This window comes from Providencia sp. PROV267 (assembly GCF_028477825.1).
Lineage (GTDB): Bacteria > Pseudomonadota > Gammaproteobacteria > Enterobacterales > Enterobacteriaceae > Providencia > Providencia stuartii.
The window spans coordinates 115,343-212,871 of record NZ_JAMPLX010000021.1 but is presented as its reverse complement, the minus strand read 5'-3'; the positions used below and the strand labels follow the sequence as shown (position 1 = coordinate 212,871).

The 97,529-nt window shown below is 43.2% G+C and carries 80 protein-coding genes, 8 tRNA genes and 1 pseudogene; 65 read left to right on the top strand and 24 right to left on the bottom strand.

The genetic code is table 11. From position 1 onward, the window contains the following. Positions 1 to 5 precede the first annotated feature (5 nt). Positions 6 to 81: transfer RNA gene (locus PR709_RS14960), tRNA-Trp, on the top strand. Between the two features lie 142 nt (positions 82 to 223). Here the strand turns inward: PR709_RS14960 and PR709_RS14955 are convergent. Continuing rightward, positions 224 to 1,018: pseudogene (locus tag PR709_RS14955) on the bottom strand (transposase). A gap of 240 nt (positions 1,019 to 1,258) precedes the next feature. Continuing rightward, a complete protein-coding gene (gene hdfR, locus PR709_RS14950) occupies positions 1,259 to 2,104 on the bottom strand; it encodes an HTH-type transcriptional regulator HdfR (protein WP_004915423.1) in 846 nt (281 codons plus the stop codon). 111 nt (positions 2,105 to 2,215) lie between these two features. Here hdfR and PR709_RS14945 point away from each other — a divergent pair, with 111 nt between their 5' ends. Next, complete coding sequence (locus PR709_RS14945; RefSeq protein ID WP_004915426.1) at positions 2,216 to 2,554, top strand: DUF413 domain-containing protein; 339 nt, start codon at positions 2,216 to 2,218, stop codon at positions 2,552 to 2,554. A 184-nt stretch (positions 2,555 to 2,738) separates the two neighbouring features. Here PR709_RS14945 and PR709_RS14940 read toward each other — a convergent pair whose 3' ends face one another. After that, positions 2,739 to 4,265: a YifB family Mg chelatase-like AAA ATPase gene (locus PR709_RS14940; RefSeq protein ID WP_004915428.1), complete on the bottom strand. Its 1,527-nt coding sequence runs from the start codon at positions 4,263 to 4,265 to the stop codon at positions 2,739 to 2,741. Between the two features lie 479 nt (positions 4,266 to 4,744). On the opposite strand from PR709_RS14940, the gene ilvL reads away from it, so the two are divergent. The 6 genes from ilvL to ilvA all read left to right on the top strand — a co-directional run bounded on the left by ilvL (position 4,745) and on the right by ilvA (position 11,327). Beyond that, the gene (gene ilvL / locus PR709_RS14935) at positions 4,745 to 4,846 is read left to right on the top strand and encodes an ilv operon leader peptide (RefSeq protein ID WP_071599630.1); all 102 of its coding nucleotides are present in this window, start codon (positions 4,745 to 4,747) and stop codon (positions 4,844 to 4,846) included. Between the two features lie 133 nt (positions 4,847 to 4,979). Next, positions 4,980 to 6,626: an acetolactate synthase 2 catalytic subunit gene (gene ilvG / locus PR709_RS14930; RefSeq protein ID WP_004915430.1), complete on the top strand. Its 1,647-nt coding sequence runs from the start codon at positions 4,980 to 4,982 to the stop codon at positions 6,624 to 6,626. Next, entirely contained in the window at positions 6,623 to 6,892 is a 270-nt protein-coding gene (ilvM, locus tag PR709_RS14925; protein ID WP_004915433.1) for an acetolactate synthase 2 small subunit, read from the top strand. Before ilvG ends, ilvM begins: the two co-directional genes overlap by 4 nt. A gap of 12 nt (positions 6,893 to 6,904) precedes the next feature. Next, positions 6,905 to 7,831: a branched-chain amino acid transaminase gene (locus PR709_RS14920; protein ID WP_004915437.1), complete on the top strand. Its 927-nt coding sequence runs from the start codon at positions 6,905 to 6,907 to the stop codon at positions 7,829 to 7,831. Positions 7,832 to 7,896: 65 nt separating this feature from the next. Further along, positions 7,897 to 9,747: a dihydroxy-acid dehydratase gene (gene ilvD / locus PR709_RS14915; protein ID WP_014657278.1), complete on the top strand. Its 1,851-nt coding sequence runs from the start codon at positions 7,897 to 7,899 to the stop codon at positions 9,745 to 9,747. 5 nt (positions 9,748 to 9,752) lie between these two features. Next, positions 9,753 to 11,327: a threonine ammonia-lyase, biosynthetic gene (gene ilvA, locus PR709_RS14910; RefSeq protein ID WP_272570968.1), complete on the top strand. Its 1,575-nt coding sequence runs from the start codon at positions 9,753 to 9,755 to the stop codon at positions 11,325 to 11,327. Here ilvA and ilvY read toward each other — a convergent pair. Next, the gene (gene ilvY, locus PR709_RS14905; RefSeq protein ID WP_004915447.1) at positions 11,319 to 12,215 is read right to left on the bottom strand and encodes an HTH-type transcriptional activator IlvY; all 897 of its coding nucleotides are present in this window, start codon (positions 12,213 to 12,215) and stop codon (positions 11,319 to 11,321) included. The genes ilvA and ilvY overlap by 9 nt on opposite strands. A gap of 178 nt (positions 12,216 to 12,393) precedes the next feature. Here ilvY and ilvC point away from each other — a divergent pair, with 178 nt between their 5' ends. Together ilvC and rep are read left to right on the top strand one after the other, a co-directional pair. Beyond that, positions 12,394 to 13,869, top strand: a complete 1,476-nt coding sequence (gene ilvC / locus PR709_RS14900; protein WP_014657279.1) for a ketol-acid reductoisomerase — start codon at positions 12,394 to 12,396, stop codon at positions 13,867 to 13,869. Positions 13,870 to 14,131: 262 nt separating this feature from the next. Further along, positions 14,132 to 16,153: a DNA helicase Rep gene (rep, locus tag PR709_RS14895; protein ID WP_004915452.1), complete on the top strand. Its 2,022-nt coding sequence runs from the start codon at positions 14,132 to 14,134 to the stop codon at positions 16,151 to 16,153. Positions 16,154 to 16,199: 46 nt separating this feature from the next. On the opposite strand, the gene gppA is transcribed toward rep, so the two are convergent. Further along, positions 16,200 to 17,705: a guanosine-5'-triphosphate,3'-diphosphate diphosphatase gene (gene gppA / locus PR709_RS14890; protein WP_004915455.1), complete on the bottom strand. Its 1,506-nt coding sequence runs from the start codon at positions 17,703 to 17,705 to the stop codon at positions 16,200 to 16,202. Positions 17,706 to 17,716: 11 nt separating this feature from the next. After that, positions 17,717 to 19,003: an ATP-dependent RNA helicase RhlB gene (gene rhlB, locus PR709_RS14885; RefSeq protein WP_004915459.1), complete on the bottom strand. Its 1,287-nt coding sequence runs from the start codon at positions 19,001 to 19,003 to the stop codon at positions 17,717 to 17,719. A 117-nt stretch (positions 19,004 to 19,120) separates the two neighbouring features. Between rhlB and trxA the strand changes: the two genes are divergently transcribed. The 19 genes from trxA to PR709_RS14790 all read left to right on the top strand — a co-directional run bounded on the left by trxA (position 19,121) and on the right by PR709_RS14790 (position 37,268). Then, a complete protein-coding gene (trxA, locus tag PR709_RS14880; RefSeq protein ID WP_004915462.1) occupies positions 19,121 to 19,447 on the top strand; it encodes a thioredoxin TrxA in 327 nt (108 codons plus the stop codon). 681 nt (positions 19,448 to 20,128) lie between these two features. Continuing rightward, the gene (gene rho, locus PR709_RS14875) at positions 20,129 to 21,388 is read left to right on the top strand and encodes a transcription termination factor Rho (RefSeq protein ID WP_004915469.1); all 1,260 of its coding nucleotides are present in this window, start codon (positions 20,129 to 20,131) and stop codon (positions 21,386 to 21,388) included. A gap of 723 nt (positions 21,389 to 22,111) precedes the next feature. Next, positions 22,112 to 23,200 carry a UDP-N-acetylglucosamine--undecaprenyl-phosphate N-acetylglucosaminephosphotransferase gene (wecA, locus tag PR709_RS14870; protein WP_004915476.1) on the top strand — a complete coding sequence of 363 codons (1,089 nt, stop codon included), beginning with the start codon at positions 22,112 to 22,114 and terminating at the stop codon, positions 23,198 to 23,200. Positions 23,201 to 23,231: 31 nt separating this feature from the next. Beyond that, positions 23,232 to 24,290 carry an ECA polysaccharide chain length modulation protein gene (wzzE, locus tag PR709_RS14865; protein WP_014657281.1) on the top strand — a complete coding sequence of 353 codons (1,059 nt, stop codon included), beginning with the start codon at positions 23,232 to 23,234 and terminating at the stop codon, positions 24,288 to 24,290. A 95-nt stretch (positions 24,291 to 24,385) separates the two neighbouring features. After that, the gene (wecB, locus tag PR709_RS14860; protein ID WP_004915481.1) at positions 24,386 to 25,516 is read left to right on the top strand and encodes a non-hydrolyzing UDP-N-acetylglucosamine 2-epimerase; all 1,131 of its coding nucleotides are present in this window, start codon (positions 24,386 to 24,388) and stop codon (positions 25,514 to 25,516) included. Continuing rightward, positions 25,513 to 26,775 carry a UDP-N-acetyl-D-mannosamine dehydrogenase gene (wecC, locus tag PR709_RS14855; RefSeq protein WP_004915484.1) on the top strand — a complete coding sequence of 421 codons (1,263 nt, stop codon included), beginning with the start codon at positions 25,513 to 25,515 and terminating at the stop codon, positions 26,773 to 26,775. The genes wecB and wecC overlap by 4 nt, the downstream gene beginning before the upstream one ends. Then, positions 26,772 to 27,839 (top strand): dTDP-glucose 4,6-dehydratase, encoded by a 1,068-nt coding sequence (gene rffG / locus PR709_RS14850; protein ID WP_004915487.1) that lies wholly within the window; start codon positions 26,772 to 26,774, stop codon positions 27,837 to 27,839. Before wecC ends, rffG begins: the two co-directional genes overlap by 4 nt. Before the next feature lie 9 nt (positions 27,840 to 27,848). After that, the gene (gene rfbA / locus PR709_RS14845) at positions 27,849 to 28,730 is read left to right on the top strand and encodes a glucose-1-phosphate thymidylyltransferase RfbA (RefSeq protein WP_004915489.1); all 882 of its coding nucleotides are present in this window, start codon (positions 27,849 to 27,851) and stop codon (positions 28,728 to 28,730) included. Continuing rightward, positions 28,708 to 29,448: a dTDP-4-amino-4,6-dideoxy-D-galactose acyltransferase gene (gene rffC / locus PR709_RS14840; RefSeq protein ID WP_040132555.1), complete on the top strand. Its 741-nt coding sequence runs from the start codon at positions 28,708 to 28,710 to the stop codon at positions 29,446 to 29,448. Before rfbA ends, rffC begins: the two co-directional genes overlap by 23 nt. Beyond that, positions 29,435 to 30,565 carry a dTDP-4-amino-4,6-dideoxygalactose transaminase gene (gene rffA / locus PR709_RS14835; protein WP_272570966.1) on the top strand — a complete coding sequence of 377 codons (1,131 nt, stop codon included), beginning with the start codon at positions 29,435 to 29,437 and terminating at the stop codon, positions 30,563 to 30,565. The genes rffC and rffA overlap by 14 nt, the downstream gene beginning before the upstream one ends. Continuing rightward, entirely contained in the window at positions 30,565 to 31,815 is a 1,251-nt protein-coding gene (gene wzxE, locus PR709_RS14830) for a lipid III flippase WzxE (RefSeq protein ID WP_061064478.1), read from the top strand. The genes rffA and wzxE overlap by 1 nt, the downstream gene beginning before the upstream one ends. After that, positions 31,812 to 32,894, top strand: coding sequence for a TDP-N-acetylfucosamine:lipid II N-acetylfucosaminyltransferase (locus PR709_RS14825; protein WP_004915504.1), 1,083 nt, complete (start codon positions 31,812 to 31,814; stop codon positions 32,892 to 32,894). Before wzxE ends, PR709_RS14825 begins: the two co-directional genes overlap by 4 nt. After that, positions 32,891 to 34,246 (top strand): ECA oligosaccharide polymerase, encoded by a 1,356-nt coding sequence (gene wzyE, locus PR709_RS14820; RefSeq protein ID WP_004915508.1) that lies wholly within the window; start codon positions 32,891 to 32,893, stop codon positions 34,244 to 34,246. Before PR709_RS14825 ends, wzyE begins: the two co-directional genes overlap by 4 nt. A 9-nt stretch (positions 34,247 to 34,255) precedes the next feature. Next, positions 34,256 to 34,993 carry a lipopolysaccharide N-acetylmannosaminouronosyltransferase gene (gene wecG / locus PR709_RS14815; protein WP_004915511.1) on the top strand — a complete coding sequence of 246 codons (738 nt, stop codon included), beginning with the start codon at positions 34,256 to 34,258 and terminating at the stop codon, positions 34,991 to 34,993. 289 nt (positions 34,994 to 35,282) lie between these two features. After that, positions 35,283 to 36,671 carry a bifunctional threonine/serine APC transporter ThrP gene (thrP, locus tag PR709_RS14810; protein ID WP_004915515.1) on the top strand — a complete coding sequence of 463 codons (1,389 nt, stop codon included), beginning with the start codon at positions 35,283 to 35,285 and terminating at the stop codon, positions 36,669 to 36,671. A 155-nt stretch (positions 36,672 to 36,826) separates the two neighbouring features. After that, positions 36,827 to 36,903: transfer RNA gene (locus PR709_RS14805), tRNA-Arg, on the top strand. An 81-nt stretch (positions 36,904 to 36,984) separates the two neighbouring features. Further along, positions 36,985 to 37,060: transfer RNA gene (locus tag PR709_RS14800), tRNA-His, on the top strand. A gap of 15 nt (positions 37,061 to 37,075) precedes the next feature. Beyond that, a tRNA-Leu gene (locus PR709_RS14795) sits at positions 37,076 to 37,161 on the top strand. Between the two features lie 30 nt (positions 37,162 to 37,191). Further along, positions 37,192 to 37,268: transfer RNA gene (locus PR709_RS14790), tRNA-Pro, on the top strand. Between the two features lie 1,388 nt (positions 37,269 to 38,656). On the opposite strand, the gene hemY is transcribed toward PR709_RS14790, so the two are convergent. Genes hemY through hemC form a run of 4 tightly spaced genes read right to left on the bottom strand, consistent with a single transcriptional unit; the run spans position 38,657 to position 42,779 of the window. Next, a complete protein-coding gene (gene hemY, locus PR709_RS14785; RefSeq protein ID WP_053110824.1) occupies positions 38,657 to 39,850 on the bottom strand; it encodes a protoheme IX biogenesis protein HemY in 1,194 nt (397 codons plus the stop codon). Between the two features lie 2 nt (positions 39,851 to 39,852). Beyond that, positions 39,853 to 41,079 (bottom strand): uroporphyrinogen-III C-methyltransferase, encoded by a 1,227-nt coding sequence (hemX, locus tag PR709_RS14780; protein WP_004915527.1) that lies wholly within the window; start codon positions 41,077 to 41,079, stop codon positions 39,853 to 39,855. A 3-nt stretch (positions 41,080 to 41,082) separates the two neighbouring features. Further along, complete coding sequence (locus PR709_RS14775; protein ID WP_036942617.1) at positions 41,083 to 41,838, bottom strand: uroporphyrinogen-III synthase; 756 nt, start codon at positions 41,836 to 41,838, stop codon at positions 41,083 to 41,085. After that, positions 41,835 to 42,779 carry a hydroxymethylbilane synthase gene (gene hemC, locus PR709_RS14770; protein ID WP_272570965.1) on the bottom strand — a complete coding sequence of 315 codons (945 nt, stop codon included), beginning with the start codon at positions 42,777 to 42,779 and terminating at the stop codon, positions 41,835 to 41,837. Before hemC ends, PR709_RS14775 begins: the two co-directional genes overlap by 4 nt. 598 nt (positions 42,780 to 43,377) lie before the next feature. On the opposite strand from hemC, the gene PR709_RS14765 reads away from it, so the two are divergent. Next, positions 43,378 to 45,948 carry a class I adenylate cyclase gene (locus PR709_RS14765; protein WP_272570964.1) on the top strand — a complete coding sequence of 857 codons (2,571 nt, stop codon included), beginning with the start codon at positions 43,378 to 43,380 and terminating at the stop codon, positions 45,946 to 45,948. A gap of 7 nt (positions 45,949 to 45,955) precedes the next feature. Here PR709_RS14765 and cyaY read toward each other — a convergent pair whose 3' ends face one another. Next, positions 45,956 to 46,273, bottom strand: a complete 318-nt coding sequence (gene cyaY / locus PR709_RS14760) for an iron donor protein CyaY (RefSeq protein ID WP_004915539.1) — start codon at positions 46,271 to 46,273, stop codon at positions 45,956 to 45,958. A gap of 276 nt (positions 46,274 to 46,549) precedes the next feature. Here cyaY and lptM point away from each other — a divergent pair, with 276 nt between their 5' ends. From lptM to PR709_RS14720, 8 genes are all read left to right on the top strand, one after another. Next, a complete protein-coding gene (gene lptM, locus PR709_RS14755) occupies positions 46,550 to 46,729 on the top strand; it encodes an LPS translocon maturation chaperone LptM (RefSeq protein WP_004915541.1) in 180 nt (59 codons plus the stop codon). A 21-nt stretch (positions 46,730 to 46,750) separates the two neighbouring features. Continuing rightward, a complete protein-coding gene (gene dapF, locus PR709_RS14750; RefSeq protein ID WP_014657285.1) occupies positions 46,751 to 47,575 on the top strand; it encodes a diaminopimelate epimerase in 825 nt (274 codons plus the stop codon). Positions 47,576 to 47,602: 27 nt separating this feature from the next. Next, positions 47,603 to 48,307, top strand: a complete 705-nt coding sequence (locus PR709_RS14745; RefSeq protein WP_004915546.1) for a DUF484 domain-containing protein — start codon at positions 47,603 to 47,605, stop codon at positions 48,305 to 48,307. Further along, positions 48,289 to 49,218, top strand: a complete 930-nt coding sequence (gene xerC, locus PR709_RS14740; protein WP_004915548.1) for a tyrosine recombinase XerC — start codon at positions 48,289 to 48,291, stop codon at positions 49,216 to 49,218. The genes PR709_RS14745 and xerC overlap by 19 nt, the downstream gene beginning before the upstream one ends. Next, positions 49,218 to 49,934 carry a 5-amino-6-(5-phospho-D-ribitylamino)uracil phosphatase YigB gene (gene yigB / locus PR709_RS14735; RefSeq protein ID WP_004915551.1) on the top strand — a complete coding sequence of 239 codons (717 nt, stop codon included), beginning with the start codon at positions 49,218 to 49,220 and terminating at the stop codon, positions 49,932 to 49,934. Before xerC ends, yigB begins: the two co-directional genes overlap by 1 nt. A gap of 49 nt (positions 49,935 to 49,983) precedes the next feature. Beyond that, on the top strand, positions 49,984 to 52,155 hold the full coding sequence (gene uvrD, locus PR709_RS14730; protein WP_004915554.1) for a DNA helicase II: 2,172 nt from the start codon (positions 49,984 to 49,986) through the stop codon (positions 52,153 to 52,155). Between the two features lie 212 nt (positions 52,156 to 52,367). Beyond that, the gene (locus PR709_RS14725; protein ID WP_272570963.1) at positions 52,368 to 53,666 is read left to right on the top strand and encodes a hypothetical protein; all 1,299 of its coding nucleotides are present in this window, start codon (positions 52,368 to 52,370) and stop codon (positions 53,664 to 53,666) included. 265 nt (positions 53,667 to 53,931) lie between these two features. Further along, positions 53,932 to 54,516, top strand: a complete 585-nt coding sequence (locus tag PR709_RS14720) for a 2OG-Fe(II) oxygenase (RefSeq protein WP_272570962.1) — start codon at positions 53,932 to 53,934, stop codon at positions 54,514 to 54,516. A 53-nt stretch (positions 54,517 to 54,569) separates the two neighbouring features. On the opposite strand, the gene prfH is transcribed toward PR709_RS14720, so the two are convergent. The 6 genes from prfH to PR709_RS14690 form a co-directional block, all read right to left on the bottom strand. Continuing rightward, complete coding sequence (gene prfH / locus PR709_RS14715; RefSeq protein WP_225829670.1) at positions 54,570 to 55,181, bottom strand: peptide chain release factor H; 612 nt, start codon at positions 55,179 to 55,181, stop codon at positions 54,570 to 54,572. After that, positions 55,178 to 56,314 (bottom strand): RNA ligase RtcB family protein, encoded by a 1,137-nt coding sequence (locus PR709_RS14710; RefSeq protein WP_072502700.1) that lies wholly within the window; start codon positions 56,312 to 56,314, stop codon positions 55,178 to 55,180. Before PR709_RS14710 ends, prfH begins: the two co-directional genes overlap by 4 nt. 288 nt (positions 56,315 to 56,602) lie before the next feature. After that, positions 56,603 to 58,324 (bottom strand): amidohydrolase, encoded by a 1,722-nt coding sequence (locus PR709_RS14705; protein WP_004915572.1) that lies wholly within the window; start codon positions 58,322 to 58,324, stop codon positions 56,603 to 56,605. Between the two features lie 104 nt (positions 58,325 to 58,428). Next, positions 58,429 to 59,781, bottom strand: coding sequence for an APC family permease (locus PR709_RS14700; RefSeq protein ID WP_004915576.1), 1,353 nt, complete (start codon positions 59,779 to 59,781; stop codon positions 58,429 to 58,431). A gap of 711 nt (positions 59,782 to 60,492) precedes the next feature. Next, on the bottom strand, positions 60,493 to 61,383 hold the full coding sequence (rarD, locus tag PR709_RS14695) for an EamA family transporter RarD (RefSeq protein WP_004915578.1): 891 nt from the start codon (positions 61,381 to 61,383) through the stop codon (positions 60,493 to 60,495). Between the two features lie 159 nt (positions 61,384 to 61,542). Continuing rightward, positions 61,543 to 62,013, bottom strand: coding sequence for a thioesterase family protein (locus tag PR709_RS14690; RefSeq protein WP_014657293.1), 471 nt, complete (start codon positions 62,011 to 62,013; stop codon positions 61,543 to 61,545). A 186-nt stretch (positions 62,014 to 62,199) separates the two neighbouring features. On the opposite strand from PR709_RS14690, the gene pldA reads away from it, so the two are divergent. The 6 genes from pldA (at position 62,200) to PR709_RS14660 (ending at position 68,841) form a co-directional block, all read left to right on the top strand. Further along, on the top strand, positions 62,200 to 63,063 hold the full coding sequence (gene pldA, locus PR709_RS14685) for a phospholipase A (protein WP_376738356.1): 864 nt from the start codon (positions 62,200 to 62,202) through the stop codon (positions 63,061 to 63,063). A gap of 129 nt (positions 63,064 to 63,192) precedes the next feature. Then, positions 63,193 to 65,019 carry an ATP-dependent DNA helicase RecQ gene (recQ, locus tag PR709_RS14680; protein WP_014657295.1) on the top strand — a complete coding sequence of 609 codons (1,827 nt, stop codon included), beginning with the start codon at positions 63,193 to 63,195 and terminating at the stop codon, positions 65,017 to 65,019. A gap of 15 nt (positions 65,020 to 65,034) precedes the next feature. Then, positions 65,035 to 66,030 (top strand): lysophospholipase L2, encoded by a 996-nt coding sequence (gene pldB / locus PR709_RS14675; protein WP_004915594.1) that lies wholly within the window; start codon positions 65,035 to 65,037, stop codon positions 66,028 to 66,030. Positions 66,031 to 66,043: 13 nt separating this feature from the next. Further along, a complete protein-coding gene (yigL, locus tag PR709_RS14670; protein WP_004915597.1) occupies positions 66,044 to 66,850 on the top strand; it encodes a sugar/pyridoxal phosphate phosphatase YigL in 807 nt (268 codons plus the stop codon). Positions 66,851 to 67,073: 223 nt separating this feature from the next. Further along, positions 67,074 to 67,787, top strand: a complete 714-nt coding sequence (locus tag PR709_RS14665) for a hypothetical protein (RefSeq protein ID WP_004915599.1) — start codon at positions 67,074 to 67,076, stop codon at positions 67,785 to 67,787. 262 nt (positions 67,788 to 68,049) lie between these two features. After that, a complete protein-coding gene (locus PR709_RS14660) occupies positions 68,050 to 68,841 on the top strand; it encodes a tetratricopeptide repeat protein (RefSeq protein ID WP_004915601.1) in 792 nt (263 codons plus the stop codon). Positions 68,842 to 68,850: 9 nt separating this feature from the next. On the opposite strand, the gene PR709_RS14655 is transcribed toward PR709_RS14660, so the two are convergent. The 4 genes from PR709_RS14655 to rsgA form a co-directional block, all read right to left on the bottom strand. Next, positions 68,851 to 69,183: a hypothetical protein gene (locus tag PR709_RS14655; protein ID WP_004915603.1), complete on the bottom strand. Its 333-nt coding sequence runs from the start codon at positions 69,181 to 69,183 to the stop codon at positions 68,851 to 68,853. 70 nt (positions 69,184 to 69,253) lie between these two features. Beyond that, on the bottom strand, positions 69,254 to 72,595 hold the full coding sequence (gene mscM, locus PR709_RS14650) for a miniconductance mechanosensitive channel MscM (protein WP_036942645.1): 3,342 nt from the start codon (positions 72,593 to 72,595) through the stop codon (positions 69,254 to 69,256). Between the two features lie 38 nt (positions 72,596 to 72,633). Further along, on the bottom strand, positions 72,634 to 73,590 hold the full coding sequence (gene asd, locus PR709_RS14645; RefSeq protein ID WP_004915608.1) for an archaetidylserine decarboxylase: 957 nt from the start codon (positions 73,588 to 73,590) through the stop codon (positions 72,634 to 72,636). A gap of 127 nt (positions 73,591 to 73,717) precedes the next feature. Next, positions 73,718 to 74,770 (bottom strand): small ribosomal subunit biogenesis GTPase RsgA, encoded by a 1,053-nt coding sequence (gene rsgA / locus PR709_RS14640; protein ID WP_040133385.1) that lies wholly within the window; start codon positions 74,768 to 74,770, stop codon positions 73,718 to 73,720. 117 nt (positions 74,771 to 74,887) lie between these two features. On the opposite strand from rsgA, the gene orn reads away from it, so the two are divergent. The 4 genes from orn to PR709_RS14620 all read left to right on the top strand — a co-directional run bounded on the left by orn (position 74,888) and on the right by PR709_RS14620 (position 76,083). Beyond that, the gene (gene orn, locus PR709_RS14635) at positions 74,888 to 75,430 is read left to right on the top strand and encodes an oligoribonuclease (protein ID WP_272570961.1); all 543 of its coding nucleotides are present in this window, start codon (positions 74,888 to 74,890) and stop codon (positions 75,428 to 75,430) included. Positions 75,431 to 75,776: 346 nt separating this feature from the next. Beyond that, positions 75,777 to 75,852, top strand: a tRNA-Gly gene (locus PR709_RS14630). Positions 75,853 to 75,892: 40 nt separating this feature from the next. Further along, a tRNA-Gly gene (locus tag PR709_RS14625) sits at positions 75,893 to 75,968 on the top strand. Positions 75,969 to 76,007: 39 nt separating this feature from the next. Next, positions 76,008 to 76,083: transfer RNA gene (locus PR709_RS14620), tRNA-Gly, on the top strand. 698 nt (positions 76,084 to 76,781) lie between these two features. On the opposite strand, the gene queG is transcribed toward PR709_RS14620, so the two are convergent. Beyond that, a complete protein-coding gene (gene queG / locus PR709_RS14615; RefSeq protein WP_104873166.1) occupies positions 76,782 to 77,939 on the bottom strand; it encodes a tRNA epoxyqueuosine(34) reductase QueG in 1,158 nt (385 codons plus the stop codon). 241 nt (positions 77,940 to 78,180) lie between these two features. On the opposite strand from queG, the gene tsaE reads away from it, so the two are divergent. The 9 genes from tsaE to PR709_RS14570 all read left to right on the top strand — a co-directional run bounded on the left by tsaE (position 78,181) and on the right by PR709_RS14570 (position 88,499). After that, the gene (gene tsaE / locus PR709_RS14610; protein WP_004915627.1) at positions 78,181 to 78,645 is read left to right on the top strand and encodes a tRNA (adenosine(37)-N6)-threonylcarbamoyltransferase complex ATPase subunit type 1 TsaE; all 465 of its coding nucleotides are present in this window, start codon (positions 78,181 to 78,183) and stop codon (positions 78,643 to 78,645) included. 14 nt (positions 78,646 to 78,659) lie between these two features. Beyond that, complete coding sequence (amiB, locus tag PR709_RS14605; RefSeq protein WP_272570960.1) at positions 78,660 to 79,955, top strand: N-acetylmuramoyl-L-alanine amidase AmiB; 1,296 nt, start codon at positions 78,660 to 78,662, stop codon at positions 79,953 to 79,955. Positions 79,956 to 79,966: 11 nt separating this feature from the next. Then, positions 79,967 to 81,922, top strand: a complete 1,956-nt coding sequence (mutL, locus tag PR709_RS14600) for a DNA mismatch repair endonuclease MutL (RefSeq protein ID WP_272570959.1) — start codon at positions 79,967 to 79,969, stop codon at positions 81,920 to 81,922. Then, positions 81,915 to 82,856, top strand: a complete 942-nt coding sequence (gene miaA / locus PR709_RS14595) for a tRNA (adenosine(37)-N6)-dimethylallyltransferase MiaA (protein ID WP_004915633.1) — start codon at positions 81,915 to 81,917, stop codon at positions 82,854 to 82,856. The genes mutL and miaA overlap by 8 nt, the downstream gene beginning before the upstream one ends. Positions 82,857 to 82,962: 106 nt before the next feature. Next, positions 82,963 to 83,259 carry an RNA chaperone Hfq gene (gene hfq / locus PR709_RS14590; protein ID WP_004915637.1) on the top strand — a complete coding sequence of 99 codons (297 nt, stop codon included), beginning with the start codon at positions 82,963 to 82,965 and terminating at the stop codon, positions 83,257 to 83,259. Between the two features lie 101 nt (positions 83,260 to 83,360). Further along, a complete protein-coding gene (hflX, locus tag PR709_RS14585; protein WP_004915641.1) occupies positions 83,361 to 84,641 on the top strand; it encodes a ribosome rescue GTPase HflX in 1,281 nt (426 codons plus the stop codon). A gap of 86 nt (positions 84,642 to 84,727) precedes the next feature. Next, a complete protein-coding gene (gene hflK / locus PR709_RS14580; RefSeq protein WP_004915644.1) occupies positions 84,728 to 85,942 on the top strand; it encodes an FtsH protease activity modulator HflK in 1,215 nt (404 codons plus the stop codon). A 2-nt stretch (positions 85,943 to 85,944) separates the two neighbouring features. Then, positions 85,945 to 86,946, top strand: a complete 1,002-nt coding sequence (hflC, locus tag PR709_RS14575; RefSeq protein WP_004915648.1) for a protease modulator HflC — start codon at positions 85,945 to 85,947, stop codon at positions 86,944 to 86,946. Positions 86,947 to 87,197: 251 nt separating this feature from the next. Further along, positions 87,198 to 88,499 (top strand): adenylosuccinate synthase, encoded by a 1,302-nt coding sequence (locus tag PR709_RS14570; protein ID WP_004915654.1) that lies wholly within the window; start codon positions 87,198 to 87,200, stop codon positions 88,497 to 88,499. Between the two features lie 63 nt (positions 88,500 to 88,562). Here PR709_RS14570 and PR709_RS14565 read toward each other — a convergent pair whose 3' ends face one another. Next, positions 88,563 to 89,765 carry a mechanosensitive ion channel family protein gene (locus PR709_RS14565; protein ID WP_004915659.1) on the bottom strand — a complete coding sequence of 401 codons (1,203 nt, stop codon included), beginning with the start codon at positions 89,763 to 89,765 and terminating at the stop codon, positions 88,563 to 88,565. Between the two features lie 455 nt (positions 89,766 to 90,220). Here PR709_RS14565 and nsrR point away from each other — a divergent pair, with 455 nt between their 5' ends. The 7 genes from nsrR to rplI all read left to right on the top strand — a co-directional run bounded on the left by nsrR (position 90,221) and on the right by rplI (position 95,575). Beyond that, entirely contained in the window at positions 90,221 to 90,643 is a 423-nt protein-coding gene (nsrR, locus tag PR709_RS14560; RefSeq protein WP_014657306.1) for a nitric oxide-sensing transcriptional repressor NsrR, read from the top strand. A 42-nt stretch (positions 90,644 to 90,685) separates the two neighbouring features. Continuing rightward, complete coding sequence (gene rnr / locus PR709_RS14555) at positions 90,686 to 93,160, top strand: ribonuclease R (RefSeq protein WP_040132542.1); 2,475 nt, start codon at positions 90,686 to 90,688, stop codon at positions 93,158 to 93,160. 67 nt (positions 93,161 to 93,227) lie between these two features. Continuing rightward, the gene (gene rlmB / locus PR709_RS14550; protein WP_004915668.1) at positions 93,228 to 93,977 is read left to right on the top strand and encodes a 23S rRNA (guanosine(2251)-2'-O)-methyltransferase RlmB; all 750 of its coding nucleotides are present in this window, start codon (positions 93,228 to 93,230) and stop codon (positions 93,975 to 93,977) included. A gap of 156 nt (positions 93,978 to 94,133) precedes the next feature. Beyond that, positions 94,134 to 94,529, top strand: coding sequence for a 30S ribosomal protein S6 (rpsF, locus tag PR709_RS14545; protein ID WP_272570958.1), 396 nt, complete (start codon positions 94,134 to 94,136; stop codon positions 94,527 to 94,529). 8 nt (positions 94,530 to 94,537) lie between these two features. After that, on the top strand, positions 94,538 to 94,855 hold the full coding sequence (gene priB, locus PR709_RS14540; RefSeq protein WP_071599631.1) for a primosomal replication protein N: 318 nt from the start codon (positions 94,538 to 94,540) through the stop codon (positions 94,853 to 94,855). A gap of 4 nt (positions 94,856 to 94,859) precedes the next feature. Then, on the top strand, positions 94,860 to 95,087 hold the full coding sequence (gene rpsR, locus PR709_RS14535; protein ID WP_000135199.1) for a 30S ribosomal protein S18: 228 nt from the start codon (positions 94,860 to 94,862) through the stop codon (positions 95,085 to 95,087). Between the two features lie 38 nt (positions 95,088 to 95,125). Beyond that, complete coding sequence (gene rplI, locus PR709_RS14530) at positions 95,126 to 95,575, top strand: 50S ribosomal protein L9 (RefSeq protein WP_004915671.1); 450 nt, start codon at positions 95,126 to 95,128, stop codon at positions 95,573 to 95,575. A 403-nt stretch (positions 95,576 to 95,978) separates the two neighbouring features. Here rplI and PR709_RS14525 read toward each other — a convergent pair whose 3' ends face one another. Further along, positions 95,979 to 96,620, bottom strand: a complete 642-nt coding sequence (locus PR709_RS14525) for a LysM-like peptidoglycan-binding domain-containing protein (RefSeq protein WP_004915675.1) — start codon at positions 96,618 to 96,620, stop codon at positions 95,979 to 95,981. 230 nt (positions 96,621 to 96,850) lie between these two features. Here PR709_RS14525 and fklB point away from each other — a divergent pair, with 230 nt between their 5' ends. After that, complete coding sequence (gene fklB, locus PR709_RS14520) at positions 96,851 to 97,471, top strand: FKBP-type peptidyl-prolyl cis-trans isomerase (protein ID WP_272570957.1); 621 nt, start codon at positions 96,851 to 96,853, stop codon at positions 97,469 to 97,471. Positions 97,472 to 97,529: the final 58 nt, after the last annotated feature.

Here is a 97,529-nt window from a genome sequence, read left to right as displayed (position 1 = left end):
AATTTAGGGGCGTAGTTCAATTGGTAGAGCACCGGTCTCCAAAACCGGGAGTTGGGAGTTCGAGCCTCTCCGCCCCTGCCAGTTACCAATTAAGTAAAAACAAAAGAAGTATCTTATTGATAACCCGATTACTTTAATCGGGTTTTTCTTTATGCAAAAATCGATAATTCCTACCTAAATTTGCGACCTATTCCTGTTATTTCTAAGTTAACTAGAGATCGGTTTAAGCCATTATTTGAAGCCCTGTTTTCTCGACATTTGAAATATTCAGGATGACTTTTTCGGTTTCAAACAATAGGTAAAACCGCCCAGTGAATTCAACATGAATCCATGCAAACTACGATGGTGAGAATGTTCAATCTGCGTAATATTTTTTAGCTGATCATTAATTGTTTCAATAATGAATCGATTAGCGATCATCGCTCTATCTCAGGCCACTAATAATTTTGGCTTCATATTTTTGCGTTGTCCTGTAACCAATGTTATTCCTTTCATCTTTAAATCTTCAGTTAATGCTTTGCTGATGTAAGTTCCGCGGCAACAATCTCATCAAGATGGTTAACGATGATGTGCTGCTTGAAACCGTAGAACCATTCTATCGTCTCTTTTCCTCTGGCCGCCGAGTTTTTAAAAAACCGATGTTTTGGGATCCGTAGGTTGTGGCACACTTTAATACTGGTAATAAACTCGATACCTGTTGGTTGACCTTTTAGATGGGTAAAGAAGGAACGTAATGGCACTCAACCCTTCGATATGACGTCAAAAAAACGCGTGTAGCTCAATAAGGTTGGAAAGTCTTTTTTGTGGTATACCACAATGAACCCAATATAAAAATGCTTCAAATCACGATGATGAGACATAGGGAATGCAATGATGATGGTCATAATTCCACTGCTTGTCATTCTTGTTTGGTGTAGCCGCTGACCTTTACCACTTTCAATCAAGTATTTTTGCCATTGTGGGATGAAAAATTTGCAAAATCATCGATATGACAAAATAAGTTAACTAAATTATGCATAGTGGATTCCTTGGTGAACAGTGATTTTTTGGTCGAAAGATCTGATCACCGAACCTACTTTTCGTTCCCTTCTTTTTTATTTTTCTTATCTCGAGTTCAGGTTAAGTTATTGGCTTGAATTGAAATAGCCCTGTCGTATGAGAGATTATTATGCGTAAGAGGCTAAATTAAAGAGGCTGATAAGAAAAAACGCCCGACAGTATTATCGAGCGTAGTTAAAACTGATAAGTAGTTAGTCAGTTATGACGTAGGGGCTAATTGTGCGTTTTTAATGGGGGTTTTTATTAATTGATTAATCAATGCTTGTTGATCGTTCTTTTGTAACCAGACGGCGTAGAGTGGTTTTGTAATTACGGTCTCTGAGAGCGTTTTGAGTCCAGGGTACTGAATACTCCAGTGAGACGGTAAAAACGCGGCAGAAAGTGATACAGGCAGTAATTGACGAGCAATGTGTGCAGATGTCGTGATCATAACTGGCGAATCATCGGGCGTAAGGCTTGCGTCATTTTGAGGTTGAAAATCGGCACTCCACTCTAATTTGATATAATTATAATTTGTTAAAGCGATATTTTTTTGTGAGGCCATTAATTGAAGCTCAATAGTGCCTATGATGGTGCTTTCGAACTCATCCATTTTTGGCGGTTCAGTAGCAATTAATAAATCTAGCTCTCTCGAATGCAGTTGTTTCACCAGTGACTGCCGAGTCGAAACTCTCGCCTCTAAACGTAATTCATCATGCTGTTCATACAGTGATTGCATCCAATCGGTAAGGTAGCCTTCCCATAATGATGCGGTAGCACCTATCGACAATTCAGTATGCTGTGAAGCATGGGAGATCTCTTTTTTGGCTTGTAGCCATGTATTCATTAAGGATTCAGCGTAAGGAACTAAGCGCTCCCCAGCAGCCGTTAGCCTAATATTATTGCGATGTCGCGTGAATAGGTTTGTACCGAGCTGTGTTTCGAGTTGCCGGATGCGAAAACTGACAGCTGATTGCGTTAAATAGAGTGATTCCGCGGCTCGGCCGAAGTGTCTGGTTCTACTGACTTCCAAAAATGTTTTTAATAACTCAGTATCCACATACATCTCCAATAATTTTTGTCGTGATGATTTAAATGTTTTGTTTTACAGATTGTCAATGCTGTCTAATACTCCGCGCCATAAAGAGTTGACAGTAATAAGTTAGGAGTGTGTCAGATGGCAGAAAGCTTCATCACGACTAATCGTTTTTTTGACAATAAACATTACCCACGTGGCTTTTCTCGTCATGGTGATTTTACCATCAAGGAAGCTCAGTTACTCGAGCGCCATGGCCAAGCTTTTTCTGAGCTTGATTCCGGCAAACGTGCAGCACAAACCGACGAAGAAAAACTTTTCGTTGCGGTTTGCCGCGGCGAAAGGGAACCTGTAACTCCTGAAGAAAAAGTGTGGGCGAAATATTCTAGCCGCATAAATCGTCCGAAACGCTTCCATACTCTCTCTGGCGGTAAGCCTCAGATAGACCCTTCGGATGACTATACAGATACAGACGATTAATATCATCAATATATTTAGAGGGGCTTACAGGCCCCTTAACTTATATGCGTTATAGTCACGTAAAGTAACGAAGCTGACTTTCTAAATCTCTCTATGAGGCCAGTGTAATAAGCGCTGCTACATCATCGTAGATTCATTTAGAGTGTACGCTTATGCCACTATCATTCACCACCTCTCCAACTACTCAGCTTACTTGTTTTTGCAAATGAAGCAATAACTTATCCATCGCTCTATAACCGAGAGCTTCGAGAAGATGAGGTTTTTCGATATTATTGGTATTTTGTAAGTCGGCAATAGTTCGAGCGACTCTTAAAATGCGATGCCAAGCGCGTATCGATAACCCAAGTTTGTTTAAGGCATGCTCCAAAAAAAGTGAATCTTTGGATGTAAGTTGGCATAGGTTTGTCGTTTCTCTGGCGGTTAATTGGCTATTGAGTTTCCCCATTCTTTTCATTTGTATCTCTCTTGCAAGTATGACTCTAGCGCGGATTTGCTCACTATTTTCGCTTTGATACTGTTGATGACTGAGTGTACCCAACGGAAGCAGCGGTATTTCAATAGACAGATCAAATCGATCAAGAAAAGGACCTGAAACGCGTGATAAGTAGCGTAAGATTTTCGTGGAGGAGCTTCGGCAGTAATCACCTTGATATTGGCCTGTAGGGCTTGGGTTCAGTGCGGCGATGAGTTGAAAGTTGGCTGGGAAACACACTTTTGCTTTAGCGCGGGAAATAATAACTTGCCTTGATTCAAGTGGCTCACGTAATGCGTCAAGTACAGAGCGGCTAAACTCAGGCAATTCATCCAGAAATAAAATGCCATTATGGGCTAATGATATTTCACCGGGTTTAGGAAGGCTCCCTCCACCAATGAGTGCTGCCATTGACGCGCTATGGTGAGGAGCTCTAAAGGGTCTAGGAGGCCAAGGAGAAGTTAAATCGCTTGAATGGCATAGGCTATGTATAGAGGCGACTTCTAGGGCTTCCTGTGGCGTTAGGGACGGTAGTAATGTTTTTAGGCGACTTGCTAGCATCGTTTTTCCTGTGCCAGGAGGGCCTAATAACAATAAGTTGTGCCCACCACTTGCACAGATCTCTAACGCTCTTTTTCCCTGCTCTTGTCCAATAATATCGCTAATATTCCCGTCGCAAATGGGGGGCTCAGGGATTTCGGTCGGATGGAAATTACCTGATAATGTCATTTTCTCGTATAAAAAATGACAAAGTTCTAATAATGTTCCTGCAAACTTAACACTATTATCAGGTAATAAATTCAGCTCATATTGATTTTCAGATGAAAGAACGAGTTGCCTTTTTTGTGTTAATGCCGCGAGTGCGGCAGGGATAGCACCATTTACATGGCGAATATGACCAGACAAAGCGAGTTCACCGAGAAATTCATACTGATGAAGTATTTTTGTAGGCACTTGGCCTGATGACGCTAAGATAGCGATTGCTATCGCAAGATCGTAACGTCCCCCTTCTTTCGGGAGATCGGCAGGGGCTAAGTTAATCGTCATTTTTTTTGCAGGGAATTCAAAACCGCTGTTTAATAATGCGCTCCGTACTCTATCTCTCGATTCTTTTACAGCCGTTTCAGGTAAACCTACAAGTGTTAATCCAGGTAGCCCATTACTAATATGTGCTTCAACAGTAACCAGTGGCGCATTCATTCCTATCGATGCTCTTGTATACACAATTGCTAATGCCATATCTCCTCCCTTGAATAAACAGAGTAATATTCTGTTGAATAAAGAGCCGCTTCAATGGCTCTTTTTAAGGATGAGAGTGGGAAGGGAAACTTAAATGTAAAATATTTTCCACGGATTAAATTTTTGCGAAGGTGGTCGTAAAATTGTTATTAATTAATGTGTTATATGATATTAATTTATAGATAATAGAAATTAATTGAGAAGGAATTTTTTTAAAGATGAGGTGTAAATTAAAATTAATATCATCAATACTACGCTTGCTTGTTGGAATATCAGGCTGCGTATAATAGCTTCGCTATATGTATTTGCTGTAAATTCTATAAAACACTAGTTATTTATTCTGTTTGTTTTTTATCTATCTGATTTATATTGAAATATATTTTTTGATAATAAAAATTTAAAATAAAAGTTGTCAAAGTAATTTTAAAATGATACCTCTTTAATATAGATAACGAATAATACAGCGAAAGACAGAACCGATGAACGCATTTTTCCGAGTGATTAGCCTAATTATTATCAGCGTGGTGGTGATTATTATCCCACCGTGCGGGGCTGCACTTGGACGACGAAGGCTAAATTAGTAGCCAGATCTCACGAGAACCCCGCACCGAAAGGCGCGGGGTTTTTTTTGACGTAAAGTTTAGCAACATCATCAAACCTAAAAAAACAAAATAAATACAAATAGATAAATTAATTGGAAGACAGGAGAAAAGCATGAATGGGGCACAGTGGTTAGTTCAAGCATTGCGGACGCAGGGAGTGGAGACTGTTTTTGGCTATCCGGGAGGCGCTATCATGCCAGTGTATGACGCGCTGTATGATGGCGGGGTTGAGCATCTGTTGTGTCGCCATGAGCAAGGGGCGGTTATTGCCGCGATTGGTTATGCTCGCTCGACGTCAAAAACAGGGGTTTGTATTGCGACATCAGGGCCGGGAGCGACGAATTTAATCACTGGGTTAGCGGATGCTTTGTTAGATTCTGTGCCTGTTGTGGCTATCACGGGGCAAGTGAGTTCGGAATTTATTGGCACTGACGCTTTCCAAGAAATCGATGTTTTGGGTTTATCTCTGGCCTGTACTAAGCACAGTTTTTTAGTGGAATCCCTTGAAGACCTGCCTCGCATTGTTGCTGAAGCTTTCGCAATCGCAAATAGTGGTCGCCCAGGACCTGTACTGATTGATATTCCGAAAGATATTCAACTGCAGCAGGCAGATCTCGCGCCGTTTTTAATGCCTGTTGAACAGGATTTACCTATCCAGTCACATGAGGTTGCTGAGGCAAGAGAGTTACTCAAACAGTCGCAAAAACCAATGTTATATATCGGTGGTGGCGTTGGGATGTCAGGTGCGGTTGCCGAGCTAAGACGTTTTATTGATTACACGGGCATTCCTTCTGTGACAACTTTAAAAGGGCTAGGCGCAGTTGCACCTTCGGAGCCATATTATCTCGGAATGCTGGGGATGCATGGTACTAAGGCGGCAAACTTCGCGGTGCAGCGTTGTGATTTATTGATAGCCGTGGGCGCTCGCTTTGATGACCGTGTGACAGGTAAGTTAAATACATTCGCGCCAAATGCCAAAGTCATTCATATCGATATCGACCATGTTGAATTAGATAAATTGCGTCAAACGCACGTCGCTTTATTAGGTGATGCTAAAGCGTTATTACCTGAGTTGATGATGGAAAAAACGATTTCATCTTGGCAGGAAGAGGTACGCCAGCTAAAGCATGAGTTTAGCTGGCGTTACGATCATCCCGGTGATGCTATCTACGCCCCTTTGCTGTTAAAGCAACTGTCTGATCGTATGAAGGCAAATACGGTTATCACGACAGATGTTGGGCAGCATCAAATGTGGTCGGCCCAACATATCGCGGTTGATGCACCTGAAGATTTTATTACTTCTAGTGGTTTGGGAACCATGGGCTTTGGTATTCCAGCCGCGATTGGCGCACAAGTGGCTCGTCCGGAAGACACTGTGGTTTGTGTCTCTGGAGATGGTTCTTTCATGATGAATGTACAAGAGCTTGGCACCATTAAACGTAAACAACTACCCGTTAAAATTTTATTGTTAGATAACCAGCGGTTAGGCATGGTTCGTCAGTGGCAAGAGCTGTTTTTTGAACAGCGTTATAGCGAAACGATTTTAACCGATAACCCTGATTTTGTGGCTTTGGCTCGGGCTTTTGATATCCCAGGGCGACGCATTACCTCAAAATCTGAAGTTGACGCAGCGCTTGATGAGTTACTCAACAGTGAAGGCGCTTATCTGTTACAGGTCTCAATAAATGAATTAGAAAACGTCTGGCCGTTGGTTCCACCAGGGGCGAGCAATGAAAAAATGATGGAGAAACCGTTATGATGCAACATCAACTCGCAATACTGGCCCGTTTCCGTCCTGAGGTTTTAGAGCGTATATTACGGGTGACTCGCCATCGTGGATTCCAAATCAGTTCGATGACTATGGATCATATGCCGGATGGTGATAATGTAAATATCGAAATGACCGTGAACAGCCAGCGTCCATTAGCTCAGTTATATGCTCAGTTAACTAAGCTGTCTGATGTTTCGGAAGTTGAAATAAGAGAACAAGAATCACGACTATTACGCACACAAAGTGCAATGTAAGGAATAAATAAAATGACTAAGAAAGCTGACTATATTTGGTTTAACGGTGAAATGACGCCATGGGCCGATGCAAAAGTACACGTTATGTCTCATGCTTTGCATTATGGTACATCGGTATTTGAAGGCGTCCGTTGCTATGATTCTCACAAGGGGCCTGTTGTTTTCCGCCATCGTGAGCACATGCAGCGTTTGCGTGACTCTGCAAAAATCTACCGTATGCCTGTCAGCTATAGCGTTGATGAGCTGATGGAAGCATGCCGTGAAACGTTACGTAAAAATAACTTAGTCAGTGCCTATATTCGTCCATTAGTCTTTATTGGTGATGTTGGTATGGGGGTTAATCCTCCAGATGGTTATAAAACAGATGTCATCATGGCGGCTTTCCCATGGGGGGCCTATTTAGGCGAAGAAGCTTTAGATCAAGGAATTGATGCTATGGTTTCCTCATGGAACCGCGTTGCAGCAAATACCATTCCTACTGGAGCAAAAGCGGGTGGTAACTATTTATCGTCGCTACTTGTTGGCAGTGAAGCACGTCGTCATGGCTATCAAGAGGGAATTGCATTAGATGTTAATGGTTATTTATCTGAAGGGGCTGGTGAAAATATTTTTGAAGTGAAAGATGGCATTTTATTTACACCACCATTCACATCTTCTGCACTGCCGGGGATCACACGTGATGCGATCTTAACGTTAGCGAAGGATATGGGCATTGAAGTTCGTGAACAAACCTTATCACGTGAGTCTTTATACCTTGCTGATGAAGTGTTTATGACCGGAACCGCAGCTGAAATCACGCCAGTACGTAGTGTGGATGGCATTCAAGTGGGTATTGGTCGCTGTGGCCCTATGACCAAAAAGATCCAGCAAGCCTTCTTTGGTTTGTTTGATGGTACAACAGAAGATAAATGGGGTTGGTTAGATCCAGTTAACCCTTAATAACAAATACAGACAGATTTACAGGCGGTCGTTCCCCGCCTGTTTTAAAACACGGGAGTAAAGATATGCCGAAGTACCGTTCAGCAACCACCACCCATGGCCGTAATATGGCAGGCGCACGTGCATTATGGCGTGCCACCGGTATGACCGATGCTGATTTTGGAAAACCGATTATCGCAGTTGTTAACTCATTTACACAATTTGTACCGGGCCATGTGCATTTGCGTGACCTTGGCAAACTTGTCGCTGAGCAGATCGAAGCGGCAGGGGGTGTCGCTAAAGAGTTTAATACAATCGCTGTCGATGATGGCATTGCAATGGGGCATGGTGGGATGCTTTATTCCTTACCTTCCCGTGAGTTAATTGCAGATTCAGTCGAATATATGGTGAATGCACACTGTGCAGATGCCATGGTATGTATCTCTAACTGTGACAAAATCACACCGGGTATGTTAATGGCATCATTACGCCTAAATATCCCTGTTATTTTTGTTTCAGGTGGTCCTATGGAAGCTGGGAAAACCAAGCTTTCAGATCAAATTATCAAGTTAGACTTAGTGGATGCGATGATCCAAGGCGCGAACCCTAATGTAAGCGATGCGGACAGCGAACAAATTGAACGCTCTGCTTGCCCAACATGCGGCTCTTGCTCAGGTATGTTTACCGCTAACTCAATGAACTGTTTAACCGAAGCATTAGGGTTATCGCAACCAGGAAATGGGTCATTACTTGCGACCCATGCTGACCGTAAAGCGTTATTCATCAATGCTGGTAAGCGTATTGTTGAATTAACTAAGCGCTATTATGAGCAAGATGATGAAAGTGCATTGCCGCGTAATATCGCTAATAAATCCGCTTTTGAAAATGCGATGACATTGGATATTGCGATGGGGGGGTCAACCAATACGGTTTTACACCTGTTAGCAGCGGCTCAAGAAGCCGATGTTGATTTCACAATGGCAGATATTGACCGTTTGTCACGCAAAGTTCCGCATTTATGTAAAGTTGCGCCGAGCACCCAAAAATATCATATGGAAGATGTTCATCGTGCTGGTGGTGTTATTGGTATTTTAGGTGAGTTAAGCCGAGCAGGCCTGCTACAGCATAATGTTAAAAATATTTTAGGCCTGACACTTAAGCAGACACTTGAGCAATATGATGTGATGTTGACGCAAGATGAAGCCGTTAAGTCGATGTTTTCGGCGGGGCCTGCGGGTATTCGAACAACACAAGCCTTTTCGCAAAACTGTCGCTGGCCTTCTCTCGACACTGACCGTGAAAATGGCTGTATCCGTAATATAGAGCACGCCTACAGTTTAGATGGGGGCTTAGCGGTACTTGCGGGGAACATCGCGGAAGATGGCTGTATTGTGAAAACCGCAGGTGTTGATGAAGGTAGTTTAACTTTCCGTGGGCCTGCGAAGGTTTATGAAAGCCAAGATGATGCTGTAGAAGCCATTTTAGGCGGTAAGGTTGTTGAAGGGGATGTGGTTGTTATTCGCTATGAAGGCCCGAAAGGTGGCCCAGGCATGCAAGAAATGTTGTACCCAACCTCATACCTTAAATCAATGGGATTAGGGAAAACCTGTGCGCTCATTACAGATGGCCGCTTCTCAGGAGGAAGCTCCGGGTTATCCATTGGTCATATTTCACCTGAAGCCGCTAGTGGTGGATTGTTGGCATTGGTACAAGATGGCGACATTATTGATATCGATATTCCAAAGAGAACGATAGCACTTGATGTTGATGATAATGAGCTGAATAAACGCCGAGAAGCGGAATTGGCGCGTGGTGATAAAGCGTATACGCCACGTAATCGTCAGCGTGAGGTCTCTTTTGCATTGCGTGCCTACGCATCTCTTGCAACGAGTGCAGATAAGGGCGCTGTACGCGATAAATCTAAGCTGGGAGGCTAATGACGGTGGCTGCTGCAAAACCATTACCCTCTGCGCCTACGGGTGCTGATTATTTAAAAGCGGCGCTCAGTGCGCCGGTTTATGAAGTGGCTCAGGTCACCCCATTGCAAGAGATGAGAAAAGTGTCTGCTCGCATGGGAAATTCGATTTTAGTTAAACGTGAAGATAGGCAGCCTGTTCATAGCTTTAAGTTGCGTGGTGCTTACGCCATGATTGCTGGATTGACCGATGAGCAAAAAGCGAAAGGTGTGGTTACCGCTTCTGCGGGGAACCATGCACAAGGCGTTGCATTATCGGCCAGTCGTGTTGGCGTGAAAGCAAAGATTGTCATGCCTGTGGCAACCGCAGATATTAAGGTCGACGCGGTACGTAATTTCGGTGGTGAAGCCATTTTGCATGGGGCAAATTTTGATGAAGCGAAAGCCAAAGCCATCGAAATGGCGACAAATGAGGGGTACACCTTTGTTCCCCCTTTTGATCACCCTTCTGTGATTGCAGGGCAAGCCACAATAGCATTGGAGTTGTTACAGCAAGATGCGCATCTTGATCGCATTTTTGTTCCCGTCGGTGGTGGTGGCCTGATTGCTGGCGTAGCGGTTCTGATCAAGCAATTGATGCCTGAGATTAAAATTATCGGTGTTGAAGCCGAAGACGCGGCATGTTTGAAAGCCGCATTGGCAGCGGGGCATCCGGTTGACTTGCCTCGAGTTGGCTTATTTGCTGAAGGCGTTGCGGTGAAGCGTATTGGTGATGAAACATTCCGTCTTTGCCAAAAATATGTGGATGATGTGATCACCGTAGACAGTGACGCGATTTGTGCGGCGTTGAAAGATATTTTTGAGGATGTGCGTGCGATTGCTGAGCCATCTGGAGCATTAGCACTAGCAGGCTTAAAAAAATATGTGCAACTGCACAACATTAAAGGCGAGCGTCTTGCACATGTTTTATCCGGTGCAAATATGAATTTCCATGGCCTGCGTTATGTTTCAGAGCGATGCGAAATTGGTGAGCAACGGGAGGCACTTCTTGCGGTCACGATCCCTGAACAAAAAGGCAGCTTTTTGCGTTTCTGCCAGTTATTAGGCCATCGTGCAGTCACGGAGTTTAATTATCGTTATACCGATGCAGATCCTGACCGTGCTTGTATCTTTGTGGGGGTGAGGTTAAGCGGTGGCGAAAACGAACGAAGTGAAATTATTCAAGAGTTGCAACAACATGGCTATGAAGTTGCCGACCTATCCGATGATGAAATGGCGAAATTACATGTACGTTATATGATTGGTGGTCGACCATCGAAGCCATTGGAGGAGCGCCTTTATAGTTTTGAGTTCCCAGAATCACCGGGGGCATTGTTAAAATTCTTAGAGACTCTGGGGACGTATTGGAATATTACACTGTTCCATTATCGTAGCCATGGCACTGATTATGGTCGTGTGTTAGCGGCGTTTGAGTTATCAGGTCCTGAGGTGCGTTTCGATAGGCACCTTGATGCGCTAGGTTATGAATATCATGATGAAACAGGGAACCCGTCATTTAGGTTCTTTTTAGCCCCCCAAAGCTCACCGCAAACATTAGATTGAGTGGTCGGGCAACAATTGCCAAAATGATTTGATGAGTGGTTCACTTAGGCGTTTGCTAAGCGAGCAAACGCCTAGCTCAAAGGGTTCAACCAGCGAAATATTGTCGAGTTGTAATATACGGCTGCGAACTGGCTCAGGGCTGTTATCAACAACGACGCTTGGTATCAAGGCAATACCACAGCCGAGTGCGACCATTGACACGATAGCTTCATGGCCTGAGACAGTTGCATAGATCACGGGATTATTGATGTGATGACGGCGAAACCAGAGTTCGATACGTTTTCGTGATGGTCCGTGTTCAGGCAGAATAAACGGGATCGCATTCCAGTCGGGCTGCTCTTCGGTAGCCATGGTTCGAACAGCACAAGGTAGTGCGGGGGCGATCAGTACCAATGGGATTTCACCAATTTTAGTAAACCTTACATTATCAGGAAGGCGTTCTGGTTTACCTGCGATCCCAAGGTCAGCTTCCTTGGTTTCTACTTTGTCGACAGCATCGGCCGCATCACCAGTGGTGAGTTTTATTTCTACCAGTGGATGCAGTGCGCGGAATTTATCCAGAATTTGTGGCAAGTGGCTATACGCGGCAGTGACAGAGCAAAAAAGGCGCAGTTCACCCGTAAGAGAAGGGCTTTGCTGGTTAAGGACATGCTGGAGTTGTTGATATTGTAATAAAGTTTGTTGAGCAAATTGTTTAAGGTGCTCACCCGCTTGGGTCAGTTTTACCGACCGATTATCACGAATAAAAAGTGGATGCCCTAGCTGCTCTTCTAAGCGTTGAATTTGCCGCGATAAAGTGGATGGACTGACATACATCGCCTTAGAGGTTCGACCAAAATGGCAACTTTCTGCTAAATGAAGAAATAGCTTTAAATCACGGATATCCATTTTTGTTTCAGCCTTAAGTTAAGTCAAAAGAGCGTTGCATAATATGCAACATTGTATTGTTAATATATCAATTTAAGCAATGCGAATCATCGCATATAGTAAAACCATAAACGCTAAATAGAAAAGCGACAGGCAGATGCCTGAAATAACGAACACAACAGAACAACGGAGTAAGACAATGGCGAATTATTTTAATACTTTGAATCTGCGTCAGCAGTTAGAGCAGTTAGGCAAATGTCGTTTCATGAAGCGCGAAGAGTTCGCGGATGAAGCAGGATACCTGAAAGGTAAAAAAATCGTCATCGTCGGTTGTGGTGCTCAAGGTTTAAACCAAGGCCTAAATATGCGTGATTCAGGTCTGGATATTGCTTACGCATTACGTGCTGAAGCGATCGCTGAAAAACGTGCATCATGGCGTAAAGCGACAGAAAACGGTTTTAAAGTCGGTACTTATGAAGAATTGATCCCTGAAGCGGATTTGGTCATTAACTTAACGCCAGACAAGCAGCACTCAGCGGTCGTTCGCGCTGTTCAGCCAATGATGAAGCAAGGCGCTGCATTAGGTTACTCGCACGGCTTTAACATTGTTGAAGTAGGTGAAGAGATCCGTAAAGATATTACTGTTGTGATGGTTGCTCCAAAGTGCCCAGGTACTGAGGTTCGCGAAGAGTATAAACGTGGTTTCGGTGTGCCAACGCTGATTGCTGTTCACCCTGAAAATGACCCTAAAGGTGAAGGTCTGGCTATTGCGAAAGCATGGGCTGCGGCAACTGGTGGACATCGTGCTGGTGTACTGGAGTCATCATTCGTTGCAGAAGTTAAATCTGACTTGATGGGTGAACAAACCATCCTGTGTGGTATGTTGCAAGCGGGCGCTCTGCTTTGTTATGACAAGATGGTTGCTGATGGTGTTGAGCCAGGCTATGCCGGTAAATTAATCCAATTCGGTTGGGAAACAATTACCGAAGCATTGAAGCAAGGTGGTATCACGCTGATGATGGATCGTCTGTCAAACCCTGCGAAATTGCGCGCATTTGCACTGTCTGAGCAACTGAAAACAATCATGGCTCCTTTGTTCCAAAAACATATGGATGACATTATTTCTGGTAAATTCTCAGAAACCATGATGGCTGACTGGGCAAATGATGATAAGAATTTGCTGGCTTGGCGTGAAGAAACCGGTAAAACACCATTTGAAAACTACCCTGAATATGAAGGAAAAATCGCTGAGCAAGAGTACTTTGACCACGGTGTTTTGTTAGTTGCGATGGTTAAAGCTGGGGTTGAATTGGCGTTTGATACTATGCTGGAAGCTGGGATCCTTGAGGAATCCGCTTATTACGAGTCACTGCACGAGCTGCCACTGATAGCCAATACTATCGCTCGTAAACGCCTGTATGAAATGAACGTGGTTATTTCAGATACGGCGGAATATGGTAACTACCTGTTCTCGTTCGCGGCTGTGCCAATGTTGAAAGACTTTATGAGCAAACTGCAAGCGGGAGATTTGGCGAAACCTGTTGCTGATAATGGCACCGATAATGCACAACTGCGTGATGTTAATGAAGCTATCCGTAACCACCCAATTGAGAAAATCGGTAAGACGCTGCGTGGATATATGACAGATATGAAACGCATTTCAGTGGGTGGCTAATTTTTCGTCACACTAGCACTATTCGCCGTTTTCCTTTAACGCGAATAGTTTAGAAAAATATATTAGATATAAAATAATATCGTATTGAAAACCGTGTTGTTCTGAATGACACGGTTTTTTTGTTTTTCAGACTCGACCGTCACAGATAGAAATATGCAGTTAAATGGATACATGATGGTTTAGCCATTTTTATGCGCCGAGTGCTTTCTGCTACAATCGACAACAATCTGTCTTTTTGAAAATAACCTGATCTAGAGAAACCATGCGATTAAATCCAAGCCAGCAGCAGGCTGTTGAATTTGTGGATGGCCCATGCCTTGTATTGGCTGGTGCCGGCTCGGGAAAAACCCGAGTGATAACGAATAAAATAGCACACCTGATCCGCCAATGTGGCTATCAACCACGTCAAATTGCGGCGGTCACCTTTACCAATAAAGCCGCTCGTGAAATGAAAGAGCGTGTCGCACAAACATTGGGGCGGAAAGAAGCTCGAGGGTTAATTATCTCTACATTTCATACCTTGGGCTTGGAGATCATTAAACGTGAATATAAGGCGTTAGGTATTAAGGCTAATTTTTCTCTGTTTGATGATCAGGACCAAATGGCGTTGCTCAAAGAGCTCACTTTTGATCTGCTAGAGGAAGATAAAGATCTTTTGCAGCAACTGATCTCATCGATCTCGAATTGGAAAAATGATCTGTTAGCACCAGAGCAGGTGTTGGCGAAAGTGAGAAGTGAGAAAGAGCATCGTTTTGCAGAGTGTTATCGTCGTTACGAATTGCATTTAAAAAGCTGTAACGTATTGGATTTCGATGATTTGATCAGTAAGCCGACCTTACTTTTATCCCATAACGAAGAGGTGCGGGAGCGTTGGCAACAAAAAATTCGCTATTTGCTGGTGGATGAGTATCAGGATACCAATACAAGCCAATATCAATTGGTTAAATTGCTGGTGGGTCAGCGTGCGCGGTTTACGGTAGTTGGCGATGATGACCAATCTATCTACTCTTGGCGTGGTGCTCGCCCACAAAACTTAGTGCTATTGAGTCAGGATTTTCCAAAGTTAAATGTGATTAAGTTGGAGCAAAACTATCGTTCATCGGAGCGCATACTAAAAGCAGCCAATATTTTGATTGCAAATAACCCCCACGTATTTGAGAAGAAATTATTTTCGACACTAGGTTATGGGGCACCACTTAAGGTTATTACGGCCAATAATGAAGATCATGAAGCTGAAAGAGTTATCGGTGAATTGATTGCGCATCACTTTATTAATAAAACACAATATAAAGATTATGCCATTTTGTATCGCGGTAACCATCAATCGCGTATCTTTGAAAAAATGTTGATGCAAAACCGTATTCCTTACCGTATTTCGGGGGGAACATCATTCTTTTCTCGCCCAGAAATCAAAGATTTATTAGCATATTTGCGAGTCATCACTAACCCTGAAGATGACAGTGCTTTTTTGCGCATTGTGAATACGCCACGCCGTGAAATTGGGCCAAAAACGATCCAAAAATTAGGTGAATGGGCTAATCAACGCGGTAAAAGTTTATATCAAGCTAGTTTTGATTTAGGACTGGAGCAAACATTAACAGGCAAAGGATTAACCGCGCTACAGCAGTTCACACGTTGGATGGAGAAAATTGTTCAACAGTCTGAGCGTGAGCCATTATTGGCCGTGCGTGATTTACTGCGTGAAATGGACTATGAAAGTTGGCTCTATGAAACTTCGGCAAGTACGAAAGCTGCTGAGATGCGAATGAAAAACGTCAATCAGTTGTTTACATGGATGAGTGAAATGATTGAAGGTGACGACTTGAATGATCCTATGTCATTAGATCAGGTTGTAACGCGTTTTACGCTGCGCGATATGATGGAGCGCGGTGAAGATGATGAAGAATCAGATCAAGTGCAATTAATGACATTACACGCATCTAAAGGGCTGGAGTTCCCTTATGTGTTTTTAGTAGGGATGGAAGAGGGGTTGTTACCGCATCAAAGTAGTATTGATGAGGATAACATCGATGAAGAGCGGCGGTTAGCTTATGTTGGAATAACACGTGCACAAAAAGAGCTATTTTTTAGCCATTGCCGTGAACGTCGACAATACGGTGAATTAATCCGCCCTGAGCTAAGTCGCTTTTTATTAGAATTGCCGCAAGATGATTTAGAGTGGGAACAGCAACGAAAAGTGGTGACCGCGGAAGAGCGGATGCAAAAAGGACAATCTGCACTCGCTGATATTAAGGCTCGTTTAGGATTAAATAAGAAAAGCTAGCAGAAATGACCCCTCACATTCACTGTAACGAATGTGAGGGGGAAAATTAATTGTTGGAGCTATTACGCTCTTCAAGTTTCAAAGGCCAGTTAACATAACCTTGCCACTGAACTTCTTGTTGCAAGTTTTCTGCTCGTAATGGATGCTCTGCGAGCCAGCGGTAAGGCAATACAATCGTCAGAGAATGGGTCTCTGCATGAAGTCGTAATGCTGGCAATGTATCATCTCGCCGACGGCTTGCAAAAAGAATAGCTAATCGCAACAGGCGGCATAAATGATAAGCTTGTTGCATGGGTAAAGCATTTTGTTGACTGAGTGTGGCTAGATCAACAGGCCCGTGTTGATTGCGGAGCAATGCAGCCAGTAAGCGCTTTTGTGCAGGAGTAAAGCCAGGAAGGTCAAGGTTAGTGATAAGGTAACTGGCATGCTCCGGCCCTTTGCGGAAGTCAACGCTTAAACCGATTTCATGCAAAGCACAGGCACTTGATAATAAATCACGGCAGCGTAGGTCTAGCTGCCAATTTTTAGAGACCTGTAAAAAGAAATGCTCTGCTAATTGGCTAACGCGGGCAGCTTGCTCGATATCGACTTGAAAGCGACGCTGAATATTACGCAAGGTACGAGCGCGAATATCTTGCTCAATGGGTAATTCAAGCATGCCGTAAACTAACCCTTCACGCAATGCACCACCCGCTAAGGTCATATTATCAATCGATAAAGCTTTAAAAATAGCGATGAGGATAGACAGACCGCTTGGGAATACCAGCGCTCGCTCAAAGGTGAGCCCTTCAATTTCTAACTCTTCAAGCTTGTGGCATTGAATGGCTTTATATTTAAGCTGTTGTAGCTTATCTAAGGTGATCAGCTCATCCATGCCTTGCGCGATCATGATTTCTTGGATGGCTTGAACGGTGCCTGATGCACCAACACAAATTTTCCAACCATGATTTTTTAAGGTATCCGCAATAGGGGCAATCACCGCGTGGGCGGCTAACTCCGCTTGAGTAAAATTCTCCTCGGTGAGTGTGCGATCACTAAAATATTTTTCTAGCCAAGTGACGCAACCCATTTCAAGGCTAAATAGCTGAGTGGCTTTGGCACCGATACCTGTAACCAGCTCGGTACTACCTCCCCCAATATCAACGACTAAACGCTGATCGGGGCCTCCGGTTGTGTGAGCAACGCCTTGGTAAATTAAGCGCGCCTCTTCTTCTCCTTGAATAACTTTGACGGTATTACCTAGAATTTCACTGGCTTTTTGCACAAAAACATCGGCATTTTTAGCCAGCCGCAATGTTGCAGTCGCGACGACACGGATTTGAGCGCTAGGGATATCTTGTAAGTGCTCTGAAAAGAGCCTCAAACATTGCCAACCGCGCTCCATAGCTTGTTCTGACAGCATATTATTGCCATCTAAACCAGCGGCTAGGCGCACTTTGCGTTTTACTCTCGAAATAATTTGAATACTGCCTGCAACTTCACGAACGATCAGCATATGAAAACTGTTCGAACCTAAATCAATTGCTGCATAGAGAGAAGAAGATTTCAGCATATCGTTATTACTCAGCCTGAACGTTTATGGTTGTTACGTGGGCCATTATGGCGACGTGGCGAATTTGAATTGCGACGAGGCCCTCCTGGACGCGGACGATGGCGGCGTTTCGGAGCAGGAAGGTCAGTTAATAACGCTTCGCTGTTGTACTTACTCACTGGAATCGAATGTTGAATGTACTCTTCGATAGCGGGTAGATTCAAAGCGTACTCTTCACAAGCAAGGCTGATTGAATGACCACTTTCACCTGCACGACCAGTACGACCAATGCGGTGTACATAGTCTTCACAATCATCAGGTAAGTCATAGTTAAAGACATGGGTAACAGAAGGAATATGCAACCCGCGAGCAGCGACATCGGTCGCAACTAAAATATCGAGATTACCTTGAGTAAACTCTTCTAAAATACGCAGTCGTTTCTTCTGAGCAACATCTCCGGTGAGTAGCCCTACACGATGACCGTCAGCCGCAAGGTGTGCCCAAATCTCATCGCAACGATGTTTGGTATTGGCAAAAATAATACAACGCTCTGGCCACTCTTCTTCAAGCAACGTTTGCAATAAGCGCATTTTCTCTTCATTTGAAGGATAAAACAGCTCTTCTTTAATACGGTGACCCGTTTTTTGTAACGGCTCGACTTCAATATATTCAGGGCTATTCATCTGTTCAAAAGCAAGTTCTCTGACACGGTAAGAGAGCGTAGCTGAAAAGAGTAGGTTTAACCTTTCGGTTACCGCAGGCATGCGACGGAATAACCAACGAATATCTTTAATAAAGCCCAGATCGTACATGCGATCAGCTTCATCTAGAACAACCACTTGTACGGCATTTAAGTCAATATGACCTTGTTTTGCATAGTCAATTAAACGTCCCGTTGTGCCGATAAGAATATCAACACCATTTTGTAGCACCTTTAATTGCTCATCATAGCCATCACCGCCATAGGCTAGCCCCATTTTTAGACCCGTATACTCAGCAAGCTCTTTTGCATCTGAGTAGATTTGCACTGCCAGTTCACGGGTGGGTGCCATAATCAGCGCTCGGGGCTGATTGACTTTTTTACCCTCAATCGAAGGGTGAGTTAGTAAATAATGAAATGTAGACGTTAAAAATGCTAACGTTTTACCCGTTCCTGTTTGCGCTTGCCCCGCAACATCTTTGCCTTCGACAGTGAAAGGCAGGGTAGACGCCTGTATAGGCGTGCAAAAATTGAAGCCTTTTTTATTTAGGGCCTCAATGACTTTGGGGTGTAAGGCGAAGTCGGAAAACTTCTTTTCTGTCAAGTGTGCTTTACTCATAGTGTGGTAGAATATCAGTTAACGGTTGGTTTACGAAAGTGTATCTTTTGAAATAAAGCATACTGCTGCCAATTAATGTTACACTAAGACTGCAAAAATGATCCATTGGAGTACAACATGAGCGACAAAATTATTCATATAACTGATGCAAGCTTTGAGAGCGAAGTCTTAAACGCCTCGTCACCTGTTCTCGTCGATTTCTGGGCTGCATGGTGTGGTCCTTGTAAAATGATTGCGCCTATTCTTGATGAAGTTGTTGAAGAATATACAGGCAAACTGACCATCGCAAAACTGAATATTGATGATAACCCAGCTACTGCACCAAAATATGGTATCCGTGGTATCCCTACGCTCCTATTATTCAAAAATGGCAATGTCGTAGCAACAAAAGTGGGCATCTTCTCTAAAATTCAGTTAAAAGAATTTTTGGACGAAAATCTGTAAGTTATAGTTGTTGTTTAAGGTAAAACGTTTAGCGGTACATCTATTTTATAGGGCGCACCGCTAGACGTCCTCAATGAAGCATGGTAAGTTATCGGCAATCCCCATATTGCACCCGAAAGAATTACTTTATAATCCGTTGCTCTTATCATAAATATCTGGTTTGTCAGTTCAGTTGTGGTTCATATATTGTGATCTAGGGCTGATAATGTGTTGATTTCTGGAATTATCAATTTGAAAATTGAGTTGTCGCGCTAGCCGCATTCAATCATTTCATTCGTGGTAAATTGACAATATCAATTCAAGATAGATATGGATTAGCCGTATGAAGGCGTTCTAGTTAGGGATGGGTTTCAGGGCATGAGTTTTGCGTTTTAGTGCTTTGAAAGCTGTAAATTTGCGATATTGGGATAGATGTTGCCTTAAATGCACAAAAAACTATTGCTAATATTGTTTGTGTTTCTAATAATAAGCCGCATATCATTCCGATGAATCGCCGCGATATGTTAGCGCAGTCTTAGCAATAACAAGCGCAAGAATTTTTACGCGTTGTTGAGCCGTTGATGTTTGTAACTATCAACAGGGCGTTATAAAGTTAAACTGGCACTTATATAGCTTATATATAGTTGTCGTCAATTTACGTTCATAGTTCGAGAATTACCCCGAGTTAAAGAACCCACCATTATGAATCTTACCGAATTAAAAAATACGCCAGTATCAGAATTGATTACATTAGGCGAAAACATGGGGCTAGAAAACTTAGCCCGTATGAGAAAGCAGGATATTATCTTCTCGATTTTGAAGCAGCATGCTAAAAGCGGGGAGGATATCTTCGGCGATGGCGTTCTGGAAATATTGCAGGATGGATTTGGTTTCCTCCGTTCAGCAGACAGTTCCTACCTCGCAGGCCCCGATGATATCTACGTTTCTCCCAGCCAAATTCGCCGCTTCAACCTTCGCACAGGCGATACAATTTCAGGAAAAATCCGTCCTCCTAAAGAAGGTGAACGCTATTTTGCCCTATTGAAAGTTAATGAAGTTAACTTTGATAAACCTGAAAATGCCCGCAGCAAAATTCTCTTTGAAAACTTAACCCCATTACATGCTAACAATCGTCTTCGTATGGAACGTGGAAACGGTTCTACAGAAGATTTAACCGCGCGTGTTTTGGATTTAGCTGCGCCTATCGGCCGTGGGCAACGTGGTTTGATCGTTGCTCCACCAAAAGCAGGTAAAACCATGTTGCTGCAAAATATCGCGGCTAACATTGCACATAACTACCCTGATTGTGTTTTGATGGTTCTGCTTATTGATGAGCGTCCAGAAGAAGTTACCGAAATGCAACGCCTAGTTAAAGGTGAAGTAATCGCTTCAACGTTTGATGAGCCAGCAGCACGTCACGTTCAAGTCGCCGAAATGGTGATTGAAAAAGCTAAACGTTTAGTTGAGCATAAAAAAGACGTTATCATTTTACTTGATTCTATTACTCGTCTTGCGCGAGCGTATAACACTGTTGTTCCTTCATCAGGTAAAGTCTTAACAGGTGGTGTGGATGCGAATGCGTTACACCGTCCGAAGCGTTTCTTTGGTGCAGCACGTAACGTTGAAGAAGGTGGTAGTTTAACCATTATTGCAACAGCGCTCGTCGACACAGGCTCCAAAATGGACGAAGTGATTTACGAAGAGTTTAAAGGTACAGGTAACATGGAACTACACCTGTCTCGTAAGATCGCTGAAAAACGTGTTTTCCCTGCGATTGACTATAACCGTTCAGGTACACGTAAAGAAGAGCTGTTAACTTCACAAGATGAATTACAAAAAATGTGGATTTTACGTAAGATCATTCATCCTATGGGTGAGATCGATGCAATGGAATTCCTCATTAGTAAATTAGCAATGACGAAAACGAACGAAGAATTTTTCGACTTTATGAAAAGAGCATAATTGCTAACTTCCTAATTGTTAAATTTAAAAAGCGCTGTCAATTTTTGACAGCGCTTTTTTATTTTTTTTACTGATTTTTCTGATGAATATCGAAATTATTTCTTATTATATAGCTCTGTTATTTATTTGTTATGTAAATTAAATTTAAGTTATGTTTTTATATAAATTCAACTTACTCACCATTGGATGATAACAATTTATAATATTGAGATGCCATTCACGGTAATAGAATAGTAATTATATAAAAAATAGTACTTTTTATATTGGATTTTTGTCGCTACAAAATGGAAAATCAATTTGTTGGATGAAATAGATTTATTGTTTTATTCAAAGTTTGACTGTTTTAAGTTAATACATGTATTTCATGTATTTATTTAATGACGATATCATTTACGTAATGGCATTTTCTGATTGGTTGGGAAAGGTTCATTTATTAAACGAAAAACAGCCTAAAATTATAATCATAGAGAAGCATTGTTCTTTATGGCATGCATCTTGCTTTCATTAAGTATAAAATCCGTTAATAAGACATGATTGAACAAAAGCTACACTAATAACAACTAGGTAAGCCTTTATAGGGTTATTGTGATAGTTATTGAAGACTCGTCTTATGGAACTTATCTCTTTTGAGATGATAATACCTTAGCTGCCTGTTATTGAGGCAATATAAGCTAAGGCATTGTGGTTTTAGGTTGGTTAGATAAAAAATAAGAGAGTTGACTCGTGGACACCGCACAATTTATTGCTAGTCTTTTTTACGTTTTTTTGTTCACGTTAGTGTTTATTTTTATCGCTCGAGTTGTGGCAACGAAGATCGGGCTGGTTGATAAACCTAACTTCAGAAAAAAACACGTAGGTCTGGTCCCTTTAGTTGGGGGGATAACGGTCTTTTTTGGTATCTGCTTCGCGTTTGTTATTACAGAAGAATATATACCCCATAAATGGTTATATTTAATCTGTGCAGGCTTATTGGTATTGATTGGTGCGTTAGATGACCGGTTTGATATCAGTGTTAAGTTAAGAGCAGGTGTACAAGCCGTAGTCGCTGTCGTCATGATGACCGTGGCTGACTTAAAACTAGAGTCATTAGGTCATGCGTTTGGGCCATGGGAGTTAGTGCTTGGGCCATTTGGTTATATCGTGACACTGTTTGCTGTTTGGGCAGCTATTAATGCGTTCAACATGGTTGATGGTATTGATGGGTTACTCGGTGGGCTATCTTGTGTCTCTTTCGGTGCATTAGGCTTTTTGTTATATCAAAATGGCAATTATGGATTAGCATTTTGGTGTTTTGCCTTTATTGCAGCTATCCTTCCTTATATCTTCCTAAATTTAGGTGTACTAGGTCGTCGTTTTAAAGTCTTTATGGGTGATGCGGGAAGCACACTGATTGGTTTTACAATTATTTGGATCCTAGTCGAATCAACTCAGGAAGCAGGGCGTCCAATCAACCCTGTGACAGCATTATGGATTATTGCGATCCCATTGATGGATATGGTGGCGATTATGTACCGTCGTATCCGTAAAGGTATGAGTCCATTTTCACCTGACCGTCAGCACATTCATCACTTGATTATGCGTTCAGGTTTTAGCCCAAGAGGGGCTTTTGTTCTGATTACACTGGCAGCAGCCATTTTGGCATGTATAGGAATTATTGGTGAACGCTTAACATTTGTGCCTGAATGGGTCATGTTGGCATTGTTTTTGCTTGTATTCTTTATGTATGGTTACTGCATCAAACGGGCATGGAAAGTAGCTCGTTTTATTAAGCGCGTCAGACGTCGTATGCGTAGAGGTGGTGCAGTACGGTAACGACAAACGGAAATAATAGAGGTTCTGTGCAGTGAAAAACTCAGAAACGCAACCTAATCAGTATCAGCCGCCGATAGAACCGGAATTGGATATCCGTGGTTTATGCCGCTCTTTGTGGCAAGGTAAAATTTGGATCGTGGCATTTGCGGTGATTTTCGCCGCTATTGCGTTGGGTGCATCCTATTTTATGCAGCAAAAATGGAGTTCAACCGCGATCACAGACCTGCCAACCGTGAACAATTTGGGTAGTTATTATTCGCAACAACAGTTTTTACGAAACCTGGATTCCCGTATTAACTCGACGGGTCAAGAAGGGCAATTGCCAACGATTGCGAATGAGGCTTACCAAGAGTTTATTAAGCAAGTGGGTTCTTATGATACCCGTCGTCAGTTTTGGTTAACGACGGATTATTATAAGCAGCGTTTAGAGAATGACCCTAAAGCAGATGCGGCGTTATTGGATGAATTGATTAACAATATTGAATTCACGCCTGCGGATAATCTAAAAAATCTCACTGATAGCATTAAGTTGATTGCGGAAACGTCCACGGACGCTAATCAGCTTTTACGTGAGTACATACAGTTTGCTAACCAACGTGCAACAGCCAACTTGAATGATGAAATTAAGGGAACGTGGGCAACGAAAATGCAATCAATGAAAGCGTTAGTGAAACGCGAAGATATGGTTGCTCAAGCTGCTTATGAAAGACGCTTAAATTTACTCGAACAAGCATTGAAAGTTGCGCAAAAGCAGGGAATTTCGCGTAATCAAAGCTCGGCACCAGTTGATGAAATTCCTGATTCTAAAATGTTCCTATTAGGGGTTCCATTACTTGAAGCTCAGATTGAAACATTAAAAGCGACAGGCCCTGATCACGACACTGATTATGACCAAAACATCGCAATGTTATCTACACTGAGTGTTGGTCCCACTCTCCAAGACAGTTTTCAGGCTTATCGCTATTTGAGAACACCTGAAGACCCCGTCAAACGTGACAGCCCACGTAGAGCCTTTATGATGGTTCTATGGGGAGCTATCGGTGCATTGGTTGGTGCTGGTGTGGTACTTGCACGCCGTCGCCCGTCCTGATTTTGAATAGGTGGCTGTCGATGATGTCAGCCACTGTGTAATGTCATTATAAATAAAAGCAGCTAACTGCATTAGATAAATATAAGAGAGTCACTGTGAAAGTATTGACTGTATTCGGCACTCGACCAGAAGCCATTAAGATGGCACCGTTGGTTCATGCACTTGCTAAGGATGCGGCTTTTGAAGCCAAAGTCTGTGTGACGGCCCAGCACCGAGAAATGCTCGATCAGGTACTGAAGCTATTTGAGATTACTCCCGATTACGATCTCAATATTATGAAGCCAGGGCAAGATTTAACCGATATTACGTGTCGTATTCTTGAAGGGTTGAAAAACGTATTTGCTGATTTCCAACCTGATGTGGTGTTAGTGCATGGGGATACTGCGACGACAATGGCAACGAGCTTAGCGGCTTTCTACCACCGTATTCCTGTTGGTCATGTGGAGGCAGGCTTACGTACAGGTAACCTCTACTCACCATGGCCAGAGGAAGCGAATCGTAAGATTGCGGGGCACCTTGCAATGTACCATTTCGCGCCAACTGAAAATTCGCGTCAAAACTTACTAAAAGAGTCTATTCCCGATAATCATATTTTTGTGACGGGAAATAGTGTGATTGATGCTTTGCTGTGGGTTCGCGACAAAGTGATGAGCGACCAGCACATGGCTGATAAATTGGCGGCGAATTACCCGTTTATTGATCCCAATAAGAAAATGATTTTAGTCACAGGCCATCGCCGTGAAAGCTTTGGTGGTGGATTTGAACGTATTTGTCATGCCTTGGCTGAAATTGCACAAAGCCATCCTGATGTTCAGGTGGTTTACCCTGTGCATTTAAACCCGAATGTCAGTGAACCCGTAAAACGTATTTTACATGGCATTGATAATATTATTCTGATTACTCCTCAGGAGTATTTACCCTTTGTCTATTTGATGAACCATGCCTACCTGATCTTGACCGATTCTGGCGGGATCCAAGAAGAGGCGCCATCACTAGGCAAACCTGTTTTAGTTATGAGAGATACCACAGAACGTCCTGAAGCTGTTGAAGCTGGAACAGTGCGTCTTGTGGGTACAGATACACAAAAAATTGTTGCAGAAGTTAACCGGTTACTGACAGATGAAGCGGAATATCATGCAATGAGCCGCGCGCATAACCCCTATGGGGATGGTCATGCTTGTCAGCGTATTCTTGAAGCACTAAAAAGCAATCAGGTGAAATTATGAGTTTTGAAACTATTTCTGTTATCGGCCTTGGTTATATTGGTTTGCCAACAGCAGCCGCTTTTGCGTCACGCAAAAAGCAAGTGATTGGCGTTGATGTCAACCAGCATGCGGTTGATACCATTAATCAGGGGAAAATCCATATTGTCGAGCCAGAGCTTGACCTCGTCGTAAAAAGCGCGGTTGAAGCAGGTCATCTGAAAGCTTTTACTAAACCACAGCCTGCCGATGCCTATTTGATAGCAGTGCCAACCCCATTTAAAGGTGAACATGAACCTGATCTTACTTATGTAAGAGCAGCCGCAGAGTCTATCGCTCCGGTATTGAAAAAAGGGGATTTAGTCATTTTAGAGTCTACTTCTCCTGTTGGCACGACTGAACAGATGTCTGAATGGATGGCTCAAGCGCGTCCTGATCTCACTTTCCCTCACCAAGCAGGGGAAGCGGCGGATATTGATGTGGCTTATTGCCCTGAGCGTGTCTTACCGGGTCAAGTCATGGTTGAATTGATTAAAAATGACCGTGTTGTTGGTGGTATGACGCCAAAATCATCATTACGTGCGAGCGAACTGTATAACATTTTCCTTGAAGGTGAATGTGTTATCACGAATGCAAGAACCGCCGAGATGTGTAAGCTGACAGAAAACAGCTTCCGAGATGTGAACATCGCATTTGCAAACGAACTCTCACTGATTTGTGCCGAACAAGATATCAATGTGTGGGAACTGATCCGTTTGGCGAATCGTCACCCTCGCGTCAATATTCTACAGCCGGGCCCAGGTGTTGGTGGACACTGTATTGCCGTTGACCCATGGTTCATTGTGGCACAAAACCCACAACAGTCTCGTTTGATCCACACCGCGCGTTTAGTCAATGATGGCAAACCAATTTGGGTTGTTGATCAGGTCAAAGCTGCGGTGGCAGATTGTTTAGCTGAAACAGGTAAAAAGGCGAGCGAAGTGACTATTGCCTGCTTTGGTCTATCATTTAAACCCAATATTGACGATTTGCGTGAAAGCCCAGCGATGCATATCACGAAAATGGTGGCGAGCTGGAATAAAGGTAAAACGTATGCGGTTGAGCCACATATCCATGAATTGCCAACGGCACTAAAAGGCATTGTAGAGCTGGCATCGATTGAAGATGCAATCACCAATGCTGATGTGATTTTAATGCTGGTGGATCATAACCAATTTAAAGCCATTCAAGGTTCATTGATTCAGCAAAAATGGGTTGTGGATACCAAAGGAGTTTGGCGTTGAAACGCATACTAATCACAGGTGGAGCCGGTTTTATCGGCTCTGCGGTTGTTCGTCATATCATTGAAAATACTAACGACAGTGCGGTTGTCGTAGACTGTTTAACTTATGCGGGCAATTTAGAGTCACTCAGTGAGGTGTCAAATAGCGACCGCTATGCGTTTGAGCAAGTGAATATTTGCCATCGCGCTGAGTTAGACCGCGTTTTTGCGAAATATCAACCCGATGCCGTGATGCATTTAGCCGCAGAAAGCCATGTTGACCGCTCTATTGATGGCCCTGCCGCCTTTATTGAAACCAATATTGTCGGTACATACACGCTATTAGAGGCGGCTCGTCATTACTGGATGGGCTTAGATGCCGCGAAAAAAGCGCAATTCCGTTTCCATCACATCTCAACTGACGAAGTGTATGGCGATTTGGAAGGGCCGGACGGTTTCTTTACTGAAACCACGCCTTATGCGCCAAGCAGCCCTTATTCGGCTTCTAAAGCATCGAGTGACCATTTAGTGCGGGCTTGGCAGCGTACTTATGGCCTGCCAACCATGATCACCAATTGCTCAAATAATTATGGGCCATACCATTTTCCAGAAAAACTGATCCCACTGATTATCATCAATGCGTTAGCAGGTAAGCCATTACCTGTTTATGGCAAAGGTGAGCAGATCCGCGATTGGTTATTTGTTGAAGACCATGCTCGCGCCTTATATTTGGTGGCAACGACAGCACAGCCGGGTACCACTTATAACATTGGTGGTCACAATGAACGTCGTAATATTGATGTGGTCGAGACTATTTGTGAGCTACTTGAAGAACTTCATCCGCAGAAGCCAGAAGGGGTTGCACATTACCGTGACCTTATCACTTATGTGACGGATAGGCCGGGTCATGACATGCGCTATGCCATTGATGCCGATAAAATCGCACGTGAATTAGGTTGGACGCCTCAAGAAACATTCGAATCAGGGATCCGTAAGACAGTGCAGTGGTATCTGAATAACGAAACTTGGTGGCGTCGTGTGCAAGATGGTTCTTATGCAGGAGAACGCCTTGGTTTAGGCGCTTAAGGGGGGATCATGAAAGGGATTATATTGGCTGGTGGTTCGGGAACGCGTTTGCATCCGATTACACGGGGCATCTCGAAACAGTTATTACCTATCTATGATAAACCGATGATCTATTATCCATTGTCAGTACTGATGTTGGCAGGGATCCGGGAGATATTGATTATTTCTACTCCGGATGATCTGCCCATGTTTAAACGCTTACTTGGTGATGGACATGAGTTTGGCATTCAGCTGAGTTATGCCGAGCAGCCTTCACCGGATGGCCTTGCTCAAGCGTTTATTATTGGTGAAGAGTTTATCAATGGTGATGCATGCTGCTTGGTGCTAGGTGACAACATCTTCTTTGGTCATTCATTTAGTCCAAAACTGAAATCCGTTGCGGCAAGAACACAAGGTGCCACAGTATTTGGTTATCAAGTCATGGATCCAGAGCGTTTTGGTGTGGTGGAGTTTGATGATGACTTCAAAGTGTTATCCATCGAAGAAAAACCGAAAAAGCCGCTTTCTAACTGGGCGGTGACGGGGCTTTATTTCTACGATAATCAGGTCGTTGATTTCGCTAAGCAGGTGAAACCTTCAGAGCGAGGGGAGCTGGAAATTACCTCTATCAACCAAATGTATTTGGACAAAGGTGAGCTAAACGTCGAACTGTTGGGGCGTGGCTTTGCATGGCTAGATACGGGCACTCACGATAGCTTAATTGAAGCGGGTACTTTTGTACAAACGGTTGAAAAACGTCAAGGTTTCAAAGTCGCCTGTTTAGAAGAAATTGCATGGCGTAATGGTTGGTTGTCTGATGAGCAAGTTCAGGCATCGGCAAAACAACTGAGTAAAACGGGTTATGGCCAATATTTAGAGGATCTCCTCCGTGTCCGTCCGCGCCAGTATTGATTGTCTACAATGGGAGTCTGATTTTTTCGGACTCTCTACGGCGAAATTAGATTTCGCAGCGCCACACGCTGAGACGGTTCTTGCAAGCCAATTAGACGGTTATGCTATTACTCAAGCCAAGATACTTGCTAGTGATACTGAGCGTTTAGATGGGCTAATGCAGCTTGGTTTCTCTCTCGTCGAAGGTGAAATTGATTTTGCGCTGACTATTGGCACAGAAAATGCTTATTTAAAAAGTCGATTAGTGGCAACAGATCGGGTTGAACCCGCTGTTGCGGAAGATATTCCTGTATTACGCCATGCGGCGGCACAAGTGTTTAGCCAAAGCCGTTTTCGGTCTCCTTGGTATCGTGAAGGCGACAGTGGGCGTTTTTATGCACTATGGATAGAAAAAGCGGTTTTAGGCACATTTGACCATACTTGTTTATTAGTAAAAGACGCGTCGGGGGATATCTTAGGCTTTGTGAGTTTGAGACACCTTGATGATGACACAGCGCGTATCGGCCTACTCGCTGTTATGCCTAGCGCTACTGGGCGAGGAATTGGCCGTAAATTGATGTCCGCAGCCGTTGTCTGGTGTGAGCAACACGAAAAAAGACAGTTAAATGTGGCTACCCAAATCAGCAACATTGCGGCATTAAATCTTTATTCACGTAGTGGTGCTTCGGTTGCTAGCACTGCTTATTGGTTATATAGGGGACAACATGATTCCATTTAATAAACCACCCGTTGTAGGAACTGAATTAACGTATATGAAGCAAGCCATGGAAAGCGGCAAGCTATGTGGTGATGGTGGTTTTACAAAACGTTGTGAAGAGTGGATGGAAAAGCGCTTTGATTGCCCTAAAGTCCAGTTAACACCTTCTTGTACCGCTTCGTTAGAGATGGCGGCGATCCTAATTAACATCAAGCCTGGTGATGAAGTGATCATGCCAAGCTTTACCTTCGTTTCTACCTCAAATGCGTTTGTATTAAGAGGGGCTACCATTGTTTTCGTGGATGTACGTCCAGACACCATGAACATGGATGAAACAAAAATTGAAGCTGCAATCACCGAACGTACTCGTGCTATCGTTCCAGTCCATTATGCGGGCGTCGCTTGCGAAATGGATACCATCATGGCTATCGCGAAAAAACATAACCTATTTGTGATTGAAGATGCGGCACAAGGTGTTATGTCGACATACAAAGGCCGAGCATTAGGTACTATTGGTCATATCGGCTGCTATAGTTTCCATGAAACGAAAAACTACTCGTCAGGTGGTGAAGGCGGGGCAACACTGGTCAATGATAAGTCGTTGATTAACCGTGCCGAAGTGATCCGTGAAAAAGGAACTAACCGCAGTCAGTTTTTCCGTGGTCAGGTAGATAAGTACACTTGGCGTGATATTGGTTCCAGCTATCTCTTGTCAGATTTACAAGCGGCTTATTTGTGGGCTCAGCTTGAAGATGCTGAAAAAATCAATGATCGCCGATTGCTACTATGGCAACGCTACTATGAGGCGTTATCACCATTAGCGCAGGAAGGTAAACTTGCATTACCTATCGTGCCCGAAGGGTTAGTGCATAACGCCCATATGTTCTACATCAAGCTAAAAGATGTTGAAGAGCGTACTGCTTTTAATGAATACATGAAATCAAATGGCGTTTTAACGGTGTTCCACTATGTAGCGTTGCATACTAGCCCTGCTGGGGAAGAGTTTGGACGTTTCCACGGTGAAGACCGTTATACGACCAGTGAAAGTGACCGTTTAGTGCGTCTGCCTATGTTCTACAATATGACAGATGATGAACAACAAACGGTAATTGCAAAAATTAAGGCGTTTTTTGCCTAATGTCGTTAGCCAAAGCTTCAGTTTGGACTGCTGGGTCTACCCTGATAAAAATCGGGGCAGGCCTACTTATCGTCAAATTATTAGCAGTCACGTTTGGCCCGAGTGGGGTTGGTCTGGCGGGGAACTTCCGCCAGTTAATCACAGTGTTGGGTGTTTTATCGGGAGCGGGTATTTTTAATGGTGTGACTAAATATGTCGCAGAACACCATCAAGACCCTGAAAAGTTACGTGCGGTATTAGGGACATCATCAACACTTATTCTTGGTTTTTCGACACTATTAGCGCTGATATTCCTGCTTTTTAGTGGCCCAATAAGTGAAGGGCTATTCGACAGCAAGGACTATCAATCTGTTATTCAGGCGGTTGCCTTTATTCAGATGGGCATTGCTTACGCTAACTACTTCTTGGCGATCCTTAAAGGTTATCGAGACGCATCGGGTAACGCTCAATCGATTATCTTTGGGAGTATAATTGGTGTAGTTGCCTATTATTTATGCTACACATTAGGTGGTTATGATGGCGCTTTAGCAGGCTTGGCATTGGTTCCTGCATTAGTGGTTTTACCTGCTGCCTTGATGATGATTCGCCGTAAGCGGTTTGCATTATCGATGTTAAAGCCTGCTTGGGATAAAGCCGTAGCGACTAACCTAGGCAAATTTACCATTATGGCGTTAATTACGTCGGTGACTTTGCCCGTTGCCTATATCATGATGCGGAATTTGCTCGCAGCACAATATAGTTGGGATGATGTAGGCTTATGGACAGGGGTTAGCACAATTTCAGATGCTTACTTGCAGTTTATTACCGCGACATTTTCTGTGTATTTGCTGCCTACACTCTCTCGGCTACAACATAAAAATGAAATTTCTGCTGAGATCCTTAAGACGTTAAAATTTGTGTTACCTGCTGTCGCCGTAGCCAGTTTTATGGTGTGGCTATTACGTGACTTTGCGATTTGGTTGCTGTTTTCTGAAAAATTTAATGGAATGCGAGACTTATTCGCATGGCAATTAGTGGGCGATGTGCTGAAAGTCGGTGCATATGTCTTTGGTTATCTTGTGATTGCGAAGGCGGCATTGCGTTTTTATATTTTAACTGAGGTGAGCCAGTTTATTCTCTTAATGGGCTTTTCCCATTGGCTGATACCTATGCACGGGGCTGTAGGGGCAACACAAGCCTATATGGCGACATATATCGTGTATTTTCTCCTCTGTTGTTGCGTATTTTTGATTTACCGTAGGCGAGTATGACAACCTTAATACATGTACTGGGATCTGAACTCCCTCACCATAATCAAACGGTGTTGACGTTTTTTAATGACGTGATCTGTAAGGAAAATACAGCGTCACAAAAACCCCATTTTATGGTGGTTAGTCGCGATACTCAGCTTGCGGCTGCATATCCAAAGCTGAATATCGATGTTTTTGAAAGTAAAAAAGCGATAGCGAATGCGGTGATCCAACGTGCAATGGCAGATCGCCGAGAACGTTTTTTCTTTCATGGTCAGTTTAACGCGCCGATTTGGTTAGCCCTCCTATTTGGTAAAATTAAATCTCACCAGTTTTGGTGGCATATTTGGGGTGCAGACCTGTATGAAGAGTCAAAATCATTAAAGTTTAAGCTTTTTTATGTATTGCGTCGTTTGGCGCAAAAAAAAGTGGGGCACGTTTGTGCGACCCGCGGTGATTTATGTTATTTCCAGCAATCTAACCCAAAAGTACCGGCCTCAATTTTATACTTTCCAACACGAATGGATCCTGCTCTGACGTTAAATGAGCGTCCAGCGCGTCAGGGCGAGACATTGACAATCCTATTAGGTAACTCAGGTGATCAATCAAATCGTCATATAGAGGCTCTGGGCGCGATTAAACAGCAATTTGGTGAGCAAGTTAAGGTCATCGTACCGATGGGGTATCCGGATAATAACCAAGCTTATATCCAACAGGTCGAGAAGGCGGCTCAAACGCTATTTAAGGCAGACCAAGTCAGTATCTTAAAAGAGCGGATGGCGTTTGCGGATTACCTCGATTTATTGAGGACATGTGATTTAGGCTATTTTATCTTTAATCGCCAACAAGGGGTGGGAACGCTGTGCCTGTTGATCCAGTTTGGTATCCCGTTTGTGATCAGCCGACAAAATACCTTTTGGCAGGATTTAACGGCACAGAATGTGCCCGTCTTTTTCTATGGCGATGAGCTATCGTTAGGCCTTGTTGATGAGGCTCAGCGGCAAATGACGTTGCTGGATAAACAACATATCGATTTTTTTGCCCCTAACTTTACGGATGGTTGGAAAACGATTTTAGGTGTTGCGGAGGAGCAGGCATGACCTTAGCCGAGTTAGGGGGCTTATCGCTTGTCTATCTAATCTCCATTATCTTTATCGGAACACTGCTCTACACAGAGTTTCGACGTGTACGTTTTAATTTTAATATTTTCTTTTCGCTGTTGTATTTACTGACATTTTATTTTGGTTTTCCGCTGACTTGTGCTTTGGTTTTCCAATTTGATGTGGCAGTTGTTCCGGCTGAGTACTTGCTCTACGCTCAACTGGCGGCAACCAGTTTTTATGCTATTTATTATGTTGCTTATAAAACACGCCTAACCAAAAGTGCGACCACTGCTAAGCGACCGCTCTTCACCATGAATAAAGTGGAAACGAACCTAACCTGCTTATTGTTGATTGCGGTTGCGGTGGTGACAGTAGGGATCTTTTTCTTACAGAATGGTTTTTTACTGTTCAAACTTAAATCGTATAGCCAAATATTCTCCAGTCAGGTTTCAGGGGTCGCGCTAAAGCGCTTTTTCTACTTCTTTATCCCTGCAATGTTGATTGTGTACTTCTTGCGACCATCACAAAAACGCTGGCTTTTCTTTCTCGTCAGTACCGTTGCATTCGGTTTTCTGACGTATGTGATTGTTGGCGGAACGCGAGCCAATATCATTATTGCATTCGCCCTATTTTTGTTTATTGGTATCGTCAGAAGGTGGATCACACTTTGGATGCTAGTGGCGGCAGGTGTCGCGAGTATTATCGGTATGTTCTGGCTAGCGTTAAAACGCTATGGCCTTGATGTGAGTGGTGCAGAGGCGTTTTATACCTTCTTATATCTGACCCGAGATACCTTCTCACCATGGGAAAATCTTGCTCTATTGTTGAGTCACTATGACAAGATAGAATTCCAAGGTTTGGCGCCTATTGTGCGTGATTTTTATGTCTTCATTCCATCGTGGTTATGGCCTGAGCGACCTGACACGGTACTGAACTCAGCAAACTACTTTACTTGGGAAGTGCTCAATAACCACTCTGGATTGGCAATTTCGCCTACATTGATTGGTTCATTAGTGGTGATGGGGGGCGTGCCATTTATCCTACTCGGTGCGATTGTGGTTGGGTTAATCATTAAATGGTTTGACTGGATCTACGGCATGAGCCTAAAAGAGTCAAATCGCTATAAAGCCGCCATTATGCAAGCTTTTTGCTTTGGGGCTATTTTTAACATCATTGTGTTAGCACGTGAAGGGGTCGACTCCTTCGTGTCACGCGTAGTCTTTTTCTGCCTCATTTTCGGACTTTGTTTGATTCTGGCGAAATTACTGTACTGGTTATTTGAAAGTGCGGGGCTTATTCGGGCAAAAACAGCTTCTTACTTAGGAAGCCAACGTCGCGGAGACCGCTAAAGGAGCATTATGGAACAGCAATCTATTCCACAATATAGTATCAGAGGCCACCAAATATGGGGCTTCAAAGATATGACGCATTTTCTGGATCACCTATTTGCAGACGGTGAAACAAAATCAGGTACGCTGGTGGCTATCAATGCTGAAAAAGTGATGACAGCAGAAAAGGATGCGGCATTAAATACGTTGCTTGGGCAAGCGGAATATCTCTATGCAGATGGTATCAGTATTGTGCGCGCTATTCGCCGTAAATACCCTCAAGCGCAAGTCTCTCGTGTAGCGGGAGCTGATCTTTGGGAAGCGTTAATGGAACGCGCAGGGAAAGAAGGCACGCCTGTTTTTTTAGTTGGTGGTAAGCCGGAGATCCTTGAGCAAACAGAGAATAAGCTACGAGCGCAGTGGAATGTGAATATTGTTGGCTCACAAAATGGCTATTTTACGGCAGAGGATAGAGATGCTCTGTTTGAGCGAATTCGAGCCAGCGGCGCAAAAATTGTAACAGTCGCGATGGGGTCACCCAAGCAAGAGATCTTAATGCGCGATTGTCGAAAAGTTTACCCAGATGCACTCTATATGGGCGTTGGTGGCACTTACGATGTCTTTACTGGGCACGTAAAACGCGCCCCTAAAGTCTGGCAAAATTTAGGATTAGAGTGGTTATATCGCTTATTATCTCAGCCGACCCGCATTAAAAGACAGTTTAAATTGTTGAAATTTTTAGCTTACTACTATGGCGGCAAGCTGTAGTTTTGCATAGCATGTCACGGCGTAAGTTACCTTTATTGCGCTGTGACATGTCACCATCTTGTCAATTTTCACCTCCCTTTAATAACATAAACGTTACTTCTGGTCTCTTTCTTCAATTATTTCTATAATTCATCAAAAATACATGTAAGTTACGAGCTTTCGGTTCAAACACTGGAATATGTCATTTTTTTCGACTGATAAAACAGTCTTTTTATGAATATTGATTGTGCTTATTACTATAAATACTCATAAGCCATGATTTATCTTTTTTGTTACGACAGGGGAATTTATGGAGAATTCACAGCAAGGGCTACAGCGAGGCTTAGAGGCACGTCATATTGAGCTGATTGCACTAGGTGGAACAATCGGTGTTGGCCTTTTTATGGGATCAGCGAGCACCTTAAAGTGGGCAGGTCCTTCAGTATTGTTAGCCTATATTATTGCAGGCATTTTTGTCTTTTTTATTATGCGCTCAATGGGGGAAATGTTGTTTGTAGAGCCTGTGACAGGCTCTTTTGCTGCCTTTGGTTATAAATATTTAAGCCCATTTTGGGGATGTTTAACGGCGTGGGGCTACTGGTTTATGTGGGTGGCTGTAGGTATCTCAGAGATCACCGCCATCGGCTCTTATGCTTCCTATTGGTTCCCCGATGCACCTCAGTGGGTATTTGCCTTAACCGCCGTTATCTTGGTGGCCTTAGCGAACCTTGCGGCGGTTAGGTTGTATGGTGAGCTAGAATTTTGGTTTGCGATGATAAAGGTGACAACTATTGTTGTCATGATTTTAATCGGCTTAGGGCTAATATTCCTTGGGATCGGTAACCATTTTGAGCCAATAGGCCTTGGTAATTTAACAGAGCATGGCGGTTTTTTTGCGGGGGGTTGGAAAGGGTTCCTGTTTGCATTATGTATTGTTGTCGCTTCTTACCAAGGGGTAGAGCTAGTGGGGATCACCGCCGGTGAAGCTAAAAATCCACAGGTTACGTTGAAAAAGGCGATCAATAATATTCTATGGCGTATTTTAATTTTTTATGTCGGCGCCATTTTTATTGTCGTGACTTTGTTCCCTTGGACTGAAGTTGGTCAACAAGGTAGCCCATTTGTACTGACCTTTGCGAAAGTTGGTATTGTTTCGGCGGCGGCTGTCATTAACTTTGTCGTACTAACTGCCGCGTTGTCCGGTTGTAATAGTGGCATGTACAGTGGAGGGCGAATGCTGTATGCGTTAGCTCAAAACAAGCAACTACCACCTTCATTATTGAAACTCACACGTAATGGCGTGCCAGCGCGCTGTGTTGGCTTCACGATACTGTGCCTATTAGTCGGCTCAAGTTTAAATTATATTATTCCTGACTCAGAGAAAGTCTTTGTTTATGTCTATAGTGCGAGCGTTCTACCCGGTATGGTGCCTTGGTTGGTTATTTTGACTAGTCAGCTCCGCTTTCGTCAGCAAAACAAAGATAAGCTAGCTCAACACCCATTTAAATCCATTTTATTTCCTTGGGTGAACTATGCCACCTTACTGTTTTTAGTTTGTGTGTTGGTAGGGATGGCGATTAACCCTGAGACGCGGTTATCGTTAATTGTTGGCGCTATCTTTTTAGCGGTAGTGTCTATCCTGTACTTTTTGCTCCGGATCATCAATCGTGGTAAAGGTGATAGTACAATCCACTCTTGATGATATTTTTATTTAACATTTTCGTGATAAAGAGAGGAAAAATGCTCTCTTTATCGACAAAACGAGCAAAAGGCAAGCAATCGATATTTTTATTGAAAAAAGGACTAGACAGGGAGTGATTAAATCCGTACTATCCACACCCGCAACGGCGTTAAGCGCCCGTAGCTCAGCTGGATAGAGCGCTGCCCTCCGGAGGCAGAGGTCTCAGGTTCGAATCCTGTCGGGCGCGCCATTAAATTAGCGTGCGGCTACGGTTGGCAAGACAATGTTGTATGTAGTATAATAGCAACGCTTTGAATAAAGTGAAGTTATGGTGGCTATAGCTCAGTTGGTAGAGCCCTGGATTGTGATTCCAGTTGTCGTGGGTTCGAGTCCCATTAGCCACCCCATTCTTTTGTGACATTGCGAGGGTGGCGGAATTGGTAGACGCGCTAGCTTCAGGTGTTAGTGTCCTCAGGACGTGGGGGTTCAAGTCCCCCCTTTCGCACCACGAAAAGAGTGAAGAAAATTCAAATAGTATCGGCGAGTAGCGCAGCTTGGTAGCGCAACTGGTTTGGGACCAGTGGGTCGGAGGTTCGAATCCTCTCTCGCCGACCAAATTTAGAAAACCCCGCTTTGAATAAGCGGGGTTTTTGCTTTTTAGCGCATACCCATTATCGGCGGAATCAATCCTTTTCCTCTCCTAGCTTATCTAATCTTTCGCACTTGATTGTTGTGTGGTCATTATCCCTCGACCTGAAATGTTGTTTACTTCCCTATGTTTTTCACTGTTTTTAAATGCAGACTGGACGTGCTATTTTTGGGGAATAAACTATCTCTAATTAATTGCTTTTATTGGTTATTTTTCATTGATAATAGTTGATGTCGTAAAATAGATACAAAGCTATATTTTGCTGTCTCCAAATGGAGACATATAACATCATGATTTATATGAATAAATAACTAATAGTTATTTGGTGTCTCTGAATTGAGACAGCGAAGTCGGGCTGTCGTCATGATGGATAGCGAGTATCGCTGGCTAAAATAGTGGATATTTGAAAAAAACGATGTCATCTCGCAGGCTTGCTAAAAAAAACGGGATAAAAAATAGCCATATTTCTGTTTTGGAAAAGTTGGCACGCATCCTGCATTACTTATTATGTAGATGCTCATTCCACTCATTATGATAGCAATGCTTCATAAACCTAGGAATGATGCAAAGCCGATTATCGGTGCCTATTGTCCAATATAGATGAACAAGAGCTCATCCTCTTCTCATCAACCCATGGACGAAACGTTGAGTGAGGCACCATCCGTCTGTAGACCTGATTGTATATTTACACCTGTCATTGTTGGCAGGTGTTTTTTTTTGCATGCGAACTCATCAGCCAAAACTGATCCCCTCTTGAACCGTATTTTGTTGCTTGAGGAAATCAGTTCACATCATACATTAGATTAATTTTTTCTGTTACAGAACCATTTGCTAAACCAACGAGTAATGTAGGTATAGCAAAGAATAATGAATGTAATGATGAAGATGTCTTTGTTTAAATCAACGGTATTGAAACCGATAATCGTGATAAAAACAAAGGGTGACAAAATGAGAAGTAAAAGATCAAAAAATATTTGCAGTCGATTTGGGGTTGCAATAATCCAGCACCAAATAGTTTTAATTACATTCATGTAGATATCCTGAGTCCGGTTAAATCAAAGGCAATGTATTATTTATACACTATGTAAATGATATATTACAGAACAACAGTTGCTTTGTTTGATGTTATGCGAAAATCAATTATTTTTCAGCTTTATTTGTGCGCTTTTAATTTCATAATGCACAGTTAAGTTCTTTTTTAGATGGGTTTAATAAGTAGGTTGACTATTAATCATAAGATGGTTAATAAAAAATATTCAATTAACTATGATTCTTTTTAGAAGGAATAATAACAAATAAAAAGCTCCGCATATGAACGGAGCTTTTTTATTATAAATATTTATTGCTACGGTTATTAACTTCGATCTTTCTTCAGTGAATGTAGCAACGCTTCTTGGCGAATTTTTGCAGCTTCTTCGGCTTTATGTAGCTTATCTAGCGCATCGGCTAGCCAAGCGGCGTCGTGTGCATCGAAACGCTGTGCTAATGCTGCTTTGAAATAAGACTCCGCGTGTTCCCATTGCGCATGCTGCAAGGCGATTTGCCCCATTGTGCTATTGAGTAATGGCGTAGCTCCAGATTGTTTAACCAACTGTTTTAACACTTTTTCCAGTTGCTCTGGTTTATCACTACGTAGCCTTGGGGCTAACAGTAATAAGCGCTCATCATATTGTTGCTTTAAGCCATCAATAATAATTTTCTCAGCGCTTTCCATGTCATTACATTCAATTAAATGTTCAGCTAAGAAAGATTGTAATGCGATTTCATGGCGAATTTTACGCGGCTGTGCTTTCCACCAATCTTTAAGACCTTCGCTACCGTTTTCTGCCATACACTGGTTCATTAACCCCTTATAAGCTTTGAGCTTTAAGGCTTCTAACTCATCTTCACTGTGCAGCTGGACTTTTGCCATGACAGGCAGTAGCTCAATCAGTGCTTGATAAGCGCCAGAACGTAGATAGGCTTGCTCGGCAAGGCGTAAAATCTCAGGGTGTCTTGGGGCTTGATCAAGAAGTTTGTCGATGCCAGTTCGAGCCGCATAGACCTCATCTTCCGCTAATTGAATACGAACACGGCTGATATCTACAGGCAGTTGATCACTGCCAGCCACTTCTGCGGCTCTATTGAGATATTGGTGAGTTCGGTATTCATCACCACGCTGTTGCGCGGCTTCAGCAGCCAGTAAGTAGTTGATAACAGGCTGTTGAGAGAAGTCAGCATGCTTACTCATCAACTTTTCGACTTGATCGAAATCCCCTTCAGCTAGCTTTAAGAGGGCTTTTTGGGTTTGCGAGTGCGCTTTATGGTACTTACGACCACTCACCCAGCCTTTAGTCCGAGAGGTTGTGCTGATAAAACGACGATAGCACCAACCTAAAAAGAGCAATACGAATTGTAGTAATATAAAAGACAGAACTAAACTGGTGACACTGGTCGTAATGTCATAATTATCTGTACGGATGAAGACATAGCCTTGGTGACCGGCTAATAGCGGCCCTAAGATAATGCCTGCGATCAGAACAATAAAGAGGATGAATACTTTAATCATAATTACCCCTTCTGCTCATTAGTTGGTGCTGTAACGACCGAACTTTCTGATTTTTCGGGTTTAGCCTCAGTTTCAGAAGGTTGTTTTTCCTCCTTTACTGCGGGGGTTGCTGACGCTTTTGCACTTTCCTCTGATTGGGCAAGTAGGTTACGAACACGTGCCTGCATAACTTTTTCAAGTTTTGGCTGACTTTCTAATGTATCAGGCATTTCAGTGTCGATTGATTGATTAAGTAACTCATCAACTTCAGCAAGGAAAGCTTTGGTTGCCGGTGCATTCACATCAAAATAGGCACGTACCCAAGTAGAGACTTGCTCTAAAGATTGCTTATAGGTCTCTTCTTGATAGCGAGGAACCGCTTGTGCAGCAATGAGTAATTGAGAACGAATGTTTTCACGTAAATAGATGTCCTGATTTGGCGCAAGCAGTGGCGCTTCAGAGCCATCACGAGCACGTACAGTAATAAAATCACTGGTAAAGCTTTTCCAACTGCGTGATAAGTTCTGTTTCCAGTCGGCAATATCACCGGAGACCTGTTCGTCATCATCAACTTTGGCATCACCGCTATTGATATCGTTTAGGCGCAAGTTGTCAACTTCATTACTTAACTGGTTCAAACGTAGAATAATACCGTCGTAATCGACTTGGTTGATAGCCGCTAAGCTAGCAATATCATTTTTAATCGCTTTACGAATATCCAAAAGGCTAGGATCATTCATCTCTGCAAGGCTGGAATCGGCGCTTTTCAAAAGTACGGCGGCAGTAACTGGGTCGTGATCATTCCACAATTTTCTGCCTGCCATTTTGACCATAAAGTCAGCTTGCGCCAGTAACCAGCTTTTTACGTCTGAACTGGATAATGCATTGACGTGCGCTTGTAGCTCTTGCATACGGCGGTTTAGTTGATCTTCATACTCGCGAGCTTGTGAGCTTAGTGCTGACTGAGAAGCGACCAGAGAATCTAAACGTTGCCTATCCGCCTTTTGTTGTTCAATTAATTCACTCAACTGTTTTTTTAACTCACTATTTTCATTAGCGAGTTGTGTATTACTTTGTTGAGTAAAATAATAAATACCACCGCCGATAGCGATGATAATAGCGATAGCGATGGCACTACCGATGAGACCAGAACGTTTTTGCTCCGAAGACGGCTTAGTTTGGCGGTTGTTTGGGGTATCCGCGACAGTATCGTTGTTGACCGTTTCGGTAGATTTATTGTGTTCCGTCATAAATTAGCATCCCATGTCGGTTGAGAGTAATGCTTCTAATAAAGCATTATTATCTGCGCTATTTGCCACACAGACCTGTTGCCAGCCAATTTGGCGAGCTTGGTCTGCAATCCGTTCGCTGACAACCAATAAACGGCGATTAAACCACCATGCTTTTGTATTTTCAGCGATCAATTCATTTAATAAGGCTAACATTTGACCACTACTGATAACAATATCTGTAATGCCCTTATTAACCCATTGTTGATTAAACTCTGCTTTATCATACAAAACAGGGTGTCTTGTATAACATTCGCAATATTCCACCTGCGCTCCCCTAGACCGTAACGTAGAGGCGAGGAGTTCCCTACCACCATTGCCCCGTAAGAGCAGCGCACGTTTCCCTTCAAGAAACTGTAATTCAGGAAGGCTTAGCAATGCTTCGCTGGTTTCGCCATGCTCAGGCCAGCGGATCATTTTGTTTGTTAGCGCCTCAAAATACTGACCAGTTGAACGACCGATCCCATAATAGGATAACTTATCTGACCAGTTGCGTCCCGCTTGTTTAAGGGTTAAATCTGCATACCAGACCGCATTTTTAGATAAAAGAAAAACTAAATCATTTTGAGTGAGCTGTTGAAGACGTGATCCGAGTAAGTCTAATTCAGCCCCCGGCCCCACCTGAATAAGTGGCAAAGCGAATGCTTCTGCCCCTTTTGCTTTGATGGCAGCAACAAGCTCAGAGCCAGCAGGCTCCGGCCGAGTGACTAATACCTTCATGCTGGCGGATTTCCTTGGTAAACTTCCGCCAGTATTTCACGAGCACCTTTATCAAGCAGCTCCTCAGCGAGGGAGATACCTGCTTGAGTGGCTTGCTCTGGTGTGGTTAAACGTTCTCCACGGATAACTTGACTGCCATCAGGCGCGCCAACTAGTGCACGTAGCCAAATTTGTCCATCTTGCCAAATTGCATAGCTACCGATAGGCACTTGACAGCCGCCTTCAAGGCGCATGTTCATTGCACGTTCAGCAAGCACACAGGCAGAAGTATTATCATCATTAAGCTTTTCAAGTAGTTGGCGAGTGCGTTCATCATCTAGGCGGCATTCGATGCCCACCGCACCTTGCCCAACTGCGGGCAGAGATTGCTCTGGTGCTAATGCTGTACGAATTCGCGCTTCTAGACCTAACCGTTTCAGCCCAGCGACAGCCAAAATGATGGCATCATATTCCCCGTTATCCAGCTTTGAGAGACGCGTACCAACATTACCTCGTAGGTCACGGATAACAAGGTCAGGGCGTAGTTCCCTTAATTGGCATTGGCGGCGTAGGCTGGATGTACCAACGACACTGCCCGCAGGTAGCGCATCAAGACTATCATATTGATTAGACACGAAAGCATCGCGGGGATCTTCACGTTCACAAATTGTCACCAGCCCTAGGCCCTCAGGGAATTCAACGGGAACATCTTTCATTGAGTGAACGGCAATATCGGCCCGTTTTTCCAGCAGGGCAAGCTCCAGCTCTTTAACAAAGAGGCCTTTACCGCCGACTTTGGCGAGTGGCGTATCTAGAATGATATCGCCTTTAGTGACCATGGGAACTAGCTCAACTTGTAAGCCTGGATGAAATTGCTCTAGCTTCTCTTTAACAAAGTAAGCTTGCCACAGAGCTAAAGGGCTTTTACGTGTTGCAATACGGACAATATTCGTTGATGTCATTTCGCTGCTTTCTCAGGCATAAACTGCCATAGATTAACCATACAATTATCCCTAGTTTTAACATTTTAGCGATGGGTTTTCCAGTTAGGGCCTCCTAACCCCTCCGTTTATAGAGCGCATTATTCATAAAAATCTTCTCTTTATGATTGAGATAAATAAGAGGGAGCCATCGTAAACAGAGAGTGCCATCCCTATTTTTTTAGCTATTTGTGCTGTGCAGGGAGTAAAAAAGTTTCAATTTACGTCAATCTAGTGGTGAAGCGTTCAAGCATAGGCGCAATGCGAATTAGATTTGAAATAGGCGCTGGATGTATGTTTTTTGAACGAACGAACAATTTGTTATTATTCCATTGATAAACAAGGGATATTCGGGGGTTATAAAAAATAAAAAGCCTTTTTATACAATATGTTGAAAATTAATTTGTATCAAAAATACACAGATAAAATTATGTGATCTACTTTACCCTTTTGCTGCAAGGTGTTAAATTGATCACGTTTCCGACAATTCATTTGAAAAAAATTTTAAATATATTTCTATCTGTTGGGTGCTGGGTTTTACCCAGATTTGTTGTTAAGTTCATTCAGCCAGGCGTATCCCTTGTATCTCTATATTGAAACTTTAAAGCAGAGACTTGATGCGATAAACCAACTTCGGTTAGATCGCGCGACAGCGTCAATGGATGAAACCTTTTGTAAGGTTTACAGCCTGCTGCCTGTCTTGTTTCATTATCATCACCCTATGATACCGGGTTATATCGAAGGGAATGTCCCTTATGGCGTTTGCTTCTTCACCCCCGACAATGACCAAAAACTTTGGTTATCCCAATTTGGCAAGTATCTTCCCAACGCAGAAAAAGCGAATGGTGAGTTACCGATAACGGGAATTTACTCGATGGGTAGCACCTCCTCAGTTGGCCAAAGCCAATGCTCCGATATTGATATCTGGGTCTGCCATCCCTCATGGTTAGATAACGAAGAGAAACGCCTGCTACAAAAAAAATGTACCTTAATCGAGCAGTGGGCAGCTTCTTTAGGCATTGATGTGACAGTCTTCTTAATCGATGAAAACCGTTTTCGCCATCATGCTAGCGGGCATATCGGTGGGGAAGATTGTGGTTCAACACAACATATTTTATTGCTGGATGAATTTTACCGCACCGCAGTACGTATGGCAGGTAAAAGATTGTTATGGACTATGGTGCCAGTTGAAGAAGAGCATCATTACGATGAATATGTTATGGCGCTTTATGCACAAGGTGTATTGACGCCAAATGAATGGCTCGATCTCGGTGGGTTAGGGGAGTTGTCAGCGGCCGAATATTTCGGGGCTAGCTTATGGCAATTATATAAGAGTGTCGATTCCCCTTATAAAGCCGTCTTAAAAAGTTTACTTCTCGAGTCTTATTCGTGGGATTACCCAAAAGGTAAGTTATTAGCATTAGAATTTAAACGGCATCTTCATGCGGGTGAGATAGTTTGTTACGGTCTAGACTCGTATTGTTTGATGTTAGAACGTGTCACCCGTTATTTAATTGAAATAAATGATACCACCCGTCTTGATTTAATCCGCCGCTGTTTCTACCTCAAAGTCTGTGAAAAATTATCTAAAGATACAGAAAATGAATGCTCTGGCTGGCGACGCGATGTGCTATCTCAGTTAGTTGAATCATGGGGATGGGGTGCTGAACGCTTAGCGATGTTAGATTCGCGTAGTCAATGGAAAATTGAACGAGTTCGTGAAGCACACAATGAATTACTCGATACGATGATGCAAAGCTATCGTAATTTAATCCGTTTTGCGCGTCGTAATAATTTAAGCGTCAGTGCTAGCCCACAAGATATTGGCGTATTGACGCGTAAGTTATACGCAGCGTTTGAAGCGCTACCGGGTAAAGTGACGTTAGTGAACCCACAAATATCACCGGATCTTAGTGAGCAACACCTCACATTTATTTATGTTCCGCCGGGTCGTGCGAATCGTAGTGGTTGGTACTTATATAACCAAGCTCCGTATATTGAAACCATTATTGGTCATCAGCCGCTCGAATATAACCGTTATTTAAATAAACTCGTCGCATGGGCTTATTTTAATGGGTTATTGACCGAAAATACTCAGGTGTATATGCATCATGGGCAATCTCAGTGTGATGAGAAGAAATTATTGGAGTTGATGCATGACGTATCAGGGCACTTCCCGATACGCCTACCAGCACCGACGCCCAAAGCATTATATAGCCCCTGTGAAATTCGCCATTTGGCTATCATTGTCAATTTAGAGCAAGACCCCACCCAAGTTTATTCGAATCAAGTTGTGCATTTTGATTTTAGAAAATTAGATGTCTTTAGCTTTGGTCAAGAGCAGCGTTGTCTTATCGGCAGTATTGATTTGCTGTATCGCAACTCATGGAATGAGGTGAGAACGCTTCACTTTAGTGGCGAGCAGTGCATGTTAGAAGCACTTAAAACCATTTTAGGTAAGATGCACCAAGATGCCGCGCCACCAGACGCTGTAGAGGTGTTCTGCTACAGTGAGCATTTGCGTGGGCTAGTCAGAACGCGTGTGCAGCAATTAGTGTCAGAGTGTATTGATTTGCGTTTATCAAGTAACCGTAATGATCCGGGGCGTTTCAAAGCCCTGCGCATTGCCGGACAGACATGGGGCTTGTTCTTTGAACGCTTAAACGTCTCTGTTCAGAAGCTCGAAAATGCGGTGGAGTTTTATGGCGCTATTTCGCATAACAAACTCCATGGTTGGCCAGTAAAACTCAATGCGAAAGAGAACAACCATTTACCAGCGGTTGTCGATGGTTATGCAAGTGAAGGGATCGTACAGTTTTTCTTTGAGAATACAGCGGATAACACAGGGTTTAATATTTATGTGTTGGATGAAGCCAACCGTGTTGAGATCTACTCACATTGTGAAGGCTCTAAAGAAGAGTTGGTGCGTGATGTGAGCCGCTTCTACTCCTCATCTCATGATCGCTTCACATACGGTGCAAGCTTTATTAATTTTAACCTGCCACAGTTTTATCAAATCGTAAACCATCAAGGCAAAAGCCAAGTTATCCCCTTTTCGGGAGGCACTTGGCCCTTCGATATCGAAAAAGATGAGATGACACACTCAGAGCATTTTGAGTCATCACCTCATCATCGCGCACACTACTATTAATGAGCCTTTAAAATGCGAAAGGTTCACCACTTTGTGTAGCAATCGCCTGTGCAAGCATATCTGTAAAACGTTGGCCTGAACGGTCGCATACCCAGTCGTTATCTTTATAATCGTAGTGATAGCCCCCCTGTTTCGTGGCGAGCCAAATTTGGTGGAAAGGTTCTTGTCGGTTGATGATGATTTTGCTGCCATCTTCAAAACTGAGCGTCATTACGCCACCATTCGTTTCACAATCGATATCCGCATCGCCGTCATAATTATCCAAATGCTCTTCGATTGAAGCCATCATTTGGTCGGCAAGTTGGTGAAATTCACTATCATTCACGGTTAGTTCCCTATTTGTTTAAATCATTCGCTAGTGGAAATTATAGGTGTGAACATCAATGGGGGTCAATTGACGGTAGAAATGTACCGGTACCCTCTGATTTTCCATGATGGCAGTTAAAACATTTGTTGGTGGCTCCCCTTTTAAGCATTATGCTATTGTGGATGGGGAACAAAATCACGACTCAATTGATGAACAATAGTGATTTGCAAAGGCAGCCCTGTTAATCTGTTACCTTATTCAGACGTCACAAGTTAGTTTTACAGGCGAAATATAATGAAAAAAAGTTTAGTTGGACTCTCTGCGCTTATTATTTTGTTCACTCTTTCTGGTTGTGGCTTAAAAGGCCCTCTTTATTTCCCACCAGAAGATAAGGCGACATCATCACAATCATCTGATGAAACACAAAATAGCACAGCGGCAGATTCGCGAGTGTCGACCTCAAACCAACAATAAGCTGCTGCGATGGAGCGGAATATGCAATTTTCTAAAATGCATGGCTTAGGTAATGACTTCATGGTTGTTGATGGTGTCACTCAGAATGTTTACTTTTCTCCTGAGTTGATTAGCCGTCTTGCTGATAGACATACTGGGGTTGGTTTTGACCAATTACTGTTAGTTGAGGCGCCTTATGATCCTGATTTAGACTTCCATTACCGCATTTTTAATGCAGATGGCAGTGAAGTCGCACAATGTGGGAATGGCGCCCGCTGTTTTGCTCGTTTTGTGCGTTTGAAAGGGCTAACAAATAAACAAAAGATTAAGGTCAGTACCCAATCTGGACGTATGGTATTGACAATCAATGAAAATGACGATGTTTGCGTGAACATGGGAGAGCCGGAGTTTGAGCCTCAGAAAGTACCGTTTCGCGCCATCAAAGCGGAAAAGACCTATATTATTCGCGCTTTAGAACGTACAGTGTTATGTGGTGTTGTTTCAATGGGCAATCCCCATTGTGTGATCCAAGTTGAAAGCGTCAAAACGGCGGAAGTGGAAATTTTAGGCCCTGTATTGGAGAGCCATGAACGTTTCCCTGAGCGAACCAATGTTGGTTTTATGGAAATCGTCAGTGCTCACCATATCCGTTTGCGGGTGTTTGAACGTGGTGCCGGCGAAACACAAGCCTGTGGCAGTGGTGCATGTGCGGCGGTCGCGATTGGCATTCAGCAAGGGTTACTGGCTAATCAGGTAAAAGTTGATTTACCGGGTGGCTCACTCGACATAAGTTGGAATGGTCCAGGCACTCCGTTATATATGACAGGCCCTGCCAGTCATGTTTATGATGGTGTGATCCAGCTCTAAGCTTTATTCAATTATCAAGAGGTTATAATGGATAAACCGGAAGTAGCACTAGACAGCCCTTATCAAATTGATGATAGCCAAGTGGTGCGTTACTTACAGGAACAGCCAGATTTCTTTATCCGTAATGCCTCGCTTATTGAACAGCTTACAATCCCACATGCTATTCAGGGAGCCATTTCGCTCCCTGAAGCCGTCATGAACCGTCAACGTTTGAAAATCAAACAACTCGAACAAGATATCTGTTTCATGGTTGAACAGGCTCATGAAAACGGTCAACTATTTGATGAATTGCTGTATTTAGTGATTGAGATGTCAATGGCGCAGAGCCTGAGTGACATGTTAAACAGTTTGAATCGCTGGGCGAAAAAATTAGGTCTATCCGGGGCATCTGTGCGTCTATTTAGTGATTGCTGGCGGCTATCTGCTCCGCTTGATGCCCAAGCACTTGTCGTGTCTCGACGTGCATTTGAGTCGATTCGTATTCAGCGTTTCGGTGATAAGACCCACTATTTAGGCCATTTAAACGGCCCTGAAATACAACTTTTACTGCCTGATGCCATGAATGTGGCGTCAGTGGCTATCTCACTATTTGGTCATCATGGGGAGTCTGGCATGGTGATATTTACGAGTCGCGACCGAGATCACTATCAACAGGGTATGGGAACGGTTATGTTAGAGAAAGTGGCTCAAATTCTACCGAGGTTACTTTGCCGATGGATAGAGCGCCTATAACCCCCCAGCCACAAGGGCTGATGATCCAAGTCGAAGCATTTTTACGTTATTTACAAATTGAGCGTAGGCTCAGCCCTGTCACTATCACTAATTATCGCCGTCAACTCACGGTGGTCGTAGAGATGCTGAATGAAATGAACGTCAGCGAATGGCGCCAATTAGATGCCACGAAAGCGCGCAACGTGGCAGCAAAAAGTCGTCGTAAAGGCTTACAAGCTGCCAGTATGGCATTACGTTTATCGGCATTGCGGAGTTTCTGTGATTGGATGGTGCAACAAGATAAGCTTTCTGCAAATCCAGTGACTGCCGTCCATGCACCAAAGGCCAAAAAACGTTTACCCAAAAATATGGATGTGGATGAAGTTTCAAAGTTGCTGAGCATGGAAAGCGGCGACCCGCTGGTGGTCCGTGATAGGACAATGTTAGAAGTGATGTATGGTGCGGGGTTACGTTTATCTGAATTGGTTGGGTTAGATGTTCGTCATTTAGACCTCGCGATGGGTGAGGTCAGAGTGATGGGGAAAGGGAGTAAAGAGCGTAAGATCCCATTAGGCAAAACCGCAGTGAGCTGGTTAAAGCGTTGGTTAGAAATGCGAGAGCTGTACGAGCCGGAAGATGGTGCCGTTTTTATCTCTACAAAGAGTGGTAAACGCATATCTAACCGTAATGTTCAAAAGCGCTTTGAGCAATGGGGGATCAAACAAGGGGTTAATAGCCACATTAACCCTCATAAATTGCGTCACTCATTTGCAACACATATCCTTGAATCAAGTGGTAATTTACGCGGTGTGCAAGAGTTGCTCGGTCATGCAAATTTATCGACGACACAAATCTACACACACCTAGATTTCCAGCATCTGGCTAATGTTTATGATGTGGCTCATCCCAGAGCAAAAAGGGAGAAACCTTAATGCATTTTTACCGTCCGTTATCACCTATTCAGGCCATTACGTTTGACTTAGATGATACATTGTATGACAACCATCCGGTCATTGATAAAACAGAAGAAGAAGTGTTACGTTTTGTCCGTGAATATGATGCGCAGTTTAATCATTTTACCCATGATGACTTATACACTTTTCGCAATATTGTGGCGAAGCAAGAGCCTGATATTTGCCATGACATCACGCGTTGGCGTTGGTTATCATCGAAAATGATGTTTTGCCACTATGGGTACAGCCGTGAAGACGCGCAAAAAGGGGCGGATGACCTCATGGCTCATTTTACTTATTGGCGTAATCAAATCGATGTTCCTGAATCCACTCACCAAACACTCACTCAGTTAGCCAAAAAATTGCCATTGGTAGCAATTACTAACGGTAATGCAGAGCCTGATGCGTGTGGATTAGGGCAATATTTTCAGTTTGTATTAAAAGCTGGCCCGGATGGGCGCTCGAAACCCTATTGTGATATGTATCGGTTAGCCGCTCAAAAGTTAGCACTGGAGCCTCATGCCATTTTGCATGTTGGCGATAATTTGCTGACTGATGTCGAAGGTGCGATCCGCAGTGGTATGCAAGCTTGTTGGATCAATGTCGACAATAAGACGCTGATGGAAGAAAAAGATGTCCGCTTATTGCCGCATGTTGAAATTTCTCAGTTGGCTTCTCTATTGTCACTGGTATAATCATTTTTCTGTATAAAAATACAGTGGTCATCGCCACTGTTCTGCTTTGATGGTAATTATGGACGTTTCTTATCTGCTCGAAGGCCTTAACGACAAACAGCGTGAAGCGGTTGCTGCACCACGCACTAACTTATTAGTACTTGCGGGAGCGGGTAGTGGTAAAACGCGTGTGTTAGTACATCGGATTGCTTGGTTAATGGCGGTTGAGCATGCATCGCCATTTTCGATTATGGCGGTGACCTTTACCAACAAAGCGGCGGCAGAAATGCGCCACCGTATTAATCAATTGATTGGCTCAAGTGAAGGTGGCATGTGGATAGGAACGTTCCATGGTTTAGCACATCGCCTTCTACGCCAACATTATCTGGATGCTGGCCTACCACAAGATTTTCAAATTTTAGATAGTGATGACCAGTATCGGTTAATTCGCCGTTTGCTAAAAGCGATGAACCTTGATGAAAAGCAGTGGCCACCCCGTCAGGGCATGTGGTATATCAACGGCAAAAAAGATGAGGGGCTACGGCCTCAACATATTGAGTGCTATGGTAATCCGGTTGAAAGCACTTGGCTGAAAGTATATCAAGCCTATCAAGAAGCTTGTGATCGTGCGGGGCTAGTGGATTTTGCTGAGCTCCTGTTACGCGCCCATGAACTGTGGCTGAACAAACCTCATGTGCTACAACATTATCGCGAACGCTTCACCAATATTTTAGTCGACGAATTCCAAGATACTAACAGTATCCAATATGCGTGGATCCGAGTGTTAGCGGGTGACACGGGTAAAGTGATGATCGTCGGCGATGATGATCAGTCCATTTATGGCTGGCGTGGTGCACAAGTGGAAAATATTCAGCGTTTTTTGAATGATTTTCCCGGTGCCGAAACTATCCGTCTTGAGCAAAATTATCGTTCGACGAATAATATTCTGAAAGCCGCTAATGCATTGATCGCACATAATAGTGATCGATTAGGGAAAAATTTATGGACGGAAGGCGGTGATGGCGAGCCAATCTCTCTCTATTGTGCTTTCAATGAATTAGATGAAGCACGTTATATTGTCAGTCGTATTAAACAGTGGCAAGAAAATGGGGGAGCTTTGCAAGATTGTGCCATGCTATACCGTAGTAATGCTCAGTCGCGTGTACTGGAAGAAGCCCTTATTCAAAGCGCGATGCCATATCGTATATATGGTGGTCAGCGTTTCTTCGAACGCCAAGAAATCAAAGATGCCCTCTCTTATTTAAGGCTTATTGCTAACCGCAATGATGATGCGTCGTTTGAACGAGTCGTGAATACACCGACGCGGGGCATTGGTGAGCGGACGCTGGATACGGTACGGCAAACCGCGCGTGATCAACAACTGACACTCTGGGAAAGTTGTGAATATTTATTGCGTGAGCAAGTCCTCGGTGGGCGAGCGGCGGCAGCGATTGAACGTTTCTTGGAATTAGTGGATGCACTTGCGAAAGAAACGCAAGAGATGCCACTGCATGTACAAACGGATAGAGTGATCAATGACTCTGGCTTACGTGCAATGTATGAGCAAGAAAAAGGGGAAAAAGCACAAGCGCGTATCGAAAACTTGGAAGAGTTAGTCAACGCAACGCGCGACTTTAGCTATCAAGATGAAGATCAGGATCTGATGCCATTGCAGGCTTTCTTATCTCACGCAGCGCTCGAATCGGGAGATGGGCAAGCGGATATTCATCAAGATGCAGTCCAACTGATGACGCTTCACTCGGCTAAAGGTTTGGAATTCCCGAATGTATTTATCGTGGGCATGGAAGAAGGAATGTTCCCAAGCCAAATGTCGATGGATGAAAGTGGGCGTTTGGAAGAAGAGCGGCGTTTGGCTTATGTGGGGATCACTCGAGCTATGCAAAAGTTGACGATAACTTATGCAGAAAGCCGCCGTTTATATGGGAAAGAGGTCTATCACCGTCCGTCACGTTTTATTGCGGAATTACCGACGGAATGTGTTGAAGAAGTGCGTTTACGTGCAACCGTATCACGCCCTGTTAATCACCAACGCCTTGGCACACCCGTTACTCGAAATGATTCAGGGTATGCGTTGGGGCAACGTGTTCGCCATCCGAAATTTGGTGAAGGCACAATTATTAACTTGGAAGGCAGTGGTGAGCATTGTCGACTGCAAATTGCTTTTCAAGGGCAAGGGATCAAATGGCTGGTTGCATCGTATGCACGGTTAGAAAATTTATAGTTTATTGATAAATGCCAATTCTAATTTCGCTATTAGAATTGGCATTTTTATAGTTTTCACTTTTATTATAAACGAATTAATTAATAGCTTTATGTGGTTTTAATTAACGTATATAAAATTAAAATTTGTTTTGTTCTCCTCTCAGTTATATATTTTTAACGCTCCGCATTGCTATCAGTTAGCACGTTTATTTAAAACTAAGGGAAAATAAAATGGATTTTGTAAATAGAGATGATATAACTAATTATAAAAATAAGTTTAATGCAATAAAAAAGGATTATGATCAATTTATCGGTGATAATCAATCTGTATTAAGAGTATTAGAAACAGAAATAAATCATCTAACTACGAGCCCATATGTAGCGCAATATAAAAGAAACCAACAACTAATACAATGGATTAATAGCGCTATTTATCATATTGAAAAAGCCAATAAAATAATATTAAAACAGTTATCCAATCACCGCTCATCACTACGTGCTTTTGAACGGGGTAAACAGCCTTTCCCTGGGGCCTTTAGTCATGGCGTGATCAAATTTGATCTCGAGTTTCCTGAGTCGGTAATGAGTGAATTGCGCTTTACGGCACGTCATGCAATCGGGAAAACAATGGATAGATTCACTGAATTGGATAAACGCGTTTCCTCGTTAAGCAGCAACAGTCCATCACCATTAGAGAAGACGCCAGTAAATAGCCCGTTCTTAGAGAGCGTACAGGTTGCACTAAAGGTGACGACATTGGATTACCTTGATGCTTATAGAAGGCAAACCAAATTGTGTGATAAGGCGCTTTTAGATATTAAACATGTTTTTAAGGGGGTGAATTCAAAAATTAACAAAATAGAAGCGCTATCGCGTAAATTAACAGCATGGTCTGCGAGAGGCACATCAAAACAGACGGGTTTAAATAAAGAGTTACTTCTCTCTGTAGGTAATGCAACGAAAATTGCGATTCAGACACAGAAAAATAATATCGAAATACTCAATAATCACTACAGTAACGTTATAAATGCGCTTAATATAAGCCGTGATGACAATGCGTATTTAACAATGGATCCTACCGAGCTACAAAACTATATTGATAGTTTAAATGAGTTAAAAAATAATAATTATATTTCGAATAAATTAAATGAACTCAAAGAGACTAATGTTGCCATCCATGATTTTATGGATAATGCAACTAAGGCTTATATTAAGAAGTTTCATCGAGAAGTGAATTCGGTGTACTCGTTATTAAAAGCTCAGCAAGAGCAGTTAGCAAATATTAGCGAACAATATTTATCTTCCCGTATTGCACTGCTTACCGCCTATCGCGATGACCAGAAAATGGTGGAGTCAAAACTTATTTCATCGTCCTCTCAACTATTGAGTGAGCAAATCTCAAGTTTTGAAAAAGCCCCAGAAGCTGTGAGTTGTTTTACGTATGCAACGAAGGACGATAGAGAGGGTGCATCAGCCGCACTAAAATTTTGTATGGGGAAAACCGCATTTTGTGGGCATGGAACGTGTTGATGGTTGAGGCCTTAGCGTTCGACTAGGGCGTAAAATAGGTTAATTGTCATTGGTTTCATTAGGGCGTGCTCATCCTAGTGGTGAGCACTCTTGGGGTTTGTTTGTAATATCGTTGTTTTTCAAATGGTTCACTAATTTAAAATCGTTATCTTGTGGTAGGTTACTTTGATTCGAGAGTTTAATCTTTAAGATTTAAGTTTTTAATTTTAAATTTTCCACACAGTGAAGTATAAAATCATACCGAATAACCTTTCTAATATTTATCATGTCATTGAATAATCTAATTGATTCTCTTTCTACACAGGGTTGGTATGTGTGGGATGATTTTTTGAACCTGTCAGAAATAGAGGCTATTAAGGGCTGTATTCCTGATAATCTGCATGATGCGCGCATAGGTAACGGTGAGTCACTGCATGGCAATAAAGCTATTCGCGGTGATCAGACAATTTGGCTAGAGTCTGAAATGGGCGAGCCTATCGCCAGTTATATGGCGAAGATGGATGAAATCCGCCAAGCGCTAAATCGCTCGTGCTATATGGGATTGCGTGATTTTGAAACCCATTTTTGCCGTTATCCTAATGGGGCATTTTATAAAAAGCATGTGGATAATTTCCAAGGGCAAGGGCGGCGTAAGGTGACGACTGTGCTTTATATGAACAAAGCATGGAAATCTGGGGATGGGGGTGAATTGGTCGTGTATGATCAGCAGGATAATAAGCTATTTCAGCTTGACCCTTTAGCCGGTCGGATGATTGTATTTATGTCTGAAGAGTTCCCTCATGAAGTGTTACCTACCCAACAAAAGCGTGAAAGTATTGCCGGATGGTTTTTGACGGAAAAAATACTTTAAGCTTTATCTATCCAATGAATGCCACCTCCTTACGGAGGTGGGCTGTAAATGAATTAATTAATTCGTTTGAATGCTTGTCCAGAAAAGATAATGTTCGCATTTCCTCTTTCTATTTGATAATGCGCATTATGTCGTTGTTTATTTAATGCCGATGCTTGCTGATCTTGGTATTCATTTAAGCGCCAATAAATAAGCTGCTTAGCTAATTTTTTATTGGCATGCTGACTACGCTCAGATTGCACTTTGACACTAATCCCTGTTGCAAGATGTTTTGCTCTTACCGCGGAGCAGGTTTTATTAACATGCTGCCCGCCAGGACCTTGAGCCTTTATAAATTCAAACTCGATATCACTCTCTTCAATGGTTTGAATCGGCGAAAAGCGGATCACATTAATAAACCAATTTTTCCGTTTATGTTTTGGCCTTAAGGGGCTTTGACATTGCCACTGTATTGTCCCAGACCATAACTGAGCTAGCTCCTCAGCACCATGCCCTTCTAAAGCGACCAAAGCAGATTTTAAGCCATGTTTTGATGCAACCGTTTCGAGCGTATTGACCATGACTTCACGTTTTTTAGCCTCAATAAAAAAGCAAGCCAGTGCTTTTTCAACAGCGATACAGCACTCCTCGGGGCCTTGTGCAGAAGAAAATTGTAATAACATTATGCACACTCCCCACTGGTTTTGTAGGTGAGTAAGGGGCGTAAACGTGCGATAACCTCAATTAACCCTGCTCCCACCATACTTTCAATCACGGTTTCAATCGACTTATAGGATTGTGGAGCTTCCTCATAGATCAATTGTTTATTAGCACAGATGACTCGGCTACCTAATGCAGTACGCGATAGCTGCAATGGAGTATAGCGGTGAGACAACCGCCCCTTACACTCAGTACGCATCCATTTGCGGCCAGCACCGTGAGCGAGTGAATTTAAGCTCACCTCACTTGCATGAGGCAGAACTAAATAACTGAAATCGCCACGTGACCCAGGAATAATGACCATGCCTTTGTCAGAAGGGGTTGCCCCCTTGCGATGGAGCCAACCTTGTATGCCGTTAATCGTGCAAGGTTCAACCAAGTTATGATTAACATCAAGGGCCATTTCCCCCTTTGCCTTGACCTGCTGCAACATGCGTAAGCCAATTAATTGGCGGTTTAGTTCGGCAAAAGATAATGCATGTTGGTGAGCTTCTAAATAGGCTTTCGCGTCATTTGAATGCTCTTCAAGGCCATTATGGCTATGATTTTCAACATGTTGACGTAATATGGATTGCCCTAATCCTCGGGATCCACTGTGCACAAGCAGTAATGCACACTTTTTATTTAAACCGCTTTGTGCAATCGACTCATCGTTAAATATTTTGTCGATGATTTGAAATTCAGCAAAGTGATTACCGCCGCCAATCGAGCCGAGTGAGGACATAAAATGATGGGATTTCATTTCATGAGGAACATGCTCATCGAGCCATTCTAAGGGGGCGCTATCCGGCATTGTGGATAACTGTTTTTCAAACTTATCCAAGTTTAACTTCGTGGTCTTGATATCGGTCTGAAATAAACTCATTCCACAGCCAATATCATTACCGACCAATGCAGGATAGAAACGTTGTGTTGAGAAAAATGCCGCACCAATTGGGTAACCACGACCAGGATGTAGATCTGGCATGCCTACCACGGAAACCATATTAGGGAGCGCTGCGGTTGTTTGTAACTGTTGGATTGCTTTACTTTCAATCCAAGTATTTTCTGTCGCGATATAACTGACGTGTTCGCTGACAGAATGAATAATATTGCCCATAAGTCATTAACTCATTTTTAAGGAAAAAATAAGGTGATTTAGCAGGCAAGAACTGGAGAGATAGAGAGACTATTTCTGAGTACGCCCGCAAAGAGTGTGATGAATTGTTGTCATGATGTTCCTCCTTGCAGTGTGTGAGATGGTAAAAAACGAGCGGATAATAACGACAGGGATGGGGGATTGCAAGCGGTTTTCACAAGAGTGTTGCTGATTAAGAATTGTTTACGCTTTGTAGAACGGCTTACAGAAAGACGGTAAGCCGTTTAATTATTGGGCTGAAATATCAAGTTACTGCGCGATATGGACGGTCTTACCGCCAATAATCGTACGTAATACCTTCACATTTTCAATATCATCAGCTGGGATCTGAAATACGTTACGATCGAGCACGATCATGTCTGCAAATTTACCCACTTCAAGTGAGCCAATCACATCTTCTCTGTGTTGAGCATAGGCAGAGTCAATCGTGGCTGAACGAAGGACTTCAATGACCGTCATATCACGGTCATTATCCAAGCGAGGGGCTGGTTTACCATTGATATCACGTCCACGGCGAGTGGCTGCGACTTTTAAATCATACCATTCGTCAAAATCATCAATCGGCCAGTCACTACCAAAGGCGACCACAGCACCCGCATCGATAAACTTCGCGATAGGCTCTAATTGTTCAAAACGCTCTTCACCGAGCATGTTACGCTCAAAAGCGGCCAATTCAGGGGTTGGCGCAGCCCACTGGAATGAAAGACAAGCGATCGTTTTGAGGCGTGCAAATCGCTCATAATCTTTTGGATGAACCAATTCATTGTGAGCAAGGCCTGGGCGAATATCTTTTTCTGGATGGGCTGCACGCATTTTTTCGATGGCATCAAGCACAATAGAAACGGCACCTTCACCGACTGTATGTAGATGTGGGTCATAACCTGCCGCCGCAATCTTTTCCATCAATTCATCAAGAATTTCAGCAGTAAAATACAAATCGCCATAGTTATCTGTTTCAACCCAATTTGGAACTTCATCGGTGCCGATATTGATGCGATAAGGCTGTAACAGTGAAGCCGTCATTGTTGGGAACTGCATCACACCATCGACAAACATTTTGATATTTCGCAGGCCGATCCCCGGCGCTGGCGTCCAATCAGCTTGGTGCCATTTTTTAGCGAAAGCGACAGCTTTATCGACAGCGGCTGCAACTGAGGCGACATCCGGAGTTTCATCTGGCGTGATCTCGCGGGCAGCTTGAAAGCGAACGGTCAGCTCTTCGCGACGTTGTAGTTCAGCAAAGGCTTCTAATTGCTGCTCAGAAACACGGGCATCCATTACGGTGGTTACACCTTGCTGGTTTAACACTTTTTGTACCAGTTCAGCAACTTCAATGGCTTGGTCATCGCGAATTGATGGGATGCTGTCTGCTGCACGCATCGCCGGTGCATCTTCTAAAATCCCATTTAGTTCGCCGTTAGCATGTTTACCAATTTTACCATCGGGTGGCTCAGGGGTGTCTTTGGTAATACCAAACAATGCTAAAGCACGGCTATTTGCTAGCAGTGTATGGCAGTCATTGGAAAACAGCACCACAGGGCGATTGGTTTTCAGTTTGTCCATGTCCTCGCGGTACATATCAATACCTGCCGGTAGCATACCTTGGCGTAGCCAAGCTGTGACTTTTAGCCAATCATTTTCCCCGGTACGCGGGTCTTTATCTAAATGATCTTGGACACGTTGTAGTATCTGCTCAATCGTTAGCGACTCGTAGTTGAGGTGGCAGCCAAATAGCTGGATCCCACCCCAAAATGGGTGCATATGACCATCGATGATGCCGGGCATCATCATTTTGCCTTCTAAATCGATACTCTCAGTTTCCGGCCCAACGTATTGGTGTAATTCCTCTGAAGTACCACTTGCGATAATGTAGCCATCTTGTACGGCAATGGCATCTACAACACTGTTTTGCTTGTCTGCGGTGTAGATATAACCGTTGAAATAAATGACATCTGCAACTTTATTATTCATTTCTAACCAGTCTTTATCAGGGCCCTATCGGTATGGGCAAGAACAAAAATAATGGGGAAATTATGCATCCCCATTATTATCATACGTGTACTAAAGTATAGGTACTAATTGATGATCATATTGGTCTCATCGTCCGAAATTGCGGGTGGACGACGTCTGAAACCATGTGTGAGCAATGTGAGATAAAATGCACCAGCCGCTAGCCAGCACAGGCCCACAGTAAAGGCCTCTTTATCTAGGCTTGTCCATAACCATAGGGTGAGTATGACACCAATCGACGGCATAATCAGGCAAGTGATAAATTTTTTACCATCAAGCGCTTCTTTGCGATCGATATAGAAGTGTTTAATCACGGACAAGTTCACAAAGGTAAATGCAATCAGTGCACCGAAGCTAATCATTGAAGCTACCATACTGAGCGAAAGCACCAGCGAAAGCAGTGATGCGATGGCAACAAAAATGATTGAATACACAGGGGTATTCAGTTTGGGATGCAGGTACGCAAAAACTGAGCGTGGCAAGACGCCATCACGCCCCATCGCATAGAAAATACGCACAATGCTGGCTTGTGATGTCATGGCTGAGGCAAAGACACCAATGACATAAGCGGTAATAAAGCTAGATGCCATCATTGCGCCGCCGACTTTTTCCATGACCGCGAGGCTAGCAATATCGGTATTTGGAATAAAGTCTTGCCATAATGGATAACTCAAATGGGCGCTGTAAGAGATGATGATAAACAGCGCACCCGCAATAAAGACGGTATAAATAATCGCTTTTGGTAATGTGCTACGCGCATCTTTTGTTTCTTCTGCCATGGTTGAAATGGCATCGAAACCTAAGAAGGCCAAACATAGCACGGCAGCACCCGCGAATAATCCAGGCATTTGATCTGCCGTTAGCGTAATCGGTGCGAGTAGTGCGTCTGTATCTAGCACAAAATTAGTCTTAAAGCTCAAGAACAAGAATACGGCGATAAAGACAATTTGCATGCTAATAATCAGCATATTCATTGAAGAGACGAGTTTGATCCCTAAAATATTCATGATGCTGACAACGGCAATCGTGGTGCAGATAATGACTGGCATTGGAATATTAGGGAAAGCTTCATGCACGAAGATCCCAATCGCAATATAGTTAATAATCGGCAAAAATAAATAATCGAGTAATTGCGCCCAACCGACTAGGAAACCCAATGTTCCGCCAAATGTTTTTTGCACATAAGAGTATGCGGAACCCGAAAGAGGTAGCGCACTCGTCATACGGCAATAGCTCATGGCAGTAAAGAGAACGGCAGCCAATGTCACAAGATAAGCGATAGGCAAATGGCCTTCACTTAATACTGTCACTTGTCCATAGGTAGTGAAAATCCCGAGTGGCACCATATAAGCCAGCCCAAAGAAAATGAGCGCAGGCGTGGTCAGTACACGTTTCATTTGAACGGTATTCTGTTGCATTTTTAAGCCCTTCCCAAAAGCCCTTAACAACTATCAACTCTTTCTGAATACACAGGCGGAGTGAACCTAAAATGCAGCCATATAAACTGACTACACTATTGTATTTAAAAAATTTTTTTAGAGCGGACCTGTATTCAATTTCAGAAAACCTCGCACCAGGACATAAATAAATTACATGTCATCGTGCGCACTTTAATGAAACGTCAGTGATGAATCGGACCATCACCATCCGCTGGGGTGAATACAAGCGGCGTACAATATAGAGTCGATGTTCCTTTAACGCAATGATTAATTATTAAAAAATAAAAAATGACTTTTTTTCAAAGAGTTGGTTTTAATTTAGAGATAAACCGGAATTTAATTTTAGATAAATTTAATAATAGCCTGTTTTAAGTGTAGCGCAACCCTATTGGGTTTTCATTCAACACTTTGATTTTATTGATTTTTTTTGTGCATAAAAGTGGGTTCTACTGAAAGGTGAGTGTTTTATATTGTCGAGAGTTATGGCTTATTTTAATAATAAATGGGCTTTTTTTAATATATTTAGGTTGAGTTAACATTTAGATAAACGTGATGAATTAGCATATTGTCTATTATGCTTAAAATAAATTAACTCATTCAGTTCCATAAAATGAAACACTGACCTTTTATTCATAAATAAATAAAGGTCAGTGTTTTGGACTTTGCCTTTATATAGGCAATTTGCAGGAATTACTTTCTTAACCTTTGTTGTGTGTAAAGTGCATCCAAGGTAAATAAAATTAATGCGACCCAAATAAAGCCAAATGTCACGAGTAGCTCTGATGTCATTTTTTCGCCGTAGATAAATACCGCGAGTAAAAACATAATAGTTGGCCCTAAATATTGGAAAAAGCCCAGTGTCGACAAGCGAAGGTGGTTAGCTGCTTCAGTAAATAGCAACAATGGCACGGTTGTGATAACACCAGCAAGGATTAATAACACATTTAAGTGCCAATCATTCATTGCCATGTTGCTGGTTGGGCTATCGGCAAAGAACAGCAAGAAAATAACGCCCACTGGGAGTAACCACAGGGTTTCAAATGTCATTCCCGTTTGGGCATCAACTCCAAGTTTTTTCCGTAATAAACCGTAGGTTGCAAAAGTCACGGCGAGGCTAAGTCCGATAACCGGAACGGAGCCAAATTGCCATAACTGAATAAGAACACCCGTTAAGGCTAAAATAACCGCGACCCACTGCATGCGGCGAAAGCGCTCTTGCAGAAATAGCATTCCAAATAAAACGTTCACCAGAGGGTTAATAAAGTAGCCTAGGCTAGCTTGCAACATATATCCATGGTTAACGGCCCAAATATAAATTAGCCAGTTGGAAGCGATAGTCACCGCGGTGACGCCTAATATAAGGATTTTTTTAGGCTGCTTTAACACTTGGCGCATATAGCTCCAGTGTTTTGTTGCAGTTAATAAAACCAACATAAAGAAAAATGACCAGATAATACGATGAGTCAGTATCTCTTCTGCCGGCACCTCTTGGATGGTTTTAAAATAAATAGGTGCGACGCCCCAAATTAAATAAGCGCCCAAGGCACATAACACGCCTTTGATGGTATTTTGTTGGCTCATTATTGGCTCTGAATTTGAATAAACGGCTAAAAGTAAGTCGATTGAGATATCAAGCCTTAGAAAATATCGGCTCGATTTATGACCTTATTAATGTGACATTGCTCGAGTTTTTTTACAAGTTATTAGTTGAGTAAGTAACTAATTTTTTACTTTCTCGTTTCATCCAATGAGATAAGTGGCCGTGGCTGTTGCGATATGCTGATTACGTTCGTTATGTAGTTCGCAACGCGTCACCGCAATTTTATTGCCATCGCGTAATAAACTGGCGCTTGCAGTAAACACTTCACCTCGACCAGGACGTAAATAATCAACTCGTAGATCAATGGTGCCCATTTTTGACATTTTATCGACAATATCTTGATGCACTAATGGTGTGATCCGTTGGAGAATACGGTTAATACATACCATGCCACCAGCGACATCTAATATTGATGCAATGACACCACCGTGAAGAATGTTTTGTGTAAAATTACCAATCAATTCTGGACGATTCTTAATTGTTAGTTGGACAAAATCATCATTTATCTGAGCCAATTGTATTCCCAAAAGCTGATTAAAAGGCATTTTATAGATAAACGCATCACTCATGAGCTTACTTGCTTCTTCTAATGTATAAGTACGGTCATTCATCTTATTCATCCTTTAAAAAATATGTGAATAATAAGTTATCACTATGTATAAAATATGTCTCTATGAAATGAACGAATAATCTTTCAGCAGTTGTCAGATTTTGTGTGTAAAATGAGATAAACTTTTTTGGGATTTTTTCAGAATAGGAATAACAGAATGCGCGTTTTTCACAAATTAGTTGGTACTGTGCTCTGTTTTTGGTCTGTATCATTATTCGCCGCAGAAAATACAGATACATTAACTTCCGTAGATACAACAGAGAAAACGCCAATTAGAGGCAGCATTATTTCTGGGTTATTACAAAATTACGAGAGTCCTTTTGTACTTTACCCTTATGAATCCAATTACATTATTTATACCTATACCTCATCTATGAATAAAGAGGCGATAAAAAGCTATGATTGGGGTAAAGATGCATTGCGCGATGAAGTAAAGTTTCAGATTAGTCTAGGTTTCCCTTTATGGCGCGGAATTGCGGGGGAAAACTCCGTATTAGCGGCGTCATATACTCAGCGTTCTTGGTGGCAATTAAGTAATAAAAAAGAGTCTTCACCATTTCGCGAAACCAATTATGAACCTCAGCTATTTATTGGTTGGGCAACAGATTATCAATGGGGAGGTTGGACATTACGAGAGCTGGAAACAGGCTTTAACCACGAGTCGAACGGTCGCTCAGAGCCAACCTCTCGCAGTTGGAACCGCATTTATGCGCGGGCCATGGCACAAAATGGCAATTGGCAAGTTGATTTAAAACCGTGGTATCGCATTCATGAGAGTGAAGGCAGCGATGATAATAAAGATATCACCAAATACATGGGCTACTATCGACTAAAAGTGGGTTATGCTCTAGGTGACAGTGTGATTACCGCGACAGGGCGTTACAACTGGAACAGTGGTTATGGTGCCGCGGAATTGGGTTGGAGCTATCCCATTACCAAACATGTGCGATTATATACCCAGTTGTTTAGTGGCTATGGCGAATCGATGATTGATTATGATTACCGACAAACACGTTTTGGTATCGGTGTGATGCTAAATGATATGCTTTAGTCATTAGCGCTTATTTGCTAGCATACTGCAACTCTATTTCAAGTGATACCTTGAAAAACACCGAGTGCTAACCCGCTATTTAGATGCTGCTCTATTGAGCAGCTATCAGTTTGTCATTTGAGGATCCGCGTGTCTACAGCTGAAGTGATCTCCCAGTTTTCACTGGCTGAAAGTATACTCAATAATACTTTTGGTTATCAGTCTTTCCGCCCTGGGCAGGAAGCTGTTATTCGTGCCATACTCGATAACCGCGATTGTTTGGTGCTTATGCCAACTGGGGGCGGTAAATCGCTATGTTATCAAGTTCCTGCTCTGGTTAAAGAGGGGGTAACGCTGGTGGTATCGCCTTTGATCTCCCTAATGAAAGATCAGGTCGACCAATTACGCCTTCATGGTATCAAAGCAGCTTGTTTAAACTCCTCTCAAACCGCTCAAGAGCAGCGAGACGTGATGGCCTTATGCGCCGAAGGCGCCATCAAGTTGCTGTATGTTGCGCCCGAAAGGTTATTAACTGACTATTTTCTTAGCCAGCTGAGTAGTTGGAATATCAGTTTATTGGCGGTGGATGAAGCACACTGTGTTTCGCAATGGGGGCATGATTTTCGTCCTGAGTATCGCGCCATTGGTCAGTTACGGCAGCACTTCCCTGATGTTCCTATCATGGCATTAACGGCAACAGCAGATGAAACGACACGAGCCGATATCGTACGTTTATTGGCCTTACATGACCCTTTGATACAAATCAGCAGTTTTGATAGACCCAATATCCGCTATACCTTAGTCGAAAAATATAAACCGCTTGATCAGCTTTGGTTCTTTATCAAAGCACAAAAAGGTAAAGCGGGTATTGTCTATTGCAATAGCCGCAGCAAAGTGGAAGAAACGGCAGAGCGTCTGCAAAAACGTGGGTTAAGCGTTGCAGCTTATCATGCAGGGTTAGATAACCAACAACGAGAGTGGGTACAAGATGCTTTTTTAAAAGATAACCTACAAATTGTTGTGGCAACGGTGGCTTTTGGTATGGGGATCAACAAGTCCAATGTGCGCTTTGTGGCGCATTTTGATATCCCTCGCAATATCGAGGCCTATTATCAAGAAACAGGGCGAGCAGGTCGCGATGGGGTTGAAGCGGAAGCCGTACTATTTTATGACCCTGCGGATATGGCATGGCTACGCCGCTGTCTTGAAGAGAAACCCGCTGGCTTGCAGCAGGATATTGAGCGCCATAAGTTGAATGCGATAGCTGCATTTGCAGAGGCTCAAACTTGCCGCCGATTAGTGCTGCTCAATTATTTTGGTGAAAATAGGCAAGCGCCGTGTGGTAATTGTGATATCTGTTTAGACCCGCCAAAACAGTATGATGGGCTAGTGGATGCCCAAAAAGCGCTATCTTGTATTTACCGTGTTGGTCAGCGTTTTGGTATTGGTTATATTGTTGAGGTCTTGCGCGGGGCAAACAATCAGCGCATCCGCGAACTAGGTCATGATAAATTACCGGTATATGGCATCGGTAAAGATCAATCCCATGAGCATTGGGTCAGCGTTATCCGCCAGTTGATCCATCTTGGGATGATCACACAAAATATTACGCATTTTTCAGCGTTGCAATTAACGGAAGCAGCTAGGCCGATATTACGCGGCGAATCCGCTTTGCAACTTGCTGTTCCTCGTGTTTTGGTGGCAAAAAGCCGTAATCAGCAAAGCAAAGTTTATCGAGGAAACTATGATAAGAAGTTATTTGCTAAGTTGCGCAAATTGCGTAAATCTATAGCAGACGAAGAGAATATTCCTCCATTCGTTGTGTTTAATGATGCAACCCTGATTGAGATGGCTGAGCATTGTCCGGCTTCCCCTTCAGAATTGTTGTTAATTAATGGTGTGGGGGAGAAAAAGCTTGAACGCTTTGGTGATGCTTTTATGACATTGATTAGGGACCATCTTGAAGGTTACGAATGACGAAAGGATATACATATGACCCCAGAAAAGCTGAAAGAAAATTGGTTAAACCGAGAAACTCAATTTTCTGCATTTGCTAACGGTCCACTTTTAGACTTTTGGTTGCGCAGAGAAGAAGCCGAATTTCTAGGGGTCGATGATGTTCCTATTCGCTATGTTCGTTTTACCCATTCCCTAAATAATAAAGCCGTTGTTATCTCCCCTGGTCGTAGCGAAAGCTATATGAAATACCCAGAAGTTGCCTATGACTTCTATCACCTCGGTTTCGATGTCTTTATTATTGACCATCGAGGGCAGGGGCGCTCCGGACGTATGTTGGATGATCCACAAAAAGGCCACGTTGAAAAGTTTACTGACTATATTGATGATTTTGCAAAGTTTGTTGAACTTGAAGTGCAATGTCGGCATTATCTCAAATGTTATGCATTAGCCCACTCAATGGGGAGTGCGATCCTCGGCGGCTATTTATTACGGGATAATGTCACCTTTGATGCAGCGGCGTTTTGCGCCCCTATGATTGGGATTAATTTACCGATCCCACACTGGTTAGCGAGCTTTATTGTTGATCGGGCGGAGCTACACCGCAGTGTGCGTAATGACTATGCGATTTCAACGGGGAAATGGCAGCCGTTGCCTTATTTGATCAATGTGTTGACTCACAGTCAGGAACGTTACCGGCGTTATCTCCGCTATTATGCGGATTATCCCGAATTGCGGCTAGGTGGCCCTACCTATCATTGGTTAAAAGAAAGTTTTGCAATTGGCGATGAGCTAATTGCCCGGGCGGGAGAAATTGATGTACCACTGTTGGTGTTAGAAGCAAGTGAAGATAAAGTGGTCAGCAATCGAGAGCTACAGGCTTTTTGTCAAAGTCGGCAAAAAGCACAGACAGGAAGAGAAGAAAAATTACCCCTCGTGATTGAAGGGGCACACCACGAAATCCTGTTTGAAGTGGATGCATTAAGAGCGATGGCGCTTAATGCTATCTGTGATTTTTTTGAGCAGTATTAGCTAGGAATGATTTATGAAATATCCTGTTGTTGCTTCTGATTTGGACGGTACTCTTTTATCTCCTAATCATGATTTAACCGCTTTCACCAAGGAAACACTGAAACAATTAGTAGAAACACAAGATATCCATTTTGTGTTTGCGACGGGTCGTCACCATGTGGATGTTGCACAAATTAGAGATGGTTTAGGTATTGATGCCTATATGATCACGTCGAATGGTGCACGGGTACACAATACAAAAGGTGAATTGATCTTTAAGCATAATGTTGATCCTGAAATTGCTCATGAGTTGTGCTTGATGGAGTTTGATCACCCTGATTTGGTGACCAACTATTACGGGGGAGATGACTGGTTTATTAACCGTGAAAGCCCCGAACAGAAAGAGTTCTTTAAAGAATCGGTATTTCAGTACACGCTATTTGATCGCCATAACTTTGATACTTCAGATGTTTGTAAAGTCTATTATACCAGTGAAGATCACGATATGTTGGTAGATTTACAAAATCGCATCCGTGAACGTTGGCAAGATCGTGTTAATGTGACTTTTTCACTACGTAGTTGCTTAGAGGTCATGGCTGGTGTGGTTTCTAAAGGGGAAGCCCTGCAACAAGTTGCGGCACTTCAAGGTTATCAAGTGCATGACTGTATCGCCTTTGGTGATGGTATGAACGATAAAGAAATGCTGACCTTGTCAGGGAAAGGTTGCATTATGGAAAATGCTCACCAGATGCTTAAAGATGAATTACCTCAACTTGAGGTCATTGGCTCTAATGCCGATGATGCGGTAGCGCGTTATTTAAGAAAGCTCTATTTAGCATAATGTAAAAATTAAATGTTATCCGAAAATAGAGGTCGATAAAACGACCTCTATTTTATTATCGCAAATCTATTCATTCACCTACTGCTTAGCTATTTAAATATTAAATAAAAACAGCGTTTATATGTTAAATATAAATTTTAACTCTAAATTAAGTTAGTTTAAGCTATGCTATTAATATTAAAATAATATTGTTTATCTAGGCTTGAAAATAGAGGGAATGTGTATGGATATCGACGTCAGAGTGGAAAAACTCCTAGAAAAAATAAGTCTCGCCCATCGTTCAATAAAGCTGTATGAAGAGAGGATATTGCAATTAAATCAATCAGCTAAAATGAGTTTTAACTCAATAGATAATGAGGTTAACGAAGGTGATTTTCAATTTATTTTCAGTATTTTAAATAATCTAAAATCTGATTTGGAAAATAACAAGGAATTATTTGGATTGATTTTAGAAAAACAAATAATATATAAAAATATACTCGATGAAATTAGCAAAATTAATGTTGGGCCAGCGTTATATCAAGCCACTCAATTTGATAATGATATTGAAATGCTAAATAGCTTTATAGTATCACAGGAATTTTTCGATAAAGTTAACGATGAATTAAGCCGCATTAGTCATTCTTATTATGGTTCATACCGTCAAATTATTGAGGAAATGCAGCAGTTAATTGAAGTGAGAGGTTATCTTCAATATGACCTACAAGGGATTAATAGTGACCTTGAGCCGATTAAAGAAACATTGAATGTATTTCGGTTAACTGGGGAGCTGCCTCGAGACATTGTGTTATACCGGAGAATACAAGAGAGAGCCGATGAGTTATTGCTATCAAGCCATATTAGTGCGCTCCCTCCAGCAGAAAGCGAAATACCAGTATTTCGAGACAACTCTCTCGATGCTTTTTTACCCAATCAATTGTGCCATGCTAAACCGTAAGCGTGTGTCTTACCATAACGAAAGTAAGGTGTTGCCGACACCTTACTTGGATCAGGAAATATCTCATTTTATACAACAAACTTAAAAAAAGATGCTGAATTTGCAATAAAGTCAATTTTCCTATTCTTTCTGTATGCAAGTGGCATTAAACTATCAACGAGTCGGCAGTGTGTTTAGGCTATAGCTTAGCAGCAGTTTGCCGATAATAATGGATCACACTGTTTTCGCAGTCGGTAATTTGCACTGTTGAGGGTTGTTTAGGATGAAAAAAATTGCGTTAGCGCTATTGTTGGGTTCTGTTTGCTATAGTTCATTATTACTGGCTACTCCCCCGATAAAATCGGCACCTTCACAACAGACAATAGAGCAAATTACGCAATTAGCACAAAAAGGTGATCCAACCGCACAATATCTTCTCGGTCAACGCTATTTTAAAGGTAATGGCGTTTCTCAAGATTCTAAAGTCGCTGCCGAATGGTTTATCAAGGCGGGTGATCAAGGCAATGCAGACGCTCAATTCCAATTAGGAACAATGTATGTGAACGGCTTTGGCGTTCGCCGAGACTACGATAAAGCGATGCTTTGGTATCAACAAGCGGCTAAACAGAATGATACACGGGCAGAAACCAATATGGCGATGATGTATGCTCAAGGCCTTGGTGTCGCTCAAGATCTCGAAAAGGCAGCTTATTGGTTCAGAAAGGCCGCTCAAGGGGGCAACGTGATTGCCCAATTCCATATTGGCCAAATGTATTCTATCGGCAGTGGTGTTGATCTCGATAATGAAAAAGCGGTGTTTTGGTTCCGCAAAGCTGCGAAGCAGCGCGATGCAAAAGCACAAGATCGTTTAGGGGTCATGTACTCTGAAGGGAAAGGTGTAAAGAAAAACCTTCAGCAATCTTATGCTTGGCTAACCACCGCGGTGTATAGCGGTAATAAAGAGAGCCATCGGCTGCAAAGTAAAGTCGCAGAGCAATTAAGCGAAAGCGAATTAAAGCAAGCGCAAAAATTAGCAGAGAACTATATTCAATCCTATGGATTTAAAGCAGGTTGAATGATCTGATCATTCGTGGGATATGATCCGATATCCCACCATAATGATCACGGATAATACAAGATAGGCCCAGCTCATACGGTAAAAACGGTTATATCCCCATCCCCGACGCACATCCAACTGTAGTTGCTTATTTGATACTTTACTCACCAAAATACGAAACGCCACAATATATAACAGGGTCAGCACTTGCCATAAATACAGGATGTTGACTGCAAATGATTTACCTACCACCAGTAAGATGATGAGTGGAATAAGAAAAAACAAAATAGAGCCGATCTTCTCAAGTTGAGAGACTCGCAATAAAGTCAGTTCATCTTGTGGTTCAATGGGCGCTTTCATTTTTCTACCTTAATCATCGATTGAGTATTAAGGCCAACGGCTTGATGGCCGCTGACCTTGAATATCGCCATTATAACTCCCCGGATTTACGCGGAGGGTTGCGACCAGAGAGGTTGTTTGTTGCGCTTTGCAGTGCATTCTCCCGTATGTCCACTCGAGCTTGGAATGGTGGGAATGGCAAGGTAATGCCTTGCTCTGCAAATGCTGCCAGTATGTTTTGATGGATTTCATGACGTGCAGGTAACCGATGCCCCATCTCGGCAGCATAAACACGCAATTCAAAGATTTGAATGCCTTGTTGTAAATCAACTAAATAAACCTCTGGGTTCGGGTTATCAAGTATCATCGTGGAACGCTCGGCCGCACTGAGTATGATAGAGGTCACTTGCTGGCTATCTGCATCGGCAGGAGCAGGGATCGTCATCACGATACGCGTGATCGTGTCAGATAAGGACCAGTTAATAAATTGCTCAGTAATAAAGGCCTTATTAGGCACAATAATCTCTTTTCTATCCCAATCTGTTAAGGTTGTGGCTCGAGTATTAATCTTTGTAATACTCCCTGTCAGATTACGGATCGTCACGGTATCGCCAATTCGAATTGGTTTTTCAAATAAGATCATCAACCCAGAAATAATATTGGCAAAAATCTCTTGTAAGCCGAAACCTAAACCAACCCCCATGGCGGCTATCAGCCATTGTAATTTTGACCAATCAATCCCGAGCATTGAGAAACCAACGATGGTACCAATGATGGTCAATGAGTATTTGGTTAATGTCGTGATGGCATACCCTGTACCAGGGGTTAAATCTAAGTGCTGCAATACTGCCAATTCAAGGAGTGCAGGTAAGTTACGCACCAACTGAGTCGTGACGATAATGATCAGTATGGCGATAAAGATAGACCCCATAGTGATCGGCTGAACAGTATCGACCCCATTAATTGTCGAGGTTACATCCCACAGACGAATATTTTCAAGGAACGAAAATGCAGTGTGGAGTTCAGACCAGAGCCAAATGAGAGAAACCAACGCTATCATCGTGAGGATTGAGCGGACTAACCCGACAGATTGCGCGCTGATTGCATCAAGGTCAATCACTTGCTCATCAATATCAATGTTCCCTTCGCCACTCGCATTGGGTTGGTGAATATCTTCTTCCCCTTTGGCCCTTTGCGCTAAGATTTCTGCACGACGTTGTTTGGCTCGTTCAAAGGCTAATTTACGGCGCTGTATTGACATCCAACGGCGGATAGCATGGTAGACAATCAATAATACAAACCATATCGCGACAGAGGTCTCTAAACGGCCAAGCAGGGCTTGAGACGTTGAGAAGTAGCCTAATAGTGAGAAGAATGCAGCGATAATCGGTGCAACCAGCAGCATCCACCACAGTGCTTTATTGATTAGGTTATCCCCTGAACCATGTCTATCAAGGTAGAGAGGCACATGGGTGCGGCGCAAATTGTTTGTCATTAAGCTCAATGCAAAGCACAGTAGCAAGAAGCAGAAGCGACCGATGGAGGCAGAAAATTCCCTATCACTGTAGTGCTCAAAAGTGATCAGCGCCATCATCAGAGGTACGATGACAAATATCGCGAGCCGGTAATAACGCATCGCACGTTTTACCGCATCTTTATCCCACCCAAAGTGCGCAATAAATAGACCCGTTGGGCGTGAAAATGTTTCACTGATCATAAATAGCCATAGCACGGGAGTTGTGGCACTGACACCATAACCTATTGCCGCCGCCATCGGGTATTGCCAAGCACTTTGCAGGCCATAACCAATGGCAGACCACATCATTGGGAGTGGTAGCGCCACAATAATGGACCAAAAAATCGTGCGTATGGTGAGGTAAAAGTGGTCTTGAGTCACTTTACCAATGCGTAAGCTTGCTCTATCTAGAAAGTCTTGATAATGCTTACGCGTGCTAATACTAAAAATCACTAAAATGATCGAGCCAAACAGATATAGGAAGGTGTCTTGAGTTGTTAACATCACTTTAAAGGCACCAGTGAGCTGCGATAAGGTGTCTAAAGAGAGCAACTGAGTAATATCTGTTATCAATAAAACAGGATAGTGGAGTGTTACCGGTGGAGCATCGGCAACCCAAAACAGATAACGGTGTGACGCATCTTTAACATCTTTTAATGCGTCTGTTAGTTGGCTAGTGGCGACATTTAATTTTGTCAGCTCTAACATCTCGGTATCAAAGCCAGAAATGAGCGCGGTTAGCAGCTCTTTACGCGTCTTAATTAATGATGAGTAGACTTGCGCTTGTGCTGGGCTTAAATTATTTTCGGTCTCTTGTGTGGCGGTATCCAGTTTGGATAACCGGTCTAGCATATCTTCATAATTTAGGCGTTGTACCCGTAAATCTGCCATATCACGGTTAAGCTGCTGGCTTTTAGGAATTTCCGGTAAACGTGATAATTGGGTACGAAGTGCCTCACCTAACGTACTTGAACCATCAAGCCACTGCGCTTGCTCGCGGATAGTTGTCAATGCTTGGCGTGCATCTTGTATTCCCGAGGAGATTTCTGCTTGGCTCGTACTGATAGTGTTCATACGAACCGCTTGCTCAGTCAGCTCTTGGGATAGCTTGCGGTTAATATCAATTTGCTCTTTAAGGAAAGGGGTCAACTCACCTTGTTCTGCAAGCATTTCGGTGTGTTCGAGTGCTAATACCGCTTTTTGCTGGCGCAACGTATTTTGCACTTCACGTAATTTTTGTAATTCAAGCTCCAGCCGGTTATAACGCTTTTTATTCAGTTCTAAAGCGACGCGTGAAATTTCTTGGCGGTTATTCGCGGATAATTGCGCCATTTCAAGCTCATTAACCTCAGCTTTGCGAGCACTCACTTCGGCTTGAGCTAAGGTTGTTTGGGCTTCTGCTAATGGTGTAGTAGGAGAGCTTAGTGATTGTAAGCGAAATGACGCTTCAGAAAGGAGGCGGCGTGCTTCTGATAATTGTTTTGGTAATGCACTTAGCGATTCACTGATTTCCCGACCTTTATCTTGCTCCTGCTGTGTCTTTCTTCCCTGATCGAGAAGCTGACTACTCACTTGAATGATTTGTTGTTCAAGCTCAGACAAGCTGATATTGGTTGGAATATTGGTTGGCTCATCGCTTTCATTGAGTAGCTCTTGTCTTAGCCCCTTGATAATTTTAGGGAAATTATCGATGGCGTCTTGATAAGACTTGGCTTTAGCTTCCGACTGATTGGCTTCACTGATCCAGTTAAGTGCGCCTTGAAATGCTTGCGCTATTTCCGCATCTTTAGGGTTTTTACTGGGGTCAAGCTGAGCAAGCTCTTGCTTAATCAGTGCTTCATTTGGCGTACTATTGGAAGCCCCTGCCGCAGAGAAGGCGATTAGCAGGCTGAAAAAAAAACCGATAATCAAACGCACAGTCAGGAGCTCCTTCAAGCAATTAACAATATAAGGTATTACTGGGTTTCAATTTGCTCAGCGGCGGTATCCACTGAGGTATCATTTGCCACGGTTTCCGCCAGTAGCTCTCCCATACGAGTCGCATAGCCGGGGATCAGTGAGGCATTAAAACGAATAGCGTTCGGTTCAAACAGGTTAATGACGGTTGAACCTAGCTTAAAGAGACCCATTTCTTCGCCTTTTTTCAAGAATACGGCACCTTCAGTCAGTTGATCTGGGTAGGTCCAGCGCTTAATAACCCCTTCACGCTGTTGGTTAACACAACCACCCCAGACAGTTTCAATGCTACCAACGATAGTGGCACCGACTAAGATTTGCACCATCAGACCCACATCGGTTTTAAACACACAAATTAGGCGCTCATTACGGGCAAAGAGGTTGGGAACATTGGCGGCGGTCAATGGGTTGACAGAGAATAAATCACCCGGTACATAAATCATCTCGGTTAATAACCCATCGCATGGCATATGTACACGATGATAATCGCTAGGGGATAAATAGGTTGTGATAAACTCACCGCCACGGAATTTATCAGCTAGCTGATAATTACCCGCGAGCAAGGCTTCGACCGTATAATGGTGACCTTTGGCTTGAAAGATTTGGTCATCTTGAATTGAACCTAATTGGCTCACCGCACCATCAGCCGGTTGTGCTAATTGGTGTTTTCCTGTCACTAATGGGCGCGCTTCTTCTTTTAGCGGCCGAATAAAGAAATCATTAAACGTTGCATAAGCGGTGAACTCGCTTTTTTGTGCTTCACTCATATCCACTTTATAGGCTTTTGCAAACAGCTTAATTGCCCATTGAGTGACAAAGCCTGCATTCTTATCGGCGAACCAGCCGGCAAGTCTTGTAAGACCCTGTTTTGGTAGCATATATTGCAAACGTATTTTAATCTTATCTAGCACGTTAACCTCAAATTCGTAAAGGCCAGTTAGCAAAAAGGCAGTCATTGTACCTTTGCTTTTTTAAATAGGCTATTTTGTTTCGATAGGCTTAAAAATCTTTACCATTGATGAATCACCTACCAAAATAAATGTAAGTACTTGCTCACTTGGTTAGTGAGTCGTTAAGCCAAAACTACTTATCTTTACCCGTAAAATTCCCACGAGGCTTAATCTGTTCCATGCTCTCCAAAATACGATGATAATTTTCAAACCGTGATTCGGCGATTTTCCCTTCTTCCGTGGCTTCACGCAGTAGACAACCGGGATCATCCAAATGCTTACAATCGCGGAACTTACAGCCACCTAAATAGTCTTTAAATTCGACAAAACCTTTTGTTACTTGTTCCGTAGAAAGGTGCCATAGGCCGAATTCACGTACTCCCGGGGAGTCAATGACATCACCACCTAACGGAAAATGATATAACCGCGCTGTCGTTGTGGTGTGTTGGCCTAGCCCTGAAGTATCTGAAACGTCATTGACTAAAATGGTTTCTTCATTATGAGGCAAAAGAGCGTTCAGTAAACTGGACTTGCCAACGCCAGATTGACCTACAAACACTGATATTTTGCCGATCAGTGCGTTAGTAAGTGCTTCCATTCCTTCGTTGGTATGGCTAGAAACTTCCAGTACTTGGTAACCAATATCACTGTAAATAGTCATTAATTCGCTGACCCATTCACGGTTTTCTTGGTCTAATAGGTCAATTTTGTTTAGGACAATAATGGGTTGGATGCCTAAAGTTTCGCAAGCCACTAAATAGCGATCGATAATATTCAGAGATAGCTCGGGTAAAATCGAGGAAACGACCACGATTTGGTCAATATTTGCAGCAATAGGCTTTAGCCCATCATAATAGTCAGGGCGTGTTAGGACGGAGTGGCGTTCGTGAACGGCTTCAACAATGCCATTAACTTTGATATCGGCTTGTGTATTCAACGCAGGGCGCCAAACTACGCGATCTCCTGTGACGAGAGATGAAATAGTTCGGCGTAAGTTACAACGCTGTAATGTGCCATCGCTTGCTTCGATGTCAGCATGTTGCCCAAATCGGCTGATCACTAGCCCTTCTTGCGCTTCTCCTAATAGGCTGTCATCAATCTCAGTGACTTTTTGTTTTTTAAGTCTTTTTTGATGATTTGCCTGTACTCGGCGCTGTTGGCCTTTTGACAGTTTCTGCTTAGCCACCTGACCTCTCTTGATATTGTTGGCTGAGTTTTCTTGTTTACTAACTTGAGTGGATCGCGTCGATACCTCAAACGCGTTATCATACACGAACTCCATTGGATCAAGTTAGGGTATATGATGCAAAAGAATGAGAATAATTTAATCTGGATCGATTTAGAAATGACGGGTCTCGATCCTGAGCGTGACCGTATTATCGAAATTGCCACTATCGTTACCGACAGTCAGCTTAATATTTTAGCACAAGGTCCTGTCATTGCGGTTCATCAAACACAAGCACAATTGGATTTGATGGATGAATGGAATGTGAATACCCATACAGCAAGTGGCTTGGTTGAGCGCGTTAAAAGCAGTACTTTCAGTGAGCGTGAAGCTGAATTAGCGACGATTGAGTTTCTAGAGCAGTGGGTACCAAAAGGGGCATCACCAATCTGTGGGAATAGCGTTGGTCAAGACCGTCGTTTTCTATTCCGCTACATGCCTGAGTTAGAAAGCTATTTCCACTATCGTTACCTTGATGTTAGCACCCTAAAAGAGTTAGCTCGTCGCTGGAAACCTGAAATTCTCGCGGGCTTCACTAAAAAAGGCACACACCAAGCTTTAGATGATATTCGCGAGTCTATTGCAGAATTGGCTTATTACCGTGAGGCCTTTATCAAATAATCAAAGCAGAAAACTGAAATTGGCGACCAATAGGTGGCCAATTTTTTTAGCGGTTAACTTATTACAGCGCGTTAAAAGTATAAGTAACAGGCATTGGGGTTTTCATGGCATGGACGTCATTGGGCGATGCGTTTTTAGAAAAAAGTAAAAAATGTTAACTGATTGAAATCAGAAGTTTACTTGCAACGCTGATAAAATCATCACAATGCCCAATTTATCAGCAAACAAATAAAAAAGTGAAAAAATTGAGCCAAGGGGCTTGCCTGCCGTGCAATTTCTCGTATAATGCGCTCCCCGTACCGATGAAGATTTTCATGAGTACGGTAAAGCAAAAAGAAAGTATTTTGCGGGAATAGCTCAGTTGGTAGAGCACGACCTTGCCAAGGTCGGGGTCGCGAGTTCGAGTCTCGTTTCCCGCTCCAAACTCTCTTAATGTTTTAGCTAGAACACTATTTTCGGTATGCGGGAATAGCTCAGTTGGTAGAGCACGACCTTGCCAAGGTCGGGGTCGCGAGTTCGAGTCTCGTTTCCCGCTCCAATCTCTCTTAGTGTTTTAGTTGTAGTTACCTATCCAAATGCGGGAATAGCTCAGTTGGTAGAGCACGACCTTGCCAAGGTCGGGGTCGCGAGTTCGAGTCTCGTTTCCCGCTCCAAAATCCTTAGTCTCTTACCTCTTATTGTTAAAAATCCAACTGCTTTCATTAAGAAATGACACCTATTTGATGCACTAGGTGAATTGCGTTCGAATCTGTTTATTCATCAACAAATGCTTTTCTTTTAGTGATGATCGGCTGAGAGTGATGATCATCACACTCTTTGGGATCTTTTTCAGATCTTGCGGTTTTTTCTGCTTGCATTCATTAACTTGTCGCCATAGAATAGCCACCCCCTGACCAATAGGGGCGATCAATAAGTATCCAAATTGTTATAATTTCAGTTGTAATAATAAACAAAAAAGCCGATTTTTGCAGTTTCAGTAACTTTTTTGTACCAACCTTGTGTTTTAAGCGCTTTAATTTTGCTGAGAGTAGTAAAAAAGAGGACTTATTTAATTTCCTATCATTAATAAGTTATCCACAACCTATCATCAATGCTGTGGTGCTTTTACGCGTCTGTAATACTTTAATGCACCGAGTTATCCACAGGATAGCATGATAGGTAATCGCACATATTCCAAAAAGCTATTGCTTCGTGGTGATAGATATCTTACTGAATTTAATAGTAAATATTTTTGTTTAAAATGTGGCTAACCTAGCTTGCAAATTCTTTACCTATTGTCAGCTAAGCAATTTTTTATTTTATTCACACGGAGTTGATTTTTATTCGTTTGCAGTATAGGGGTGTATTATTTTTAAGCATCCCTAGGTAAACCTTTAGATATGGCGCGTACAAGGCGTTTCTGCTGTGAAGTTTGAATAGTTACTTGGTTTTCTTCTCGGCGCTGTAATTGTTGTTGTATTGCCCATTGGATATGCTCATCCAACATCTCCCCCATGCCTAACCGTGAGTGCAATGCGTTGACAATCGTGTCCTGATAGGGGGCATTGCCTAACGCGACACTGATATTTCTGAGCCATTTTAAGTAACCAATGCGGCGAATTGCTGAACCTTCAGTCACTTTTAGGAAAGTCTCTTCATCCCAGCTAAATAGTTCAAGAAGTTCGGGCGTGTGTAATACGCGTCTTGGGCTAAAATCTTGTTCATCGGTTAATTGTGAAAAACGGTTCCAAGGGCAGATCAATTGGCAGTCATCACAGCCGTAGATCCGATTCCCCATCAGTGGGCGAAACTCTTCCGGGATCGGGCCATCAAGCTCAATGGTTAGATAAGAAATGCAGCGGCGAGCATCGACGACATAAGGTTCAACGATCGCGCCGGTAGGGCAAGTGGTCATACAGGCCACACAGCGACCGCACTGCTCTTCAACAGGTTGATCGATAGGAAGAGGTAAATTAACTAAAAGTTCACCGAGAAAAAACCACGATCCAGCTTCACGATTAAGGATCAACGAATGCTTGCCTGTCCAGCCTAAGCCTGCCTTGACGGCGAGAGGGCGTTCTAAAATAGGGGCAGAATCGACAAATGGGCGAAAATTGAGATCGTCAGAGCAGATATGTTCTCGGCAGTATGCCAAGATGCGATCACTGAGCATTTTCAAGCGCTTTTTTAATAGCTTATGGTAATCTCTACCTAATGCATAGCGGCTAATATAACCTAATTCAGGGTTACTTAATGTGCTGGCAAAAGCTGCTTTTGCAGGCAGGTAGTTCATACGCACGCTGATCACGCGCAATGTGCCGGGATGTAATTCGTGAGGTCTTGCTCGCATCATCCCATGGCGTGCCATCCACGCCATCTCACCGTGGTATTGCTTATCGAGCCATGCCTGTAATTTTGGCTCTTCAAGGGAAAGGTCAGTGTCACAAATACCGACTTGCTGGAAGCCAACTTCACTCCCCCATTGTTTGATATTTTGTGCAAGAAGGTTGAGATCGAGATGTGTTGCCATTAGATTTTATATTGATGCTAAGCTGAGTGAAATTGCAGGGGCACTTTACCATGATCCCGTGATTTCACAAAATCATCACTGATGCCTTGTTGTGTGATGTAACAGGATTAGTCGCTTATCTGATATCCACTATCTAAATATTTCTGTAATGTTATTTAAGAAAAATGGATCGGCTTAGGTTAATATAGTCATTATATCTATATTGATCTATTTTTCCTTACTATAGCTGATTGAACTTTCCATGAAAGAACGTATTTTACAACTTGCCAACGAAGAGCAAACAGTGGCGCTAGGGCGCGCTGTCGCAAATGCCTGTCAACGAGGCGTCGTGATTAACTTGTATGGCGATTTGGGCGCTGGCAAAACGACATTTAGTCGCGGTTTCTTACAGGCACTCGGGCACCAAGGTCACGTAAAAAGCCCGACGTATACGCTTGTGGAGCCTTATGATCTTCCTGATGGGCAGGTTTTTCATTTTGATCTTTATCGTTTAGCTGATCCAGAAGAATTGGAATTTATGGGGATCCGAGACTATTTTTCCCCTGAGTCGATCTGTTTAGTGGAATGGCCTCAACAAGGCAAAGGTTTTCTGCCAGAAGCGGATCTTGAACTCCATTTGACTTATCAGGATGAAGGGCGTCAGGCTCACTTTATTGCTTTTTCTGCAAATGGGGAGTCGTTGTTAGAAGAATTACAAGCACTCTAAGGGATATATTGCTCATGACGAATGCATTGCCGAGAAAAATAACAAAAAGAAGTTTTTTCTCCTTCTTATTGCTGTTGATGATTGTTGCATTATGGTTAGTTGCACGACCTGTACAGGCGGCGACCTTATCGAACATACAGGTTGATAATAGCCCATCAAATGCACAGGTGACATTATCCTTCATGGATGGTAAGCCTGATTACAAATATTTTCCCCTGCATTCGCCAGAGCGGCTAGTTATTGATGTTAAGCAAAATGGCGAAATTATCGGCCTACCAATGAGAGTGCCTGCTGGTGATTTGGTTAAAGTGGTTCGTACCAGCCAGCCACCGGATAGCCGACACAAACGTATCGTATTGGAACTGTCAAAAGCGGCAAAAGTACAAACGTCGCTGAAACAAGTCGCTGGGCAGTATCAAGTGGTATTTACGCTTTCCTCGGGGCAAAGTCGTGCACCAACGTCTTTCAATAATACGACTCAACCGATGCAAGTGCCTAATAATGCGGTGCAAGATAAACCGTTAAAAATGAATTCGCAGGCACCGCGACCAGCTGTTGCACCTGCACCAGTTAAAACCAATAAAACAATGCCCAAGGGGGCAAAACAGGTCGTGATTGCTATTGATGCTGGGCATGGTGGCAAAGACCCCGGAGCGATTGGTAAAAACGGCTATCGAGAAAAAGATGTTACGTTAAGTGTTGCACGTAAACTGTATGCAAAACTTGAGGCTGACCCTATGTTCAAGCCAGCGATGACCCGAGATGGTGATTATTTTATTTCTGTCAGTGGGCGTTCAGATGTTGCACGTAAGAAAGGGGCTAACATGTTAGTTTCTATTCACGCTGACTCTGCACCAAATAGTAGTGCGCGAGGCGCTTCTGTTTGGGTATTGTCAAATCGACGTGCAAATAGTGAATTAGGTAACTGGTTGGAACAACGAGAAAAACAATCCGAGCTATTAGGTGGAGCAGGCGATGCATTAAGTGGTGCGGACCCTTACTTGAGCCAAGCGGTACTCGATTTACAATTCGGTCATTCACAGCGGGTTGGCTATGATGTGGCGGTACAAGTACTCCATCAATTAAGAAAAGTGGGTAATATTCATAAACGTAGCCCAGAGCATGCCAGCCTTGGGGTTTTGCGTTCGCCTGATATTCCTTCAATTCTGGTAGAAACAGGGTTTATTAGTAATAGCGCTGAAGAGCAGTTGCTTAAATCTAATGACTATCAAGAGAAGGTCGCCGAAGCTATCCACCAAGGTTTGCGGCAATACTTCCTTGCAAATCCGTTGCAAGCGGCACCTAATTAAGGGGGATGGTGATGGCAATACAGATCCTTTCTCCCCAACTTGCTAACCAAATCGCTGCCGGCGAGGTTGTCGAACGCCCTGCCTCAGTGGTTAAAGAGTTGGTTGAAAACAGTCTCGATTCAGGTGCAACACGCATCGACATCGATATTGAACGTGGAGGAGAGAAGCTGATCCGTATTCGCGATAATGGTAGTGGGATCAGCAAAGATGAACTGGTCTTAGCGTTAGCGCGCCATGCGACCAGCAAAATTGCCACGTTAGATGACCTAGAAGCCATCATGAGTATGGGGTTCCGTGGTGAAGCACTGGCGAGTATTAGCTCCGTCTCTCGTTTGACGCTCACATCAAAACCGGCTGAGCAATCAGAGGCGTGGCAAGCTTATGCGGAAGGGCGAGATATGGCGGTGACCGTCAAACCCGCCGCTCACCCAAATGGCACCACCGTAGAAGTGCTTGATCTATTCTACAATACGCCAGCGCGTCGCAAATTTATGCGTACCGAAAAAACCGAGTTTGGCCATATTGATGAGGTCGTCCGGCGTATCGCGCTTTCTCGCCCTGATGTGACAATCAATTTGAACCATAATGGGAAGCTGGTGAAACAGTACCGCGCTGCAAAAGGGGAAGCCCAACAAGAGCGGCGGTTGGCAAACATCTGTGGTACAGGCTTTATGCAGGGGGCGCTAGCGATATCTTGGGAGCATGGTGACCTTGGCATTAAAGGCTGGGTGGTTTCACCGTCTTCGACGCCAGTGAGTGATATTCAGTACTGTTATGTAAATGGTCGAATGATGCGCGATAGGTTAATTAACCATGCGATCCGCCAAGCGTATGAAGGGCATCTTGATGATAATCAACAGCCAGCCTATGTCCTTTATTTGACCATTGACCCCCAACAAGTGGATGTTAACGTCCATCCTGCTAAGCATGAAGTGCGTTTTCACCAAGCTCGGCTAGTGCATGATTTTATCTATCAAGGTGTGAGAACGGCCTTATTAAATGCGCATGAGCCAGATGAGTTGCCCGGTATTGAACCTGTTACCCATGAATTAACTAATCGTTCATCCGCGGGAGACAACTACTTTTCGTCATCATCCACGCTCAATGAAAACGATGAAAATGAGACGAGTCGTACGGCGCAACAGCAACATGACAGCACGGGCAGTAGTCGTTCGCATTCAGCCCCTTCCGTAGCGGCTACATCGCCGACATCAACAAATCATTTTAGTCGAGAAAAAAGCGCGTTTACGCCTTCTAATACGCATTATGACCGAAAAGCGGGGCAACTGTACCAAGCATTGATGTCTGTTCCTGTTGCTGAAGAAGATAAAAAGCCACTATTTCCTAGTCGGCAACCATTAGATGTTCCAGCAGTTTCTTCGCAATCAGTGGAAGAAAATACCAATAACTTCACATTTGGCAAAGTATTGACAATTTACGCAAAAAACTTTGCATTAATTGAGTCTTCATTAGGGCTAATCCTGTTATCCTTATCAGAAGCAAATTATTTACTGAAGTTGGCTCAGTTATCACCTGATGGCGAAGCGTTAAAACCTCAACCGTTGTTGATCCCGCTAAAATTATCACTTAATTCTGATGAAATTGCGGTTTTTCAGCGTAACAAGGAACAATTGACATTATTTGGTATTGAAGCCACGATATCTCATGGAAAAGTAACTATTCATGCGGTATCGTTACCGTTAAGAACGCAAAATTTATCTCAGCTTTTTTCGGGTTTACTGAATTTTTTGTCGACAAAAGAGCAGGCATCTCGTCAAGATATTGCTCAATGGCTTGCAAAAACAGTTTCACAAGAAAAAACACAAGAAAGCTGGAGCTTAGCACAAGCAGTTCAGTTACTCGCTGATGTTGAGCGGCTTTGCCCGCAGTATGTTAAAAAGCCGTCACCAACATTATTACAATTAATTAATTTACAATCCGTGGTAGCTACACTAACAAATGAGTGAACTTGTAACTCAGAAAAAACCGAATGCCATATTCCTGATGGGGCCAACGGCCTCAGGCAAGACAGCGTTAGCTATTGCTCTACGCCAACACTTGCCTGTTGAGATAATCAGTGTCGATTCGGCGTTGATCTACCGTGGTATGGACATCGGCACAGCGAAGCCAAATGCAGAGGAGCTTAGTCAAGCGCCTCATCGTCTGATCGATATACTCGATCCCTCTTTACCATACTCCGCTGCTGATTTCCGGCGAGACGCATTAAATGTAATGGAGGAAATAACTTCTCAAGGTAAAATTCCATTACTTGTGGGGGGCACAATGCTTTATTTTAAGGCATTACTAGAGGGGCTTTCGCCTTTGCCTTCTGCGGATCCCGCTACTCGTGCTGAGATTGAAAAAATTGCACAGCAGCAAGGGTGGGGTGAAATCCATCGTCGTTTAGCGGAGGTCGATCCGGTTGCGGCAGCGAGGATTCATCCTAATGATCCACAAAGATTATCCCGAGCTTTAGAGGTATATCTCATTTCAGGGCAAACTTTGACTGAAATGACACAAACAGCAGGTGAAGAATTACCTTATAATGTGTTTCAATTTGCTATTGCGCCCCAAGATCGTAAAATTTTACATCAGCGCATTGAACAACGTTTTCATCAGATGTTAGACGCCGGTTTTGAAGAGGAAGTTCGTGCTCTTTATGAACGGGGTGACCTCCATGTTGATTTACCCTCTATTCGTTGTGTGGGGTATCGGCAAATGTGGTCGTACCTAGAAGGCGAAACAGATTATGATGAAATGGTTTATCGGGGAATTTGTGCAACACGCCAATTGGCAAAACGTCAAATTACCTGGTTGAGAAGCTGGGAAAATGTTCATTGGTTAGATAGTGAACAACCACAGCAAGCGCTTAAGGCTGTTATGCAGGTTGTATGTGCATAGAGCTATGGTTTGTGTACAATTAGAACGCTAAGCGCAATTTTTGAGTAGTTAATTTTTGGAATCGAAAGGTTCTCATTTAAAAACAACAAAATAAGGAAAACATAGAATGGCTAAGGGGCAATCTTTGCAAGATCCGTTCCTGAACGCATTACGTCGTGAAAGGGTTCCGGTCTCAATTTATTTGGTTAACGGCATCAAATTGCAGGGTCAGATTGAATCTTTTGACCAGTTTGTCATTTTACTAAAAAACACGGTTAGTCAGATGGTTTATAAGCATGCTATCTCTACCGTTGTCCCTGCTCGCCCTGTTTCTCACCATAGTGGCAGTGCTACTGGCGGTGCGGGTAATGGTAACTACAACTCTGGTGCTTCAACTCAACAGGATGGCGAAGCTGCTGAGTAATACCAGTTGTGCGTTAAAATTCAAGGAAAACATGGGTAGGGAGACTTTACCTGTGTTTTTCCTTTGTATTTCTAGTGATTAAGCCTAAGAGGTTATAGCCCTTGTTTGATAGGTATGAAGGCGGTGAACTGGCTGTATTGGTGCATGTCTTTTTCTCCCAAGAAAAGGACACTGAAAATCTGGCAGAATTTGAGTCACTCGTGACATCGGCGGGTGTGAAACCTGTACAGATAGTAACAGGCAGTCGTAAGTCTCCCCACCCTAAATATTATGTTGGAGAAGGGAAAGCGGAAGAAATCGCTGAAGCTGTGAAAGAAAGTGGCGCAGATGTGGTGCTATTTAACCATACGCTGAGTCCAGCACAGGAACGTAATCTCGAAAGGTTATGCCAATGTAAGGTCGTTGACCGTACAGGGGTGATTTTAGATATTTTCGCTCAAAGGGCGCGGACACATGAAGGTAAACTTCAAGTTGAATTAGCGCAGTTACGCCATTTATCGACCCGTTTGGTAAGAGGATGGACGCACCTTGAGCGGCAAAAAGGTGGGATTGGTTTACGTGGTCCTGGTGAAACTCAGTTAGAGACAGACCGTCGGTTATTAAGGGGCAAAATTAGCCAAATTTTATCCCGTCTCAGCCGAGTAGAAAAACAACGTGAGCAAGGGCGCCAAGCACGAAATAAAGCGGATATTCCGACAATTTCGCTGGTGGGTTATACCAACGCCGGTAAATCAAGTTTATTTAACCGGATGACGGCTTCCGATGTTTACGCTGCTGACCAACTATTTGCAACACTTGATCCAACATTAAGACGTATTAACGTGGAAGATGTTGGGCCAGTAGTACTTGCGGATACTGTTGGTTTTATTCGTCACTTGCCACATGATTTGGTTGCTGCCTTTAAAGCAACACTGCAGGAAACGCGTGAAGCAACGTTATTGCTCCATGTTATTGATGCAGCAGATAGCCGTTTGGATGAAAATATTCACGCGGTCGAAAGTGTATTGGAAGAAATTGAAGCAGATGAGATCCCAACACTTTTAGTCATGAACAAAGTGGATATGCTGGAAGACTTCATCCCGCGTATCGACAGAAATGAGGATAACAAGCCTGTTCGTGTCTGGGTATCAGCACAAACGGGTGACGGTATCCCCTTGTTGCTACAAGCATTGACGGAACGCCTTTCAGGTGAAATCGCACACGTTGAAATGCGTTTGCCACCGAGTGAAGGCCGCTTACGTAGCCGTTTTTATCAACTCCAAGCCATTGAACGCGAGTGGCAGGAAGAAGATGGTTCAATTGGCCTTGAGGTGCGTATGCCGATGGTTGATTGGCAGCGTTTGTGCAAACAGGAACAACAATTACCTAGCTATGTGATTTAACATATCGCTAGGAAATGGAATTGATATTAAGAGTTATTTGTTGCTCTTAACCCGAAAAATCAATCATAAAGATATGGAGCTAAAACATGGCGTGGAATCAGCCCGGTAATGACGGACAAGACCGCGATCCGTGGGGAAGCGGCAATAAAGGCGGCAACTCTGGCGGGAATAAAGGTGGTCGAAAACGTGGGGCTTCTGATCTCGACGATCTCTTTCGTAAGCTGAGCAACAAGCTTGGCGGTAAAAAAGGCGGCAGCGGTGGTGGTGATGGTGATAATAAACAGCCATTCCAAATCAGCGGTCGCTTTGGTGTATTGGCTCTCGCGGCAGTCGTCGTTGTATGGGCGGGTTCAGGTTTTTATACCATCAAGGAAAGTGACCGAGGTGTGATACTACGCTTTGGTGAATACAGTGGTATTGTCGGACCTGGTTTGAACTGGAAACCAACTTTTATTGATAAAGTGATTCCAGTTAACGTTGAAACCGTTCGTGAACAAGCGACGAATGGTATGATGTTAACCTCAGACGAAAACGTGATCCGCGTTGAGATGAACGTGCAGTATCGTGTGACTAATCCTAAAGAATATCTATTCAGCGTCACTAACCCTGATAACAGCTTACGTCAGGCACTTGATAGTGCAGTCCGTGGCGTAATCGGTCAGTCAGCGATGGAACAAGTGCTTACAACGAATCGAGCATTTATTCGTGATGTAACACAAAGGGATCTGGAAGCGACGATAGAGCCATACAAAATGGGGATTACGGTACTCGATGTTAACTTCCAAGCTGCTCGTCCGCCTGAAGATGTTAAGGCTGCCTTTGATGACGTAATTGCAGCACGGGAAGAAGAGCAAAAAACGATTCGTGAAGCACATGCTTATCGGAACGAAGTGCTACCAATGGCAAAAGGTAATGCGCAAAAACTGATCGAAGAAGCTGAAGCTTATAAGGCGAGTGTGGTCTTTAAAGCAGAGGGTGAGGTTGCAAGTTTTGCAAAAATGTTGCCTGAATATCGTGCAGCACCTGAAATTACCCGTGAACGACTCTACATTGATACCATGGAGCGTGTTTTAAGTAATACACGTAAAGTTATCGCTAATGATAAGAGTAATAGCATGTTAGTACTACCATTAGAGCAATTAATGCGTGGTAATAACAACAATACAGCAGCACCAAAAACGGGCTTAGAACCAAAAGTGATGAATCCAAATACGACTAACAATTCATCATCTTCGGGTACTCAGCCTGCACAGCAAAGCAGTAATGTGCGCGGTGATACTGTTCGAGTAGGGAGACAATAATCATGCGTAATTCGCTAATTGTTATTATTATTGCTATTTTGGCAGTCGCTTACGCATCCATTTTTATTGTCCCTCAAGCCGATCGCGGTATTGTGCTGCGTTTTGGTAAGGTTGTGCGTGACGCTGACAATAAACCTATCATTTATGAGCCAGGTTTGCATTTTAAAGTGCCTTTCATCGAAACGGTGAAAATGCTTGATGCGCGTATTCAGACATTGGAAATCCAAGCTGACCGCTATTTGACAAGTGAAAACAAAGACTTGATGGTAGACTCCTACCTGAAATGGCGCATTACTGACTTTAGCCGTTATTATGTGGCAACGGGTGGTGGTAGCTCAGATCAAGCTGAAACATTCTTAAAACGTAAGTTTAGTGACCGTTTGCGCTCTGAGTTTGGTCGTCTGAGTGTTAAAGATATTATTACAGACTCACGTGGTCGTTTGACTGTTGATGTACGCGAAGCTCTGAACGTAGGTTCAGCATCTGATGAATCGACTAAGGAAGTCGATGCAGAGATTGCTTCTGCGGCAGCGCGCGTTGAAGAAGAGACTAACTTAACGCCGTTAGTCGCTAACGCAAACAGTATGGCTGCTTTAGGGATTGAAGTTGTTGACGTTCGTATCAAACGTATTGAGTTACCGAACGAAGTTTCTGAGGCTATCTATGCGCGTATGCGTGCAGAGCGTGAAGCGGTTGCACGTCAGCATCGTTCACAAGGCCAAGAAGAAGCCACGAAGATCCGTGCGGTGGCTGATAAAACTGTGACTGAAACGTTAGCAGAAGCTGAACGTACAGCATTGACTCTACGCGGTGAAGGGGATGCGATGGCAACAAAACTGTTTGCTGACGCATTCAACCAAGACCCAGAGTTTTATGCCTTTATCCGTAGCTTACGTGCCTATGAGCACAGCTTTAATAGCGGTGAGGACGTGATGGTATTAAGCCCAGACACAGACTTCTTCCGCTTTATGAAAGCACCAACCAAGTTGCGTGCAACGGATTAAAATAACTGTTAAGCTAATAAAGAAAAGCCCGCTTCGCGGGCTTTTTTTACGTCTGTCTCTTTAAGTATTAGATTTTTCAGGGAAAACTAATACTGTCTAATCTGGTCGCTATCAGTTGGATTGATGACAGAAATAAAAAAGGCCATTTTTTCTTGCTTTCCAGAAAAAAATTTTTTGCTGTGCAAAAAATCACTGGAACAGATTATTTTAGATGGTAGAATTCATTTTTAAGCAACCGAGTGTATTTTGAAATGGGTAAGAACGTTGTCGTACTGGGCACCCAATGGGGTGACGAAGGAAAGGGCAAGATCGTCGACTTGCTGACAGAGCGTGCTAAATATGTAGTTCGCTATCAGGGCGGCCATAATGCTGGCCATACTCTTGTTGTAAACGGTGAAAAAACCGTTCTCCACTTAATTCCATCCGGTATTCTTCGTGAAAATGTCATCAGCATTATTGCTAATGGTGTCGTACTCGCGCCTGACGCATTGATGAAAGAGATGAAGCAATTAGAAGATCGCGGTGTTCCTGTTCGCGAACGCTTACGTATTTCTGAAGCATGCCCACTGATCCTGCCTTATCATATCGCATTAGACAATGCGCGCGAAAAAGCGCGTGGCGCGAAAGCGATTGGTACTACGGGTCGTGGTATTGGTCCTGCTTATGAAGACAAAGTTGCTCGCCGTGGCCTGCGCGTTGGCGATCTGTTTGACAAAGCAACCTTTGCTGAAAAACTAAAAGAAATTGTTGAATACCACAACTTCCAGTTGGTGAATTACTATAAAGAACCCGCTGTTGATTATCAGAAAACCCTTGATGATATCATGGCAGTCGCTGATATTCTGACTGGCATGGTAGTTGATGTTTCTGATCTGCTCTATAAAGCACATCAGAAGAATGAATTAGTCATGTTCGAAGGTGCACAAGGCACTTTATTGGATATTGACCACGGTACTTATCCGTACGTGACCTCTTCCAACACAACCGCGGGTGGTGTTGCGACAGGTTCAGGCTTAGGCCCACGTTATGTAAGCTATGTTTTGGGTATCATTAAAGCTTACTCTACTCGTGTAGGGGCTGGTCCATTCCCAACTGAGTTATTTGACGAAACGGGTGATTTCCTACGTGAAAAAGGCCAAGAGTTCGGTGCAACAACAGGTCGTAAGCGCCGCACGGGTTGGTTAGATATCGTGGCGATTAACCGTGCTGTTCAGATCAACTCACTGTCTGGCTTCTGTATGACGAAACTAGACGTTTTAGATGGCCTGAAAGAAGTAAAAATTTGTGTAGGCTATCGTCGTCCAGATGGTACTGTTCTTGAAACAACACCATTAGCTGCTGATGAGTGGGAAGGTTTAGAGCCTGTCTATGAAGTATTACCAGGCTGGAGCGAAACAACGTTCGGTGTGAAAGACAGAGCGCTGTTACCACAAGCTGCGTTAGACTATATCAAGCGTGTTGAAGAGTTGACTGGTGTTCCGGTTGATATCATCTCAACAGGTCCTGATCGTTCTGAAACGATGATCTTACGCGACCCGTTTGATGTTGAATAATATCGAGCCTAATTTTTAGGTTTAGAGAAAAAACACCGAATATTTCGGTGTTTTTTTTATCAATTAATCACGTTTTAAATGGGCTAAATCGCTACCGGATGGGTGTTGATAGATCCGTAATTTGAAATATTTAGCGGATGCGTTGACATACTCGAATATTTCCGACTGCACTTCTTCATAATCCACCCAAGTTGTGGAACGAGTAAAACAGTATATTTCGACAGGAAGACCATTAGGTGTTGGTGGCATGGTTCTGATCACTAAATACATATCAGCTCTGACATCCCCGCGCATTTTTATCCAATTTAAAATATATTTTCTAAACAATTGGAGATTGGTCACGCCATTGTCAATCATCCATTCATTGATATTACCGAGTTCGCCTTTCTCTTCGAGCATCGTTTCTAGGCTTTTACGCAGTGGTGCCGTATTCTTTAATTCATTCAATAACGCTTCGGTTGCAAATTCAATTGATGATTGGTCGATATAAAAACTACGCTTAATCCTACGGCCACCGGAAGAGAACATGGGTTGCCAGTTTGTGTATTTCTCCGTGAGAAAATCTTTAGTCGGAATACGTGAAATCGTGTTATCCCAATTACGAATGGTGATGGTGTGCAGTGCGATATCGATGACTTCACCGCTAATATTACTACTTGGTAGCTCTATCCAATCATAAAGTTTTAAGACTTTCCCATTAGAAACTAAAATATTTGCTACAAACGACAGTAAGGTATGTTGGAATACAAACATTAATACCGCTGCGATTGCACCAAAACTGGAAATAATAATGACAGGTGACTGGTCCGTCATTAATGCGATAATAAGGATAAATGAAATAATCCAAACAATAATTTTGGCGATTTCAATATACCCTTTGATGGAGTTATTTCGATGCAAAGTTCGGGTCGTTTGCCGTAAAATAAAGACATCAAGGCCATCATTGACTAGCCCTGCACCATTGATCACAATGAGCGACCAACAAATGGTTTTGAAGGTTATATTGACTTCATCGGAGAATGAGGGCAGCAACTGATTAAGGTAAAGTACCAAGGTTACAGCGACAATTGAGGCTATTTTCTTCGCAACACCATCAATCAAGTCATCATCGGTTAAGTTAGTCAGTAACGGTAGCAACCGTCGGGCAAACCGCAAAAAAATCACTTTTCCCACAAACCAAGTGAGCAGCAGGATCACGACTAAAAGCGAGGTCATTAATAGGGTGTTGTTCGAGATAACATTATAAATTTCAGCAAGTTGTTCCATAGTATCCTACATCATATCCTCAATGTGCTGATGGCTTATTATAAAATGAGCAAACTAAAAAGAATTGATGATAAAAGTGATATATAGGTTTTCGGTTCACTCTAATATCCTTTTAGATAGTGCAAATCCACGAGTGGCCTTAGCAATCTATGTTATTATAGGTATGATTAGCGTTATGGCATTACTCGCTATTGACATATTATTAGTCAAATTATGTCAATAAAACACCGCATAATGGCAAATAATCATAGATATGTATTGTTATTGAGGGGATATTACCTCTTTGTGGTAAGCTAAACTAGAATGAAAAGGTCGCTTATGGTTGCAAATTAAAGCGTTATTCGTCGTAGTTATTGGGTATAAAACAGTAACGGGGTGTGATGTCGCTACAATTTGAAATTAATAAGTCGGTAAGGTCAGATAACCATTGGCAAAGCCGAAATTTTGAGGTGATTGTGCAACTAACGAGTTTTACAGATTATGGGTTACGTGCTCTGATTTACTTGGCATCCCTTCCTGAAGGGAAAATGACCAGTATCACAGAAGTTACTGAAGTTTATGGAGTCTCCCGCAATCATATGGTTAAGATTATTAATCAGCTCAGTCATCTTGGTTATGTTAAAGCAACGCGAGGTAAAAATGGCGGGATCACCCTAGGCCAACCCGCGGAAACGATCCGTGTTGGGGATGTAGTAAGAGCTCTGGAACCTCTGACACTGGTGAACTGTAGTGGTGAATTTTGTCATATTACGCCAGCCTGCCGTTTGAAGGGTGTGCTTCATCAGGCAATACAACAATTTTTAAAAGAACTCGATAAACATACGCTGGCTGATATGGTGAAAGACAACAGCCCGCTTTATCAATTACTGCTTGATTAAATGATGCGGTAATTACAAATTCTGATGACAACGGAGGTAACGATGTCACGCGATCCTTTTCAGGAAAGAGAAGCAGAAAAATACGACTCCCCAATTCCTAGCAGAGAATTCATTCTCGAACTCCTCACTAAGCGCTCGGCTCCAGCAAAACGTGAAGAAATTGCACAATTATTAAACCTCTCTTCTGAAGAAGAGTTAGAAGCATTACGCCGTCGCCTGCGTGCAATGGAGCGTGATGGGCAATTGGTGTTTACCCGCCGCCAATGTTACGCACTACCTGAGCGTTTAGACCTCCTCAAAGGAAAAGTAATAGGTCACCGTGATGGTTATGGCTTCTTGCGAGTTGAAGGTAAAAAAGAAGATTACTATTTGTCACAAGACGAAATGAAACGTGCATTGCACGGTGATGTTATTTTAGCACAAGCTTATGGTCAGGACCGTAAAGGGCGTACAGAAGTACGTGTGGTCCGTGTCCTTGAGCCTCGTAATAACCAAATTGTTGGTCGCTATTTTATTGAGTCAGGTATGGGGTTTGTTGTGCCTGATGATAGCCGCTTAAGCTTCGATATTTTGATCCCTAAAGACCAAATTAATGGTGCGCGAATGGGGAACGTGGTGGTGGTTGAATTAATCACGAGACCACAGCGTCGCTCTCAGGCGGTAGGTCATATTATTGAAGTATTAGGGGAAAGTATGGGAACGGGAATGGCAGTCGAAATTGCCTTGCGTACCCATGAAATCCCACATACATGGCCCCCTCAAGTGGAAAAGCAGGTCGCTGACTTAAATGAACAAGTACCAGAGTCTGCTAAAAAAGGCCGCGTCGATTTACGTGATTTGCCACTCGTGACTATCGATGGTGAAGATGCTCGTGACTTTGATGATGCAGTACACTGTGCGCCGAAAAAAGGCGGTGGCTGGCGCTTGTGGGTTGCGATAGCTGATGTTAGCTATTATGTTCGTCAACAAACCGCCCTTGATGATGAGGCGCGTAGCCGCGGTAACTCGGTCTATTTCCCATCACAAGTTGTTCCGATGTTACCGGAAGTGTTATCGAACGGCCTGTGTTCACTGAATCCAGGTGTCGATCGCTTGTGTATGGTATGCGAAATGACCGTGTCGGCATCTGGTCGCTTATCATCATATAAATTCTATGAAGCGGTGATGAACTCTCACGCAAGATTAACCTACACTAAAGTATGGAAAATCTTGCAAGGTGATGAAGAGTTACGCGAACACTACAAAGCATTAGTGCCTCATATTGAACAGCTTCATGCTCTGTATAAAACGTTAGATAATGCACGTATTGACCGCGGGGCCATCTCTTTTGAATCTGAAGAAGCGAAGTTTATCTTTAATGCTGAACGTCGTATTGAGCGTATTGAGCCTGTAGAGCGTAATGATGCTCATAAACTGATTGAAGAGTGTATGATCTTAGCCAACATTGCGGCGGCTCGTTTTGTTGAAAAACATGAAGAGCCTGCATTGTATCGTGTGCATGATCGCCCGAAAGAAGAGAGCGTGATGAATTTACGTTCTGTATTTAGTGAGTTAGGGTTAACCTTGCCGGGGGGAATGAAACCGGAGCCGAAAGATTATGCACAGGTCATGAATGAAGTGGCTGACCGTCCTGATCATGAGTTGCTGCAAACCATGATCTTGCGGTCAATGAAGCAAGCCATTTATGATCCAGAAAACCGAGGTCACTTTGGGCTTGCTTTAAAATCCTACGCTCACTTTACATCGCCAATTCGTCGTTATCCCGATCTAACGTTGCATAGAGGTATCAAGTACTTACTGGCTAAAGAGCAGGGGCATACCGATCATCGTTGGACGCCAACAGGTGGCTGGCACTACGATATGGATAGTATGTTGCAGTTAGGTGAACATTGCTCAATGACTGAGCGCCGTGCCGATGAGGCGACTCGCGATGTGGCGGATTGGTTAAAATGTGACTTTATGCAAGACCAAGTTGGTCAAGTGTTTACTGGGTTGATTACCAGTGTGACAGGCTTTGGCTTCTTTGTACGCCTTAATGATTTGTTCATTGATGGCTTAGTGCATGTTTCGACGCTGGATAACGATTACTATCGCTATGATGCTGTGGGTCAACGTTTGATTGGTGAATCATCGGGAACCACATATCGACTTGGTGATGAAGTTGAAATTCGTGTTGAAGCCGTGCATATGGATGAGCGTACGATTGATTTCGCGTTGATTTCAACGACACGTAAAGCTAAAAATCCGGGTAAAACAGCCCGCGATAAAATGAAAAAAGAAGTCAAAAATGCCACTAAATCCGCGCGTGGTAAACGCGATGTAAGCCGAGATAAAAACTTCGAGCCTGATTCAGCATTCCGTCGCTCAGACAAAAATGGCAAGAAAACGGATAAAAAAGCGGGTAAGAAGGCAGAGACAAAGGCGAAAGGTAAAAAAGCCTCTGACAAAACAAAGAAAATCAGTGCAAAATTAAAAGCAAAACGTGCAGCGAAAAAAGCCCAGAAGCAAGAAGGGTAATTGACCCTGCTGAATCAAATAAGGTGGCGTAATGCCACCTTGAATTCTATCAACAAAAAAGATATTTATGAGCGAAATTATTTACGGCATTCATGCGGTGAAAGCCTTGCTTGATCGTGACGCATCACGGTTCAAAGAAGTCTATATTTTAAAAGGGCGTGAAGATCGCCGTCTAATGCCGATTATCCATGAAATCGAGTCACTGGGTATTGTTGTACAAGTGGCGAATCGTCAATGGATGGATGCACAAACAGAAGGCGCGGTTCATCAAGGGATCATTGCGAAAGTGTTGCCGGGTAAACAGTACCAAGAGGGTGATTTACCTGATTTTCTTGAAAGTACAGACACGCCTTTTTTATTAGTTTTAGATGGTGTTACTGATCCTCATAACTTAGGGGCATGCTTGCGTAGTGCTGATGCCGCCGGTGTTCATGCGGTGATTGTGCCAAAAGATAAGTCTGCACAGTTAAATGCGACAGCAAAAAAAGTGGCATGCGGTGCGGCTGAAAGTGTTCCGCTATTCCGTGTGACAAACTTAGCCAGAACATTGCGTCTGTTAAAAGAGTACAATGTGTGGATTGTTGGTACTGCTGGTGAAGCCGATCATACGCTTTATCAAAGTAAGCTCACAGGGCCAATGGCATTGGTGATGGGAGCGGAAGGTGAAGGTATGCGCCGTTTGACTCGTGAACATTGTGATGAGTTGATCAGCATTCCTATGGCGGGTACGGTTTCGTCACTGAATGTCTCTGTTGCAACAGGGATTTGTTTGTTTGAAGCGGTTCGTCAACGTGCCGAGAAGTCAGCCGTAGAATAAATATTCTCTGATATTTGTCTCCATCCCTTGAGTTTTTTCTCAGGGATGGGTATAGTTACGCGTCAATTTTTTAGCCGCACTCAACAAGTTCCTTGCCTCCGCGGGCCGCGGTTAACCCTGACAGGAGGCTGAATAATCCGTAAGGAGCAACTACTAATGCGTCATTACGAAATCGTTTTTATGGTCCATCCTGACCAAAGCGAACAGGTTCCGGGCATGATCGAGCGTTACAGTGCGACAATCACTAACGCACAAGGTCAGACCCACCGTCTGGAAGACTGGGGCCGTCGTCAACTGGCTTACCCAATCAATAAACTGCACAAAGCTCACTATGTTCTGATGAACGTAGAAGCTCCACAGGAAGCGATTGATGAGCTGGAAACTAACTTCCGCTTCAACGATGCCGTTATCCGCAGCATGGTTATGCGCGTTAAACACGCGGTGACAGAAGCTTCTCCAATGGTTAAAGCTAAAGACGAACGTCGTAGCCGTGACCTGGCTGATGAATATCAGGATGAAGAAGCTGAAGAAGCTGGGGATTCTGAAGAGTAATTGCGCAGGTGTTCACTAATCGTTTGGTGCTCACAGGCACGGTCTGTAAAGCATTAATTCGAAAAGTGAGTCCGTCGGGTATTCCTCACTGCCAGTTTGTTTTAGAACATCGTTCACAACAACAGGAAGCGGGATTGACTCGGCAAGCATGGTGCAGAATGCCCATCATTGTTAGCGGACAAGCCTTACAAGCCCATACTCACAGTATAACGGTCGGCAGTCGAATTACAGTGACAGGTTTTATTAGTACCCATCAAGGGCGCAATGGACTGAGTAAACTGGTTCTTCATGCCGAGCAGATTGATTTGATAGATTCTGGAGACTAGCCATATGGCACGTTATTTCCGTCGTCGCAAGTTCTGCCGTTTCACAGCGGAAGGCGTTCAAGAGATCGACTATAAAGATATCGCAACGCTGAAAAACTATATCACTGAAAGTGGTAAAATTGTACCAAGCCGTATCACCGGTACTCGTGCAAAATATCAGCGTCAGCTCGCTCGTGCTATCAAGCGCGCTCGCTACCTGTCTCTGTTGCCATATACTGATCGTCATCAGTAATTGGTACAGTCCATTAACGACTTTAAGAGGATAAGGTAATGCAAGTTATTCTGCTTGATAAAGTAGCTAACCTAGGTAGCCTGGGTGATCAGGTTAACGTTAAATCGGGCTATGCTCGTAACTACTTAGTTCCACAGGGCAAAGCTGTTCCTGCAACTAAGAAAAACATCGAATTCTTCGAAGCTCGCCGTGCTGAACTAGAAGCTAAATTGGCTGAAGTTCTGGCAGCAGCTCAAGCTCGTGCAGAAGCTGTTAATGCACTGGGCTCTGTGACTATTGCTTCTAAAGCAGGTGACGAAGGTAAACTGTTTGGTTCTATCGGTACTCGTGATATCGCTGATGCAGTCACTGCAGCAGGCGTTGCAATCGCGAAAAGCGAAGTTCGCCTACCAAACGGCGTTCTGCGTACTACTGGTGACCACGAAGTTCACTTCCAGTTACACAGTGATGTTTTTGCTGAGCTGAACGTTATCATCGTTGCTGAGTAATCAAAAATGATGGTAGTACTATCGGACTTATTCGATGGTACAAAAAAACACCGGCTTGTCCGGTGTTTTTTATTGCCTAAAAACCGTTATTTTTACTTAAAAGTCGTGAGCGTTTTACCTATCCTGCTGCTTTCCACGAAATAACCTTATTCACACCACTCCATCCTATATCAAGTACAGTGATACCACTGATTTGCGACTTTGATAGAAAATGGCAATAGCCTAATTTTTTCAAGTGTGAGTTAGAGTCGGAGCAATCGAGCTAAATGCGATTGCGTAATAGCAAATTTACCGCGTAAGGTTGATTGACAGTATGTGGCATAAAGCGAAATGGGATTTTTTGTATAAACATTAATGCCCCAGCTATTGCCTGATAGTGGAGCGTTAATGTTTTAACGAATAACTAAGGTGTACGGTAGTAACTACCATCACTTAAACGGGCAAAACTAACCGTTTTACCTTCCGCAGTTGTCACTTCTAAAAGCTGTACTTCACCTTTGGCATTCGCTTTCAAACGAATTTTCTGCCCTTGGCGCAAGTTACTCAATGGTTTTTCTGGGCCTTCAACGCGTGCCATGATAAATGCATCGTTGGCTTGCAGATGATTATCACGAAATAACTGAGCCAGTGTTTTTCCTTTTTGGACTTGATAATTTTGCCAATTATTAGTGGAAGGACGCGTAGCTGGACGCTTCTCTTGCTCTGTTGGTGTGGTCTGTTTTGGCTCTGATGGTGTGACCGGTTGCTTAGGTTGCTCGACAGTGGTAGGTGGAACGGTTTCAACGGGAGGCTCTTGAATAATTTCAGGCTCATTAGGTAAACGCGTTTGTGTGTCGTCTGTTCCACTACTGATGGTTGGCTCCTCCGAAGGGGCTTGGGTCACAATTTCCGGTGCTGTGGGTGGTGGAACTACAATAGGTTGTGGCTGATTTTGTGCTATTTGCTGATCGCTGTTTTTGTCATCGACAGGTATAAAAAACGCCGCGATGATAATGATCGTTAAAACAGCAATACCAATACGATGAAATATTGAAAGTTTAAACATGACTCCTCCTTGATTGAGGAAACCCTAACAACAGGCAAAATAACTTGTGATAACAAGAATACTAGCACTGATTTGTAGTAATTTGATTACCCTAAGTTATTTTTCAGAGAACACTGAGCGGGATCAGGCTGTCCGAAAGGCTTTTATTCTTGATAGGCATTGTTTAGGTTTACCCATAAGAGAGGGGCTGTTATCCTTGGTTTTTTATCAAAAACCATACAGGTATTTTCATGGCAAACCAAAATTTTGATTCAGTAGAAGCTCAAGCAAGCTACGGTATTGGCCTGCAAGTTGGTCAACAACTATTAGAGTCTGGCTTAGAAGGCCTAGAGCCGGCAGCTATCTTAGCGGGTCTTACTGACGCATTAGAAGGTAATATGCCTTCAGTTCCCGTCGAAGCGCTACATAAAGCGTTACGTGAAATCCATGAGCGTGCAGATGCTGTTCGTGTAGCTCGCCAAGAAGCGATCGCCGCAGAAGGCCGTGCATTCCTTGAAGAAAACCAAAAACGTGAAGGTGTCTCAACCACTGAGTCTGGTTTGCAATTTTCTGTCATTAACCAAGGCGAAGGCGCAATTCCTACACGTACAGACCGTGTTCGCGTACATTATACCGGTCGCTTGATTGATGGTACTGTATTTGACAGCTCAGTGCAGCGCGGTCAACCCGCAGAGTTCCCTGTTAGCGGCGTTATTCAAGGTTGGATTGAAGCATTAACACTGATGCCTGTCGGTTCTAAATGGGAACTTTATATCCCTTCCGAGCTTGCTTATGGTGAACGTGGTGCAGGCGCATCTATTCCGCCATTCAGCACGCTAGTCTTTGAAGTTGAGTTACTCGAAATTCTGTAATCTTGGCGGTCAGTATAACTGACTAAGCTACTATCAGGGCTTTGCAGGTCAGCCTTTT

What these genes read in the sequence shown, in the direction of transcription:
- hdfR (WP_004915423.1), bottom strand. Translation starts at nt 2,104, where the DNA reads ATGTATGTGGATACTGAGTTATTAAAAACATTTTTGGAAGTCAGTAGA.
- PR709_RS14945 (WP_004915426.1), top strand. Translation starts at nt 2,216, where the DNA reads ATGGCAGAAAGCTTCATCACGACTAATCGTTTTTTTGACAATAAACAT.
- PR709_RS14940 (WP_004915428.1), bottom strand. Translation starts at nt 4,265, where the DNA reads ATGGCATTAGCAATTGTGTATACAAGAGCATCGATAGGAATGAATGCG.
- ilvL (WP_071599630.1), top strand. Translation starts at nt 4,745, where the DNA reads ATGAACGCATTTTTCCGAGTGATTAGCCTAATTATTATCAGCGTGGTG.
- ilvG (WP_004915430.1), top strand. Translation starts at nt 4,980, where the DNA reads ATGAATGGGGCACAGTGGTTAGTTCAAGCATTGCGGACGCAGGGAGTG.
- ilvM (WP_004915433.1), top strand. Translation starts at nt 6,623, where the DNA reads ATGATGCAACATCAACTCGCAATACTGGCCCGTTTCCGTCCTGAGGTT.
- PR709_RS14920 (WP_004915437.1), top strand. Translation starts at nt 6,905, where the DNA reads ATGACTAAGAAAGCTGACTATATTTGGTTTAACGGTGAAATGACGCCA.
- ilvD (WP_014657278.1), top strand. Translation starts at nt 7,897, where the DNA reads ATGCCGAAGTACCGTTCAGCAACCACCACCCATGGCCGTAATATGGCA.
- ilvY (WP_004915447.1), bottom strand. Translation starts at nt 12,215, where the DNA reads ATGGATATCCGTGATTTAAAGCTATTTCTTCATTTAGCAGAAAGTTGC.
- ilvC (WP_014657279.1), top strand. Translation starts at nt 12,394, where the DNA reads ATGGCGAATTATTTTAATACTTTGAATCTGCGTCAGCAGTTAGAGCAG.
- rep (WP_004915452.1), top strand. Translation starts at nt 14,132, where the DNA reads ATGCGATTAAATCCAAGCCAGCAGCAGGCTGTTGAATTTGTGGATGGC.
- gppA (WP_004915455.1), bottom strand. Translation starts at nt 17,705, where the DNA reads ATGCTGAAATCTTCTTCTCTCTATGCAGCAATTGATTTAGGTTCGAAC.
- rhlB (WP_004915459.1), bottom strand. Translation starts at nt 19,003, where the DNA reads ATGAGTAAAGCACACTTGACAGAAAAGAAGTTTTCCGACTTCGCCTTA.
- trxA (WP_004915462.1), top strand. Translation starts at nt 19,121, where the DNA reads ATGAGCGACAAAATTATTCATATAACTGATGCAAGCTTTGAGAGCGAA.
- rho (WP_004915469.1), top strand. Translation starts at nt 20,129, where the DNA reads ATGAATCTTACCGAATTAAAAAATACGCCAGTATCAGAATTGATTACA.
- wecC (WP_004915484.1), top strand. Translation starts at nt 25,513, where the DNA reads ATGAGTTTTGAAACTATTTCTGTTATCGGCCTTGGTTATATTGGTTTG.
- rfbA (WP_004915489.1), top strand. Translation starts at nt 27,849, where the DNA reads ATGAAAGGGATTATATTGGCTGGTGGTTCGGGAACGCGTTTGCATCCG.
- rffA (WP_272570966.1), top strand. Translation starts at nt 29,435, where the DNA reads ATGATTCCATTTAATAAACCACCCGTTGTAGGAACTGAATTAACGTAT.
- wzxE (WP_061064478.1), top strand. Translation starts at nt 30,565, where the DNA reads ATGTCGTTAGCCAAAGCTTCAGTTTGGACTGCTGGGTCTACCCTGATA.
- PR709_RS14825 (WP_004915504.1), top strand. Translation starts at nt 31,812, where the DNA reads ATGACAACCTTAATACATGTACTGGGATCTGAACTCCCTCACCATAAT.
- wzyE (WP_004915508.1), top strand. Translation starts at nt 32,891, where the DNA reads ATGACCTTAGCCGAGTTAGGGGGCTTATCGCTTGTCTATCTAATCTCC.
- wecG (WP_004915511.1), top strand. Translation starts at nt 34,256, where the DNA reads ATGGAACAGCAATCTATTCCACAATATAGTATCAGAGGCCACCAAATA.
- thrP (WP_004915515.1), top strand. Translation starts at nt 35,283, where the DNA reads ATGGAGAATTCACAGCAAGGGCTACAGCGAGGCTTAGAGGCACGTCAT.
- hemY (WP_053110824.1), bottom strand. Translation starts at nt 39,850, where the DNA reads ATGATTAAAGTATTCATCCTCTTTATTGTTCTGATCGCAGGCATTATC.
- hemX (WP_004915527.1), bottom strand. Translation starts at nt 41,079, where the DNA reads ATGACGGAACACAATAAATCTACCGAAACGGTCAACAACGATACTGTC.
- PR709_RS14775 (WP_036942617.1), bottom strand. Translation starts at nt 41,838, where the DNA reads ATGAAGGTATTAGTCACTCGGCCGGAGCCTGCTGGCTCTGAGCTTGTT.
- hemC (WP_272570965.1), bottom strand. Translation starts at nt 42,779, where the DNA reads ATGACATCAACGAATATTGTCCGTATTGCAACACGTAAAAGCCCTTTA.
- lptM (WP_004915541.1), top strand. Translation starts at nt 46,550, where the DNA reads ATGAAAAAAAGTTTAGTTGGACTCTCTGCGCTTATTATTTTGTTCACT.
- dapF (WP_014657285.1), top strand. Translation starts at nt 46,751, where the DNA reads ATGCAATTTTCTAAAATGCATGGCTTAGGTAATGACTTCATGGTTGTT.
- PR709_RS14745 (WP_004915546.1), top strand. Translation starts at nt 47,603, where the DNA reads ATGGATAAACCGGAAGTAGCACTAGACAGCCCTTATCAAATTGATGAT.
- xerC (WP_004915548.1), top strand. Translation starts at nt 48,289, where the DNA reads ATGGATAGAGCGCCTATAACCCCCCAGCCACAAGGGCTGATGATCCAA.
- yigB (WP_004915551.1), top strand. Translation starts at nt 49,218, where the DNA reads ATGCATTTTTACCGTCCGTTATCACCTATTCAGGCCATTACGTTTGAC.
- uvrD (WP_004915554.1), top strand. Translation starts at nt 49,984, where the DNA reads ATGGTAATTATGGACGTTTCTTATCTGCTCGAAGGCCTTAACGACAAA.
- PR709_RS14725 (WP_272570963.1), top strand. Translation starts at nt 52,368, where the DNA reads ATGGATTTTGTAAATAGAGATGATATAACTAATTATAAAAATAAGTTT.
- PR709_RS14720 (WP_272570962.1), top strand. Translation starts at nt 53,932, where the DNA reads ATGTCATTGAATAATCTAATTGATTCTCTTTCTACACAGGGTTGGTAT.
- PR709_RS14710 (WP_072502700.1), bottom strand. Translation starts at nt 56,314, where the DNA reads ATGGGCAATATTATTCATTCTGTCAGCGAACACGTCAGTTATATCGCG.
- PR709_RS14705 (WP_004915572.1), bottom strand. Translation starts at nt 58,324, where the DNA reads ATGAATAATAAAGTTGCAGATGTCATTTATTTCAACGGTTATATCTAC.
- PR709_RS14700 (WP_004915576.1), bottom strand. Translation starts at nt 59,781, where the DNA reads ATGCAACAGAATACCGTTCAAATGAAACGTGTACTGACCACGCCTGCG.
- rarD (WP_004915578.1), bottom strand. Translation starts at nt 61,383, where the DNA reads ATGAGCCAACAAAATACCATCAAAGGCGTGTTATGTGCCTTGGGCGCT.
- PR709_RS14690 (WP_014657293.1), bottom strand. Translation starts at nt 62,013, where the DNA reads ATGAATGACCGTACTTATACATTAGAAGAAGCAAGTAAGCTCATGAGT.
- pldB (WP_004915594.1), top strand. Translation starts at nt 65,035, where the DNA reads ATGACCCCAGAAAAGCTGAAAGAAAATTGGTTAAACCGAGAAACTCAA.
- yigL (WP_004915597.1), top strand. Translation starts at nt 66,044, where the DNA reads ATGAAATATCCTGTTGTTGCTTCTGATTTGGACGGTACTCTTTTATCT.
- PR709_RS14665 (WP_004915599.1), top strand. Translation starts at nt 67,074, where the DNA reads ATGGATATCGACGTCAGAGTGGAAAAACTCCTAGAAAAAATAAGTCTC.
- PR709_RS14660 (WP_004915601.1), top strand. Translation starts at nt 68,050, where the DNA reads ATGAAAAAAATTGCGTTAGCGCTATTGTTGGGTTCTGTTTGCTATAGT.
- PR709_RS14655 (WP_004915603.1), bottom strand. Translation starts at nt 69,183, where the DNA reads ATGAAAGCGCCCATTGAACCACAAGATGAACTGACTTTATTGCGAGTC.
- asd (WP_004915608.1), bottom strand. Translation starts at nt 73,590, where the DNA reads ATGACTGCCTTTTTGCTAACTGGCCTTTACGAATTTGAGGTTAACGTG.
- orn (WP_272570961.1), top strand. Translation starts at nt 74,888, where the DNA reads ATGCAAAAGAATGAGAATAATTTAATCTGGATCGATTTAGAAATGACG.
- queG (WP_104873166.1), bottom strand. Translation starts at nt 77,939, where the DNA reads ATGGCAACACATCTCGATCTCAACCTTCTTGCACAAAATATCAAACAA.
- tsaE (WP_004915627.1), top strand. Translation starts at nt 78,181, where the DNA reads ATGAAAGAACGTATTTTACAACTTGCCAACGAAGAGCAAACAGTGGCG.
- amiB (WP_272570960.1), top strand. Translation starts at nt 78,660, where the DNA reads ATGACGAATGCATTGCCGAGAAAAATAACAAAAAGAAGTTTTTTCTCC.
- mutL (WP_272570959.1), top strand. Translation starts at nt 79,967, where the DNA reads ATGGCAATACAGATCCTTTCTCCCCAACTTGCTAACCAAATCGCTGCC.
- miaA (WP_004915633.1), top strand. Translation starts at nt 81,915, where the DNA reads ATGAGTGAACTTGTAACTCAGAAAAAACCGAATGCCATATTCCTGATG.
- hfq (WP_004915637.1), top strand. Translation starts at nt 82,963, where the DNA reads ATGGCTAAGGGGCAATCTTTGCAAGATCCGTTCCTGAACGCATTACGT.
- hflK (WP_004915644.1), top strand. Translation starts at nt 84,728, where the DNA reads ATGGCGTGGAATCAGCCCGGTAATGACGGACAAGACCGCGATCCGTGG.
- hflC (WP_004915648.1), top strand. Translation starts at nt 85,945, where the DNA reads ATGCGTAATTCGCTAATTGTTATTATTATTGCTATTTTGGCAGTCGCT.
- PR709_RS14570 (WP_004915654.1), top strand. Translation starts at nt 87,198, where the DNA reads ATGGGTAAGAACGTTGTCGTACTGGGCACCCAATGGGGTGACGAAGGA.
- PR709_RS14565 (WP_004915659.1), bottom strand. Translation starts at nt 89,765, where the DNA reads ATGGAACAACTTGCTGAAATTTATAATGTTATCTCGAACAACACCCTA.
- rnr (WP_040132542.1), top strand. Translation starts at nt 90,686, where the DNA reads ATGTCACGCGATCCTTTTCAGGAAAGAGAAGCAGAAAAATACGACTCC.
- rlmB (WP_004915668.1), top strand. Translation starts at nt 93,228, where the DNA reads ATGAGCGAAATTATTTACGGCATTCATGCGGTGAAAGCCTTGCTTGAT.
- rpsF (WP_272570958.1), top strand. Translation starts at nt 94,134, where the DNA reads ATGCGTCATTACGAAATCGTTTTTATGGTCCATCCTGACCAAAGCGAA.
- rpsR (WP_000135199.1), top strand. Translation starts at nt 94,860, where the DNA reads ATGGCACGTTATTTCCGTCGTCGCAAGTTCTGCCGTTTCACAGCGGAA.
- rplI (WP_004915671.1), top strand. Translation starts at nt 95,126, where the DNA reads ATGCAAGTTATTCTGCTTGATAAAGTAGCTAACCTAGGTAGCCTGGGT.
- PR709_RS14525 (WP_004915675.1), bottom strand. Translation starts at nt 96,620, where the DNA reads ATGTTTAAACTTTCAATATTTCATCGTATTGGTATTGCTGTTTTAACG.
- fklB (WP_272570957.1), top strand. Translation starts at nt 96,851, where the DNA reads ATGGCAAACCAAAATTTTGATTCAGTAGAAGCTCAAGCAAGCTACGGT.